This is a genomic window from Enterobacter cloacae complex sp. IR5384, from assembly GCF_049237265.1.
In the GTDB taxonomy this organism is placed as follows: Bacteria; Pseudomonadota; Gammaproteobacteria; order Enterobacterales; family Enterobacteriaceae; genus Enterobacter; species Enterobacter cloacae.
The window spans coordinates 112958-223160 of record NZ_JBMKHJ010000001.1; the positions used below are offsets into that span (position 1 = coordinate 112958).

At 55.2% G+C, this 110203-nt stretch carries 120 protein-coding genes, 2 tRNA genes, 1 pseudogene and 1 riboswitch (2 of these 124 cut by a window edge); of the genes and pseudogenes, 42 read left to right on the forward strand and 81 right to left on the reverse strand.

What is annotated here, in order from left to right; all coding sequences use genetic code 11:
- On the reverse strand, window positions 1–290 hold the 5' portion of the coding sequence (locus tag ACOTX3_RS00580; protein WP_029882766.1) for a DMT family transporter. It extends 604 nt beyond the left edge of the window; 290 of the gene's 894 nt are visible here — the first part of the coding sequence; it begins with the start codon at window positions 288–290; the stop codon falls past the left edge of the window.
- A 120-nt stretch (window positions 291–410) separates the two neighbouring features.
- On the reverse strand, window positions 411–581 hold the full coding sequence (locus tag ACOTX3_RS00585) for a general stress protein (protein WP_013097201.1): 171 nt from the start codon (window positions 579–581) through the stop codon (window positions 411–413).
- 391 nt (window positions 582–972) lie between these two features.
- Between ACOTX3_RS00585 and wrbA the strand changes: the two genes are divergently transcribed.
- The gene (gene wrbA / locus ACOTX3_RS00590) at window positions 973–1569 is read left to right on the forward strand and encodes an NAD(P)H:quinone oxidoreductase (protein WP_013097202.1); all 597 of its coding nucleotides are present in this window, start codon (window positions 973–975) and stop codon (window positions 1567–1569) included.
- 18 nt (window positions 1570–1587) lie between these two features.
- Window positions 1588–1815 (forward strand): YccJ family protein, encoded by a 228-nt coding sequence (locus ACOTX3_RS00595; RefSeq protein WP_008499832.1) that lies wholly within the window; start codon window positions 1588–1590, stop codon window positions 1813–1815.
- Between the two features lie 32 nt (window positions 1816–1847).
- Here ACOTX3_RS00595 and agp read toward each other — a convergent pair whose 3' ends face one another.
- A complete protein-coding gene (gene agp, locus ACOTX3_RS00600; RefSeq protein ID WP_014831381.1) occupies window positions 1848–3089 on the reverse strand; it encodes a bifunctional glucose-1-phosphatase/inositol phosphatase in 1242 nt (413 codons plus the stop codon).
- Window positions 3090–3242: 153 nt separating this feature from the next.
- Here agp and ACOTX3_RS00605 point away from each other — a divergent pair, with 153 nt between their 5' ends.
- Both ACOTX3_RS00605 and ACOTX3_RS00610 read left to right on the forward strand, forming a co-directional pair.
- Window positions 3243–3686, forward strand: a complete 444-nt coding sequence (locus ACOTX3_RS00605; RefSeq protein WP_020689657.1) for a winged helix-turn-helix transcriptional regulator — start codon at window positions 3243–3245, stop codon at window positions 3684–3686.
- 125 nt (window positions 3687–3811) lie between these two features.
- Entirely contained in the window at window positions 3812–4606 is a 795-nt protein-coding gene (locus tag ACOTX3_RS00610; RefSeq protein ID WP_058678381.1) for an SDR family NAD(P)-dependent oxidoreductase, read from the forward strand.
- A 1-nt stretch (window position 4607) separates the two neighbouring features.
- Here the strand turns inward: ACOTX3_RS00610 and ACOTX3_RS00615 are convergent, their stop codons facing one another.
- A complete protein-coding gene (locus tag ACOTX3_RS00615) occupies window positions 4608–4967 on the reverse strand; it encodes a winged helix-turn-helix transcriptional regulator (RefSeq protein WP_013097206.1) in 360 nt (119 codons plus the stop codon).
- A gap of 100 nt (window positions 4968–5067) precedes the next feature.
- Between ACOTX3_RS00615 and ACOTX3_RS00620 the strand changes: the two genes are divergently transcribed.
- The gene (locus ACOTX3_RS00620; RefSeq protein WP_058678382.1) at window positions 5068–5817 is read left to right on the forward strand and encodes an SDR family oxidoreductase; all 750 of its coding nucleotides are present in this window, start codon (window positions 5068–5070) and stop codon (window positions 5815–5817) included.
- Between the two features lies 1 nt (window position 5818).
- On the opposite strand, the gene ACOTX3_RS00625 is transcribed toward ACOTX3_RS00620, so the two are convergent.
- Complete coding sequence (locus tag ACOTX3_RS00625; RefSeq protein ID WP_045902796.1) at window positions 5819–6322, reverse strand: DedA family protein; 504 nt, start codon at window positions 6320–6322, stop codon at window positions 5819–5821.
- A 156-nt stretch (window positions 6323–6478) separates the two neighbouring features.
- Window positions 6479–6648, forward strand: a riboswitch (M-box (ykoK) riboswitch).
- Window positions 6649–6707: 59 nt separating this feature from the next.
- Here ACOTX3_RS00625 and ACOTX3_RS00630 point away from each other — a divergent pair.
- Window positions 6708–7709 carry a magnesium transporter gene (locus ACOTX3_RS00630; protein WP_040021574.1) on the forward strand — a complete coding sequence of 334 codons (1002 nt, stop codon included), beginning with the start codon at window positions 6708–6710 and terminating at the stop codon, window positions 7707–7709.
- A 42-nt stretch (window positions 7710–7751) separates the two neighbouring features.
- On the opposite strand, the gene ACOTX3_RS00635 is transcribed toward ACOTX3_RS00630, so the two are convergent.
- Entirely contained in the window at window positions 7752–8828 is a 1077-nt protein-coding gene (locus tag ACOTX3_RS00635; protein WP_038419069.1) for a LacI family DNA-binding transcriptional regulator, read from the reverse strand.
- A gap of 269 nt (window positions 8829–9097) precedes the next feature.
- Between ACOTX3_RS00635 and ACOTX3_RS00640 the strand changes: the two genes are divergently transcribed.
- Window positions 9098–10363, forward strand: coding sequence for a maltoporin (locus tag ACOTX3_RS00640; RefSeq protein ID WP_013097211.1), 1266 nt, complete (start codon window positions 9098–9100; stop codon window positions 10361–10363).
- 102 nt (window positions 10364–10465) lie between these two features.
- On the opposite strand, the gene ACOTX3_RS00645 is transcribed toward ACOTX3_RS00640, so the two are convergent.
- The 6 genes from ACOTX3_RS00645 to ACOTX3_RS00670 all read right to left on the reverse strand — a co-directional run bounded on the left by ACOTX3_RS00645 (window position 10466) and on the right by ACOTX3_RS00670 (window position 17570).
- Window positions 10466–10708 (reverse strand): PTS transporter subunit EIIB, encoded by a 243-nt coding sequence (locus tag ACOTX3_RS00645; RefSeq protein WP_072205076.1) that lies wholly within the window; start codon window positions 10706–10708, stop codon window positions 10466–10468.
- 130 nt (window positions 10709–10838) lie between these two features.
- Window positions 10839–12896 (reverse strand): beta-galactosidase, encoded by a 2058-nt coding sequence (locus tag ACOTX3_RS00650; RefSeq protein ID WP_047351985.1) that lies wholly within the window; start codon window positions 12894–12896, stop codon window positions 10839–10841.
- 29 nt (window positions 12897–12925) lie between these two features.
- Window positions 12926–14128 (reverse strand): glycoside hydrolase family 53 protein, encoded by a 1203-nt coding sequence (locus tag ACOTX3_RS00655; protein ID WP_029883251.1) that lies wholly within the window; start codon window positions 14126–14128, stop codon window positions 12926–12928.
- A 2-nt stretch (window positions 14129–14130) separates the two neighbouring features.
- Window positions 14131–14982 (reverse strand): sugar ABC transporter permease, encoded by an 852-nt coding sequence (locus ACOTX3_RS00660; RefSeq protein WP_058678384.1) that lies wholly within the window; start codon window positions 14980–14982, stop codon window positions 14131–14133.
- A gap of 11 nt (window positions 14983–14993) precedes the next feature.
- Complete coding sequence (locus ACOTX3_RS00665) at window positions 14994–16298, reverse strand: carbohydrate ABC transporter permease (protein ID WP_058678385.1); 1305 nt, start codon at window positions 16296–16298, stop codon at window positions 14994–14996.
- Window positions 16299–16355: 57 nt separating this feature from the next.
- A complete protein-coding gene (locus ACOTX3_RS00670; RefSeq protein ID WP_013097217.1) occupies window positions 16356–17570 on the reverse strand; it encodes an extracellular solute-binding protein in 1215 nt (404 codons plus the stop codon).
- A gap of 321 nt (window positions 17571–17891) precedes the next feature.
- Between ACOTX3_RS00670 and ACOTX3_RS00675 the strand changes: the two genes are divergently transcribed.
- The gene (locus tag ACOTX3_RS00675; protein ID WP_029883249.1) at window positions 17892–19007 is read left to right on the forward strand and encodes an ABC transporter ATP-binding protein; all 1116 of its coding nucleotides are present in this window, start codon (window positions 17892–17894) and stop codon (window positions 19005–19007) included.
- On the opposite strand, the gene hpxK is transcribed toward ACOTX3_RS00675, so the two are convergent.
- The 7 genes from hpxK to hpxU all read right to left on the reverse strand — a co-directional run bounded on the left by hpxK (window position 19004) and on the right by hpxU (window position 25352).
- Entirely contained in the window at window positions 19004–20242 is a 1239-nt protein-coding gene (gene hpxK, locus ACOTX3_RS00680) for an allantoate amidohydrolase (RefSeq protein WP_058678386.1), read from the reverse strand. The genes ACOTX3_RS00675 and hpxK overlap by 4 nt on opposite strands.
- Window positions 20239–21480 carry a pyridoxal-phosphate-dependent aminotransferase family protein gene (locus tag ACOTX3_RS00685; RefSeq protein WP_038419062.1) on the reverse strand — a complete coding sequence of 414 codons (1242 nt, stop codon included), beginning with the start codon at window positions 21478–21480 and terminating at the stop codon, window positions 20239–20241. Before ACOTX3_RS00685 ends, hpxK begins: the two co-directional genes overlap by 4 nt.
- 13 nt (window positions 21481–21493) lie before the next feature.
- A complete protein-coding gene (locus ACOTX3_RS00690) occupies window positions 21494–22231 on the reverse strand; it encodes an amino acid ABC transporter ATP-binding protein (protein WP_013097221.1) in 738 nt (245 codons plus the stop codon).
- Window positions 22212–22868, reverse strand: a complete 657-nt coding sequence (locus tag ACOTX3_RS00695; RefSeq protein WP_058678403.1) for an amino acid ABC transporter permease — start codon at window positions 22866–22868, stop codon at window positions 22212–22214. Before ACOTX3_RS00695 ends, ACOTX3_RS00690 begins: the two co-directional genes overlap by 20 nt.
- A complete protein-coding gene (locus ACOTX3_RS00700) occupies window positions 22868–23533 on the reverse strand; it encodes an amino acid ABC transporter permease (RefSeq protein ID WP_040021584.1) in 666 nt (221 codons plus the stop codon). Before ACOTX3_RS00700 ends, ACOTX3_RS00695 begins: the two co-directional genes overlap by 1 nt.
- Before the next feature lie 4 nt (window positions 23534–23537).
- Entirely contained in the window at window positions 23538–24320 is a 783-nt protein-coding gene (locus tag ACOTX3_RS00705; protein ID WP_040021585.1) for a transporter substrate-binding domain-containing protein, read from the reverse strand.
- A 192-nt stretch (window positions 24321–24512) separates the two neighbouring features.
- Window positions 24513–25352 (reverse strand): MurR/RpiR family transcriptional regulator HpxU, encoded by an 840-nt coding sequence (gene hpxU / locus ACOTX3_RS00710; protein ID WP_013097225.1) that lies wholly within the window; start codon window positions 25350–25352, stop codon window positions 24513–24515.
- 145 nt (window positions 25353–25497) lie between these two features.
- On the opposite strand from hpxU, the gene hpxW reads away from it, so the two are divergent.
- The 4 genes from hpxW to hpxZ are packed head-to-tail and all read left to right on the forward strand — an operon-like array spanning window position 25498 to window position 29057.
- On the forward strand, window positions 25498–27081 hold the full coding sequence (gene hpxW, locus ACOTX3_RS00715; protein ID WP_058678387.1) for an oxamate amidohydrolase: 1584 nt from the start codon (window positions 25498–25500) through the stop codon (window positions 27079–27081).
- A gap of 10 nt (window positions 27082–27091) precedes the next feature.
- Window positions 27092–27280, forward strand: coding sequence for an oxalurate catabolism protein HpxX (hpxX, locus tag ACOTX3_RS00720; RefSeq protein WP_047024026.1), 189 nt, complete (start codon window positions 27092–27094; stop codon window positions 27278–27280).
- A complete protein-coding gene (locus ACOTX3_RS00725) occupies window positions 27277–28674 on the forward strand; it encodes an AtzE family amidohydrolase (RefSeq protein WP_058678388.1) in 1398 nt (465 codons plus the stop codon). The genes hpxX and ACOTX3_RS00725 overlap by 4 nt, the downstream gene beginning before the upstream one ends.
- A complete protein-coding gene (hpxZ, locus tag ACOTX3_RS00730; protein ID WP_058678389.1) occupies window positions 28671–29057 on the forward strand; it encodes an oxalurate catabolism protein HpxZ in 387 nt (128 codons plus the stop codon). Before ACOTX3_RS00725 ends, hpxZ begins: the two co-directional genes overlap by 4 nt.
- Before the next feature lie 55 nt (window positions 29058–29112).
- Here the strand turns inward: hpxZ and puuE are convergent, their stop codons facing one another.
- The 3 genes and pseudogenes from puuE to ACOTX3_RS00745 all read right to left on the reverse strand — a co-directional run bounded on the left by puuE (window position 29113) and on the right by ACOTX3_RS00745 (window position 31522).
- On the reverse strand, window positions 29113–30012 hold the full coding sequence (gene puuE / locus ACOTX3_RS00735; protein ID WP_336340649.1) for an allantoinase PuuE: 900 nt from the start codon (window positions 30010–30012) through the stop codon (window positions 29113–29115).
- Window positions 29930–30806: pseudogene (hpxA, locus tag ACOTX3_RS00740) on the reverse strand (allantoin racemase). Before hpxA ends, puuE begins: the two are co-directional and overlap by 83 nt.
- Window positions 30806–31522, reverse strand: coding sequence for a GntR family transcriptional regulator (locus ACOTX3_RS00745; RefSeq protein ID WP_013097231.1), 717 nt, complete (start codon window positions 31520–31522; stop codon window positions 30806–30808). The pseudogene hpxA and the gene ACOTX3_RS00745 overlap by 1 nt, the downstream one beginning before the upstream one ends.
- Before the next feature lie 144 nt (window positions 31523–31666).
- Here ACOTX3_RS00745 and ACOTX3_RS00750 point away from each other — a divergent pair, with 144 nt between their 5' ends.
- Window positions 31667–33175: an NCS1 family nucleobase:cation symporter-1 gene (locus ACOTX3_RS00750; RefSeq protein WP_058678391.1), complete on the forward strand. Its 1509-nt coding sequence runs from the start codon at window positions 31667–31669 to the stop codon at window positions 33173–33175.
- Entirely contained in the window at window positions 33175–34491 is a 1317-nt protein-coding gene (gene guaD, locus ACOTX3_RS00755; protein ID WP_058678392.1) for a guanine deaminase, read from the forward strand. Before ACOTX3_RS00750 ends, guaD begins: the two co-directional genes overlap by 1 nt.
- On the opposite strand, the gene uraH is transcribed toward guaD, so the two are convergent.
- On the reverse strand, window positions 34471–34794 hold the full coding sequence (gene uraH, locus ACOTX3_RS00760) for a hydroxyisourate hydrolase (protein ID WP_013097234.1): 324 nt from the start codon (window positions 34792–34794) through the stop codon (window positions 34471–34473). The two genes, guaD and uraH, sit on opposite strands and share 21 nt — an antisense overlap.
- The gene (uraD, locus tag ACOTX3_RS00765) at window positions 34791–35291 is read right to left on the reverse strand and encodes a 2-oxo-4-hydroxy-4-carboxy-5-ureidoimidazoline decarboxylase (RefSeq protein ID WP_057072080.1); all 501 of its coding nucleotides are present in this window, start codon (window positions 35289–35291) and stop codon (window positions 34791–34793) included. The genes uraH and uraD overlap by 4 nt, the downstream gene beginning before the upstream one ends.
- Before the next feature lie 240 nt (window positions 35292–35531).
- Here uraD and hpxO point away from each other — a divergent pair, with 240 nt between their 5' ends.
- Genes hpxO through ACOTX3_RS00780 form a run of 3 tightly spaced genes read left to right on the forward strand, consistent with a single transcriptional unit; the run spans window position 35532 to window position 38701 of the window.
- Complete coding sequence (hpxO, locus tag ACOTX3_RS00770; protein WP_058678393.1) at window positions 35532–36686, forward strand: FAD-dependent urate hydroxylase HpxO; 1155 nt, start codon at window positions 35532–35534, stop codon at window positions 36684–36686.
- Between the two features lie 17 nt (window positions 36687–36703).
- Window positions 36704–37738, forward strand: a complete 1035-nt coding sequence (gene hpxD, locus ACOTX3_RS00775; RefSeq protein ID WP_127868995.1) for a molybdenum cofactor-independent xanthine hydroxylase subunit HpxD — start codon at window positions 36704–36706, stop codon at window positions 37736–37738.
- A 12-nt stretch (window positions 37739–37750) separates the two neighbouring features.
- On the forward strand, window positions 37751–38701 hold the full coding sequence (locus ACOTX3_RS00780) for a PDR/VanB family oxidoreductase (protein ID WP_058678394.1): 951 nt from the start codon (window positions 37751–37753) through the stop codon (window positions 38699–38701).
- A 44-nt stretch (window positions 38702–38745) separates the two neighbouring features.
- Here the strand turns inward: ACOTX3_RS00780 and ACOTX3_RS00785 are convergent.
- Window positions 38746–38833 (reverse strand) — tRNA-Ser (locus ACOTX3_RS00785).
- A 236-nt stretch (window positions 38834–39069) separates the two neighbouring features.
- Between ACOTX3_RS00785 and ACOTX3_RS00790 the strand changes: the two genes are divergently transcribed.
- The 3 genes from ACOTX3_RS00790 to ACOTX3_RS00800 are packed head-to-tail and all read left to right on the forward strand — an operon-like array spanning window position 39070 to window position 41875.
- Window positions 39070–40074 (forward strand): ABC transporter substrate-binding protein, encoded by a 1005-nt coding sequence (locus ACOTX3_RS00790; RefSeq protein WP_127868994.1) that lies wholly within the window; start codon window positions 39070–39072, stop codon window positions 40072–40074.
- Window positions 40074–41105, forward strand: a complete 1032-nt coding sequence (locus tag ACOTX3_RS00795; RefSeq protein WP_127868993.1) for a FecCD family ABC transporter permease — start codon at window positions 40074–40076, stop codon at window positions 41103–41105. Before ACOTX3_RS00790 ends, ACOTX3_RS00795 begins: the two co-directional genes overlap by 1 nt.
- On the forward strand, window positions 41102–41875 hold the full coding sequence (locus tag ACOTX3_RS00800) for an ABC transporter ATP-binding protein (protein ID WP_058678397.1): 774 nt from the start codon (window positions 41102–41104) through the stop codon (window positions 41873–41875). The genes ACOTX3_RS00795 and ACOTX3_RS00800 overlap by 4 nt, the downstream gene beginning before the upstream one ends.
- Window positions 41876–41924: 49 nt before the next feature.
- Here the strand turns inward: ACOTX3_RS00800 and ACOTX3_RS00805 are convergent.
- Window positions 41925–42012 (reverse strand) — tRNA-Ser (locus tag ACOTX3_RS00805).
- 143 nt (window positions 42013–42155) lie between these two features.
- Window positions 42156–43784 (reverse strand): ABC transporter substrate-binding protein, encoded by a 1629-nt coding sequence (locus tag ACOTX3_RS00810; RefSeq protein WP_038985574.1) that lies wholly within the window; start codon window positions 43782–43784, stop codon window positions 42156–42158.
- A gap of 269 nt (window positions 43785–44053) precedes the next feature.
- On the opposite strand from ACOTX3_RS00810, the gene yccA reads away from it, so the two are divergent.
- Together yccA and tusE are read left to right on the forward strand one after the other, a co-directional pair.
- Complete coding sequence (gene yccA / locus ACOTX3_RS00815; protein WP_013097244.1) at window positions 44054–44713, forward strand: FtsH protease modulator YccA; 660 nt, start codon at window positions 44054–44056, stop codon at window positions 44711–44713.
- An 87-nt stretch (window positions 44714–44800) separates the two neighbouring features.
- Window positions 44801–45130: a sulfurtransferase TusE gene (gene tusE / locus ACOTX3_RS00820; RefSeq protein ID WP_013097245.1), complete on the forward strand. Its 330-nt coding sequence runs from the start codon at window positions 44801–44803 to the stop codon at window positions 45128–45130.
- On the opposite strand, the gene yccX is transcribed toward tusE, so the two are convergent.
- Complete coding sequence (gene yccX, locus ACOTX3_RS00825) at window positions 45127–45408, reverse strand: acylphosphatase (RefSeq protein WP_058678398.1); 282 nt, start codon at window positions 45406–45408, stop codon at window positions 45127–45129. The two genes, tusE and yccX, sit on opposite strands and share 4 nt — an antisense overlap.
- 92 nt (window positions 45409–45500) lie before the next feature.
- Here yccX and rlmI point away from each other — a divergent pair, with 92 nt between their 5' ends.
- On the forward strand, window positions 45501–46691 hold the full coding sequence (gene rlmI / locus ACOTX3_RS00830; protein WP_013097247.1) for a 23S rRNA (cytosine(1962)-C(5))-methyltransferase RlmI: 1191 nt from the start codon (window positions 45501–45503) through the stop codon (window positions 46689–46691).
- A 60-nt stretch (window positions 46692–46751) separates the two neighbouring features.
- Window positions 46752–47069, forward strand: coding sequence for a heat shock protein HspQ (hspQ, locus tag ACOTX3_RS00835; protein WP_013097248.1), 318 nt, complete (start codon window positions 46752–46754; stop codon window positions 47067–47069).
- Window positions 47070–47102: 33 nt separating this feature from the next.
- On the opposite strand, the gene ACOTX3_RS00840 is transcribed toward hspQ, so the two are convergent.
- Window positions 47103–47519 carry a CoA-binding protein gene (locus ACOTX3_RS00840; RefSeq protein ID WP_020689684.1) on the reverse strand — a complete coding sequence of 139 codons (417 nt, stop codon included), beginning with the start codon at window positions 47517–47519 and terminating at the stop codon, window positions 47103–47105.
- Window positions 47520–47690: 171 nt separating this feature from the next.
- On the opposite strand from ACOTX3_RS00840, the gene csgI reads away from it, so the two are divergent.
- Entirely contained in the window at window positions 47691–48353 is a 663-nt protein-coding gene (gene csgI, locus ACOTX3_RS00845) for a curli synthesis inhibitor (protein ID WP_023619904.1), read from the forward strand.
- An 80-nt stretch (window positions 48354–48433) separates the two neighbouring features.
- Window positions 48434–48892, forward strand: a complete 459-nt coding sequence (gene mgsA, locus ACOTX3_RS00850; protein WP_013097251.1) for a methylglyoxal synthase — start codon at window positions 48434–48436, stop codon at window positions 48890–48892.
- Between the two features lie 83 nt (window positions 48893–48975).
- On the opposite strand, the gene helD is transcribed toward mgsA, so the two are convergent.
- A complete protein-coding gene (helD, locus tag ACOTX3_RS00855; RefSeq protein ID WP_127868992.1) occupies window positions 48976–51030 on the reverse strand; it encodes a DNA helicase IV in 2055 nt (684 codons plus the stop codon).
- Between the two features lie 122 nt (window positions 51031–51152).
- Here helD and ACOTX3_RS00860 point away from each other — a divergent pair, with 122 nt between their 5' ends.
- Together ACOTX3_RS00860 and yccS are read left to right on the forward strand one after the other, a co-directional pair.
- Window positions 51153–51599: a YccF domain-containing protein gene (locus ACOTX3_RS00860; RefSeq protein ID WP_013097253.1), complete on the forward strand. Its 447-nt coding sequence runs from the start codon at window positions 51153–51155 to the stop codon at window positions 51597–51599.
- Between the two features lie 19 nt (window positions 51600–51618).
- The gene (yccS, locus tag ACOTX3_RS00865; RefSeq protein WP_058678399.1) at window positions 51619–53781 is read left to right on the forward strand and encodes a YccS family putative transporter; all 2163 of its coding nucleotides are present in this window, start codon (window positions 51619–51621) and stop codon (window positions 53779–53781) included.
- On the opposite strand, the gene ACOTX3_RS00870 is transcribed toward yccS, so the two are convergent.
- Entirely contained in the window at window positions 53738–54364 is a 627-nt protein-coding gene (locus ACOTX3_RS00870) for a TfoX/Sxy family DNA transformation protein (RefSeq protein WP_013097255.1), read from the reverse strand. The two genes, yccS and ACOTX3_RS00870, sit on opposite strands and share 44 nt — an antisense overlap.
- A 217-nt stretch (window positions 54365–54581) precedes the next feature.
- Between ACOTX3_RS00870 and sulA the strand changes: the two genes are divergently transcribed.
- Window positions 54582–55091 carry an SOS-induced cell division inhibitor SulA gene (gene sulA / locus ACOTX3_RS00875; protein WP_013097256.1) on the forward strand — a complete coding sequence of 170 codons (510 nt, stop codon included), beginning with the start codon at window positions 54582–54584 and terminating at the stop codon, window positions 55089–55091.
- A gap of 354 nt (window positions 55092–55445) precedes the next feature.
- Window positions 55446–56501 carry a porin OmpA gene (gene ompA / locus ACOTX3_RS00880; protein ID WP_044158562.1) on the forward strand — a complete coding sequence of 352 codons (1056 nt, stop codon included), beginning with the start codon at window positions 55446–55448 and terminating at the stop codon, window positions 56499–56501.
- Window positions 56502–56564: 63 nt separating this feature from the next.
- Here ompA and matP read toward each other — a convergent pair whose 3' ends face one another.
- Complete coding sequence (gene matP / locus ACOTX3_RS00885; RefSeq protein WP_013097258.1) at window positions 56565–57017, reverse strand: macrodomain Ter protein MatP; 453 nt, start codon at window positions 57015–57017, stop codon at window positions 56565–56567.
- A 186-nt stretch (window positions 57018–57203) separates the two neighbouring features.
- Between matP and ACOTX3_RS00890 the strand changes: the two genes are divergently transcribed.
- Window positions 57204–58964, forward strand: a complete 1761-nt coding sequence (locus tag ACOTX3_RS00890; RefSeq protein WP_127868991.1) for a Lon protease family protein — start codon at window positions 57204–57206, stop codon at window positions 58962–58964.
- A 68-nt stretch (window positions 58965–59032) separates the two neighbouring features.
- The gene (gene fabA / locus ACOTX3_RS00895; RefSeq protein WP_000227926.1) at window positions 59033–59551 is read left to right on the forward strand and encodes a bifunctional 3-hydroxydecanoyl-ACP dehydratase/trans-2-decenoyl-ACP isomerase; all 519 of its coding nucleotides are present in this window, start codon (window positions 59033–59035) and stop codon (window positions 59549–59551) included.
- 72 nt (window positions 59552–59623) lie between these two features.
- On the opposite strand, the gene rmf is transcribed toward fabA, so the two are convergent.
- The 6 genes from rmf to rlmKL all read right to left on the reverse strand — a co-directional run bounded on the left by rmf (window position 59624) and on the right by rlmKL (window position 67551).
- Window positions 59624–59791, reverse strand: coding sequence for a ribosome modulation factor (rmf, locus tag ACOTX3_RS00900; protein ID WP_013097261.1), 168 nt, complete (start codon window positions 59789–59791; stop codon window positions 59624–59626).
- A gap of 256 nt (window positions 59792–60047) precedes the next feature.
- On the reverse strand, window positions 60048–60614 hold the full coding sequence (gene pqiC, locus ACOTX3_RS00905; RefSeq protein ID WP_013097262.1) for a membrane integrity-associated transporter subunit PqiC: 567 nt from the start codon (window positions 60612–60614) through the stop codon (window positions 60048–60050).
- On the reverse strand, window positions 60611–62251 hold the full coding sequence (pqiB, locus tag ACOTX3_RS00910) for an intermembrane transport protein PqiB (protein ID WP_013097263.1): 1641 nt from the start codon (window positions 62249–62251) through the stop codon (window positions 60611–60613). Before pqiB ends, pqiC begins: the two co-directional genes overlap by 4 nt.
- A 4-nt stretch (window positions 62252–62255) precedes the next feature.
- On the reverse strand, window positions 62256–63509 hold the full coding sequence (gene pqiA / locus ACOTX3_RS00915) for a membrane integrity-associated transporter subunit PqiA (RefSeq protein WP_028027912.1): 1254 nt from the start codon (window positions 63507–63509) through the stop codon (window positions 62256–62258).
- Window positions 63510–63522: 13 nt separating this feature from the next.
- A complete protein-coding gene (locus tag ACOTX3_RS00920; RefSeq protein ID WP_058684564.1) occupies window positions 63523–65430 on the reverse strand; it encodes an ABC transporter ATP-binding protein in 1908 nt (635 codons plus the stop codon).
- A 12-nt stretch (window positions 65431–65442) separates the two neighbouring features.
- The gene (rlmKL, locus tag ACOTX3_RS00925; protein WP_127868989.1) at window positions 65443–67551 is read right to left on the reverse strand and encodes a bifunctional 23S rRNA (guanine(2069)-N(7))-methyltransferase RlmK/23S rRNA (guanine(2445)-N(2))-methyltransferase RlmL; all 2109 of its coding nucleotides are present in this window, start codon (window positions 67549–67551) and stop codon (window positions 65443–65445) included.
- Window positions 67552–67651: 100 nt separating this feature from the next.
- On the opposite strand from rlmKL, the gene ACOTX3_RS00930 reads away from it, so the two are divergent.
- Window positions 67652–68761, forward strand: a complete 1110-nt coding sequence (locus ACOTX3_RS00930) for a YcbX family protein (RefSeq protein ID WP_058678402.1) — start codon at window positions 67652–67654, stop codon at window positions 68759–68761.
- On the opposite strand, the gene zapC is transcribed toward ACOTX3_RS00930, so the two are convergent.
- Together zapC and pyrD are read right to left on the reverse strand one after the other, a co-directional pair.
- Window positions 68758–69300 carry a cell division protein ZapC gene (zapC, locus tag ACOTX3_RS00935; protein ID WP_013097268.1) on the reverse strand — a complete coding sequence of 181 codons (543 nt, stop codon included), beginning with the start codon at window positions 69298–69300 and terminating at the stop codon, window positions 68758–68760. The genes ACOTX3_RS00930 and zapC overlap by 4 nt on opposite strands.
- Window positions 69301–69465: 165 nt before the next feature.
- Window positions 69466–70476, reverse strand: coding sequence for a quinone-dependent dihydroorotate dehydrogenase (pyrD, locus tag ACOTX3_RS00940; RefSeq protein ID WP_058651226.1), 1011 nt, complete (start codon window positions 70474–70476; stop codon window positions 69466–69468).
- Between the two features lie 249 nt (window positions 70477–70725).
- Here pyrD and ssuE point away from each other — a divergent pair, with 249 nt between their 5' ends.
- Genes ssuE through ssuB form a run of 5 tightly spaced genes read left to right on the forward strand, consistent with a single transcriptional unit; the run spans window position 70726 to window position 74966 of the window.
- Window positions 70726–71301: an NADPH-dependent FMN reductase gene (ssuE, locus tag ACOTX3_RS00945; protein WP_023619892.1), complete on the forward strand. Its 576-nt coding sequence runs from the start codon at window positions 70726–70728 to the stop codon at window positions 71299–71301.
- On the forward strand, window positions 71294–72256 hold the full coding sequence (locus ACOTX3_RS00950) for a sulfonate ABC transporter substrate-binding protein (RefSeq protein WP_023619891.1): 963 nt from the start codon (window positions 71294–71296) through the stop codon (window positions 72254–72256). The genes ssuE and ACOTX3_RS00950 overlap by 8 nt, the downstream gene beginning before the upstream one ends.
- Window positions 72253–73398: an FMNH2-dependent alkanesulfonate monooxygenase gene (ssuD, locus tag ACOTX3_RS00955; RefSeq protein WP_058651224.1), complete on the forward strand. Its 1146-nt coding sequence runs from the start codon at window positions 72253–72255 to the stop codon at window positions 73396–73398. Before ACOTX3_RS00950 ends, ssuD begins: the two co-directional genes overlap by 4 nt.
- Before the next feature lie 9 nt (window positions 73399–73407).
- Window positions 73408–74199, forward strand: a complete 792-nt coding sequence (ssuC, locus tag ACOTX3_RS00960; protein WP_029883221.1) for an aliphatic sulfonate ABC transporter permease SsuC — start codon at window positions 73408–73410, stop codon at window positions 74197–74199.
- Window positions 74196–74966 (forward strand): aliphatic sulfonates ABC transporter ATP-binding protein, encoded by a 771-nt coding sequence (ssuB, locus tag ACOTX3_RS00965; RefSeq protein ID WP_038985600.1) that lies wholly within the window; start codon window positions 74196–74198, stop codon window positions 74964–74966. The genes ssuC and ssuB overlap by 4 nt, the downstream gene beginning before the upstream one ends.
- A 51-nt stretch (window positions 74967–75017) precedes the next feature.
- On the opposite strand, the gene pepN is transcribed toward ssuB, so the two are convergent.
- Window positions 75018–77630 carry an aminopeptidase N gene (gene pepN / locus ACOTX3_RS00970; protein ID WP_058651223.1) on the reverse strand — a complete coding sequence of 871 codons (2613 nt, stop codon included), beginning with the start codon at window positions 77628–77630 and terminating at the stop codon, window positions 75018–75020.
- A gap of 425 nt (window positions 77631–78055) precedes the next feature.
- On the opposite strand from pepN, the gene ACOTX3_RS00975 reads away from it, so the two are divergent.
- Both ACOTX3_RS00975 and ACOTX3_RS00980 read left to right on the forward strand, forming a co-directional pair.
- Window positions 78056–78322, forward strand: a complete 267-nt coding sequence (locus tag ACOTX3_RS00975) for a DinI family protein (RefSeq protein WP_063927904.1) — start codon at window positions 78056–78058, stop codon at window positions 78320–78322.
- A 150-nt stretch (window positions 78323–78472) separates the two neighbouring features.
- A complete protein-coding gene (locus tag ACOTX3_RS00980; RefSeq protein WP_421631596.1) occupies window positions 78473–79564 on the forward strand; it encodes an acyltransferase family protein in 1092 nt (363 codons plus the stop codon).
- Between the two features lie 53 nt (window positions 79565–79617).
- Here the strand turns inward: ACOTX3_RS00980 and ACOTX3_RS00985 are convergent, their stop codons facing one another.
- The 40 genes from ACOTX3_RS00985 to ACOTX3_RS01180 form a co-directional block, all read right to left on the reverse strand.
- A complete protein-coding gene (locus ACOTX3_RS00985) occupies window positions 79618–80091 on the reverse strand; it encodes a tail fiber assembly protein (protein WP_047063917.1) in 474 nt (157 codons plus the stop codon).
- A gap of 1 nt (window position 80092) precedes the next feature.
- Complete coding sequence (locus ACOTX3_RS00990) at window positions 80093–81457, reverse strand: gp53-like domain-containing protein (protein ID WP_127868988.1); 1365 nt, start codon at window positions 81455–81457, stop codon at window positions 80093–80095.
- Window positions 81458–81460: 3 nt separating this feature from the next.
- The gene (locus ACOTX3_RS00995) at window positions 81461–82117 is read right to left on the reverse strand and encodes a DUF2612 domain-containing protein (protein ID WP_047633919.1); all 657 of its coding nucleotides are present in this window, start codon (window positions 82115–82117) and stop codon (window positions 81461–81463) included.
- The gene (locus ACOTX3_RS01000) at window positions 82114–83310 is read right to left on the reverse strand and encodes a baseplate J/gp47 family protein (RefSeq protein ID WP_127868987.1); all 1197 of its coding nucleotides are present in this window, start codon (window positions 83308–83310) and stop codon (window positions 82114–82116) included. Before ACOTX3_RS01000 ends, ACOTX3_RS00995 begins: the two co-directional genes overlap by 4 nt.
- Entirely contained in the window at window positions 83311–83664 is a 354-nt protein-coding gene (locus ACOTX3_RS01005; protein ID WP_094935658.1) for a hypothetical protein, read from the reverse strand. It abuts the gene before it with no gap.
- The gene (locus tag ACOTX3_RS01010; RefSeq protein ID WP_127868986.1) at window positions 83664–84419 is read right to left on the reverse strand and encodes a Gp138 family membrane-puncturing spike protein; all 756 of its coding nucleotides are present in this window, start codon (window positions 84417–84419) and stop codon (window positions 83664–83666) included. The genes ACOTX3_RS01005 and ACOTX3_RS01010 overlap by 1 nt, the downstream gene beginning before the upstream one ends.
- A gap of 64 nt (window positions 84420–84483) precedes the next feature.
- Window positions 84484–84906: a hypothetical protein gene (locus ACOTX3_RS01015; RefSeq protein ID WP_059387068.1), complete on the reverse strand. Its 423-nt coding sequence runs from the start codon at window positions 84904–84906 to the stop codon at window positions 84484–84486.
- Window positions 84906–85637, reverse strand: a complete 732-nt coding sequence (locus tag ACOTX3_RS01020; protein ID WP_127868985.1) for a hypothetical protein — start codon at window positions 85635–85637, stop codon at window positions 84906–84908. Before ACOTX3_RS01020 ends, ACOTX3_RS01015 begins: the two co-directional genes overlap by 1 nt.
- Window positions 85638–85773: 136 nt before the next feature.
- Window positions 85774–86127, reverse strand: coding sequence for a hypothetical protein (locus ACOTX3_RS01025; protein ID WP_127868984.1), 354 nt, complete (start codon window positions 86125–86127; stop codon window positions 85774–85776).
- On the reverse strand, window positions 86127–87194 hold the full coding sequence (locus tag ACOTX3_RS01030) for a hypothetical protein (RefSeq protein ID WP_127868983.1): 1068 nt from the start codon (window positions 87192–87194) through the stop codon (window positions 86127–86129). Before ACOTX3_RS01030 ends, ACOTX3_RS01025 begins: the two co-directional genes overlap by 1 nt.
- Before the next feature lie 2 nt (window positions 87195–87196).
- Entirely contained in the window at window positions 87197–87499 is a 303-nt protein-coding gene (locus ACOTX3_RS01035) for a phage baseplate plug family protein (protein WP_127868982.1), read from the reverse strand.
- Window positions 87499–88086: a phage baseplate protein gene (locus ACOTX3_RS01040; protein ID WP_127868981.1), complete on the reverse strand. Its 588-nt coding sequence runs from the start codon at window positions 88084–88086 to the stop codon at window positions 87499–87501. The genes ACOTX3_RS01035 and ACOTX3_RS01040 overlap by 1 nt, the downstream gene beginning before the upstream one ends.
- On the reverse strand, window positions 88086–90095 hold the full coding sequence (locus ACOTX3_RS01045; RefSeq protein ID WP_127868980.1) for a transglycosylase SLT domain-containing protein: 2010 nt from the start codon (window positions 90093–90095) through the stop codon (window positions 88086–88088). The genes ACOTX3_RS01040 and ACOTX3_RS01045 overlap by 1 nt, the downstream gene beginning before the upstream one ends.
- Window positions 90085–90249 (reverse strand): DUF6889 family protein, encoded by a 165-nt coding sequence (locus tag ACOTX3_RS01050; RefSeq protein WP_023229521.1) that lies wholly within the window; start codon window positions 90247–90249, stop codon window positions 90085–90087. The genes ACOTX3_RS01045 and ACOTX3_RS01050 overlap by 11 nt, the downstream gene beginning before the upstream one ends.
- Window positions 90250–90272: 23 nt before the next feature.
- Complete coding sequence (locus ACOTX3_RS01055) at window positions 90273–90725, reverse strand: phage tail assembly chaperone (protein ID WP_127868979.1); 453 nt, start codon at window positions 90723–90725, stop codon at window positions 90273–90275.
- Window positions 90726–90728: 3 nt separating this feature from the next.
- Window positions 90729–91169, reverse strand: a complete 441-nt coding sequence (locus ACOTX3_RS01060) for a DUF3277 family protein (protein WP_000257260.1) — start codon at window positions 91167–91169, stop codon at window positions 90729–90731.
- Window positions 91170–91180: 11 nt separating this feature from the next.
- A complete protein-coding gene (locus ACOTX3_RS01065; protein ID WP_127868978.1) occupies window positions 91181–92341 on the reverse strand; it encodes a DUF3383 domain-containing protein in 1161 nt (386 codons plus the stop codon).
- A 3-nt stretch (window positions 92342–92344) separates the two neighbouring features.
- A complete protein-coding gene (locus tag ACOTX3_RS01070; RefSeq protein ID WP_420268369.1) occupies window positions 92345–92893 on the reverse strand; it encodes a phage neck terminator protein in 549 nt (182 codons plus the stop codon).
- Complete coding sequence (locus tag ACOTX3_RS01075) at window positions 92886–93272, reverse strand: hypothetical protein (protein WP_045399551.1); 387 nt, start codon at window positions 93270–93272, stop codon at window positions 92886–92888. Before ACOTX3_RS01075 ends, ACOTX3_RS01070 begins: the two co-directional genes overlap by 8 nt.
- Complete coding sequence (locus tag ACOTX3_RS01080; protein WP_045399548.1) at window positions 93259–93813, reverse strand: hypothetical protein; 555 nt, start codon at window positions 93811–93813, stop codon at window positions 93259–93261. The genes ACOTX3_RS01075 and ACOTX3_RS01080 overlap by 14 nt, the downstream gene beginning before the upstream one ends.
- The gene (locus ACOTX3_RS01085; RefSeq protein WP_045399545.1) at window positions 93810–94217 is read right to left on the reverse strand and encodes a DUF4054 domain-containing protein; all 408 of its coding nucleotides are present in this window, start codon (window positions 94215–94217) and stop codon (window positions 93810–93812) included. Before ACOTX3_RS01085 ends, ACOTX3_RS01080 begins: the two co-directional genes overlap by 4 nt.
- On the reverse strand, window positions 94183–94572 hold the full coding sequence (locus tag ACOTX3_RS01090; RefSeq protein WP_045399542.1) for an STY1053 family phage-associated protein: 390 nt from the start codon (window positions 94570–94572) through the stop codon (window positions 94183–94185). The genes ACOTX3_RS01085 and ACOTX3_RS01090 overlap by 35 nt, the downstream gene beginning before the upstream one ends.
- Window positions 94573–94613: 41 nt before the next feature.
- Window positions 94614–95555 carry a DUF2184 domain-containing protein gene (locus ACOTX3_RS01095; RefSeq protein ID WP_045399539.1) on the reverse strand — a complete coding sequence of 314 codons (942 nt, stop codon included), beginning with the start codon at window positions 95553–95555 and terminating at the stop codon, window positions 94614–94616.
- A gap of 11 nt (window positions 95556–95566) precedes the next feature.
- Window positions 95567–96070 carry a structural cement protein Gp24 gene (locus ACOTX3_RS01100; RefSeq protein ID WP_006120173.1) on the reverse strand — a complete coding sequence of 168 codons (504 nt, stop codon included), beginning with the start codon at window positions 96068–96070 and terminating at the stop codon, window positions 95567–95569.
- 4 nt (window positions 96071–96074) lie between these two features.
- Window positions 96075–97307, reverse strand: coding sequence for a DUF2213 domain-containing protein (locus ACOTX3_RS01105; protein WP_127868977.1), 1233 nt, complete (start codon window positions 97305–97307; stop codon window positions 96075–96077).
- On the reverse strand, window positions 97304–97504 hold the full coding sequence (locus ACOTX3_RS01110; protein WP_049040992.1) for a hypothetical protein: 201 nt from the start codon (window positions 97502–97504) through the stop codon (window positions 97304–97306). The genes ACOTX3_RS01105 and ACOTX3_RS01110 overlap by 4 nt, the downstream gene beginning before the upstream one ends.
- Before the next feature lie 14 nt (window positions 97505–97518).
- Window positions 97519–98127: a phage minor head protein gene (locus ACOTX3_RS01115; RefSeq protein WP_250116772.1), complete on the reverse strand. Its 609-nt coding sequence runs from the start codon at window positions 98125–98127 to the stop codon at window positions 97519–97521.
- A 13-nt stretch (window positions 98128–98140) separates the two neighbouring features.
- Window positions 98141–99610 (reverse strand): DUF1073 domain-containing protein, encoded by a 1470-nt coding sequence (locus tag ACOTX3_RS01120; RefSeq protein ID WP_127868975.1) that lies wholly within the window; start codon window positions 99608–99610, stop codon window positions 98141–98143.
- Entirely contained in the window at window positions 99610–101232 is a 1623-nt protein-coding gene (locus ACOTX3_RS01125; RefSeq protein WP_127868974.1) for a TerL protein, read from the reverse strand. Before ACOTX3_RS01125 ends, ACOTX3_RS01120 begins: the two co-directional genes overlap by 1 nt.
- Window positions 101233–101234: 2 nt before the next feature.
- The gene (locus ACOTX3_RS01130; protein ID WP_127868973.1) at window positions 101235–101804 is read right to left on the reverse strand and encodes a terminase small subunit; all 570 of its coding nucleotides are present in this window, start codon (window positions 101802–101804) and stop codon (window positions 101235–101237) included.
- Between the two features lie 180 nt (window positions 101805–101984).
- Window positions 101985–102281, reverse strand: coding sequence for a hypothetical protein (locus ACOTX3_RS01135; RefSeq protein WP_063927634.1), 297 nt, complete (start codon window positions 102279–102281; stop codon window positions 101985–101987).
- Window positions 102282–102351: 70 nt separating this feature from the next.
- On the reverse strand, window positions 102352–103080 hold the full coding sequence (locus ACOTX3_RS01140; protein WP_127868972.1) for a KilA-N domain-containing protein: 729 nt from the start codon (window positions 103078–103080) through the stop codon (window positions 102352–102354).
- 198 nt (window positions 103081–103278) lie between these two features.
- Complete coding sequence (locus ACOTX3_RS01145) at window positions 103279–103752, reverse strand: lysis protein (protein ID WP_127868971.1); 474 nt, start codon at window positions 103750–103752, stop codon at window positions 103279–103281.
- The gene (locus ACOTX3_RS01150; RefSeq protein ID WP_063930876.1) at window positions 103749–104189 is read right to left on the reverse strand and encodes a lysozyme; all 441 of its coding nucleotides are present in this window, start codon (window positions 104187–104189) and stop codon (window positions 103749–103751) included. Before ACOTX3_RS01150 ends, ACOTX3_RS01145 begins: the two co-directional genes overlap by 4 nt.
- Window positions 104176–104517, reverse strand: coding sequence for a phage holin, lambda family (locus ACOTX3_RS01155; protein WP_023311421.1), 342 nt, complete (start codon window positions 104515–104517; stop codon window positions 104176–104178). Before ACOTX3_RS01155 ends, ACOTX3_RS01150 begins: the two co-directional genes overlap by 14 nt.
- Before the next feature lie 279 nt (window positions 104518–104796).
- Entirely contained in the window at window positions 104797–105612 is an 816-nt protein-coding gene (locus ACOTX3_RS01160) for an antitermination protein (protein ID WP_127868970.1), read from the reverse strand.
- Window positions 105613–105639: 27 nt separating this feature from the next.
- Window positions 105640–107019 (reverse strand): replicative DNA helicase, encoded by a 1380-nt coding sequence (locus ACOTX3_RS01165; protein WP_050861630.1) that lies wholly within the window; start codon window positions 107017–107019, stop codon window positions 105640–105642.
- A complete protein-coding gene (locus ACOTX3_RS01170) occupies window positions 107016–107897 on the reverse strand; it encodes an ATP-binding protein (RefSeq protein WP_127868969.1) in 882 nt (293 codons plus the stop codon). The genes ACOTX3_RS01165 and ACOTX3_RS01170 overlap by 4 nt, the downstream gene beginning before the upstream one ends.
- Window positions 107898–107912: 15 nt before the next feature.
- A complete protein-coding gene (locus ACOTX3_RS01175; RefSeq protein ID WP_250116771.1) occupies window positions 107913–108788 on the reverse strand; it encodes a helix-turn-helix domain-containing protein in 876 nt (291 codons plus the stop codon).
- Window positions 108789–108866: 78 nt separating this feature from the next.
- On the reverse strand, window positions 108867–109109 hold the full coding sequence (locus ACOTX3_RS01180) for a transcriptional regulator (protein WP_248171351.1): 243 nt from the start codon (window positions 109107–109109) through the stop codon (window positions 108867–108869).
- 126 nt (window positions 109110–109235) lie between these two features.
- Between ACOTX3_RS01180 and ACOTX3_RS01185 the strand changes: the two genes are divergently transcribed.
- The gene (locus ACOTX3_RS01185) at window positions 109236–109928 is read left to right on the forward strand and encodes an XRE family transcriptional regulator (protein ID WP_126510675.1); all 693 of its coding nucleotides are present in this window, start codon (window positions 109236–109238) and stop codon (window positions 109926–109928) included.
- Window positions 109929–110099: 171 nt separating this feature from the next.
- Window positions 110100–110203, forward strand: the 5' end (the start) of a protein-coding gene (locus ACOTX3_RS01190; protein WP_126510676.1) for a hypothetical protein. Its footprint extends 190 nt past the window's final position; only the first 104 of its 294 coding nucleotides appear in the window; it begins with the start codon at window positions 110100–110102; its stop codon lies beyond the right edge, outside the window.

The following is a 110203-nucleotide window of genomic DNA, read 5'->3' on the forward strand; positions in this document are numbered from 1 at the left end:
CTGGAGATTGACTGTAACCCCCACGTCTGCAGGCTATACCCCATGGCAATCGCCACGCCAATCGCCACCCCGGCCTTGAGCTCCTGAAGGGTCAGTCCGCGCAGGGTTTTCAACGAGATCAACCCCACGGCAATCGCTGCCGTCGCAAAGCGCAGGCCGACAAAGAAGAACGGATCGCTCAGGGTGACCGCATACTGGACGGCGAGAAAGGTTCCGCCCCAGAACATGGTGATCAGAATGAGGATCGCTTCCTGAGGTTTGACGGAGAAGGTAAAACGAGAAACAGACATGAGGCACCAGAACGTAGAATGAAGGGACTAGTGTGCGATGCCTTTGATTGCAGTTCAATGTTACAGAAATAAAAAAACCGCCGGGAGATCCCGGCGGCAGAGGTCTTTCAACCCGGCGACTTACTTATTGCCGCCATGGCTGTTTTTACCCCCTTTTTTGCCAGCCTCAGATGCGCGCTGAGGGTCATTTTTAAAATTACCCCCGCTATGCTGGCCACCTTTACGGCCTGCTTCTGATGCTCTTTCACGATCTTCGGCGAAATTACCTGAACCACCACGATGGTTTGCCATCTCTAACCTCCAGTATGTGAAACATTAGACATCATATTGCATTCAGTAAAAGAGGATTCTTTCACCTCGCGGCTAAAGGACAGCGCCTTTATCTGTGCCGCGTGAAACTAAGCTTAGTGGACTGAGGGTATCCAGCAAGCTGTAGTTAATATTCTGCAACAAGATCTCAGTCTTTTGGGTGAGAAAACGCGGCGGCCATTCATAAGCCTTTCTTATCATTTCAAAAATCGTCGGCGGTAAAAATGTTTCATTTTGCTACAAGCCGCGATGGTCAGCATATTGTTATAAATCAAAGAAATGCCGTTCATTTTTGCAGTCTGGCTGTGATGTCATATCTTTAAATGAACGCAGCGATTCGCTGTCAGAAAAAACAAACGAGGAGTGATGCAAAATGGCTAAAGTTCTGGTGCTCTATTATTCCATGTATGGACACATTGAAACCATGGCTCACGCGGTAGCAGAAGGTGCAAACAAAGTGGACGGCGTGGAGGTTGTGGTAAAACGCGTACCGGAAACCATGCAGGCAGAAGCGTTCGCCAAAGCCGGAGGAAAAACCCAGAATGCGCCGGTCGCCACGCCTCAGGAGCTGGCGGATTACGACGCCATTATCTTCGGCACCCCCACCCGTTTTGGCAATATGTCAGGCCAGATGCGCACCTTCCTCGATCAGACGGGCGGGCTGTGGGCCTCTGGCGCGCTGTACGGCAAACTCGCCAGTGTGTTCAGCTCCACCGGGACCGGCGGAGGCCAGGAACAGACGATTACCTCAACCTGGACTACCCTTGCTCATCATGGGATGGTGATTGTACCGATTGGCTATGGCGCGCAGGAACTGTTTGACGTCTCTCAGGTACGTGGCGGCACACCTTACGGTGCAACCACCATTGCCGGTGGCGATGGATCCCGACAGCCGAGCAACGAAGAGCTCGCTATCGCCCGCTATCAGGGTGAATACGTCGCGGGTCTGGCCAAAAAACTGAACGGCTAACTCAACAGGAGGACAAGCATGCCAACTCAAGAATCCAAAGCTCACCACGTGGGCGAATGGGCAAGTTTACGCAATACCTCTCCGGAGATCGCCGAAGCCATTTTTGAAGTCGCGAAATACGACGAAAAACTGGCAGAGCAGATTTGGGAAGAAGGCAATGATGAAGTGCTGGTACGCGCCTTCGAAAAAACGGACAAAGACTCGCTCTTCTGGGGTGAGCAAACCATCGAACGTAAAAACGTCTGAGCGTTTCCCCCCGCCGCAGCGGGGGGATTATCTTATTTCGCCGCGTCGTTCATCACCGTATTAAATTTATCGATCGGGCAAAAACCGTTCGCATCCACCGGACATCCCTTCAGTTCCAGCGTCACGCGCTGCGCCGGAGACTGCAGCGACAGCACGCTGGCGTTACGCAGCTGCTCTGAGCTCTGATACACATACTCAATTTTCATCAGCTCGCGGTTGGCGTTTTTGTCGTGCCAGCGCTGGAAGACAATTTTGCCGCCGATTGGGGTGCGCTCCTGCTGGTCATGCAGCTGGTACGGCTTGAAGTCCAGCGCCGTCAGCAGAGAGGCAATGTTGGAGTCATGCCCCACCAGCAGGGTGATTTTCGGCGCTTTTGCCTGATCGGTCACCAGGGCGTTATCGATATACTTCACCAGCGGTTTGGCGACGTTTTGCGCCACCTCGGTTGAGGTAAACAGCGAGTCCTGATATCCGTTTTTCAGCTTCGACAATACGCGCCACTGCTGGTCGGTTTTAATCTCTCCCCAAGCCACCTGGTCGGCCGGGAAGCCTTCGTAATACTGCAGCGTGAACGCATCCACCAGCGAGTTGCCCACTTTCAGCGGCCCGGAAACGCCCGGTTCTTTTTCGTAGTCGGCGCTGAAGGTGTCTTTCGCGTCTGCCAGTGAACAGACTTTTTTCTCTTTGCATGACGGCGAATCGGCGTAGTTCGTCATCTGCTCCAGCAGCTTATAGCTTTCGCCAAGCTGCATTTTCTGCCGCTCGGACTCCATCGCCTTGAGCGCTTTTTCGCGGAATTCCGGCGAGTTATCGGTAATTACCGGATTAAAGGTTGGGTCCATGGTGCCCATTTTGTCCTGATGATGCACAGGAACATCGCACCCCGGGAACGCGCCGGTAATGAAGAACTGCGCGGTGGCGACGGTGCGCTGCAGGCTGTTGGCGTAAGCATAAACGCTCTCCGCCGGTGGACATTCTCCCGTCTTCACCATCCCCTGCTGGGCCAGCCACTCGCGCATGTAGTGCCCCATGTAAACCTCCAGCACGCCACCTTTGGTGGTGAGCTGACCGCCCGGCACTTCCCATTCAGGCCATTGCTTTGGCGTGGACTGCTCCAGCACGCTGCCGTTATTGGCGAGCGGTGCGCGCAGGTTGTGACGGCTCATAATTAAAACTTGCTCCAGCTGATACCCTTCCGGCGTCTCTTGCGCCTGCACCCCGGAGGCTGCTGAAAAGAGACCGGCTACGGCCACCGCGAGTAGTGCTTTTCTCATCCCTAATTCCTCACTCGTTTTAAAATGTCGCGTTCAGTGTGACAAGATCCGTGACAATTTTCCGGGAAGCATTTCTCAAACTGATGAATAACACGCTTACCCGGTGAGCAGATTAGTTTTATAATAAAACTACATACGCCCGGAGATTTGCCTGTGAAACGCACCCGTCTTGAAGAGAGTACCTGCCCTGTCGCCCGTTCGCTGGATATCATCGGCGACTGGTGGTCGCTGCTGATTGTTCGCGACGCATTGCGCGGGATTAAACGCTTCGGCGAGTTCCAGAAAAGCCTCGGTATCGCGAAAAACATGCTGACCGCGCGGCTAAAACTGCTGGTCGATGAAGGCATCCTCCGGCTCCAGCCCGCCTCCGACGGCAGCGCCTGGCAGGAATACGTTCTGACCGACAAGGGACGCGCACTCCAGACGGTGCTGGTTGCCCTGTCCCAGTGGGGCAATGAATTTTTGTTCGCGGAAAACGAATGCGGCACCGTTCTCGTTGATAGCGAACAGCGCAAACCGCTGCGTAAACTGCTGCTTATCGCCGACGATGGCCGCGAACTTAAGCCTGAAGAGATCGTGGCTAAACTCCCCTCCTGATCGTTCCCGACGGCAAAAGCACAAAATGACCACCAATATAGTTGCATTATAAAACCAAATAGCAGACAGTGAATTCAGTTTCATATTGAAACCAAACAACCCACTTTGCTTTGAGGTAACATACGATGACTACGCAAATCACTACCGCCCTGATTACGGGTGCCTCTTCCGGGATTGGTGCCGTCTATGCCGATCGCCTTGCCGCGCGCGGCGCTAATCTGGTCCTGGTCGCCCGCCGCGAGGATCGGCTGCAAACCCTCGCCGCCGACCTGCGCGCGCGCTATGGCGTGACCGTCGATATTCTGGTGGCCGATCTCACCGATGAAGCCGGGATCCGCGCGGTAGAAGACGAACTGCGTAGCAATACCGCCATTGATGCGCTGGTTAACAACGCCGGCACCGCGCAGATGGCGCCGTTCCTTGCGGGCGATGTGGCCCAGCATCAGGCCATTAACACCCTCAATACCACGGTGCTGATGCGTCTGACCTATGCGATCCTGCCGCGCCTGGCGCAGAATAACCACGGTACGCTTATTAATATCGCCTCGGTGTTGTCCCTGCACGTGCGTGCAGGCAGCGCGCTGTACAGCGCCACCAAAGCCTGGGTGCTCAGCTTTACCCGTGGGTTACAGGAGGAGTTTGCCGACAGCAATCTGCGTATTCAGGCCGTGTTACCCGCCGCAACGGCAACAGAAATCTGGCAGCATTCCGGCGTGACGGTGAACGATCTGCCGGAAGGCTCGGTGATGACCACTGACGATATGGTGGATGCTTCGCTGGCGGGTCTGGATCAGGGCGAGCTGATTACCATTCCGCCAATGCATGATGCCAGCCTGTGGGATCGCTACGAAACGGCACGTCTGGAACTGTTTAACAGCGCCCGCACCGGCATACCGGCGCCGCGCTATGTAAAACAGTAGGCTAACGCTCAAGCTGGTCGCCGTACTCACTCATCCAGGCGGCCAGCGGCGAGAGCGCCCCTTGCAGGGTCAACCCCAGCCCCGTTATCTGGTACTCCACGCGCGGTGGGATCTCCGGGTAAACCGTGCGCGACACCAGCCCGCGCTGTTCGAACAGCCTGAGCTGCTTCGTGAGTTCTTTTTGCGTGATGGGGGCGGTAGCGCGCAGCAGATCGCCAAAGCGTACCGGCGCATTGAGGATAATCAGGCGATAAAGAACAGGGATCGCCCACTTCCCGGAAATCAGGTTCACAAACTGCGTCATCGGGCAGACATAAACCTCAGAATTTTTTTCACAACGTATATCGAGCAATTCCGCCATAGCACACCTCTTGCCGCATTAGTATCCAATTGGTACCTGGTTTCCTTTCGATACTAACGTTTCTATAGTGCTTTCTCCAGAGACATTTCAGGAGAAGAACATGGGTCGTTTAGCAGGTAAATATACGCTGATTACCGGCGGAACCAGCGGCATTGGCCTTGCCACTGCGCAGGTGTTTCTCGCCGAAGGGGCGCATGTCGCCGTCACCGGTCGTAACCCGGAAACGCTCGCCGAAGCAGAGCGCATTCTGGGCGATAAGGCCTGGGTAATCCCGACCGATGCGGGAGATATTGCTTCGCAAAAAACGCTGGCAGAGACGCTTGCCGCCCGCTGGCCACGCCTGGACGCGGTGTTTCTCAACGCCGGCGACGTGACGCACGCGCCGCTGGAAGCGTGGCAGGAAGAGGCCTGGGATCGTCTGATGGGCATCAACCTGAAGGGACCGTTCTTTTTAATTCAGGCGCTGCTGCCGCTGCTGAATAATCCGTCCTCGGTGATCCTGTGCGGCTCCGTAAGCGCGCGCATCGGCCTGCCCACCAGCAGCGTGTATGCCGCGAGCAAGGCCGCCCTGCTGTCGCTGGCACGCACACTGTCGGCAGAGCTGTTACCGCGCGGCATTCGCGTTAACGGTCTGAGCCCCGGCCCGGTAGAAACTCCGGCCTTTACGAAAACGGGCTTAAGCGAAGAAACGCTTAACGCGATGATGGCGGAGATCATCAAGCTTGTGCCGCTGGGCAGAATGGGCTCGACGACGGAGCTGGCAAAAGCCGCGCTCTATCTGGCCTCCGACGAATCCAGCTACACGGTAGGAACGGAACTGCTGGTGGACGGCGGAATGGGAAGTTTGTAACTTAAAAGGCGCTGATGCCGGTGACAATGCCGACATACAGCGCCGCCCAGACGGCGGCAGAAAACAGGCTGACCGCGTAAACCTTCACCCGGTTGAGCCTGAGCATGCCCGCCGCCAGCGGCACGATATAGCGCAGTACCGCCAGAAAACGGGCGGTGAAGAGCACCAGCACGCCGTTTTTCTGTAGCTGATGCCGCACCCGCAAAAATGTATCGGCATGTCTTGAGGTAATGCGCGTCACCAGCCGCGTATGCCCCATCAACTGACCGATATGATAGTTCAGCAGCGAACCGAGCGTGGCCCCCATCACCACCGCCAGCCACGTCAACGCCGGATGCAGGCTCGCCTGGCTGACGGTGATCCCGGTCAGCAACATCACCGAGGCGGGCGGCAGCACGGAGGAGATCAGCACCGTGGATTTACTCAAAGCCAGCACGAAGAGCAGCGCAAAGAGATGCGTCGGATAATGCGCAAAATGATTGAGCAGATTGTCAAACCACGCCACCTTTCTCTCCTCGTGAATATTTACCCTCCCATTAAAGTCGAGCAAGTTTAAATAAAGGCTCAACGCGTCATGAATAATGAATACATAAACATTCCCTAAACATTTTTTAAATTCCAGAGCGGGAAAATAAAATAAGCGTATTATCCCGCTGGTTTACAACGATCTCGTTATGGCGAGGCTCCTGTACAAATACACGTTATCGCTCTGGCAGGTTCGAGAGAACCCGCACAGGGTAAAACAGGCACTGTCGAATCAAGGCTTTGTCAGTATAACTTCCCTTACGGGATACGGTGTACAGTGCTGAACCCAGGACGTGGGGATCTCCTCTTCGACATGCCCTGTCTTGCTCGCCCCTGAGAGATTTTTTATTCAAAGGGAATTCACTATGTCTTACGCTATTCACAACCAGAACCCGGTATTCAATGACAGCGCTATCGCGCAATATATGAATACCGATTTTATCGTCCTCGATATTTCATTATGCGTGGCGCTGGCGCGCGAGCAGTTTTTCGAAAAATTAAAAGACGATGATATTCCGTCGCATATTTTCATTGAAGATCAGGGTCGCCTGGCAGGCATGATTGCGGTACGCAAATTGCTGCAAACCACCGATACCGTACAGCCGGTAAAATCGCTGATGCTGTCGCAATTTCTGCAGGTCAAACCGGAAGATGAGCGGGCCGATGTCGCCGGACTGCTGGCTCACAGCGGTGCGGATGTAGTGCCTGTTGTCACCCACGGCAAGCTGGTTGGCTGCCTCACCGAGCGAGAAATGGCTCACCTGCTGGAAGACGATGTCACCGAAGATGCCCAGCGCCAGGGGGCCACGCTGCCGCTGGAAAAGCCCTATCTGGAGACCAGCGCCTTCAGCCTGTGGAAAAAACGCTCCGTCTGGCTGCTGCTGCTGTTTGTCGCGGAAGCCTACACCAGCTCGGTGATCCAGCACTTTGAAGAGGCGCTGGAGTCCGCCATTGCGCTGGCGTTTTTTATCCCTCTGCTGATTGGCACCGGCGGGAACAGCGGAACGCAGATCACCTCCACGCTGGTGCGCGCTATGGCGCTGGGTGAAGTGCATCTGCGTGATGTCGGTCGCGTACTTTGCAAAGAGATGACCACCTCACTGATGATTGCCGTCACGCTCGGTATTGCCGGGTGCATCCGCGCATGGATGATGGGGATTGGGCTGGAAATCACCCTTATCGTCAGCCTGACGCTGGTGTGCATTACGCTGTGGAGCGCCATAGTCTCGTCCGTTATTCCCATGGTACTCAAGCGCTGCGGCATTGACCCGGCCGTCGTCTCCGCGCCGTTTATCGCGACGCTTATCGACGGTACCGGGCTGATTATCTACTTCAAAATCGCCCAGTATACGCTGGGGCTGGAGTAATCTTACGAGCACCTCTTTCCTGTGATTGAGGTGCTCACTCCGCTACACATCACCCAGTTGATGCGCAATCTCGCGCAGCTGCTGGGCCAGCGCCTGGAGGTTTTTTCCCTTCTCCCCTTTCGGCCCGGTGGACTGTCGCACCACCAGACGGGCAGGTAAAATCGAGGACATGCGCAGGGCACTCTCTTCGCCGCTGTCCAGAATGCGGCGCACCGCCTCTTTGCCCTGCAGATCTAAATCCAGTGAGACCGTCGTCAGCGCCGGGTAGAAGAACGAGCTTTCGTAGGTATCATCGTAGCCAATCACCGACTTCTCGCCCGGAATGGAAATCTGCTGCTGGTGGAAGGCGCTCAGTACGCCCAGCGCCATCTGGTCGTTGGCCACCAGTACGGCGGAAAACTGCGGCGTTTCGCGCAACATCTGCAGCGCACCGGCATACCCGCTCTGCGCATCCCAGTTGCCGCGGATCACCGAAGCGGGCTCCAGCCCGTAACCCTTCAGGGTTTCGATCCAGCTTTTTAGCCTCAACTGTGCCGACACAGAGGACTCCGGCCCCGCCAGCAGGGCGATGTCGCGATGGCCCAGCTCGTAAAGGTATTTAACGCTGGCGCGGGTCCCATCCGCCGGGTTAAACGAAACGTTAAACACAGAACTGTACGGGTCGACGTCCAGGAAAAGACAGACGATATCGTCGTTGTCGGTAGCGATTTTCTGCGCCTCTTCGGCCTCCAGAGGCACGTTAATGATCACCTTGCTCACCAGCTGGGACTTCAGTTCGTTGATAGAGTCCTGAATACTTTGATTGACGTTCTCATCTATCATCGAGATCAGTACCTGGTATCCCTCCACGTTCGCATAGCGTTTTACCGCTGCCGCCACCTGAGAAGGCGCGTGCAAAGCCAGTGAAATGGTCACCAGCCCGACGGTCTGGCTCTGCTTGCCTACCAGTTGCTGGGCCAGGCGATTCGGCACATACCGCAATAACTCTATGGATTTCTCAACCTTGTGGCGCGTGGCCTCGGATACATTGGCAGATTTATTCAGTACCCTGGACACGGTCTGATAGGAGACGCCTGCATGGCGTGCGACGTCCTCTAACGTTGCGCTTTTCGACTTCATGGTCCGGTTCCTTATGTTGTTATGCGATGATTGTAACAGGGGCGCTGTAAAAAAACGCTCACCGCCCTCACTTCGCAGACATGACACCATCAAAAAGTATTACGTTCACAATGCCATAATTTGTGGCACAGCTCATCACTCGTAACAAAATTGTCTATTTTATTTGCAGTTAATCACACACTTAGGATCGTTCAATTGCCAGCCAGAAGGTTTAGGAATTTTATGACAGCGGATTTGTGAACGTATTACAAAACAATAAGAGGGTAACAATGAACACGACGATCCGCTCTGTATCCGTTGCGCTGGCTGCCGCGTTAGCGTCTCCATCGCTGTTTGCTGCGTCTTCAGTACCGATTGATTTTCATGGCTATCTTCGCTCCGGCGTGGGCGTCTCACGGGATGGTGGGATGGAGGAGTGGCAGAAGAATAAAATAGGCCGTCTGGGTAACGAAGCCGATACCTACGGCGAGCTGGAACTGGGCTCTGAGGTCTACAAAAAGAACGACGTGAGCTTTTATCTCGACAGCATGGTGAGCATGGTGTCTGACGGCTCTAACGATAACGAAACCACCTTTGGCGACGACGCTCAGTTTGGCCTGCGCCAGCTTAACCTGCAGATCAAGGGGTTGATCCCGGGCGATCCGAATGCGGTTATCTGGGGTGGGAAGCGCTATTACCAGCGTCATGATCTGCACATCATTGACACCAAATACTGGAACATCTCGGGATCCGGTGCAGGTATTGAGAACTATACGCTCGGCCCTGGCGCGGTCTCTGTGGCCTGGATCCGCGGCGATGCCAACGACGTGGACTACCGCGTTGACGGTGATAACGACGTAAACATCAACTATATCGATCTCCGCTATGCGGGCTGGAAACCGTGGGCAGGCGCGTGGACGGAAGTGGGTATTGACTATGCCATGCCAAATCCGACCAACAAACAGAAAGAGTATGGCGGGCTGTACGAGGCCGACAACGGCGTGATGGTAACCGGAGAGATCAGCCAGGACATGCTGGGCGGCTATAACAAGCTGGTGCTGCAGTATGCCAACAAAGGTCTGGCGCAGAATATGGTTTCCCAGGGAGGCGGCTGGTACGACATGTGGAACTATGTGAACGATGCCAGCGGCTACCGCGTGATTAATACCGGCTTAATTCCCATTACCGACAAGCTCTCCTTTAACCACGTCCTGACCTGGGGTTCGGCGGATGACACCACGCAGTATACCGATAAATCGCGCCTGATTTCGCTGGTGGGCCGCGCGCAGTATCAGTTCACCGAATATGTGCGTCTGATTGGTGAAGTGGGCGGGTTCTACCAGAAAGATACCTATACCGACGGTTCAAACTACAAGCAGAGCGGTGAGAAGTACACGATCGCCTTAGGTCTGGCGGACGGACCTGATTTTATGTCACGTCCCGAGCTACGGGTGTTTGCCTCCTACCTGAATGATTCCGAACATGGGAAATCCTTCGAAGACGGCACCGCCAGTAATACCTGGAACTTCGGCGTGCAGGTTGAAGCCTGGTGGTAATATTTATTTCTAAAATGCGTTAATCGTTATTGTATCTCCAACAACTGGCAGTTTATTCGCCTGTTTCGGGATAGCCATTATTTTGGCTATCCCTTTTTTTATTTATTGATCAAAATGTTCATATAATAACTGACGTAAGGCATCAGACTGCCTGCCAAATATGGCATGCACCTGCTGGCCAATAATAATTACCCCCAGTGCCCCTTCATTCTGTAACGCCTCAGAGTCAACTTTATTTAAATCTTTTACCGTCACGCGCAGGCGGGTAATACAGGCTTCGACGTGTTCGATATTATCGTCGCCGCCAAACGCGGGAATTAAACGCTGGGTAATTTGACTGTCCATAATACGCCTCATTATATGCAGATAAAAAAATGCCTGCTCGTGGAGCAGGCGTTCTGTGCCTTTTTGCCCGGACGGTGCGGTCTGATGCCCTCACCCCAGCCCTCTCCCACAGGGAGAGGGAGAAAATCAATTACGCTTTACGCCTGAGCACACGACAGTCCCAGGGCAGCAGAGCGGTATCGCCCGCAGCAGCGGCGTCTGTCATGCAGTCGGTATACCCCTGTGGCAGCGTGATGTACTGCTGCTGTGCCGTGTAGTTCTGCACAAACACCCAGGTGGTTTCGCCATCCGTGCGTGCCGTGGCAACCACGCCCGGCGGGAGTTCACCCTCGATGGCGCGCGGTAGTGCCAGCTCGTTGATAATTCCGGCGAAGAAATCGCGCTGGAACGGCAGATCGTTACGTGAAGCGACATGCCACGCCTTGCCTTTACCGACGCGGTTGACCGTTACCGCAGGGCGACCTGCGTAGAAATCATCGCGGTAGGTCGCCAGCACCTGTGCGGACTCAGCGTGGATCAGCTCGCATAAATGCCGCACCTGATACGGCCCCTGCAAACCCGCCGCGTTGCCTGCCAGCCCCTGAATCAGGTTGCGCTCCCCCTCGCCCAGGCACTCGATCTCTTCCGCCCAGATGCCCAGAAGCTTGCGCAGCGGGCCAGGGAAACCGCCCAGATGACAGAGATCGGTCTCATCCACCACGCCGGTCCAGTAGGTCGTCACCAGATGCCCGCCATTAGCCACAAAGGCTTCTGCCCGCTCGGCAAACCCTTCGCGTACCATATAAAGCATGGGGGCAACCACCAGCGCGTAGTCGCTCAGATCGCCGTCAGCGTCAATGACATCCACCGCGATGCCTTTTTCCCAGAACGGACGATAGTGCTCGTTGACGGTTTTTTCGTACTCCATTCCCATATTGCGCGGACCTTCGGCATCATCCAGCGCCCAGCGGTTTTGCTGGTCGAAGACAATCGCCACCCGGGCCTCGGTACGGCAACCTGCGACCTCCGGCAGGCGTGCCAGCATCTCGCCCAGGCGCGTCACTTCACGCCCGACGCGGGTATCCAGATGACCCACGTGGTCGATAACCGCGCCGTGGAATTTCTCCACCGACCCGCGGCTTTTACGCCACTGGAAGTACTGCACCGAATCCGCTCCGTGCGCCACCGCCTGCATCGACGAGAGAATATGCATCCCCGGCTTTTTCAGCTTGCTGGTTGGCTGCCAGTTGGTGGTGCTCGGCGTCGACTCCATCAGCACGAAGGGCTTACCGCCCTTCAGGCTACGCATCATGTCGTGATACATGGCGGTGTAGCAGGCGAGCGCCGTTTCGTCTTTCTCCTTGTGCCACATCGGATAGCTGTCCCAGGAGATAAAGTCGATCGCCTTCGCAAGCTGCCAGTAGTCGTAGTCGTAGAAATACTCCATAAAATTGGTGGTTACCGGCAGTTCCGCATTCGCTACTTTTAGCGGGGCCACTTCATGGCGGCAGAAATCGGTCACCTGTGCGGTATTGAAGCGACGCCAGTCGAGGTTGAGGCCGTGAATCGATACTTCTCCCTGCGGCGCAGGGGACTCTATCTGCGACCAGTCGGTGTAGGTGTGGCTCCAGAAGGTGCTCCACCACGCGTGGTTCAGCTCGTCCAGGGTTTTATAGCGCGCCTTCAGCCAGTCGCGAAAACGTGCCTGACACAGGTGACAGTGACATTCGCCGCCGTATTCATTAGAGATATGCCAGCCCAGCACCGCCGGATGGTGTGAATAACGCTCCGCCAGCAGGCGGTTAATGGTGAATGTCTTCTCACGGTACACTGGCGATGACATGCAGTGGTTATGTCGGCCTCCGTGCAGCGCGGGCACCCGGTTGCGCCCGACGCGCAGCACCTCAGGGTATTTTTGCGACATCCACGCCGGACGCGCGCCGCTTGGCGTAGCAAGGAAAATATGAATACCTGCCGCATACAGTTTTTCAATAATATTATCCAGCCACGCAAAATCATATTCCCCTTCACGCGGCTCCAGCTTTGCCCAGCTAAATATGCCCACCGACATCACATTACATTTTGCCTGCTGCATCATGGCAATATCTTTTTCAATAATACCGGGATAATTCTCCCATTGCTCCGGGTTATAGTCGGCGCCATGCAATAACGCCGCGACCTTTGGGCTTAAAGGCGCAAATTTATTCATATTAAAAACGTCCTGAATGAAGATAAAAATTATTTAAATACCGTTATTGATGGCAGCACTTTTCCCTGGCAATCAAATAACGCCTGATTCTCGCGGGCATTCCCCTCTTTCCATTCGTCATGAATATATTTCATGCCGGCTTTGGTCGCCCACGTGGTGCCCGGTACGGCAATCCAGGTCGGCTCCCAATAAAAAATGCCTTTGCCACGGTGGTCCGGAACATCAATAACGGACTGCATTAAATCGTGAATATAATCGTACTGGCCCTGAACGGTACCCGGATAGCCGCCGTCTTTTTCTTCTTTCGCCTGGAAGCTGTTCTCAGCGTTATCGCAGTTGTCCAGCGTATAGCCGTATGCCGCTTCCACCACAATCACGTCTTTGTTATAGCGCTTGCTGATGTCATCCATATTGGCCTTCAGCGCGCTAATCGGGCCGTTCCAGTAGGTGTACATTGACAGGCCGATGATATCGAATGGCACGCCACGCTTCGCGATTTCGTCAAACCACCAGCGGAAGGTGTCATTTTTAGTCCCTTCGGCCAGGTGCAGCATGATTTTCACCTGCTCGCCGCCGGTCAGATTCTCTTTTAGCCCGCTAATGGCGGCGTTGAGCAGTCCGGCCAGACGGTCAAACTCGCCGCCGCCCTGCCCCCAGCTTTTGCCTTCCGGCCACAGCATGCCGCCGTTGATTTCGTTACCGATTTGCACCATGTCCGGCAGTACGCCCTCTTGCTTAAAGCGGGCGATGGTGTCGCGGGTGTAGTCATGGATCGCCGTTTTAAGCTGCGGGTAGTCCATCTTCTCCCAGGCTTTCGGCTTGAACTGTTTGCCCGGATCGGTCCAGAAATCGCTGTAGTGGAAATCGAGCAGCAGCTTCAGGCCCTGCGCCTTCACGCGCTTCGCCAGCGCAATCGTGTTTTCCAGGTTGTTACTGCCGCCGCCATAGGTCTTGCCGCTCGCATCCTGTGGATCAACCCACAGGCGCAGGCGTACATAGTTCACGCCGTTGGCCTTCAGGATCGCAATCGCATCCTGCTGCTGGCCGTTCTGGTTATAGAATTTCGCGCCGTGTTGTTCGGCTTCCAGTAGGGTCGAAATATCCGCCCCCTTAATAAAATCTGCAGGCATGGCGTTAAACGGACGCGTTTTCACCGCGTCGGCAGCAAAAGCACTCGCGGCAAGGCCACATGAGAGGCAAACGGCGAGCAAAGCGGGTTTGAGTCTTTTCATGGTTATCCTTTGGTACTCCCGGAGGTCAGGCCGGAGACGAAGTATTTTTGTAACGCCAGGTAGAGGATCGCCACCGGCACCGCAATCAGGACCGCGCCTGCCGCGTAGGTGGTGTAGCTGGCCCCCATTTTTTGTGCCACCAGGTTATAAAGCCCGATGGGTAAGGTGTATTTGTCCGGGGTGCGCAAAATGGTGCTGGAGAGGATGAAATCCCCCAGCGGCCCGGTGAAGGAGAACAGCGCCACCACCGCCACAATCGGCTTCGAAAGCGGCATGATAATTTCGATGAAAATCCGGAAATTACTGGCCCCGTCCATGCGCGCGGATTCATCCAGATCTTTCGGGATGGCATCGAGGTAGCCTTTCATCAGGTAAGTGTTCATCGGGATCATGCCGCCCACGTAGATCAGCACCAGCGCCAGATGGCTATTGATAAGGCCCAGCAACTGCGACAGCACGAAGATGGCAATCAGCGCCGAGAACTGGGGGATCATCTGCAGCAGCAGGAACAGCATCAGACCGTTCTGGCGCCCCTTAAAGCGAAAGCGCGAAAACGCGTAGGCGGTAAAGCTGACGCTGATTAAGGTCAGTACCATGGTCAGGAAGCTGATTTTCATTGAATTCCAGTACCAGGTCATGTAGTTCACCTGGCCGTTGAACAGGTCGGCATAGTGCTGCACCGAGAAGTTCTCTGGAATAATCGACGAGCTCAGCAGGCTATTACCCGCGTTAAACGACGCACCGACCGTCCACACCAGCGGGTAAATGATGATTATCGAGACCAGCACGATAACCAGCCAGGAGAGCGAGAGGTGAACCCACTTCTCACGTTTAATACTTTGTGATTGAGCCATCGTTACGTTCCTTACGCCATGTCGTCATTTTTGAACGATTTCGTGGCGCGGAACTGCCACAGCGCCAGCCCGACGACAAAGATCGACAGCAGGATAGTGATGGTCGCCGCAATCGCATATTGCGAAGAGGACATCGTCAGTTTGTAGATCCACGACACCAGGATATCCGTCCCACCCGCATTCGACCCTACCACCGCCGGTCCGCCGTTATTAAACAGGTAGATGATGTTGAAATTATTGAAGTTGAAGGTGTATTGAGTGATCAGAATCGGCGCAATCGAGTAAAGCACCAGCGGCAGCGTGATGGTACGCAACTTAGTCGCGCTACTGGCACCGTCCATGGTCGCCGCTTCGTACAGATCGTCCGGAATGGCCTGCAGCACGCCGGTGGTCATGGCGAAAACAAACGGGAAGCCGAGCCAGGTCTGCATCATAATCAGCGCCGTTTTGGTCCAGAACGGATCGGTCATCCACGCTTTTGGCGCGATGCCGAAGAAGGCCAGAATGACGTTGTTGATCACCCCAAAGGAGTCGTTAAACATTCCGGCAAACACCAGGATGGTGACAAAGCCCGGCACCGCCCAGGGCAGAATGAAGATGGTGCGGATCAGCGGTTTAAAGCGCAGATCTTTCTGGTTTACCAGAATGGCCAGCAGCACGCCTACCGAACATTGCAGCGTGGTAGCGAGCAGGGTCCAGACCACCGTCCACTGCAGCACGTCGAAGAAGGTCGAACGCCAGATGGAGAGCGTGAAGATATTGATGAAGTTCTTAAACCCAACCCAGTCCACCAGCTTAGCCGGCGGCGTGTGGTAGAGGTTGTAGTTGGTAAAGGCAATGGCAAAGCCGAACAGGATCGGGAAAACCACTACAAACACCAGCAGGATAAAGCCGGGCGTGATCATCAGATACGGGAAGCCGTCGCTCAGCAGCATCTGGTACTGCTTGCGCACGCTGTTAAGCGCAAGTCCCGCATCGCGTTTTCTGCCATTCACCCACGCATCACGCATCGACAGGTACCAGACCATCACGCCAAACGCGGCGATCAGCACGCTGATGATCCCCTCAGCCAGCAGGAAGATAGAGTTGTCCCGCGGCACCTCCTCGCCCAGCGTCACCAGCCCCCACAGCCCTTCGCGCAGAAAATCGGCAAATACGCCGAGAAAACTGACCAGCAGTACCAGGAAGATGATCCCTTTCAGCCACTGACGATGGTAGAACTGGCCGAAGCCGGGGATGAACGCCAGCAGCAGGCCGGTCCAGGCATGGCGCCCGGCCCCGTGCGGTCTGGCAAAATTTTCCGGGATGATACTCACAGACAACTCCTTTCAAAAAAACGGGAGAGAGTCCTCCCGTTTTGCGACGGCAGAAAATTACTGGTTGCTGGCCTGCATGGCTTCGATTTGCATCTGGACCTGTTTTTCTGCGCTATCCAGCGCGGCTTTAGGATCCTGTTTGCCGGTCAGGCTCAACTCCAGCGCGGCGTTGGCTGGCCCCCAGACTTCACCCATTTCAGGGATGCCCGGCATGGCAGTTGCGCGCGCCGACTGTACCGCGACGGCACTCGCTTTTTCGTCGTTTTTGATAATCGGATCGTCGATCATCGCGGTAAGCGGCGGGATTTCACGCGTGGCGATGTAGCGCGTTTTCACATACTGCGGCTGGTTGATGAATTCGATAAATTTCTGCGCCAGGGCTTTGTCTTTGCTCCACGTGGAGACAACGTAGCCTTTCACGCCAAGGAAAGAACTCATAGGCTTGCCGTCGGGCAGCGTTGGCAGCGGCGCAACGCCGTAGTTGATCCCTGCCGCTTCATACGGCTGGAATGCCCACGGCCCATTGATCACGGCTGCCGCTTTCTTCTCGGTGAACAGGGAGTCAATGGCGTTCAGACCGTTGTCACCGACTATCCCGGCCGGGAAGATCCCGTCGGCGTAGAATTTTTTAAGGTACGTCACGGCCTCTACCGCGCCCGGCTTGTTCAGGCCAACGTCGCTGGCGTTATAGCCGCCCTTGTCGTTATGACCGAAGATGTAGCCGCCCATCGGAGAAATTGCCCCCCAGCTGTAGTAAATCTGGTCGAACTTGGCGAGCAGGCCGTACTGGTTTTTCGCGCGCTGCTGTTTCGAAAAGTCATACCAGTCCTGCAGCGAATTGAGGGGCTTGTCGATAAGGTCTTTGTTGTAGATCAGCACCAGCGTCTCGACCGCTTTCGGTACGCCGTAGAGGGCATTATCCATTTTGAAGGCATTGATTGAGGCCGGGGTGTACTGTTCGGTCTGCTTAGCCTCCAGATTCAGGGGGGTCAGCAACCCTTGCACTACGGCGCCGCCCAGCTGATCGTTAGGGATCACCAGCACGTCCGGGCCAATGCCCGCCGGGCCATCCAGACGCAGTTTTTCCAGCTGCTGGGCGTAAGGGGTTTCCTGGACGTTGACCTTAACGTCGTACTGTTTTTCAAAGTCAGCCACCGCCTCTTTTATACCGGATGACTTCTTGATGTCTTCCCAGACGTTAAGCTGCGTGGTGGCATGTACCTGCACCGAGAGCGTAGAGAGGATCAGAGCGGCAAGTAGGTTCTTTTTCATTACAAACCTCATGTGAAGGTATAACAATTTTATGGTTGTTATGACATTTAACGCCTTATCTGCCTCATCTAAAATTCAGCAAAACCAGATGCTGCAAGTATGACGTCAAATATCTTTGGTTTGGTATACGCTACCCTTCACATCATGATAACTCTACAAAAAACTGTAAGTTGTGTGATCGTCATAACATTAATGGAAAATCTGTATAGGGCGCATGAATACTGGAAGTTATAGTCAATACAGACAAATTGCACCGTCCAGCTATGTTGAACCTGATTGTTATACGTAAAACATAGACAGCGGTTTACTCGGGGAACACTGATGTCAAACATACAGTTAAGGAATGTCACCAAGCGCTTTGGCGACACCGTTACCTTGCACAACGTGAATCTTGAAATTGAAGACGGGGAATTCGCCGTCTTTGTTGGCCCTTCCGGCTGTGGTAAATCGACCATGCTGCGCATGATTGCCGGTCTGGAGGAGATTAGCGAAGGTGAAGTCTTAATCGGTAATGAGGTCATGAATGACGTCGCGCCTTCCCACCGCGGCGTGGCCATGGTGTTTCAGTCCTACGCGCTCTATCCGCACATGACGGTCGCCGAAAACATGGGCTACGGGCTGAAAGTGAATAAGGTCCCAAAAGAACAGATCCGTCACCAGGTGGAGATGGTAGCAAAAACGCTGCAGCTCTCCCATCTGCTGGACCGCAAACCTAAACAGCTTTCGGGCGGGCAGCGCCAGCGCGTGGCAATAGGCCGCGCCATCGTGCGTAACCCGCGCGTCTTTATGTTTGATGAACCGCTCTCTAACCTGGACGCCGAGCTGCGCGTCGAGATGCGTCTGCACCTTGCCCGCCTGCATCAGGAGCTGAAAACCACCATGGTGTATGTCACGCACGACCAGATCGAAGCGATGACCCTGGCCGACAAGATCGTGGTCATGAACTATGGCAAGGTTGAGCAGATGGGCGCCCCGATGGATCTCTATTACAAACCGGCAAATAAGTTTGTCGCCGGGTTTATCGGTTCTCCGAAGATGAACTTTCTGCCGGCGACCGTTGAAGCCTGGCAGCCAGGTAAGCTTACCGTCAGGCTATCGCAACAGAAGTCGCTCACGCTCGCGATAACCACCACACCGCTGCAGCCGGGAAGTCAGGTCACGCTGGGCATCCGCCCGGAACATTTAACCACCGACCTTCACCGCGGCACGCGGCTGGAATTTAACTGTGAAGTAGTGGAGCGACTGGGAAACAATACTTACCTGTTTGGGCAATGCTATGGCCATGACAACGTAAAGATCTTGCTGCCGGGCGACGTAAAGTTCGCGCCCTGGCAGAAGATAGACGTGGCGTTTGACGACCATCACTGCATGGTTTTTGACGACCAGGATGTACGGGTGAGCGCTGATATCGAAGATGCGGTGCGTTCGGTGGCTTAACGCGCGCCACCGTCAGCCAGCGCTCTCACCGCCCGCCCAAACGCCTCAATCGCCAGCGCAACATCCTCAGCCATCACCGACTCCGCCGGGTGGTGGCTGATGCCCCCCTTGCAGCGCACAAACAACATCCCCACCGGCCAGCGTTCTGCCAGCGCAATGGTGTCGTGCCCGGCACCGCTCGGCAGCGATAGCGTGCGGCCCTGAACCGATGTCACAGCCTCCCCTAACAGCGATTGCAGTCTGGCATCGCAGGGCGTGGCGGCGATCCGGTAAAACTCCTCGGCGCTGAAACTGAGCCCACGTCGGGCTGCGATCTCTTCCGCCTGAATGAGCAGTTCAGTGAGCAGTGCGTCCAGCGGGGCATCCTGCGGGCCGCGAATATCCAGCGATAGCGCCACCTCGCCGGGAATCACATTGACCGCGCCGGGCAGGCAGCGTAACGCCCCCACCGTGGCAACCAGATTGCCGCCGCGCTGTCGGGTGGTGTTTTCAACCTGCACCATCCATTCGGCAGCTGCGGCCAGGGCATCTTTGCGGTGAGCCATCGGCACGGTACCGGCATGCCCGGCTTCGCCGGTAAAGAGACAGTTCAGACGCCGCGCACCGTTAATGGCTTCTACTACCCCCAGCGCCAGCCCCTCCTGCTCCAGGCACGGCCCTTGTTCAATATGCAGCTCCAGACAGGCGCTGAAATCGTCCTGATGCCGCGCGGCAAGCGCTACCCGTGCGGGATCCAGCCCCGCCTGCACCATCGCCTGCGCCACGCTTATGCCACTGGCATCACAGGTATCAAGCCAATTCTCCGGCCAGGTGCCCGTCAGGCCGCGACTGCCTAACAGCGTGATGCCGAAGCGGGTCCCCTCTTCGTCGCAGAAGCCAACAATCTCGATGGCCTGCGCCAGGCGCACGCCCTGCTGATGCAGGCTGTCCACCACCTCAATGGCGGTGAGCACGCCGAGCATGCCGTCGTAGCGCCCGGCATTGCGCACGGTATCCAGATGCGAGCCAAGCAGTATCGCCGGTGCGCCCTCCAGCTGCGCCTCATAGCGCCCGCAAATATTCCCGACGCTATCCTGCCAGACGGTCATGCCCGCCTGGCTCATCCACTGCCCGACCAGCTGGTTGGCCTGCAGATGCTGCGTGGAAAGATAAACCCGCGTCAGGCCGTCCGGGGTTTCGCTGATGGCGGCCAGCGCATCGGCACGGGCCATCACCCGCTCTGCCGCCGGGCTCATTGTGACGTCTCGCGGCGATAATGATCCCACGCGGCCTGCATCGCCGCCCCCTGGGGGGTGGTAAATTTAAGGTAGTTCAGCACCGACTCCAGCGCGCTCAGGGTGGTCATTACGCAGTCTTTACGGGCGTTATAACCCATGGTGCCAATGCGCCATACCTTGCCGTGCAGCGGGCCAAACGAGGTGCCAATTTCGATACCGAAATCTTCCAGCATCAGCTTACGCACCTGATCGCCGTTAACGCCCTGCGGGATCACCACGCCCAGCACGTTGTTCATCTTGTGCTTCAGATCGCCAAAGGTCTCCAGCCCCATCGCCTGAATGCCTTTCAGCAGCGCATCGCCGTGCAGCTTGTGCCGGGCGATGCCGTTGTCCAGCCCTTCCTGGAGGATCAGCCGCGCGCATTCGCGGGCGCCAAACAGCGCGGTGGTGGCTTCAGTGTGATGGTTCAGCCGCTCCGGCCCCCAGTAATCCATCACCATGCCGAGATCGAAATAGTTGGAGTAGATCATCTCCTCGTCGCCGTCGCGATGGGCGTCGGTGCGGATCCCCTCCTCGACGCATTTGCGGCGGCGGATCGCCTCTTCCATGCGTGGGCTCAGGGTGATCGGTGACGTGCCGGACGGACCGCCAAGGCATTTCTGCATGCCAGCGGAGACAGCATCCAGCCCCCAGGCATCGGTTTCCAGCGCGTTCCCCCCCAGCGACGCGGTGGCGTCGGTGTAAAACAGCACGTCATAACGGCGGCAAATCGCGCCGAGCTCGGCCAGCGGCTGCAGCATGGTGGTGGAGGTATCCCCCTGCACGGTCAGCAGCAGACGGGGACGAATACGTTTGATGGCATCCTCCACCTGATCCGGGGTAAACACCTCGCCCCACGGCACCTCGATGGTATGCACTTCCGCCCGGCAGCGGCGGGCGATTTCGCACAGCAGATGGCCGAAGCGGCCAAACACTGGCACCAGCACTTTATCGCCCGGGCGAATGGCCGACACCAGAATCGCCTCAATGCCCGCGCGGGAGGTGCCGTCCACCAGCATCGTCCAGCGGTTTTCGGTGCGGAACACCCCGCGATAGAGCGCCATTACTTCGTTCATGTAGTGGGTCATCGCCGGGTCGTACTGACCAATCAGCTGGCTCGACATGGCGCGCAGCACGCGCGGATCGGCGTTGATCGGCCCCGGCCCCATCAGCAGACGCTGCGGCGGATTAAGTTGCGGAAATTGAGCGATATCCATTGTTAAGTCCTTATCAGTTGAGGCCGCGCACGGAGGAGATGAACTGCTTCAGTTCGGTGGTCTGCGGGTTAGCGAAAAGCGTTTTGCTGTCGCCCTGCTCCCAGACTTTCCCCTGGTGCATAAACACCACGCGGTCGCCCACTTCGCGGGCAAAATTCATTTCATGGGTCACGAGAATAAGGGTCATCCCTTCTGCTGCCAGCTGCTCCAGCACCTTAAGCACTTCGCCCACCAGTTCCGGGTCGAGCGCGGAGGTGATCTCGTCACAAAGTAAGACTTTTGGCGACATCGCCAGCGCACGGGCAATTGCCACGCGCTGCTGCTGGCCGCCGGAGAGACTCGACGGGTAGTAATCCAGACGATCGCCGAGGCCGACTTTCTCCAGCATCTGCTGCGCCAGCGCCCGGCATTCGGCGGCGCTTTTCTTCAGCACCCGACGCGGGGCGAGCATCACGTTTTCCAGCGCCGTCATGTGCGGGAACAGGTTAAAGTTCTGGAACACCATCCCGACCGAGCGGCTGATTTCACGCGCCTGGGAATCCCGGTCGGTAATGGTCATGCCGCCAAGCTTGATGCTGCCGTCCTGATACCCTTCCAGACCGTTGATGCAGCGCAGCAGGGTGCTTTTGCCGGATCCGCTGCGCCCGATAATCGAAATCACCTGGCCCATGTCGATATCGAGATCGACCCCCTTCAGGACATGGTTATCGCCGTAGTACTTCTGTACCTGATTAATGGTGATGAGAGGCATTGAATTTAGTCTCCAGATAACGGCTGTAACGCGACAGCGGATAACACAGAATGAAGTAGCCCAGCGCCACCAGCGCAAAGACCTTAAACGGTTGATAAGTGACATTGGTGAGCATCGTCCCGGCTTTGGTCAGCTCGATAAAGCCGATGATTGACGCCAGCGCCGTGCCCTTAATCACCTGGACGGCAAAACCGACCGTCGGCGCAATCGCAATCCGCAACGCCTGCGGCGCGACCACCCGATAAAGCGTCTGGCCAAAGGTCAGCCCCAGACAGCGCGACGCTTCCCACTGCCCTTTGGGCAGCGCGCGAATGCTGCCAAACCAGATATCAAGCAAAAACGCGCTGGTGTAGAACGTGAGGGCCAGCGATGCGGCGGTCCATGGCGAGACATCGATGCCGAACAGCGCCACGCCGAAGAACGCCAGAAATAGCTGCATCAGCAGCGGTGTACCCTGAAACAGTTCGATATAGCCGCGGATCAGGCGCATGATCAGTCGTCCGCCGGTGAGACGCAGCAGCAGCAGCGGCAGGGTCACCACCGCGCCGCCGACAAACGCCACCAGCGACAGCAGTATCGTCCAGCGCCCGGCCAGCAGCAGGTTGCGAATAATGTTCCAGTCGGTAAAGGTGGTCATCATGCCTGCACCCCCAGCCATTTGCGTCCTGCCGCCATCATCAGCTGACGCAGGGTAATCGACAGCGCTAAGTAAATCCCGGTTGTCACCAGATAAACCTCAAAGCTCAGAAACGTTCTGGACTGGATCAGGTTGGCGGCAAAGGTCAGCTCTTCATACGAGACCTGCGACACCACCGACGAGCCGAGCATCACGATAATGCACTGGCTCACCAGCGCCGGATAAATACGCTGTAGCGCAGGCGGTAACACCACGCGAATGAAGGTCTGGGTGCGGGTCAGCCCCAGCACGCGTCCGGCCTCCCACTGCCCTTTGGGTGTTACCTGAATGCCCGCCCGGACAATCTCCGTGCTGTACGCGCCCAGATTGATCACCATCGCCAGCAGTGCCGCCTCACCCGCCGTCATCTTCAGCCCCATATTGGGCAGGCCAAAGACGATAAAAAACAGCTGCACCACAAACGGCGTGTTACGGATAATCTCCACGTAACCGCCCCAGATCCGGCTAAACCATGTCGCCCGCCCGCTGCGAATGGCCGCCCCGAAAATACCAATCGTCAGACCGCCCAGGGTCGCCATCACCGTCAACTGGATGGTGACCCACAGCCCGGCCAGCAGCGCCGGCCAGTGCGGCCAGAGCTCAGAGAAATGGAGTTGCTCTGTCATTGCCTTACACGCCAAGGCTTGCCGGCAGCGGCGCCTTGAGCCACTGCTCAGAGAAGCCGTTCAGGGTGCCGTCTTTAATACCCTGTTCAATCAGCGCATCCACTTTCGCCTTCAGCGCCGGTTCATTTTTCTTCAGCCCGATAAAGCACGGAGAATCTTTCAGCATAAAGCTCGGCACCGGGGCTTTCTCCGCGTTCTGGCGTGAGATGGCCGCCACCACGAGGTTGCCGGTGGCCACATACTGCACCTGTCCGGAAAGATACGCCGACAGCGTGGTGTTGTTGTCCTCATAGCGTTTTACATCTGCGTCTTTCGGCGCCAGGCTGGTCAGCACCATGTCCTCGACCGCGCCACGCGTCACGCCGATGGTTTTACCGCTCAGGGCGGCGGCATCTTTCAGCTCTGCGCCTTTCGGGCCAAACACCCCGAGGAAGAACGGCGCATAGGCGCGGCTGAAATCGATCACCTTTTCACGTTCCGCATTCTTACCGAGGCTTGAAATGACAAGGTCAACTTTGTCGGTTTGCAGATACGGCACGCGGTTGGCGCTGGTCACCGGAACCAGTTGCAGCTTGACCTTCATCTGTTTGGCCAGATAGCGCGCCATATCGATGTCATAGCCCTGCGGCTGCAGATCGGTTCCGACCGAGCCAAACGGCGGGAAATCCTGCGGCACGGCAATGCGAATGGTGCCGCGTTTCTCGATATCCTGAAGCTGGTCCGCCTTTGCCGACAGGTTAGTGAACAGACAAACGGCCCCGGCCAGTGCAATCAACAATTTTTTCATGGTGCTTCCCCGTAACGTTAACATGAAACAAAAGATTCTTTGAATTGGATTTTGCAACTAATGTGCCAGATAAAGCGAAACGCGGGATTTTGTTGTAAAGCCTGATAAAACAAAGGCGGGGCGAAAAAGCTCTCTCTTTTTCGCCCCGCCTCACTGCACCATTTCAATGCAAAGCACCACACCGATGCCCCATTATCGTTGTTCGAGCTCGTCCAGGTGCTGATACAGGGTGGCGATCTCATGAATGCGCGGACGGCCTTTATCGAGGATTTCATGTAGGAAGGCGTTTGCCAGCAGGTTGATCAGACTGTTGACCGAGGCGTAGCTGTCATAGGCTGAGACGCTGTCCAGCGGAGCGCAGAGCTGCCAGCTCGCCAGCGGAAACAGGCTGTGCGCCTGCGGCTCGCACATCAGCAGCACCGGAATACCACTGCTCTGAAGCTGCTGCAGCAGCGGGCGGATAATGCGCGGTCGGCGACGAAAGGCCATCATCACCACCAGATCGTCGGGGGTGAGATCCACCAGCTCTTCGCTCAGGCTCTGCCCGGGCTGCGGCAACACCAGCACCTGCCCGCGCGCCTGCAACAGCTGCTGACGCAGGTGCAGCGCCGCGGGATAGGCGTTACGCATCCCTATAATGACGATGCGCTTCGCCTTAACCATGCACGCCATCGCGTCGGCAAACTGCCGGGCATCCAGGGCATTCACCCACTGGGTCAGGTTAGCCATCTCCTGCTTATAGTGACGCGCCAGCAGCGTATTGCCCTGCACCGCGTCGCGGTTGTCCGTCAGCGGCATACCGCTCTGGCGCAGGGTACGCAGCTCATCGCGCATGTCCTTATACTTCTCATAGCCCAGACGCTTAAACAGGCGGCTCACCGTGGCTTTCGACACCCCGCTCAGCTGTGCCAGCTCGGCGCTGTTGTAGCTGATCAGGTCGTCGAAGTGATCGAAAATAAAATCCGCCACCCGCTGCTCCTGCGGCGACAGTGACGCGTATTGTGCTTTCAGTCGTTCATCAAGCTGTTCCATAACGCCTCTGTAACGTTTGTTTCATCTCTCGCTCTCTATTCATTAAGCATGCCAGCTTATCAGCCGGGATGACATGAAACTTTTCTTTCATACCTGGAACAGCTTTTGCAGCGCCTTGTGACTTTCAGGGTTATGAGGACTGTTCATGCAAAGTAATGTCTCCGTACACGGAATGGCGGTTGCCCCCCATCATCTTGCCAGCCAGAGCGCGCTGTCTGTGCTGCGCGATGGCGGTAGCGCGATTGAAGCGATGGTCGCGGCAGCGGCCACCATTGCCGTGGTCTATCCCCATATGAATGGCCTGGGCGGCGATGGCTTCTGGCTTATCGTGCCCCCCGGCGGCGAACCAATTGCCATCGATGCCAGCGGCGCGGCGGGATCGCTGGCGACGCTTGCCGCCTATGGCGATCTGGCGCACATCCCCCACCGCGGCCCCCGTGCGGCGCTGACCGTGGCGGGTACCGTCAGTGGCTGGGCGGAGGCGCTTAAAGTCTCACACGCGCTGACGGGCAACGCCCTGCCGCTGACGCGCCTGCTGGCAGATGCCATTGACTATGCCCGCAATGGCACGCCGGTCACGGCCTCGCAGGCCACTGCCACCGCCAGTAAATTCGACGAACTGAAAGACCTGCCCGGCTTCGCAGAAACCTGGCTGGTAGACGGCAAACCACCGGAGGTCGGCAGCCGGTTTTATCAACCGGCGCTGGCCTCCACGCTGACGCAACTTGCCGAAGAGGGTCTGGAGAGTTTTTATCGTGGTCCGCTGGCGGCGCGTCTGGCCCGTGGGATGGAGACGCTCGGCCTGCCCATTACGCTGGCGGATTTGAACGCGCATGTCGCCCGGCGCACCACGCCGCTGAAATTAGCGCATCAGCAGGGTGAGGTCTGGAACCTCGCCCCACCGACGCAGGGGCTGGTCTCGCTGGCGATCCTCGGCATCACCGACCGTCTGGCGATGGCCGATGCCGACGACGCCGGGACAGTGCACCGCATTGTGGAAGCCACCAAACTGGCCTTTGGCCTGCGCGATGCCCACATCACCGACCCGCGCGAGCTGAAAACCGATATCCAGAGCCTGTTGGATCCTGCGGCGCTTCAGGCGCTCGCCGACCGGGTTGACGATAACCATGCCGCGCCGTGGGGCACCGGCAAAGGCCCTGGCGATACGGTGTGGATGGGGGTGATGGATAACAGCGGCCTGGCCGTGTCGTTTATCCAGAGCATTTATCACGAGTTCGGCAGCGGGGTGGTGCTCCCGGATACGGGTATCGTCTGGCAGAACCGGGGGGCGTCGTTCAGCCTCGATCCCGCACATCTTCTGGCGCTCGCGCCGGGCAAACAGCCGTTCCATACCCTGAACCCGGCCGCGGCGCGTCTGAACGACGGACGGGTGATGGTCTACGGCTCCATGGGCGGTGACGGCCAGCCGCAAACTCAGGCCACGCTCTTTACCCGCTATGTGGTGCAGGGTCTGCCACTGCAGGAGAGCATCTCCCGTCCGCGCTGGCTGCTGGGGCGCACCTGGGGACAAAGCTCAGACACTTTAAAAGTGGAAGGCCGGTTTTCCCCTGAAACGATCGCACGCCTGCAGGCGCTGGGTCACGAGGTGGAGATCTTCCCGGACTTTAGCGAAGCCATGGGCCATGCGGGCGCGATTGTCCGCCACCCGAACGGGCTGTTTGAAGGCGCGTTCGACCCGCGCAGCAACGGCGCCGCCGCCGGATACTGAGGAGAAAACCATGACAACACAACAACCTGACTGGCATGCCTACCTGGCGCAGATGGAGACCGTGCTGGGCGTTGAGCTGGATGACGCCCGCCGCGCGGAACTTCAGCAGCAGTTTAGCCGCATTGCCGCCATGGCCGCCCCGCTGATGGCGCTGCCGCTTGATGACCGTCTGGAGATCGCAGGAGTATACAAAGCATGAGGCTACACGAGATGAGTATCAGCGCGATCCAGCAGGCACTGACTGCAGGCGAGTTAAGCGCCCGCGAAATCGCCCGTCAGACGCTGGAGGATATTGCGCGCATCAACCCGCAGATCAACGCCTGGACGGCGGTTACCGAAGCGCGGATGCTGGCCGAGGCAGAAAATATCGACACCCTGCGCCGGGAAAAGCGCCCCCTGCCGCCGCTGGCGGGCGTGCCTTACGCGGTAAAAAACCTGTTTGATGTGGCCGGGCACACCACCCTCGCCGGAGCTGAGCTGTTCAGCAAGCGTTCCGCTGCCAGCGCAGACAGCTTTGCGGTTCGCCAGCTACGCAGCGCGGGAGGACTGTTGTCCGGGATGGTCAATATGGATGCCTATGCCTACGGCTTTACCACGGAAAACAGCCACTACGGCGCCACGCGTAATCCGCACGATCTGACGCGCATTGCAGGCGGCTCCTCCGGTGGCTCTGCCGCCGCCGTTGCCGCCGGGCTGGTCCATTTTTCACTGGGTACCGACACCAACGGGTCGATTCGCGTCCCGGCGTCCCTGTGCGGAATTTACGGTTTAAAACCGACCTTTGGCCGCCTGTCACGCTCCGGCAGCCACCCGTTTGTCGCCAGTCTCGATCATATTGGGCCGTTTGCCCGCCGGGTGTGCGATCTGGCGTCCGTGTACGATGCGCTACAGGGACGAGACACCAGCGACCCTTTTCAGGCAGAGTCCTCCCGCGAGCAGACGCGGCCTTTGCTCGATCGCGGTCTGGATGGTTTGCGCTGCGCCGTCCTCGGGGGCTATTTCAGCACGTGGTGTAACGACGACGCCCGGGAAGCCGTCGCGTGCGCGGCACGTGCTCTTGACGTCCAGGAGGAGCTGCAGTTTCCTGAAGCCGCGCTGTCCCGCTCTGCCGCGTTTATCATCAGCGCCTCCGAAGGGGGGAACCAGTACCTGCCGTCACTTCGCCGTGAACCGGAGCGTTTTGAAACACACTCCCGCGAACGCCTGCTGGCTGGGGCGATGATCCCTTCCGCCTGGTATATTCAGGCCCAGCGTTTTCGCGCCCACGCCCGACAGGCCTGTAAAGCGCTGTTTGAGCAGGCCGACGTGCTGATCGCCCCGGCAACGCCGCGCAGCGCCACGACGATTGGCGAGCAGACCATGGAGATTAACGGCGAGCCACTGCCGGTGCGCGCCAGCATGGGGATGCTGACGCAGCCGATTTCATTTCTGGGTTTGCCCGTCACCACCGTTCCGCTACGCACCGCCCAGGGGGCACCGATTGGTCTGCAACTCATCGCAGCACCGTTTAATGAACAAGCCTGCCTGCGCGTGGCGCGGGTCCTGGAAGCGAGCGGGATAACCGATGCCCGTCCTGCGGAGATGGCACAATGATGAATCACGACGACATTAACCTTCCCTGGGTGATGGCGGACGTCACGGCCGCGTTTTATCGCTATGAAGATGCGCTGGTGAGCAACAACATTGCGGTGCTGGATGAGTTGTTCTGGCACGACAAAAACACGGTGCGACTGGGCGCGGGGGAAAACCTCTACGGCATTGATGAAATCCGCGCCTTTCGGGCGGCGCGCCCCTCCGCCGGGCTGCAGCGGACGTTGCGCAATACCGTGATCACCACCTTCGGAGAAGATTACGCGGTGTGCAGCACCGAATTTACCCGCGAGGGGACGGAACGCATTGGCCGCCAGCAGCAGACGTGGGTGCGGTTTGCTTACGGGTGGCGGATCGTGGCGGCGCAGGTGAGTGTGATGTCGTGACGCTGAAAAACCTGCCCGGTAAGGCGCAGCCGCCACCCGGCACAATACGACACCACTATTTCTGAAACGGATGCACGTCCCGCCAGTGGTCAGCAATTTGCTGGCGGGTACAAACCCACACCCGCTCGTGCTGCTGCACATAATCCAGGAACCGCTGTAGCGCGCGAAAACGGCCCGGACGCCCCAGCAGGCGGCAGTGCATGCCGATGGACATCATCTTCGGCGCGCTTTCACCCTCTTCATACAGCACGTCAAAGCTGTCTTTCAGATAAGTATAAAACTGCTCGGCGGTATTAAACCCCTGGGCGGTGGCGAAGCGCATGTCGTTCGCGTCCAGCGTGTAGGGCACGATCAGGTGCGGTTTACGGCTGCCATCGCTGCAGGCCACTTCCGTCCAGAAGGGCAAGTCGTCGCCATAGTAGTCGCTGTCGTAGTCAAAACCGCCGTGCTCGACCACCAGCTGGCGCGTGTTGGGGCTGTCGCGCCCGGTGTACCAGCCCGCAGGCGGCTTGCCAAACAGATCGGTCAGCACGTGCACCGCTTTGTGCAGATGTTCCCGCTCCTGGTTGATATCCATGTTCTGATAGTGGATCCAGCGCCAGCCGTGGCTGACCACGTCGTAATCCGCCGCCTTAATCGCCGCGACAATCTCCGGGTGACGCGCCAGCGCCATCGCCACGCCAAAGACCGTCAGCGGCAGGCCGCGTTTCTGAAATTCATGATGAATTCGCCAGAACCCGGCGCGGCTGCCGTATTCGTACAGGGAGTCCATGGACATGTGTTTGTCGGGATAGCTGGCCGCTCCAATGATGTCCGAGAGAAACTGTTCCGACCCGGCATCGCCGTGCAGGATATGGTTTTCTGCCCCCTCTTCATAATTGAGCACAAACTGCACGGCGATGCGTGCCTGATTCGGCCACTGCGCATGCGGCGGGTTGCCTGCGTAGCCACGCAGATCCCGCGGATAACCCTCTTCAAAAAGCCCCATTGCTACCCCCCCAAAAATTAAAATGGATTCAATGCCTGAAAATGTCCGCTTAACGGTTTGTTCTCCGGGAAGGCCAGATCCCCGTGCTTGCTGGTTGACAGCCCCAGCGCCACCAGCGATTCCACCATCTTCACCGCCGCACTGACGCCGTCGATCACCGGCACGCGCAGCTCGCGCGTCAGCTCCTGGGCGAGCGTTGCCATCCCGCCACAGCCCAGCACGATGGCGCCGCAGCCATCCTCTTTCAGGGCCTGTATACAGCGCGCGCGCACCTTCTCCTGCGCCAGGCCGCTGCCGTCTTCCAGCGCCAGCACCGGGAGATCAATCGCGTGCAGGGCCGCGCAATGATCCTGAAAGCCATACTGCTGCAGCAGATGACGGGCGATAATCAGCGTGCGCGGCAGCGTGGTGACAATGGAAAAGCGCGTCGCCACCAGCGTGGCCATGTGCATGGCGGCTTCGGCAATGCCGACAACCGGCCCTTGCGCCAGCTCGCGCGCGGCCAGCAGCCCTGGGTCGCCAAAGCAGGCAATCACGTGCCCTTCCACCCCCTGCTCTTGGCCTTTTTTGATTTGCTCAAGGACACCCACGGCAGCAATGGCTTCATCAAAATGGCCTTCGATTGAGGGCACACCCGCACTGGGGCAGACCGCGAGGATCTCCGTGCCCGGTGCAGCCACCGCGCGGGCGGCCGCGCCGATGGTTTCCGTCATCGCGAGGCTGGTATTGGGATTAATGACTTGTATACGGACAGACGACATTACGACTCCTTGTGGCTGGCGAACAGCCGGGCAAAATCGGGCAGGCATTCCCCCGCCCGTTCAAAACAGAGGCTGGCGACGATATGTTCAAAATGGTGCATTAAGGCATCACTCAGGGGTTGCAGCGCTTTCTGACGCAGCAGCTCCACAAGCTGTTCGTGGTCATTGCAGCGACACCCCTGACGCCACGGCGCGCCCCAGGTGGCAATCACCAGCGAGGAGCGCTGGCTCAGGCGGGTCACCATCTCCGTCAGGACCTGATTGCCGGAGATGGCCTGCAGCTGAATATGGAAATTTGCGGAGTGGCGGATCGCCGCCGGGCCGTCGTAAGCCTCATGCGCCTGCTGCTCCTGACGGATGATTGACGCCAGCGCGGCCAGATGCGGCGGCTGACAGTGCGCCAGCACGTCCGGTAGATTGGCGACCTCCAGCAGCGCGCGGGTGCGAAAGATCTGCCGGGCCTCTTCGACCGTCGGGCTGGCAACGTGTGCACCACGTTTGGGCGTTAAGGTGACCATTTGCACAGCGGCGAGTCGCTGCAGCACCTTACGGATGCCCGTACGACTCACGCCAAAGACCTCCGCCAGCGCCTCTTCCGGCAATTTGCTTCCCGGCAGCAGTTGATGTTCGACAATCGCGGTCATCAGCGCCTGAAAGATGGATTCGTCTTTGTCTTGCAGGTCTGGCGCGGCGTGCAGACTGTTCACGTTGTTCATTAACCACTCCATTTTTTACTTTTCGCTATCGAATCGTATACATAAAAATAAAATATTGCATACAAGATTTATTATTTTGGCCTGGATCCTGCAACACCGTCTGCACTCCCACTCAACGGGTTTTCATTCACAGGAGCAGGTTTCATGCCAAACAGACAAAAAACGCAACACGGTACGGCCGCTGATTCCGGTGCGGTATACAGCCCACGGCTTTGCAATGAGGATCTGGCACCGACGCGTGACCAGAACTGGAGCTGGTACAACATCTTTTCTTTCTGGATGTCCGACGTCCACAGCATGGGGGGATACGTGGTCGCCGCGAGCTTCTTTACGCTCGGGCTGGCAAGCTGGCAGGTGTTGCTCTGCCTGCTGGTGGGAATTTGCATTGTGCAGTTGTGTGCCAACCTGGTGGCGAAACCGAGCCAGATGGCGGGCGTGCCGTATGCGGTGATCAGCCGTCAGGCCTTTGGCGTGTTCGGGGCAAACATTCCGGCGGTGATCCGCGGGCTTATCGCCTTTGCCTGGTACGGCATTCAGACCTATCTGGCCGCTAACGCCCTGATGCTGGTGGCGCTGAAGTTCTGGCCGTCGCTCTCGTCGCTCACCACCGGCGCGTTCCTCGGGCTGTCGCACCTGGGCTGGGTCTGCTTTGCCATTATGTGGGTATTGCAGGCAATGGTCTTCTGGCACGGCATGAATGCCATCAAGCGCTTTATCGACATCGCCGGCCCGGCGGTGTATGTGGTGATGCTGGCGCTGGCAGGATGGATTGTATACAAGACCGGATTCGACGGGATCTCCTTTACCCTCGCCAGCAAATCCCTGAGCGCGGGCGAGCAGACCTGGCAGATGATCACCGCCACGGCGCTGGTGGTTTCCTACTTCTCAGGCCCGTTGCTCAACTTTGGTGATTTCTCCCGCTACGGCAAAAGCATGGGGGAAATCCGCCGCGGCAACCGCTGGGGCCTGCCGTTTAACTTCCTGCTGTTCTCCATCGTGACTGTGGTGATTGTCTCCGGTACCCAGTCGCTGTTTGGCCGCATGATCACCGACCCGATTGAAACCGTCAGCCGCGTGGGCAACGATCTGGCGGTGGCGATTGGTCTGTTGACCATGATCACCGCCACCATCGGGATTAACATCGTGGCCAACTTCGTCTCCCCGGCGTTTGATTTCTCTAACTGTTCCCCGCAGAAAATCAGCTTCCGCACCGGGGGAATGATTGCCGCCGTCGGCTCGATCCTGTTAACCCCGTGGAATCTGTTTAACTCCCCGGAGCTTATTCATTACACCCTGGATGTGCTGGGGGCGTTTATCGGTCCGCTGTTCGGTATCCTGATTGCCGATTTCTACCTGATTAAGCGTGGCAAGGTATCCGTGGACGACCTGTTCGATGACACGCCAGAAGGGAAATACTGGTACCGCAACGGCTTTAACCCGAAAGCCATCGGCGCGCTGATCCCCTCGGTTGCCGTCGGGCTGGTGATAAGCTTCATCCCGGCGCTGCATGAGGTGGCAAACTTTAGCTGGTTCATTGGCGTGTTCCTTGGCGGGGTAACCTACCGCTGGCTGGCTCGCGAAGAGCGCGAAGGGGCGTCCGCCGCTCACTTCACGGCACGCGAGGCCACGCAAACAATCAGACAGGAGCCGTGATGGATTACCAGACTGCGATACGCGGTGCATTTTTCGATATCGCCCGGGTCTGCGACAGCGCAGACCTGATTGCCGACCATGCGCGCTACCAGGAGGACGGCCTGCTGTTTATTTACCACGGGAAAATCGTGGCGCTCATGGCCTGGCAGGAGGGAGAGCAATATCTTGACCCGCACAAGGGTTACACCGACCTGCGCGGCAAACTGCTGCTGCCCGGCTTTATCGATACCCACGTTCATTACCCGCAGACCGAGATGATCGGCGCCTTCGGCGAGCAGCTGCTGGAGTGGCTGACCACCTATACGTTTCCGGTGGAGAGCCAGTTTGCCGACGAGAGCTACGCAAAAGAGATCGCGGAATTTTTCATAAATCAGCTGGTGAGCCACGGCACCACCACCGCACTGGTGTTTTGCACACTGCATCCGCAATCGGTGGATGCGCTGTTTACCGAAGCATCGCGCCTGAATATGCGCCTTATCGCCGGGAAGGTGATGATGGACCGGCACACCCCGGACTACCTGACCGAAACGGCACAACAGAGCTACCAGCAGACGCGGGATCTAATCCAGCGCTGGCACCACCATGGACGGCTGGGGTATGCCATTACGCCACGCTTTGCACCCACTTCATCACCGGAACTGCTGGCGGCGGTGCGTTTACTCAGAGAGGAGTTTCCGGACACCTGGCTGCAGACCCATCTGAGCGAAAACCCGAACGAAGTGGCCTGGGTTAATGACCTGTGGCCGGAGCATGAACGTTATCTGGATGTCTATCACCACTACGGCCTCACCGGCGAGCGCAGCGTGTTTGCTCACGGGATCCATCTACACCACAGCGAGTGGCAGTGCCTGCACGACACCGGATCGGCGGTGGCGTTTTGCCCTACCTCCAATCTGTTTCTTGGCAGCGGGCTGTTTCGGTTACCCGCCTGCTGGCAGCACAAGGTGCGGATGGGTATCGGCACCGACGTCGGCGCGGGTACCACCTTCAGCATGCTGCGCACGCTGGGGGAAGCTTACAAGGTAGGTCAATTGCAGAGCTATCGCCTGCGCGCCAGCGAGGCCTTTTATCATGCCACGCTGGGTGGCGCGCATGCCCTGCGTCTGGATGACAAAATTGGCAACTTCGCTCCAGGCAAAGAGGCCGATTTTATCGTGATCGACCCGGCCGTCACCCCGCTGCAGCGCCTGCGTAGCGGGCGCTGCAAGGATATCTACGAGCAACTGTTTGTGCTGATGACCCTGGGCGACGAGCGTAATATCAGCCAAACCTGGGTCAACGGCGAGCCAGTGTGGTCAGCTGCCGCGGTAGGTTGACCAGCCGCCAGGAGCAATCACAAACGGCAGATGGAAGTGCTCATCTGCCGTTTCGCCGATAAGAAAATCAATCTGCGCGCAGGGATAGAGCGTGTCGCGCCCCGTTTCGCTAAACCAGGCGCCAGTCTCGGCCACCAGCCGATAGCGGCCCGCAGGCAGGACGGGAACAAATTCGGTGATGCGGCCCTGCGCGTTGGTCACGCCAGTTGCGATGATCTCCGCGTCCTGTTCAAGACGTACCGTCACCCCCTGCGCGGGTTTGCCCGTCGAGATATCCAGAATATGTGTACTGAGCGTGCTCATGCGCCAATGACTCCTTCCAGTCGTAATAAGGTAATTTCCCGCAGCTGATCCAGTGCGGCCTGCACCTCCTGCGCATCGCTGTTTTCCAGCCGCGCGTTCAGGGCCTGGAGGATCTCCTCCCCGCTGCGGCCTTTGGCGCGGATCAGAAAGACGCGCCCGAAACGGCTTTCGTAGCGGGCATTACCTGCCCGTAACGCCTCAGCAAGCCGGGCATCATCATGATTCACCGCTCCCTGCTCCCGACGCGACAGCGCCGCCTCCGCCTGCGTGCCCATGGGCTTCTCACCGATGCGCGGATGCGCGCTCAGGGCCCGCGTGAGCGCGTGTTCATCCCAGCTTTTCGTCAGCGCCTGGGCCGCATCAAACAGAGCATCCCGGCTCGGATAAGGCCGCCCGGCGACCAGCGCCTCGGCCCAGCCGGGAATGGCCACGCAAGGGTGTAATAGCGTAAGCACCTCTTCGTGACCCCGGTAATTAAAATCGTCCAGCGTTATCATGGTTCCTCCCGTGTCATCATCGTCCCTGAACATTGCACAAAACACGCCACTCTTGCCTGAGACCTGAAACAGTTGATTCCTGATCCCTAAACCGGAAATTATTGATTCATAAAAAGGCATTCCCACCGCGATAACTCACCTTAGCAGTGCAAAAATCCCTCCCACAACGCCCTTTACCCCACTCTGCAGCCTGGTACGCAAATTGCTGATGTTAATGACACCCGGCAAAAGGAGAGAAGCATGAAAGCAATCGTCATTGGTGCGGGCATTGGTGGCCTGAGCGCCGCTGTCGCGCTGGAAAAGGCGGGCATCGACTGTACCGTGTTTGAAGCAGTAAAAGAGATCAAACCCGTTGGCGCGGCCATCTCCATCTGGCCCAACGGGGTGAAATGCATGCAGCACCTCGGCATGGGCGACATCATTGAGACATACGGCGGGCCGATGCGTTTTATGGCCTACAAGGATCACCGGCGCGGCGACACGTTGACCCGCTTTAGCCTGGCCCCGCTGGTGGAGCGCACCGGGGGACGCCCCTGCCCCGTCTCGCGCGCTGAACTGCAGCGCGAGATGCTGGACTTCTGGGGTCGCGAGCGGGTGCAGTTCGGCAAGCGCGTCGAACACGTCCGGGAAGATGATGCTGTCGTCAGCGTAACATTTACCGACGGCAGCACGGCGACGGGCGATTTTCTGATTGCCGCCGACGGCAGCCATTCGGCGGTGCGCCCGTACGTGCTGGGGTATACCCCCGAGCGCCGCTACGCCGGTTACGTTAACTGGAACGGGCTGGTGAAGATTGATGAAGAGATTGCCCCCGCCCACCAGTGGACCACGTTCGTGGGAGAAGGCAAGCGTGTGTCGCTGATGCCCGTCTCCGGTGGCCGCTTCTATTTCTTTTTTGATGTCCCGCTTCCCCTCGGTCTGGCGGAAGATCGCACCACCCTCAGAGCCGATCTCACGGGTTACTTCCGCGGCTGGGCGCCGCCGGTGCAGAAGCTGATCGCCGCGCTGGATCCGGATACCACCAACCGCATTGAAATCCACGACATTGAGCCGTTCGACAGCCTGGTACGCGGCCACGTGGCGCTGCTCGGCGATGCGGCGCACAGCACCACGCCGGATATCGGCCAGGGCGGCTGCGCGGCGCTGGAGGATGCGGTGGTGCTGGGTGATTGTCTGCGCCAAAACCACAACATTACGCTGGCGCTGCGGCAGTACGAAGCCCTGCGCTGCGATCGGGTACGCGACCTGGTGCTGAAGGCTCGCAAGCGCTGTGACGTCACGCACGGTAAAGATATGGCGTTAACCAGAGCCTGGTATCAGGAGCTGAGAGAGGAGACCGGGGAGCGCATTATCAACGGTCTGTGCGACACCATTCAGGGCGGACCATTAGGCTGAACGTAAGAGGAATACACATGAATAAAGCACCTGTACCACCCGCCCATTGCACGTTTGAGCCAGAGGACTGGCTGCGTCTGGCAAAGTGCTGGCATCCGGTTGCGCGCGCCTGCGACATTGGCGCGGCGCCGGTTAAGGCGACCCTGCTGGACGAAGCGCTGGTTATCTACCGCGTGAAAGGCCAGGTCGTGGTCGCCCGCGATGTTTGTCCACATCGCGGCGTGCCGTTGACGCTGGGCTTTCATGATGAGCACGGGATTATCTGCCCCTACCATGGCCTGCGCTTCGGGGAAGATGGCCGCTGCAACCGTATTCCCTCCAGCCCCGACCAGCCGGTACCGGCGAAGCTGAACCTGATTAACTACGCCGTGGAGGAGCGCTTTGGCTTGATCTGGACGTGTCTGGCGTTTGACCCGGATAACCCGATGCCGCTGCCCACCATGCCGCACTGGGATGACGACGGCTTTCAGCAGATCAACTGTCCGGCGTTTGAGGTGAATGGCTTCGCTGGCCGCCAGGTGGAAGGATTTCTGGATGTGGCGCATTTTGCGTGGATCCACACCAGCACCTTTGCGGATCCGGATAACCAGCTCGTCCCGACCTATCAGCCACAGGAAACACCGTTTGGTTTTGTAGCGGACTACTGGAGTTCGGTGAGCAATTATCCCGCCAGCGCTGACGTGCAGGCGCCGGAAGGCTTCCAGTGGCTGCGCCATTTTGAAATGCACCTGCCCTTTACCGCCACCCTGACGATCCATTTTCCGGGTGAATCCCGGCTGGTGATCATGAACGCCGCGTCGCCGGTCTCGTCACGCGTCACCCGCATGTCTGCCCCGATTGCGCGCAACTTTGATCTGCATATCCCGGTGGAAGAGGTGCATGCCTTTAACCTGCGGATTTTTGAGGAAGACCGCCTGATGGTCGAGACCCAGCGCCCGGAAAGTTTGCCGTTGGATCTGACCCTTGAAGCCCATATTCCCGCGGATAAAAGCTCGATTGCCTATCGCCGGGGGCTGAAAAAGATGGGTTTTGGCGCGTTTTTCCTGGTCTGATGGAGGGCTGTCATGAGTGATATTTTAAGCGTTATCGTCGACGGGCTGTGGCGGCAGGGGAACAAAAGCCTCGCCGTCAGGCTGGTGGCGGAAAACGGTGAAGCGCTGCCAGAGTGGCAGCCCGGTGCGCATATCGACGTGCATCTGCCCTGCGGGGTTATACGTCAGTATTCCCTGACCGGCCCATGCGGGAGTGAAGGCTATCTGATCTGCGTGGGCCGGGAAACCGCCTCGCGCGGCGGGTCGCGCTATATTCATGAGACGCTGCGTCCCGGTCAGACGCTGCTGATCTCCGCGCCGCGCAATCTGTTTGCCCTGCAGGAGGCCGAACGGGTGTTGCTGCTGGCTGCGGGGATCGGGATTACGCCACTGTATGCCATGGCCCTGCAGCTGGAAGCAGCCGGAACCCCGTTCACTCTGCACTATTATGTCAGACACGCTGAAAGCGCGGCTTTCGCCCGCGAGCTGGCGCAGTTTGAGCATGGTAAGTGCGTTATCCATACCACCAGCCCGCGCACGTTGCTGGCAGAGCATATCCCGGTGGCCGCGGCGGGTCTTCACGCCTGGGTCTGTGGCCCGGCCGGGTTTATGGAAATGGTACGTGAGGTGGCGACGGCGAAAGGCTGGGATGGCGCCACGATCCACAGCGAGGCGTTTCAACCCGCTGCGCCTGATACCGGCGCTGAAAGCGGCGAGATCTTCACGATTAAACTGGCCTCCACCGGAGAGCGCTGGCCTGTGCCCGCAGATAAAACTATTGCCCAGGTGCTACAGGAAAACGGTGTGGCCGTACCGCTCTCCTGCGAGATGGGGATCTGCGGTGCGTGTCTGACACCGGTGATTGACGGCGTGGTGGATCACCGGGACAGCGTACAGTCAGAGGCAGAGAAAAACGCCCCGAACCCGCATGTGGCGCTGTGTTGCTCAAGAAGTCATTCCGCTGAGCTGGTGATTGGGCTGTAAAACGAAAAAACCCTGCGATAGTGCTATCGCAGGGTTTTCGAATTTGGCGGAAGCGTAGAGATTCGAACTCTAGAACCCTTTCGGGTCGCCGGTTTTCAAGACCGGTGCCTTCAACCGCTCGGCCACGCTTCCAAAGTGAGGCGCACTATAAACATCTCTGAGCATGATGTAAAGCGTGAAATTGCATAAAGTTACACTTGCTCACCATCACCCCGCCCTCTGGCGTCATGACTCACTTCGGCGACGTTAATCTGGATGTGAAGTTTCCCTCTCATTACAGGCACCGGCAAATGTCCGGCAGGCAGCGTGTTGCGCTCAATCACAATATATGTATTATGTTATAACATAACAATTTAGGATTGATTTTTATGCTTCTGAAAAAAGGGTTATTACTGACAGTACTGCTGGCCATGGCACCAGCCACGTTTGCAGCAACAACTTACCCGCTGACGATTGAAAATTGCGGCGTCAGGCAGACCTTTACGCAAGCGCCACAGCACGTCGTTACCGTGGGTCAGCATGAAACGGAATTGATGCTCGCGCTGGGCCTGGAAAAATCTGTCGCCGCAACCTCAGTCTGGTTCGGCAAACTCCCGGATTCGCTGGCTGATGCCGGAAAAAAACTCCCCCGCCTTGCGGATAACTCCCCCTCTTTTGAAGCCGTGGTGGGACAAAAACCGGAACTCGTCCTCGCTCAGTATCACTGGCATATTGGCCCGCAGGGCGAGGTGGGAACACGCGAGCAGTTTGCATCACTGGGGATTAAGACGTGGATCTCCCCTGCCGACTGCACGGACAAAACGGTGACGGCAACCTCAAACGCAGACGGGGCACGGAGCACGCCGTTTTCACTGGCAGAAATAAAACACGAAGTCACAGACCTGGCCGCCATCTTTGATGTTCCCACGCGCGGCGAACAGCTCAATCGTGACCTGACAGAACGGATTCAGAAAGCGCAGGCGCGCATCTCAGCAAAACCCCTGAAGGCTGTCTTCTGGTTTTCAAGCAGCCGCCTGAATGGCGATCCCTGGGTGGCAGGGAATTACGGCGCACCTGGCTGGATAAGCCGCACGCTGGGGTTAAAGAACGTTATTGACTCGCATGATGAATGGCCCGCTGTCACCTGGGAACATATTGCCCAAATGCAGCCAGACGTTATCGTCATCGCTCAGATGTCACGCAGGCTCTACCCTGCCGATGACGCCGCGGTAAAAGAGGCCTTTTTACGACGCGATCCGGAGACAAGAAACATTCCGGCGGTCAGGAATAATCAGATTATTGTGGTGCCCGCAATGTCGTTAAACCCTTCTTTGCGTAACGTCGACGCGGTTGAGCTTATCAGCGATCGGCTGGCTTCATTCCAGGACGAATAATGAGTCATGTATCTTCTCCCCGCCGCCAGCAGGGGTTAATGGCGGCAGGCGCCGTGGCATTGCCGCTGATGCTGGTCTTTGCCGCGAGTATCGGCGATATGCCGGTATCGTATGCCGTTACCGGAAAAGCGATCCTCAATGGTCTTGGGCTGACTGCATACGGTCTGCCGCAACCCGAGGAAGGCATCGTCTGGCAGTACCGCATGAGTCGCGCACTCATGGCTGCTTGCAGCGGCGGCGGCCTGGCGCTGTGCGGGCTTGTGCTCCAGTCAATACTGCGCAACCCCCTGGCGGAGCCCTATCTGCTGGGCATCTCCGCAGGCGCTTCGCTGGGGGCCGTCTGCGTGATGCTGCTCGGTATCGGGGGGAGCGTGATTGGCGTGAGCAGCGGTGCGTTTGTTGGCGCCTGCGCCGCTTTTGCGCTCATCATGTTGATTACAAACGGCATGAGCGCAAGCCCGTCGCGCATTTTGCTGGCAGGCATTGCGGGCACACAGCTCTTCAACGCCATGACCGCGTATATCGTCAGCACCTCCGCCAATGCCGAGCAGTCGCGTAGCGTTATGTTCTGGTTAATGGGCAGCCTGAGCGGTGCGCGCTGGCCAGACGCGCTGCTGGCGCTGACCGTTACGTTGACGGGCCTGCTGATGGTATGCCTCTTTGCGCGGGCGCTGGACACCTTTACCTTTGGAGACGAGGTCTCTACCACCCTCGGGATTCCGGTGACCGCCGTACGAATTATCCTGTTGCTGACCTGCGCGTTCGTCACCGCAACCCTGGTCAGTGCCATAGGCGCAGTGGGATTTGTGGGGCTGGTCATTCCCCATGTGACGCGCATGCTCAGCGGTCCGGGCCATCGCCGCACGATCCCGCTGACGTTTCTTATCGGCGCGCACTTTATGATCCTGGCCGATGTCGTGTCACGCACGCTGATTGTGCACCAGGTGCTTCCCATCGGCGTGGTGACGGCACTGGTGGGCGCACCTGTCTTTGTGGCGCTGCTTTATCAAAACCGGAAGGAGCATCCATGAATATTTCCGTCTCCGGGTTAAGTGTGACCCGACAAGCACAGACGGTGCTTGAGGATATCGATCTCGACCTGTCATCCGGGCAGATTGTCGGCCTGTTAGGGCCAAACGGCTCGGGCAAATCAACGCTGCTACGCTGTCTTGCCGGGCTGTTTCCACACCACAGTGAACGCGTCGCGCTTAATGGCACGTCGCTTAGCGTGATGCCGTTAAAAACGCGCGCGCGGCAGTTAGCCTTCGTCCCGCAACATGCCGACATTGAGGGAGAACTGACCGTCGAGGAAATCGTGCGGCTGGGACGTACGCCTTACCGGAAGGCGTTTCAGAGAAGCACTCGCGATGATGATATGGCGGTGGAAGAGGCGATTAGCCTCATGCGGCTATGCGGATTACGCCAGCGGCGGTGGCAGCAACTGTCTGGTGGGGAGCGTCAGCGAACCCAGATAGCACGAGCGCTGGCACAGCAGCCCCGGGTGTTGCTGCTTGATGAGCCGACAAACCACCTGGACATTCAGCACCAGCTGGAGCTGATGCGGCTTATATCGCAACTGCCTCTTACGGTGGTGGTGGCGCTGCACGATCTCAATCTGGCGGCCAACTACTGCCAGCGGCTGATCCTGCTGAAGGCCGGGCGTATCGCGGCCACGGGCGCGCCTGCGGAAGTGCTCACCCCTGAAAATATAGAGCAAACCTGGTGCGTCAAAGCGAGCGTCTACAGGGCAGACGCCGGGATGACGATCGGCTACAACATGGGCGGCATGGCGGAGGTGTAGAGCCAAAGCAAAAAACCCTGCGATATTGCTATCGCAGGGTTTTCGAATTTGGCGGAAGCGTAGAGATTCGAACTCTAGAACCCTTTCGGGTCGCCGGTTTTCAAGACCGGTGCCTTCAACCGCTCGGCCACGCTTCCTAAGTGAGGCGAACTATAAACACCTCACCGCAGGCTGTAAAGAGCACGCGCATTCGTTCGCTTTAAAAATAGCCAAATTACGTTTAATCGGTTGAATAGACAACATATTGGCCATTTTGCCAGCATAATATCCAGCGATTGCCTTAGTGTTTTTTGATGTACATATCTTTCGTGTAGTAGTACCCGAGCTTATCCGGCGTGAATCCCCCCACCCACGGCTTCACCAGGTGCGTACGAACGTAGTGATAGACAGGGATCGCCGGCACATCACGCCCCAGCAAATCCTCTGCCTGTTGATAAAACTTACCGCGCTCTTGTGCCGTTTTCGACTTCGCCGCATTCACCAGCGCTTGATCGTACTCAGGATTGCTGTACTGCGTGGTGTTTTGGCTATCCCCGGTACGGAAGTTATTCAGGAATGTGGAGGCGTCATCGTAATCGGCAATCCAGGCGTAGCGCACCGCGTCAAAGTTATGGGTGTGCATGGTATCGAGCATGGTTTTCCACTCCTGGTTCTGCAGCTTCGCCTCGACGCCGAGATTTTTCTTCCACATTGAGCTGGCAGCAATCGCGATACGCTGGTGCGTTTCAGAGGTGTTATACAGCAGATTAAAACTCAGTGGATGGCTGGCGTTATACCCGGCCTCTTCGAGCAGTTTTTTCGCCTCGGCAATTCGTTTGTCCCGCGGCCAGCTGGCGTAATCCGGGTTCTGTAACTTAACGCCACCAATGTCCGGCTGGCTGATAAGCCACGCCGGACGCTGTCCCTGCCCCATCACTTTATCTGCGATGATGTCTTTATCGAGCGCCATATTGAGCGCCTTACGCACGCGCGCATCGTTGAACGGCGGACGGGCGGTGTTGAATTCGTAATAGTAGGTGGCAAGCTGCGGAGAGACATCCAACTGACTGCCCAGCGTTTTCTTAAGCTGGGCGAACTGGTTGACTGGCACCGTGTAGACAATATCGATTTCTCCCGCTTTATAGCGGTTCACATCAGCCGCCTCGGAGGTGATAGGCAGATATGTCACCTTGTTGATCACAGTATGGGCATTATCCCAGTAGCGCGGGTTACGCTCCGCCACAATGCGTTCGTTAACTACCCATGAGGACAGCTTATAGGCACCGCTGCTGACGATGTGCTCGGGCTTGGTCCACTTATCGCCGAAACGCCCCACCAGGACTTTATCTATCGGCACCAGAGACGGGTGTGCCAGCATCGCCAGGAAAGCAGCATTAGGCTGAGAAAGCGTGACCTCCAGCGTGGTGTCATTGATGGCTTTCACGCCCAGCGTATCGGGCGCTTTTTTGCCTTCGGCAATTTCATTACCGTTGACGATAAGCATGCTTCCGGGATAACTGGCATACGGTGAGGCGGTTTTTGGGTCAACCAGTCGCTGCCAGCTCCAGACGATATCTTCCGCGGTGATGGCGGTACCGTCGCTCCAGGTGATGCCCGGGCGCAGATGGAACGTCCAGACGGTGTTGTCCTTGTTCTCCCATTTTTCCGCCAGCCGTGGCTGGATTTCACCCGCCGGGGAGACACTGACCAGCCCGTCGAATAAATCGCTGATAATATTGAATTCGACGTCGCTTTCGACTTTATGCGGGTCGAGCGAAGCGGGTTCACTTCCGTTATTCCTGACCAGTTCCTGCTTATCGGCCAACTGCGTTCCTGCCGGCACGTTAGCCGCCCAGGTTGCCGTGCTGGCACACAGGATCCCGGCCGCCAGTAAAGAGAGTGTAAAGTGAGTGCGTGTTTGTGGTTTCATTTCCTTCGCCTTATTGTCTGTTTTGTGACGATCCGGAAATAACTCTTAGCGGCCTTATGGTAATAAGGCAATATTTTTCAGTAACCTATAAGAGCTTGATCTGATTAATTGTGCCAAACCGCTGTTCATACTGATGAAACGTCTTTCTGCAGAATAAATAACCAGCTCCGGCGCTAACCTGCTGAGTAAAGATGGGTAAAACCACTTTGAGACTGGCGCGCCGTTTCCTATTCTTTCCGTTAATTACATCTGTCATAAGAGAGTGACTCATGGATCGTATAATTACTTCCTCACGCGACCGCACATCGCTACTCAGCACCCACAAGGTGCTGCGCAATACGTACTTTATGCTCAGCCTGACGCTGGCGTTTTCGGCGATCACCGCCACCGCCAGCACCGTGCTGATGCTGCCGTCTCCGGGGCTGATCCTGACGCTGGTGGGGATGTACGGTCTGATGTTCCTGACCTACAAAACCGCTGACAAACCGGTCGGTATTCTCTCCGCGTTCGCCTTTACTGGCTTCCTGGGTTATATCCTGGGGCCAATCCTGAACGCGTACCTGTCTGCCGGCATGGGTGATGTGATCGGTATGGCGCTGGGCGGCACCGCGCTGGTGTTCTTCTGCTGCTCCGCCTACGTGCTGACCACCCGCAAGGACATGTCCTTCCTCGGCGGTATGCTGATGGCAGGTATCGTGGTGGTGCTGATTGGTATGGTGGCTAACATCTTCCTGCAGCTCCCTGCCCTGCACCTGGCAATTAGCGCGGTGTTTATCCTGCTGTCATCCGGCGCGATCCTGTATGAAACCAGCAACATCATTCACGGCGGAGAGACCAACTACATCCGCGCTACCGTGAGCCTGTATGTGTCGCTGTACAACATCTTCGTCAGCCTGCTGAGCATCCTGGGCTTCGCCAGCCGGGATTAAGCCAGAGTGTTGTGTACCGAGCCCCGCTTATGCGGGGCTTTGTTTTTTGGTACACTGCGGCGGTTTTTGACTGATGCGTGAATAACTATGTTGAGCTTTGAAGGTAAAGAGATCGAAACCGATAACGACGGTTATCTGAAAGACAGCCACCAGTGGAGCGAGGCGCTGGCGGAAGTGATTGCAGAAAAAGAGGCGATCGCGCTCTCCCCGGAGCACTGGGAAGTGGTGCGCTTTGTGCGCGAGTTCTATCTCGAATTCAATACCTCTCCGGCTATCCGGATGCTGGTTAAAGCCATGGCCAATAAATTCGGTGAAGAGAAAGGCAACAGCCGCTATCTGTATCGTCTGTTCCCGAAAGGCCCGGCCAAACAGGCCACCAAAATTGCCGGCCTGCCTAAACCGGTGAAATGCATTTAGTAGCGAATACCGAAGTTCATGTATTCCCGGCCGGGTTGATGCGGTTCGGTTAAGACCTTATCAACCCGGGCACTGCGCGGCCCACCCGCTTTCAGCCACGCCAGCAGTTTTTCAACCTGCTCTGCCTCGCCACAGGCGACCACCTCAACGCTGCCATCATCCATGTTTCGCGCATATCCCGTTAGCCCAAGCTGAATGGCCTCGCGCTGCGTGCTGTAGCGGAAGCCCACGCCCTGAACGACGCCGTGAACCCAGGCGATAGTGCAGACTTTTGACATCTTCCTTCTCCTTATCCGTCTGGCGCGTTGCATTTCCCCGGCGAACTCGGGAAAATGGCGGCCATTTTCTTGAATCGACAGAATAGCAAATTATGAGTGTACGTTTAGTGTTAGCCAAAGGGCGCGAGAAGTCATTACTGCGCCGTCATCCCTGGGTCTTTTCCGGCGCGGTTGCCCGTATGGAAGGTAAAGCCAGCCTCGGTGAAACCATTGATATTGTTGACCATCAGGGGAAATGGTTAGCACGAGGCGCCTACTCGCCAGCCTCCCAGATCCGCGCGCGCGTCTGGACCTTCGACAAAGATGAAACCATCGATATCGACTTCTTCGTGCGTCGTTTGCAGCAGGCGCAGCAGTGGCGCGACTGGCTGGCCAAACGCGATGGTCTGGACAGCTACCGCCTGATTGCCGGAGAGTCCGACGGTCTGCCGGGCGTGACCATTGACCGCTTCGGTAACTTCCTGGTCCTGCAGTTACTGAGCGCTGGGGCGGAATACCAGCGCGCCGCGCTGATAAGCGCCCTGCAGTCTCTGTTCCCGGAGTGCGCCATCTACGACCGCAGCGATGTGGCTGTGCGTAAAAAAGAGGGAATGGAACTGACCCAGGGTCCGGTGACCGGCGAACTGCCGCCTGCCCTGCTGCCTATCGAAGAACACGGCATGAAGCTGCTGGTGGATATTCAGGGTGGTCATAAAACGGGCTATTACCTCGACCAGCGTGACAGCCGTCTGGCTACGCGTCAGTACGTTGCCGACAAACGCGTGCTCAACTGCTTCTCTTACACCGGCGGCTTTGCGGTATCGGCTTTAATGGGCGGCTGCGCGCAGGTGGTGAGCGTGGATACGTCTCAGGAAGCGCTGGATGTGGCAAAACAGAACGTCGAGCTGAACAAGCTGGATCTGAGCAAAGCCGAATTCATTCGCGACGACGTCTTCAAACTGCTGCGTAAATATCGCGATCAGGGTGAGAAGTTTGACGTTATCGTGATGGATCCGCCTAAGTTTGTGGAGAACAAAAGCCAGCTGATGGGTGCCTGCCGCGGCTATAAAGATATCAACATGCTGGCCATTCAGCTGTTGAACCCAGGCGGCGTGCTGCTCACCTTCTCCTGCTCTGGACTGATGACCACAGATTTATTTCAGAAAATCATCGCCGATGCCGCAATAGATGCTGGTCGTGATGTACAATTTATAGAGCAGTTCCGTCAGGCAGCCGATCACCCGGTGATCGCTACCTACCCGGAAGGGCTGTATCTGAAAGGGTTTGCCTGTCGCGTCATGTAACTTGAAAAGAGAAATATTGCCCGCACATAGAGTGTAAGTAGTGTTTCCCGGGAGGTGACTATGATTGCCAGCAAATTCGGTATCGGCCAGCAGGTCCGCCACACTTTGCTCGGGTATTTGGGTGTGGTCGTGGATATCGACCCGGAGTATTCCCTTGATGAACCGTCGGCGGATGAGCTGGCGGTGAATGCAGAGCTTCGCGCCGCACCCTGGTACCATGTGGTGATGGAAGGTGATGATGGACAACCCGTCCATACCTATCTTGCTGAGGCGCAGCTAAGCAGTGAATTGCAGGATGAGCATCCGGAGCAACCCACGATGGATGAACTGGCTCAGACTATCCGCAAACAGTTACAGGCTCCGCGCCTGCGGAACTAAGCGTGTAAAAAAAGCCCGATAACGGGCTTTTTTTTATGACTTTGTCAGCCCCAGCCGGGGGATTTCAATCGCCGGACAGCGGTCCATCACCACCTTCAGCCCCGCCTCGCGCGCCAGCACCGCAGCCTGTTCGTTAATAACGCCTAACTGCATCCACAGCGTTTTCGCACCGATGGCAATGGCCTCCTGCGCCACGCCCCATGCAGCCTCGGAATTACGGAACACATCCACCATATCCACCTTTTCCGGTACGTCGTTTAGCGTGGCGTATCCTGGCTGGCCCAGCAAGGTCTTACCGGCCACTTTTGGTGACACAGGGATAACGTGGTAGCCCTGATCGAGAAGGTACTTCATTACCCGATAGCTTGGACGATCCGGTTTATCGCTCGCCCCCACCAGCGCAATGGTGCGTGTGGACGTCAAAATCTCGGCAATATCATTCTCTTTCATGCTTTTCCTCCTGGCTTTTTAACAAGTGTATGTCAAAGCGCACATCTCAACCATCCATCCCATACAGATGTATGAGAGCAAAAGGCCAGAATATGTCTATATGTTAGTAAACATGATTATCGACAAATTTAGATACATTATCGCGGTAAGCGAACGTAAACAGGAGCCCCTATGAAAGCCGGCCTTGCCACTGCTGTGATTGCGTTAGTGATGCCGGTTTGCGTTTTTGCAACCACGCTGCGGCTTTCTTCTGACATTGACCTGCTGGTGCTGGACGGGAAAAAAGTCTCCAGTTCGTTATTACGCGGTGCCGACAGCATCGAACTGGATAACGGCCCTCATCAGGTGGTGTTCCGGGTGGAAAAAACCATCCGCCTTGCTAATCATGAACAACGAACGTACCTCTCTCCTCCGCTGATTATGAGCTTTAACACCCAGCAGGTAAGCCAGGTGAACTTTACGTTGCCGCGTCTGGAAACGGAAAAAGAGTCGGCGACGTTTGACGCCTCGCCGCGTGTGGAACTGGTGGATGGCGATGCCACCCCGATCCCGGTGAAGCTGGATATTCTGGCGCTGACGTCGTCATCGACGGGCACAGATTATGAGGCCGCAACGCAAGCCTATAACAAAGCGGGTAAGCGCGCCTCGCTGCCCCGGTTTGCCTCCATGATGGCTGACGACAGTACGCTGCTGTCCGGCGTCTCAGAGCTGGATGTGATCCCCCCTCAATCCCAGACGCTGACAGAACAACGCCTGAAATTTTGGTTCCAGCAGGCCGATCCCGACACGCGAGCCCGTTTTTTACAGTGGGTGAAGCAACAACCTTCGTCGTAAGCCACATTTTTTTCGCCTTTCTCTTGCAGCATCAGGCGGTTCCCGTCATCGTGTAGCCAGTTAACCTGATGGATATGATTATGGAACTGACAACACGCACATTACCGGCACGCAAGCACATTGCGCTGGTTGCGCACGATCACTGTAAACAAATGCTGCTTAACTGGGTTCGTCGCCATCAGTCCTTGCTGGAAAAGCACGCCCTCTCGGCGACGGGCACCACCGGTAACCTTATCCACCGCGAAACGGGTCTGGAGGTGAACGCCATGCTGAGCGGCCCGATGGGTGGCGATCAGCAGGTGGGCGCACAGATTTCTGAGGGGAAAATTGATGTTCTGATCTTCTTCTGGGACCCGCTGAATGCGGTTCCGCATGACCCGGACGTGAAAGCGCTGCTGCGTCTTGCCACCGTCTGGAATATTCCGGTGGCGACAAACCTGTCGACGGCGGATTTCATCATTGAATCACCGCAGTTCAACTCGCCGGTTGAAATTCTCATCCCGGATTATCAGCGTTATCTTTCCGAGAGACTGAAGTAGCGTTATGCCCGGCGGCGCTACGCTTGCACGGGCCAACGAGTTTTGTCGGCCGGGTCAGGCGAAGCCGCCACCCGGCAATCCCGCTACGGCTTGCGCGCCACCGGCACATCAATACTCTTCAGAATATCGACAAATACTGACGGCTCCTCTTTGTTGAACAGCAACCACACGCGATGACGCGCGCGGGTGATCGCCACGTACAGCAAACGCCGCTCTTCGGCATCCGGGAAATCCTCCGGTACCGGCAGTAATGCTTCTTCCATCACCGACTCACGGGCAGGGGCCGGGAACTCATCGCTCCCCTCTTTCAGCCCGACCACAATGACGTAATCGGCCTGCTGGCCTTTGCTTGCGTGGATGGTCATAAAATCAAGCAGCAGCTTCGGCCAGCGAGTCGCCGCCTTTTCCAGCACCGCAGGTTTTAGATGGTGATAACGCGCCAGCACCAGAATACGTTCATCTGGCTTTGCGTAGCCGCTGAGTTTGTCCAGCAGCGGCTCAAGCTGGTCGTCCGCCAGCAGGGTTACGGCTTTTTTATCTCCCACCCTCAGGCTATTAAGCGGCTTGGCCAGCTGATGGGGGTTCTGCTGAATAAAGCGGTTCGCAATTTCGCCAATTCGGGAGTTAAAGCGGTAGGTAGTATCCAGATCGCTGCGATCGCCTTCGCCAAAATAGTGATGGAACGCGGTGGTCAGTGAAAGCTGCGCGCCGCTAAAGCGGTAGATGGCCTGCCAGTCATCCCCTACGGCAAACAGAGAGGTATGTTTATTTTGCGCCCGTAACGCCGAAAGCAGCGCGGCACGCTGCGGAGAGATATCCTGGAACTCATCAACCAGAATATGTTTCCACGGGCTGACAAAGCGTCCCTTCTCCAGAATGATGATGGCCTGATGGATCAGGCCTGAGAAGTCGACGGCGTTTTCCTCCTTCAGCGCCGTTTTCCAGGCTTTCAGCAGCGGTGCCATCAGTTTGACCCGCTTTGAAAAAAGCGCGCGGATGTCCTCCGGCGCACTCTCAATCATCTCGGCTTGGGTTCCGCCGTGCATACGCATCAGGCTCACCCAGCGGTCGAGACGCGAGCCAAGCCGACGCGCCAGCTTTTCATCCTGCCAGAAACTGCCTTCCGGCACGTCCCAGTTGAGCTCGTCTTCCAGCCATTGTCGCCACCCTTTCGCCTGCGCTTTTTTCTCGCTGCACTGCTGCCGCCACGCCTTAATAAACAGGGCCTGACGCGCCTGGGTGTCGTTTTCCAGTTTACTGATGGAAGGGACTTTTTTGCTGCCCTGCTGAATGATATGCAGGGCAAGGGCATGGAAGGTTCGGGCGGTAATATCCCGGGTGTGCAAACGCTCCTGAATGCGTTCGTCCATCTCCTGCGCCGCCTTGCGACCAAACGCCAGCAGCAGGATCTGATCGGCGACGGCCTCGCCCGTTGTCAGCAACCACCCCGCCCGCGCGACCAGTACGGACGTTTTTCCGCTCCCGGCTCCCGCGAGCACCAGCAGCGATTGTTCGCCGTTAACCACGGCGCGAGCCTGGGCAGGATTCAGCGGCGACGACTCCACCGTACTGAAGAAATCGGCATAGCGGGTGAGCATTTCGTCAGTCCACGCCTGGTTATGCGCCAGCCGGCTCTTGTCTGCGTCGCTCAGCCAGGCCTGACACTGTCGCCAGGCGTCACGGCAATTATCAAACTCATTGAGACGCGTCACCGGTAACGGCAGCGCCGTCAGCGCCTGCCTGATTTTTTGCTGCAGACCGGCGGTCTGCTGACGGGTCAGCCACGTTTGTTGGGCATTACTCTGCGCGATATCACTCAGCACCTGCTGCAGGACCTGTGCGGCTATCACGCTCATATCGTGACTCCACTGCTGCCAGAGCTGGTTCAGATGATGATGAAAACGCTGGGTTTCGCCCCACTCCGTACCGTGAAGACGTACGACTTTATCTGCAGGGAGCACAAACTCCAGTTCGCCCCATACCAGCCCGCGTTTGCAGTGGATGGCCAGGAGTTGATTGAACGGAATGAGGTATTCGTGGCGTTCACCGGAGACCTTTACTCCCGCGTTGAGGAGGACAACCTTGTCGTAAGGGTGTTGCGCCAGGCGTTTGCCCATTGAAGTTGCTTTCAGTTCCATATCCAGCCGGATCCACGAAGAGATGATTGCCTGATAGTTTAACTGCCAGTTTTAAGGTGCTCCAGCCTAAAAAAACGTTACAATCATTGGGCGTTAATTTTATCGAAAGGAAGTGAGGGTTTATGCGTACCGTTCTGAATGTGTTGAATTTTGTGCTGGGCGGTTTTGCCACCACCCTTTCCTGGCTTTTTGCCACCCTGGTGAGCATCGTCCTGATTTTTACGCTTCCCCTGACCCGCTCCTGCTGGGAAATCACCAAACTCTCCTTTATCCCTTACGGGAATGAAGCGGTTCACGTTGACGAACTGAACCCGGAGAATAAAAGCGCGCTGATGAACACGGGCGGAACCGTGCTGAACATTCTGTGGCTGATTTTCTTCGGCTGGTGGCTGTGCGTAATGCATATTTTTGCCGGTATTGCGCAGTGCATCACAATCATTGGTATTCCGGTGGGGATCGCGAACTTTAAGATCGCCGCCATCGCTCTGTGGCCTGTCGGGCGCAGGGTAGTTCCGGTCGAAGTGGCCCAGGCGGCGCGTGAAGCGAATGCACGTCGTCGTTTTCAGTGATTAAGGACTGGCCGCGTCTATGCTAAGCCCACTGCTTCGCCGTTACACCTGGAACAGCTCCTGGCTCTATAACGTCAGGATTTTTATCGCACTTTGCGGCACGGTTGCGCTGCCGTGGTGGCTGAACGATGTCAAGCTCACCATTCCGCTCACGCTGGGGGTGGTTGCGGGAGCGCTGGCGGATCTCGACGATCGCCTTGCCGGGCGTCTGCTCAACCTGGTCATCACCCTTATCTGTTTTTTTATTGCCTCCGCGTCCGTGGAGTTGCTGTTCCCGTGGCCATGGCTGTTTGCATTAGGCCTTACGCTTTCCACCAGCGGGTTTATTTTGCTGGGTGGGCTGGGGCAGCGCTATGCCACCATCGCGTTTGGCGCCCTGCTGATTGCCATCTACACCATGCTGGGGGTGTCGCTTTACGACCAATGGTATCAGCAGCCTGTACTGCTGTTGCTGGGGGCCATCTGGTATAACCTGCTGACGTTAACCGGCCATCTGATCTTCCCGGTTCGCCCTCTGCAGGATAACCTTGCCCGCAGTTACGAGCAGTTGGCCCACTATCTTGAGCTCAAATCCCGGCTGTTTGACCCGGATATTGAAGAGGAGAGCCAGGCTCCGCTCTACGATCTGGCTCTGGCGAACGGCCAGCTTGTCGCCACGCTTAACCAGACAAAAGCGTCGCTGCTTACCCGGCTTCGCGGCGACCGTGGCCAGCGAGGGACGCGCAGAACGCTGCACTATTACTTTGCCGCTCAGGATATTCATGAACGCGCCAGCTCGTCTCATGTTCAGTATGCGGCCCTGCGCGAGAAGTTTCGCTACAGCGACGTTATGTTCCGCTTCCAGCGTCTGCTTTCCATGCAGTCCCAGGCGTGCCAGCAGCTGGCGCGCTCCATTCTGCTGCGCACGCCTTATCAACACGATCCACGCTTTGAACGCGTGTTCAGCCATCTTGATGCGGCAATTGACCGCGTGCGAGCCAGCGGAACGTCGCCGGAGCACATCAAAGCGTTGGGATTTTTGCTCAATAACCTGCGGGCGATTGATGCTCAGTTGGCAACGATTGAGTCTGAACAGGCCATGGCGCTGCCGGGCAATGAGGCGGACAGTCAACTCGCGGATGACAGCGTGCACAGTTTTAGCGATATGTGGCTCCGGTTAAGCCGAAACTTTACGCCGGAATCTGCCCTGTTTCGCCATGCGGTACGCATGTCGCTGGTGCTGTGCGTGGGCTACGCCTTTATTCAGATAACCGGTTTACACCACGGGTACTGGATCCTGCTGACCAGCCTGTTCGTCTGCCAGCCGAACTATAACGCCACCCGACACCGCCTGGCGCTGCGTATCATCGGCACGCTGGTGGGGGTCGCAATCGGGCTACCGGTGCTCTATTTTGTGCCCTCGGTGGAAGGCCAGCTGATCCTCATCGTAATCACCGGGGTGCTGTTCTTCGCCTTTCGTAATGTGCAGTACGCCCACGCGACGATGTTCATCACCCTGCTGGTGCTACTCTGCTTTAATCTGCTGGGCGAAGGGTTTGAAGTCGCCCTGCCCCGCGTGGTCGATACGCTGCTCGGCTGTGCCATCGCCTGGGCGGCAGTGAGTTTTATCTGGCCCGACTGGCGTTTTCGTAATTTGCCGCGCGTCCTGGACAGGGCGATGAATGCCAACTGCCGCTATCTGGATGCCATTCTTGAACAGTACCACCAGGGACGCGATAACCGTCTGGCTTACCGCATTGCCCGACGTGATGCGCATAACAGCGATGCTGAACTGGCTTCCGTAGTCTCTAATATGTCAACGGAGCCGCGCGCCACGGCAGAAATTCGTGAAACGGCTTTCCGCCTGCTGTGCCTGAACCATACCTTCACCAGCTATATCTCAACGCTCGGTGCCCACCGCGAAAAACTGACAAACCCGGGCATCCTTGCCTTGCTGGATGATGCTGTCTGCTATGTCGATGATGCGCTACATCACCGCCCAGCCGATCAACCGCGTGTCCAGCAGGCGCTGGATGAACTGGCTCAACGGATTGCGCATCTTGACCCAGGAAACGACAGCAAAGCGCCGTTGGTTCTCCAGCAGATTGGTCTGCTTATCGCTCTGCTGCCAGAAATTTGCCGACTGCAACAGCAAATCGCTACCTGGAGGAGCGATTCTCCTGTGGCTCAGGCAGCGCATTAAACCACTCCGTCAGCTCCCGGCGAATTTCCGCCGGGAGTGCCGCTTCATGCAGGCCCTCAATCGCCCCTTCCAGGGCAAACAGTACTTTAATACTGAGCGCTTTATTCTTTGCCCGCAGCTTTAGCCAGCTCGTTCTGGCTCCCAGCGACCGGAGGGTATCTTCGTTGGTAATCCCGGCTTCACAGAGCAGGACTTCCAGCTGAAAAGTCAGGTTGGGCAGATCCTTTAGTCGGTTTCGCTGGTAGCGCTGGATGCGCTCTTTACGCGCGGCATTAAGCGCGTAAGAGGAAAGCTGAAGCAGCCGCTCCCTGTCCTGCCAGAGACCGTCATCCACACGATAATAGTTGAGAAGGATCGGCCGGCCGCGTTTCATTAAGGTCAAAAAGGAGGATCCGTTTTTTACACAGTACTTCGCACTTTCCTCACAGGCGCGAAGGTAAAGCTCACCGTCTGACACCATGGCAAACACCGCCTCATCGACGGCCAGGGTATAGCCACCAAAAAGCGCACGATGATGAATTTCTCCTAATGGAGAGAGGTATTCCTGGGATTTATAAATCCGTTCATAAGATATCTTTTTCATGATATTTCCATTAAAAATCAGATATTAACGACGACATTTCTTACTAACGGATCCGTTAACAGGAAAATAGGCAACTTATTGCCGATGAGCAAGATGATTTTTTCAGGTTCGCCAGGAATGAATGAATTTTGCGAGTCGCTTTCCGAAATTGAGGTTGATCTTTATGCATACAGGGGTTACTGTATATTCATACAGTAACTACAGGGCTGGAATGATTATGTACACTTCAGGCTATGCAAATCGCTCAACATCTTTCTCTTCTACCGCTGGCGATGTCGCACAGAACGCCGTCGGGCGTGTTTCGACAGGGCTTATCAGTGAAGTGGTTTATCGTGAAGACCAGCCCCTGTTGACCCAACTTCTGTTACTGCCGCTCTTGCAGCAGCTTGGTCAGCAATCGCGCTGGCAGCTCTGGCTGACGCCGCAGCAGAAACTGAGCCGGGAATGGGTTCAGTCTGCAGGCCTGCCGCTGACGAAGGTCATGCAAATTAACCAACTCTCTCCTTGCGATACGGTTGAGTCGATGATCCGGGCATTACGTACAGGGAATTACAGCGTGGTGATTGGATGGTTATCAGACGAATTGACGGAGCAGGAACATTTTCGCCTCACCGAAGCGGCAGAAGAAGGCAATGCGATCGGCTTTATCATGCGCCCGGTTCGCCAGGATTCTTACCGCAGAGGACAACTTTCTGGGCTAAAAATTCACTCAAATTTGTATCACTGAGCAAATTTAAGAGTTTTCCTGGAATTTTTTTCGACCTTAAGATGCGCTTTTAGTTCCATCGTCCAAAACGGCGGCAAGGCTTGTCTGGTGCGGTTCTTCTTAATTTTATTGCACAAATTTCGTTCAGAAATTGTTAAATAATCGGTATACGGAACTTTTTTTTTCATATGCCTGACGGACTTCACACTTGTAAGTTTTCAGCTACGTTGTAGACTTTACATCGCCAGGGGTGCTCGGCCTAAGCCGAAGATATCGGTAGATTTATATTTGACCACGCCCCCCGGTGAAGGATTTAACCGTGATTCTCGATTGAGATTTTCATGGCGAATTTTGGATGATAACGAGGCGCAAAAAATGAAAAAGACAGCTATCGCGATTGCAGTGGCACTGGCTGGCTTCGCTACCGTAGCGCAGGCCGCTCCGAAAGATAATACCTGGTATGCAGGTGGTAAACTGGGCTGGTCTCAGTTCCATGACACCGGCTGGTACAACAGCGCAAACAACAATGATGGCCCGACTCACGAGAGCCAGCTTGGTGCAGGTGCGTTCGGTGGCTATCAGGTTAACCCGTATGTTGGCTTTGAAATGGGTTACGACTGGTTAGGTCGTATGCCTTACAAAGGCAACGAAACCAATGGCGCTTTCAAAGCTCAGGGCGTTCAGCTGACTGCTAAACTGGGTTACCCAGTAACTGACGACCTGGACGTGTACACCCGTCTGGGCGGCATGGTTTGGCGCGCTGACTCCAGCAACAGCAACGCTGGCGACGACCACGACACTGGTGTTTCCCCAGTATTCGCTGGTGGCGTTGAGTGGGCTATGACCCGTGACATCGCTACCCGTCTGGAATACCAGTGGGTTAACAACATCGGTGACGGTGCTACCGTTGGTGTTCGTCCAGACAACGGCATGCTGAGCGTAGGTGTTTCCTACCGCTTCGGCCAGCAGGAAGATGCAGCACCAGTTGTTGCTCCAGCGCCGGCTCCAGCTCCAGAAGTACAGACCAAGCACTTCACTCTGAAGTCTGACGTTCTGTTCAACTTCAACAAAGCGACCCTGAAACCAGAAGGTCAGCAGGCACTGGATCAGCTGTACACCCAGCTGAGCAACCTGGATCCTAAAGACGGTTCTGTAGTGGTTCTGGGCTTCACCGACCGTATCGGTTCTGACGCTTACAACCAGAAACTGTCTGAGAAACGTGCTCAGTCTGTTGTTGATTACCTGATCTCTAAAGGTATCCCAGCTAACAAGATCTCCCCACGTGGTATGGGCGAATCTAACCCAGTTACTGGCAACACCTGTGACAACGTTAAAGCTCGCGCTGCTCTGATCGACTGCCTGGCACCAGATCGTCGCGTAGAGATCGAAGTTAAAGGCGTTAAAGACGTTGTAACTCAGCCAGCGGCTTAAGTTATCGTCTTATAAAAAAACCCCGCGATGCGGGGTTTTTTATTATCTGAAGAAACTCAAAAGTTATTTTTTACCCAGCAGCGCCTGAAGATCGTTCTTCAGCGTAGACATCTGGTTGGCGTATTTCTCTTTATGCTCGGCATCTTCAATCAACTGCACCACCGTTTCTGACAACGTTTTTCCCCGCCGTTGCGCAAGCCCTGCAAGACGCTGCCAGACCATGAATTCGAGGTCGATGGATTTTTTACGGGTGTGCTGATGCTCAGCATTAAAATGCCGTTTGCGTCGTGCACGGATAGTTTGCTTCATCCGGTTCAACAGTGCCGGATTGATATGTTTCTCAATCCAGCCATTCACCTGTACCGGTTCATTTTCGAGGGTCAGCAAAATATCCACGGCCTCTTGTGCGGCGCTGGCTTCGATGTAGCAGGTAATCAGCTCCCCTTCTCGGTGCTTCTTGACCAGGTACTTCCATTTCCAGCCGCTTTCGAGATTTTCCAGTTGTTGATATTTCATTGCGATCTCAGTGTTACCACGTAACTCTGTTCAGAATATCAGTTTTTTAGCAATCTGCTGAAAAGAAATCATATCCTGTGAAGCATTGCAGGCGATTCGCTTCCCGAAAACCCCAATCCTGCTTGGGAAGAGCCCCCCGCTTACGGTATACTCCACGGTTTTACATCTGACTAAAAAACATCAACTTTGACCATTACGAAACTTGCATGGCGTGACCTTGTTCCGGATACCGAAAGTTATCAGGAATTGTTTGCACAGCCAGACCTCGCACAAGAACACGAATTCATACTTAGCGATACACAACCGCGTTTGCATTACGCACTGGAGCAGGTGTTAAGCCCGTGGGCGACATCTCCCTTCATGCTGCTCAAAGCCCCGGAAGAAGCCGAGTATTTAACGCTTCTGGGTGATGCCATGCGCCAGTTGCAGCCGGAAGCCAATGCTATTTACGGCGGTCAGTATCGTATTTCAGGACATGATGTCACTTTCGAACCCGCAGAACAGGCTGATGGCCGTTTTGCGGTAAAGGGCGAAGTGGTATCCGCTAACTGGGCCGAGGCCGAACAACTCTTTGGTTGCCTTCGCCAGTTTAACGGTGAGTTATCGCTGCAACCGGGCCTGGTGCATCGTGCCAATGGCGGCGTACTGATCATTTCCCTGCGTACCCTGCTCTCCCAGCCGCTGCTATGGATGCGCCTGAAAACGATTGTGAGCCAGCAACGCTTTGACTGGGTGGGCTATGACGAGTCTCGTCCTCTGCCGGTCTCTGTCCCTTCCATGCCGCTGTCGTTGACCGTGGTCCTGACGGGTGACCGTGAATCGCTGGCTGATTTCCAGGAAATGGAGCCGGAGCTGGCTGCACAGGCAGTGTACAGCGAGTACGAAGACAATATTCAGATTGCTGATGCCGATGACATGGCGCAGTGGTGTCAGTGGGTGATGGCCGTTGCTGCCCGCTTTGCCCTGCCGACGCCTGCGGCTGACGCCTGGCCGGGACTTATCCGCGAAGCGGTTCGCTATACCGGTGACCAGGAGACGCTGCCGCTGTGTCCGCTCTGGATCAGCAAACAGCTGCGTGAAGTGGGTGCGATCAGTGGGAATGGCGCATTTACCGGTGAGCAACTTTCCCAGATGCTGGCCCAAAGAGAGTGGCGGGAAGGCTATCTGGCCGATCGTATGCAGGATGAAATTCTGCTGGAGCAAATTCTGGTCGAGACCGAAGGCGAGCGCATCGGACAGATCAATGCCCTGTCGGTGATTGAATTTCCCGGGCATCCGCGTGCGTTTGGCGAGCCTTCACGCATCAGCTGCGTCGTCCATATTGGCGATGGCGAGTTTACCGACATCGAACGGAAAGCCGAGCTGGGTGGAAACATCCACGCCAAAGGCATGATGATCATGCAGGCGTTCCTGATGTCAGAGCTGCAGCTTGAGCAACAAATCCCCTTCTCTGCCTCGCTGACGTTTGAGCAATCCTACAGCGAAGTGGATGGTGATAGCGCCTCTATGGCCGAGCTGTGTGCCTTAATCAGCGCCCTGGCGGAAGTCCCGATCAATCAGAACATCGCCATTACCGGTTCGGTCGATCAATTTGGTCGTGCCCAGCCAGTGGGGGGCCTGAATGAAAAGATTGAGGGCTTCTTCTCTATTTGTCAGCAACGCGGGTTAAACGGCAAACAGGGTGTGATTATTCCAGCCCCCAACGCACGCCATTTAAGCCTCAGCCAGGCACTGCTGGATGCGGTAGAGCAGGGACAATTCTCCCTCTGGGCCATCGAAGGCGTCGAGGATGCACTACCCTTACTGACAAACCTGATATGGGACGGCGAGGGACAAACGACCCTGATGCAGACCATCCAGGAGCGCATTGCTCAGGCGACCCAGCAAGTTGCTCGTCATCGTTATCCGTGGCCGTTACGCTGGTTAGGTTGGTTTAGTTCAAACTGATCGGACTTGTTCAGCGTACACGTGTTAGCTATCCTGCGTCCTTCACTAAAATAAGGCTTACTGAGAACATGGTAGATAAACGCGAATCCTATACAAAAGAAGATCTTCTTGCCTCTGGTCGCGGTGAACTGTTTGGCGCGAAAGGCCCACAGTTACCGGCCCCGAACATGCTGATGATGGACCGTGTCGTGAAAATGACCGAAACCGGCGGCAACTTCGATAAGGGTTACGTAGAAGCAGAACTCGATATCAATCCGGACCTGTGGTTCTTCGGTTGCCACTTTATTGGCGATCCGGTAATGCCTGGCTGCCTGGGCCTGGATGCGATGTGGCAGCTGGTTGGCTTCTACCTGGGCTGGCTGGGCGGCGAAGGTAAAGGCCGTGCGCTGGGCGTGGGTGAAGTGAAATTCACGGGTCAGGTTCTGCCAACTGCGAAGAAAGTGACCTATCGTATTCACTTCAAACGCATTGTTAACCGCCGCCTGATTATGGGCCTGGCGGATGGCGAAGTGCTGGTAGATGGCCGTCTGATCTATACCGCGAACGACCTGAAAGTGGGCCTGTTCCAGGATACATCTGCTTTCTAAACGCTGCTATACGCGGCTTCAGAAAGGCGAAACCTCCGCATTGCGGAGGTTTCTGTTTTTAAAGAGACGTTATCAGGCTATGAGTGCCCTGTCGCCGATGGCTTCTCGCCAGCCTCCCAGCCATTGTGACCTTTGATTAATCGTCTGATAAGGACACATTTCTTTAGATCGTCCAGCGATGCCGGCCTGATAACCACGTTGATGAGCCCGTTCCAGGCGATCTCGTTTCTGTCTCTTCATGCCTCGTTTCCCTCATTCTTTTGTCTGGTGGAAAGAAAACAGTGACTGCACAATGCGCGCAGGCACAGATAACGAATACCCCGAATTAGTCGTAGCGTCAACGTTCAAAATTCATACGGATGTCATATTTGTGAGCTAGCCAGAAGATCATTTGTACAAAAATTGTGACCCGGGACAAGTAACGGTCTGACGTGAAAACGAAAAAAAAACCGCAATCAGTGGCAGACCGATTGCGGTTTTTTATGATGAATTTTACTTATGGCAGCCGGGAGATTTCTCTCGCGATGTTGGCCGATTCCTGTGCCCACCCCTGGGCAAGCACTTTCACCATTTCATCATAGCCATCTTTTTGCTGCTTGAGCTCCAGATGGAACGGACGCTTAATCAGCTGTCCCTGATGGTTAAGCAGCCATTCTCCGCTGATGACAACGGCACCGTCATAACGACCATGGAAGCCCGTTACCGTCACGTTCAGCGTGTCCTGGTCGCTTCCAAGAGGCTGGGAGGCGACAACCCAGCCCGGAAGCTGGCTGCTGAGATTCGCCACCAGCGTATTGCGTAACTGTTGATCCAGCGGGCTGGCCCACAGGTTATTATTGGCAATCACATACTGCACATCGCTGGTCTGGTAAACCACCCCGTTGCCGGCCAGATAATCTGGCACAGCCACTTGCTCAACCCACAGCAGACGGTTGCCCTGTGAGGCGGTGCTCTGCGTACCCACCTGCGCCATCAGCGGCAGCTGATAGTAGCTTTTCGTTTCACTCCCTGAGCTACAGGCCGTGAGCACCATCGCACCTACAATCGCTAGCCATTTTTTCATTGTTTCGCCCTCTTCGGCTCAGGATCCTTTTTATCTTTTGCTTCAAACACCAGCGCGTTGCTCTTCTCATTGAGCGTTTTCAGTACGGGCTGCAGTTCACGCAAGACCTGATCAAGACGCTGCATATCTGCCACCATCTTGTTGTAGGCCGCCGAACCAGGCTGGAAGCCCTGCATGCTACGGTTCAGTTCACGCAGCGTTTTCTGCATATCCTGCGGCAACTGCTGCATGCTCTGGCTTGCCGTGAGCTTATTGATGTTATCCAGCGTGGTTTGCAGACGCTGCATCGTCTCCTGGCTCTGATGCAACGAGCCTGTCGCCGCTTCAATCATCGGATTCAGTGGCAGATTGTTGATTTTGTCCAGCGTTTCCATCAGACGCTGCTGGATTTGAGCCAGACCGCTGCTCACCGTTGGAATGATCTTGTAGCCGCCAAATTCACGGATACCGGTAATCGGCGGGGCTTTTGGATAGAAATCCATATCCACATACAGCGCACCAGTCACCAGGTTGCCAGTCTTCAGCGAGCCGCGCAGGCCACGGTTCATCAAATCAGTAATATGCGCGCCGATATCCTGATTCTCGCCAATCTGGTTAACCAGACGCTCTGGCTCAATGCGGATCAGCACCGGAATACGATAGTCATCATCAAGTACCTGCTGAAGTCCCGGCACAAAGAACGGCACCTGTCCGACCGTACCCAGACGAATACCGCGGAACTCAACGGGCGCACCCGGCTGCAGGCCGCGGACGGAATCTTTAAAGAACATCAGGTAATCAATATGATCGGTATAGAGCGCGTCCTGAATGCTTCTTTGATCGTCAAAGAGCCTGAAGGCCGTTTTCTCGGCCACCGGCTGCCCCAGATCCAGTCCTTCCGGCACGTCAAAGCTGACGCCGCCGCCAAACAGGGTGGTCAGCGACCCCATTTCAACGCGCATACCTGCTGAGGTGAGATCGACCGCGATCCCGCTGTCTTTCCAGAAGCGTACGTTGCTGGTCACCAGACGATCGTTTGGCGCATTGATGAACAGCTGATAGCTGATGGTCCTTTTTTGCGGATCAAAGGTGCTGGTCTCGACTGAGCCAACACGATAGCCGCGGAACAACACCGGATCGCCAGGTGAGAGCTGGCCCGCTTTTTTACTGTCGAGAATCACGCGGATCCCTTTTGCATCAGGCGGCGCAAGCGGTGGAGAGTCTAAAAGCTGATACTGGGCTGGCTGCGCCCCTTTTGCCCCCGGCTGTAGCTCAATATACGCGCCCGAGAGCAGCGTGCCTAAACCACTGATCCCTTCCCGTCCGACCTGCGGTTTAACCACCCAAAAAACGGAGTCACCGTGAAGCAGCTTTTCCATCCCGGCATTTAACCGCGCTTTAATTTCTACGTGCGTTAAATCATCCGTCAGGGTGGCGCTTTCAACCACCCCTACATCCACGCTGCGGCTTTTGATGGTCGTTTTACCGCCCTCAATCCCCTCGGCATTGGTGGTGATGAGCGTCACTTCCGGTCCCTGATGGCTGTAATGATAAAACAGGATCCATGCACCGATCAGCGCCGTCACGATGGGGAAAATCCACACCGGTGACCAGTTTTTGACCTTCTGCACTTTCGCCTCTCCACTCTTATTTTCCATGCTCTTACTCTTCCTCATGGCTTGATTCAGGCTCACGATCCCACGATAAACGAGGGTCGAAGGTCATGGCCGCAAACATGGTCATAATCACGACCAGCGCAAACATTAAAGCCCCCATCGCAGGATAAATACTCATCAAACCGCCCATCCGCACCAGTGCAGAGAGAACGGCAATGACAAACACGTCAATCATTGACCAGCGTCCAACAAACTCGACAACTTCATAAATGAGGTGCATGCGTTCGCTGTCGCGTTTGCCGTGCCCTTTCGCATCCCAGCAGAGCCAGGCTATCGCGATCATTTTTAAGGTAGGCACCATAATACTGGCGATAAAAATCACCCCAGCCACCGGATAAGATCCCTCGCCCCACAGCAATATCACCCCGGCGAGGATCGTCGAGGGCATTTTGTCACCGAGCAAATCGGTGATCATGATCGGCAGAATATTTGCGGGAAGATACAGCATGACAGAGGTCACCAGCAGCGCCATGGTCCACTGCAGGCTATTTTTGCGCCGCACATGGCCTTTGGTTTCACAGCGTGGGCAGACGTCCAGATCCGCGGGCAGCACGGCAGTACAGCAGGAGCAAGAGCGCAGTCCCTGGCGGATCCCCGGCACGCCAACCTTCACCGTCTGGGCAAGTGTGGGAGCCGGAGCGATATCATCCCATGCCCAACGTCGGTCAACGCACTGGAATGCGCGCAGCTGCAGCACGCAATAGAGACACCACGGGATAAAGCTGCTGCCAATCCCCACGTCACCGTAGGCCATCAGCTTTACGAAGCTGACCAGAATACCCGCCAGAAAAATCTCGGCCATCCCCCAGCTTTTAAGCTGAAACAGGACTCGCGCCAGTTTGATTTTCAGGGCTGCGGGCATTTTTACGCGGTTGACCAGCAAAAGGATGACAACCAGACAAAAAGCCGGAACGATCTGCACAAACAGAAGGAAGAAGGTGCCGAGGCTGGCGTAATCTTCCGAGAACATCACCCCCGGAATTTCAAGCAGATCAACCTGGCTTGTCATCCCTCCCACCTTCATATAGATGAAGGGGAAGAGATTAGAGAGCAACAACATGAACAACGCGGCCAGCGCATACGCCGTGGGACGCTGTCTTGGCGCGTCCCATTCGGTTGTCAACGTTGTGCCGCAACGCGGGCACAGGGCCTTATGTCCGTGACCAAGCTCTGGCAACGCCACGAGCATATCGCATTGCGAGCATAATATATGCCTGTCGGCATGGTGCTGGTCACACATATGTTATCCCTGTTTATGCGCCGTTTTTCAGAGACTCAAGGTACTCCCAGCGCTCAAATGCTTCTTCCAGAGCTTTTTCAGCTGCGGACAATTCGGCCAGGACTTTTTGAGTATAGTCGTGCGATTGGGTGAAGAAGGATGCATCGGCAACCTGCGCTTGCAGCGCCTCCAGCGCGGCCTCCAGCTCCTCAAGACGCTGAGGCAAACCCTCCAGTTCGCGCTGCAGGTTATAGCTTAGTTTAGCCGAGGTTTTCTTGACAGTTTCTGCTTTTGTTACAACAGGTTCAGTCGTTGTTTTAGGCTTCGCCTGTTTTTGCGCCAACGACTGTGCCTGCTGCCCTTTCGCGTCGTGGTAGCCACCCACATATTGACCAATCCGCCCTTCGCCTTCGAAGATCCAGCATTCGGTCACGGTGTTGTCAACGAACTGACGGTCGTGGCTCACCAGCATCACGGTGCCCTGATAACCATCGATCAGCTCTTCCAGCAGTTCGAGCGTTTCGACATCCAGGTCGTTGGTTGGTTCATCGAGAATCAACAGGTTGCTTGGTTTCAGGAATAACCGCGCCAGCAGAAGACGGTTTCGCTCACCGCCAGACAGCGCACGCACCGGGGTCATCGCCCGTTTAGGGTGGAACAGGAAGTCCTGGAGATAGCCCAGCACATGGCGCGGCTTACCGTTTACCATGACCTCTTGCTTACCTTCGGCAAGGTTATCCATCACCGTTCTGTCCGGATCCAGCTCTGCACGGTGCTGGTCAAAATAGGCCACTTCCAGTTTGGTGCCGCAGTGAATTCGGCCACTATCCGCCTGCAACTGGCCCAGCATCAGCTTCAGCAGCGTGGTTTTACCGCAGCCATTGGGGCCAATCAGGGCGATTTTATCCCCGCGCTGAACCTGGGCGGAGAAGTCTTTCACCAGCACTTTCCCGTCAACCTGATAGTTAACGTTTTCCATCTCGAAGACTATCTTGCCGGAACGGGAGGCCTCTTCTACCTGCATTTTGGCGCTGCCCATCACTTCGCGACGTTCGCTGCGTTCACGACGCATCGCTTTCAGGGCACGAACGCGGCCTTCGTTGCGGGTACGGCGGGCTTTGATACCCTGACGGATCCACACCTCTTCCTGTGCCAGTTTGCGGTCGAATTCGGCATTTTGCAGCTCTTCCACGCGCAGGTTTTCTTCTTTTTCCAGCAGATAAGTATCGTAATCGCCGGGATAAGTGACCAGCTTGCCACGATCGAGATCGACAATGCGCGTCGCCATATTGCGAATGAAGGAACGGTCGTGGGAGATGAAGATAATGGTACCGCTGAAAGTTTTCAGGAACCCTTCAAGCCAGTCGATCGCTTCAATGTCCAGGTGGTTGGTTGGTTCATCCAGCAGCAGCACCTTCGGCCCGCTGACCAGCGCGCGGCCCAGTGCCGCCTTACGCAACCAGCCGCCAGATAGCGCAGACAGCTGCATATCCGGCTCCAGGCCCAGCTGAGCCAGCACCTCGTTAATACGGTTCTCCAGCTGCCACAGGCCGTGATGATCGAGCATCTCCTGGACTTTCGCCAGTTCGTTAAGATTTTTGTCGCTCGGGTCGGTCATCACCAGATGAGAAATCTCGTGATAGCGCTTCAGGTATTCAGCCTGCTCCGAAATCCCTTCCGCCACGAAATCGTACACGCTGCCGGTGACATGACGCGGCGGATCCTGCTGCAGGCGGGAGACAATCAGATCCTGCTCGTAAACAATACGCCCGTCATCCAGACCCTGCTCGCGGTTGAGGATTTTCATCAGCGTGGATTTACCCGCGCCGTTACGGCCCACCAGACAGACGCGTTCGTTGTCTTCGATGTGCAGTTCAGCATTGTCGAGAAGCGGTGAGTCGCTGAAGGAGAGCCACGCACCGTGCATACTAATTAAAGACATTTATTTTTCCTTTCAGGCCGCGGTGATAAGCCAGCAGTTATGGATCTGACGATTACGGGCAAAGTCCTGAGACAGCGTTTTTTGGCTGATTTCTTGTGCTTTCAGTCCCAGAGCGGCCAGGCCGTCGTGATCCATGCGGAAACCGCGTTTGTTATTCGAGAACATAATCGTGCCGCCTTTACGCAGGAGGCGCTTCAGGTCGGTCATCAGGCGCAGGTGATCGCGTTGTACATCAAAGCTATCCTCCATACGCTTGGAGTTGGAGAACGTTGGCGGATCGATGAAGATCAGATCGAACTGTTCATCGGTGTCACGCAGCCAGCCCAGGACATCAGCCTGCATCAGACGATGCTGGCGTCCGGTCAGGCCATTGAGACGCAGGTTGCGCTCCGCCCACTCCAGATAGGTGCGCGACATATCCACCGTAGTGGTGCTGCGCGCGCCGCCCAGGCCCGCATGCACGCTGGCGCTACCGGTGTAGGAAAACAGGTTAAGGAAGTCCTTACCTTTGCTCATCTGGCCCAGCATACGACGGGCAATGCGGTGGTCGAGGAACAGCCCGGTATCGAGGTAATCCGTCAGGTTAACCCACAGGCGAGCGTTGTATTCACCCACTTCAATAAAGTCGCCCTTCTCACCCATCTTCTGATATTGGTTTTTCCCTTTCTGACGCTCGCGGGTTTTCAGCACCAGTTTGTTTGGCGCGATGCCAAGCACGGCAATCGTCGCTGCGATCACGTCCAGCATGCGCTGGCGCGCTTTTTGCGCATCAATGGTTTTTGGTGGAGCATATTCCTGAATCACCACCCAGTCTGCATAGCGGTCAACCGCCACGTTGTACTCCGGCAGATCGGCGTCATACAGGCGATAGCATTCAATGCCTTCCTGTTTGGCCCATTTTTCAAATTTCTTCAGATTCTTGCGCAGACGGTTAGCGTAATCTTCCGCCACGCCCGACGGTTTGCTGTCCGCCGCTTTCTCCGCCAGATGGTAGTTTTTCTGCACACAGTCCAACGGGCCATTCTTCGCCTTAAACTGGCGATCGGCGCGCAGCTGCAGACAGCTCAGCAGTTCTGGTGAAGCGCTAAACAGGGAAAGATTCCAGCCGCCAAAGTAGTCTTTCATATTGCGGCCCAGCAGGCTGTGCAGGGCAATCAGCGCCGGTTCGCTATCCAGACGCTCGCCGTATGGCGGGTTGCTGATAACGGTACCGTAGGGGCCTTTCGGCAGCGGGTTGATCAGGTTCGCGACATCTTTCACTTCAAAGGTCACCAGCTCACCGATACCTGCGCGACGGGCATTGCTGCGCGCGCGTTCAATGACGCGCGGGTCGCTGTCAGAGCCATAGAAATGGGAGGTGTACTCCGCCAGGCCTTTACGCGCACGGGCCTGCGCCTCGGCTTTGACCTCTTTCCAGAGTGTTTCATCGTGCTGCGCCCAGCCGCTAAAGCCCCAGTGGCCACGATGCAGGCCGGGAGCGCGGTCGGTGGCCAGCATCGCGGCTTCAATCAGCAGCGTACCGGAACCACACATTGGGTCGAGCAGCGGCGTGCCCGGCAGCCAACCGGAGCGCATCACGATGGCGGCGGCCAGCGTTTCTTTGATGGGCGCCATACCGGTGCGATCGCGGTAGCCACGCAGATGCAGACCTGCCCCGCTCAGATCCATAGAGATGCTGGCGGTATCGCCATTGAGCCAGACGTTAATGCGCAGATCCGGGTTTTCACGATCGACGTTTGGTCGTTCTTTGTTTTTACGGGTAAAGCAGTCCACGATGGCATCTTTCACGCGCAGCGCGCCGTACTGGCTGTTGCGGATCTCATCGTTTACACCGTTAAAATGCACCGCGAAGGTCGCGTCTGGCGTGAAGATCTCTGTCCAGTCGATCATCTGTACGCCGGTATAGAGATCAAGATCGCTGTAGACCTTGCACTCTTTCATCGGCAGCATGATGCGCGACGCCAGGCGGCTCCACATCAGGCTCTGGTAAATAAGCCGTGTGTCGCCCTCAAAATGGACACCACCCTGAACCACCTGGCACTCTTGCGCGCCCAGGGCTTCCAGTTCAGTTTTTAACAGCTCTTCCAGCCCACGGGCCGTACTGGCAAACAGAGAATTCATATCGTCACTTTTACTCTAAGAAAATTGTCGCGCATTATAGCTAATATGACGTGTATGTCATAAAGTTGAAGGCTTATTTTCATTCGAGGGACTGTGCACAGTGGCGACGTTATCCAGGCTTTTTATTCATCCGGTGAAATCCATGCGCGGTATCGGCGTTTCTCACGCCCTGGCTGACATCAGTGGATTTGCCTTCGATCGTATTTTTATGGTCACCGAGCCTGACGGTACGTTCATTACTGCACGCCAGTTCCCGCAGATGGTGCGCTTTACGCCTTCGCCGCTGCATGACGGCCTCCACCTCACCGCCCCGGATGGCTCAAGCGTGGTGATTCGCTTTGCTGATTTTGCGCCTGTCGATGCGCCAACGGAAGTGTGGGGCAATCATTTTACCGCTCGCATCGCTCCGGACGAAATTAACCGCTGGCTGAGCGGCTTCTTCTCCCGCGAGGTACAGCTGCGCTGGGTGGGTCCGGCGCTGACGCGACGCGTCAAGCGCCACGACGCGGTTCCCCTCTCGTTTGCCGATGGTTTCCCGTTCCTGTTAACCAGCGAAGCCTCGCTGCGTGACCTGCAGCGTCGCTGTAAGGCCAGCGTGCAGATGGAACAATTTCGCCCGAATCTGGTGGTGACCGGTACGGAAGCCTGGGAGGAAGATACCTGGAAAGTGATCCGCATCGGCAGCGTCATTTTTGATGTCGTGAAGCCGTGCAGCCGCTGCATTTTCACCACCGTAAGTCCGGAGAAAGGCCTGAAGCATCCTTCCGGCGAACCGCTGAAAACCCTGCAATCATTCCGTACCGCGCAGGATAATGGCGACGTGGATTTCGGCCAGAATCTTATTCCGCGCTCAAGCGGAGTGATCCGCGTGGGTGATGAGGTGGAAATTCTCACCCGTGGGCCTGCGCGCGTGTACGGTGCGGGTCAGGAAGAAGAAACGGTAGAGGTTGAGACGCAAGCCAGTTCCGCAGTGGATATTCACTGGCAGGGCCGCGTTATACGGGGTAACAATCAGCAGGTGATACTTGATCAGCTGGAGCAAGCCGGGATCCGTATCCCGTATTCCTGTCGGGCGGGTATCTGTGGTTGCTGTCGAATCAAGCTGGTCGGGGGCGACGTCAGTGCGCTGAAGAAATCCGCAATCGGTGATGACGGGACGATCCTGTGCTGTAGCTGTATTCCAAAAACGTCGATACAGCTGGAAGCTTAAACCGCCTGTTCCAGGCTGAATGAATCCACGCGCAGCTGCGGTTTCAGCCTGTCATTCATGACCTTAATGGCATCCCCGAGCTGCATCGTCCGCCCGGCAATGGTCACGCCGGGCTGGGCCAGCAGACAAAGCGCGGCATTTTCGCCAGGTTCCACCACCAGTAAACTCACCTCTTCTGCGGTATCGCTCAGATTGACGCTGGCCGCATCGCCCGTGGCCGGCGTCCAGTTCATATCATGCGGCAGAAAGTGCCAGCTTTTCGGCATTTGCGGTTTCAGAAAACGAATCGCCACCAGCGCGTTTAATATCAGTTCGGCACGCTGTTCTTTTGAGAGCAGCAGGTCACGGCATTTCTCTTCAAAGGAAAAATAAAGCGCAGCATCGTCTACACAAAAGCCAGACGGGGAGAAAGCGTCCGGGGTTAACATTCGACGCGCAAAACGAGAACGGAACAACATGCCATTGGCTAAATCGAGCATCATTCGATCATGCTCTTCACAAAAATACCAGCGCCAGTTATCGTCAGGTTTAATTCGCATGTGTCTCTCCCGTACCCAAACGTCCTGTACTAAAAATGTCCCATTCGCCGCTTCGTTTATAACACCATTAATAAAAGACTATAATGTCTAAATAAGCAACAGTGACGGAATATAAAACAACCAGGGCTGGAAATAAAGCCCTGGTTGTCTGATTAAGAGAAAAGATTAGATATGAGTAACGATTTCTTTTATGAGCGGCGGGCCTTTAAAAATAAAGCCGGAATAGATTTGCACCAGTGAGGCGCCCGCAGCCATCTTCTCGCGCGCAGCAATCACCGAATCGATACCACCGACACCGATTATTGGCAGACTGCCTTTTAATTCGGCGGAGAGCGCCCGAATAATTTCCGTACTTTTTAATTGTACCGGACGTCCACTTAACCCACCCGCTTCGTCACAGTTTTTCATTCCCTGGACGAGGGATCGATCGAGCGTCGTGTTGGTCGCAATCACACCATCAATATTATGGCGAACTAAGCTGTCGGCAACCTGGATCAATTCTTCAGCAGAAAGATCCGGTGCGATCTTAACCGCCACCGGAACATATTTATGATGGATCGCCTGCAGCTCATTTTGTTTATTTTTAATGGCGCTGAGAAGATCGTCCAGCGCTTCACCATATTGCAGAGAACGTAGCCCCGGGGTATTCGGCGATGAAATATTCACGGCGATATAACCGGCATAGGCGTAGACTTTTTCCATACAAATCAGGTAGTCATCTTTACCCTGCTCAACCGGCGTGTCTTTATTTTTGCCAATATTGATGCCTAATACACCATCAAAATGGGCTTTTTTAACGTTTTCTACGAGATGATCCACGCCGAGGTTATTAAAGCCCATGCGGTTGATCAGCCCCTCGGCTTCGACCAGGCGGAACAAACGCGGCTTATCATTACCCGGCTGTGGACGCGGTGTGACGGTACCGATTTCGATGGAACCAAAGCCCATCGCGCCCAGGGCATCAATGCACTCGCCATTTTTATCCAGACCTGCCGCCAGACCCAGCGGGTTTTTAAAGGTCAGACCCATGCACTGCACAGGTTTTTCCGGCACGTTCTGACGCACCAGCGCGGCCAGCGGCGTTCCCGTAATACGGCGTAATTGCTGGAATGTAAATTCATGAGCGCGCTCAGGGTCGAGCTGGAAAAGGGCTTTACGAACGAAGGGGTAGTACATGAACTCTCCTGGATTCCCGGTGTGCAAACCGGGAGGGGATTATGTGCGATCCTGCCCGGAAAGGGAATTGACCTGCGGCAAAAAAATCAGCGTAAAACGCAAACGTTTACTTCCCCGTACACTTCTTATGCACTTTTTCGCATTTTAATTGCGGATAAATCATTTAGTGGAATAACCACGCAGTGTCACACTCCTGAAAATTGTTATGAATGTTAGATAAAAGCAAACAATTAGTTATAAGGAGCACACATGCGCGTCATCACCCTGGCCGGAAGTCCACGTTTCCCTTCTCGTTCCAGCGCCCTGCTGGAATATGCCCGCGAAAGGCTTAATGCTCTGGATGTGGAAGTGTGCCACTGGAATCTGCACAACTTTGAACCTGAGGATCTGCTCTACGCGCGCTTTGACAGTCCGGCATTGAAAACCCTGATTGAACAGCTAAAAAGTGCTGACGGGCTTATCGTCGCGACCCCGATTTATAAAGCCTCATTTTCCGGCGCACTGAAAACCTTGCTCGATCTGCTGCCTGAACGTGCACTTGATGGAAAAGTGGTGTTGCCGCTGGCTACGGGCGGTACGGTTGCGCATTTACTGGCCGTGGATTACGCCCTGAAGCCGGTACTGAACGCGTTGAAGGCGCAGGAGATCCTGCACGGCGTTTTTGCCGATGACTCGCAGGTTATCGATTACCAGCACAAACCGCATTTCACACCGAATCTGCAAACCCGGCTCGACACTGCGCTGGAGACATTCTGGCATGCCCTGCACCGTCGCGATATTCAGGCACCTGCGTTTGGACAGCCACAAGGAGTCGCACATGTTTAAAACACTTACCCGTATCAGCCTGGCTGGTCTGCTCACACTCTCGTCCCTGACCCATGCAGCAGAGACGGCACCTGACAGTTTGCGCATTGGTTACCAGAAAGGCAGCGTCAGTATGGTGCTGGCAAAAAGCCACCAGCTTCTGGAAAAACGCTTCCCACAGACCAAATTCTCCTGGGTGGAGTTTCCTGCCGGGCCACAAATGCTGGAGGCGCTGAACGTTGGAAGCATCGATTTAGGCAGTACTGGCGATATTCCACCGATCTTTGCGCAGGCGGCCGGGGCCGATCTGGTCTACGTTGGCGTTGAGCCACCGAAACCCAAAGCCGAGGTGATTCTGGTGCCGGAAAATAGCGCCATTAAAAATGTCGCCGAACTTAAAGGTCACAAAGTCGCATTCCAGAAAGGTTCCAGCTCGCACAACCTGCTACTCCGCGCCCTGCAGGAGGCCGGGCTAAAGTTCACCGATATTCAGCCCGTCTATCTCACCCCTGCTGATGCCCGCGCCGCCTTCCAGCAAGGCAATGTCGACGCGTGGGCTATCTGGGATCCTTACTACTCCGCGGCATTACTTCAGGGCGGCGTACGGGTATTGAAAGATGGCACTACCCTGAAACAGACCGGTTCGTTCTACCTGGCAGCCCGTCCGTATGCAGAGAAAAACGGTGCCTTTGTTCAGGAGGTCCTGAATACCTTTACCGAAGCCGATACCCTGACGCAAAGCCAGCGCCCCGAGAGCATCACCCTGCTGGCGAAAACCATGGGCTTACCGGAGGCGGTGATCGCGAGCTACCTCAACCACCGTCCACCCACCACCATTATCCCGGTGGACGCGCATGTTGCAGCCCTGCAACAACAGACTGCCGACCTCTTTTATCAAAACCGCTTAGTACCAAAACAGGTGAACATTCGCGAACGCATCTGGCAACCCGCAGCCAAAGAAGGAGCCAAATCATGAGTCTGAATCTTTTCTGGTTTTTACCCACCCACGGTGATGGACACTATCTTGGTACCGAAGAGGGGTCGCGCCCGGTTGACCACGGCTATCTGCAGCAGATTGCGCAGGCGGCAGACCGAATCGGTTTCACCGGCGTGCTGATCCCCACCGGACGCTCGTGCGAAGACGCCTGGCTGGTCGCCGCGTCGATGATTCCGGTCACCCAGCGCCTGAAATTCCTGGTGGCATTGCGTCCGAGCGTGGTTTCCCCGACCGTTGCCGCACGTCAGGCGGCAACGCTCGACAGGCTCTCCAACGGACGCGCGCTGTTTAACCTGGTCACCGGCAGCGATCCGCAGGAACTGGCCGGTGACGGCGTGTTCCTCGATCATACGGAACGCTATGAGGCCTCCGCCGAGTTTACCCGCGTCTGGCGACGTCTGCTTGAGGGGGAAACGGTCACCTTTGATGGCAAGCATATTCATGTTCGCGACGCGAAACTCTACTTTCCTTCGGTACAGCAGCCGCGTCCACCGCTCTACTTCGGCGGATCGTCGGATGTGGCACAGGATCTGGCGGCAGAACAGGTCGATCTCTATCTGACCTGGGGGGAGCCACCTGAACTGGTGAAAGAGAAAATTGCCCAGGTGCGGGCCAAAGCCGCCGCCCACGGCCGAAAGGTGCGCTTTGGCATTCGCCTGCACGTGATTGTGCGTGAAACCAACGAAGAGGCCTGGCAGGCCGCTAACCGGCTGATCTCGCATCTGGACGATGAGACCATCGCCAAAGCGCAGGCGGCATTTGCGAAAACCGACTCCGTAGGACAGCACCGGATGGCTTCGTTACATAACGGCAAACGCGAGAATCTGGAGATCAGCCCCAATCTCTGGGCGGGTGTCGGCCTGGTTCGTGGTGGCGCAGGTACTGCGCTGGTGGGTGACGGCCCGACCGTGGCGGCGCGTATCAATGAATATGCTGAGCTGGGTATCGACAGCTTTATCCTCTCGGGCTATCCGCATCTTGAGGAGGCATACAAAGTGGGTGAACTGCTGTTCCCGCATCTGGATGTCGCTATCCCGGACATTCCGCAGCCCCGCCAGCTGCAGCTTCAGGGCGAAGCCGTGGCCAACGAGTTTATTCCGCGTAAAGTCGCGCAAAGCTAAGGAGTGGCTATGTCTCTCACCTCACAAAAATGGTTGTTGCGCGCCGCCCCGTGGTTTTTACCTGTCGGCATTGTCCTTATCTGGCAACTGGCCTCCTCTACCGGCTGGCTGTCGAGCCGCATCCTGCCCTCTCCGGAGGGCGTAATCGAAGCCTTCTGGTCGCTGAGTGCCAGCGGCGAGCTGTGGCAGCACCTGGCCATTAGCTCCTGGCGCGCGGTGATTGGGTTTGCCATCGGCGGGAGCATCGGCCTGACGCTGGGGTTGATCAGCGGCCTGTCCCGCTGGGGGGAACGGTTGCTGGATACCTCCATTCAGATGCTGCGCAACGTACCGCATCTGGCGCTGATCCCCCTGGTCATTCTGTGGTTTGGTATTGATGAGAGCGCCAAAATTTTCCTCGTGGCGCTGGGCACGCTGTTCCCGATTTATATCAATACCTGGCATGGGATCCGCAATATCGATCGCGGGCTGGTTGAGATGGCACGCAGCTACGGATTATCAGGATTTGCCCTGTTTATCAACGTGCTGCTGCCGGGCGCCCTGCCCTCCATTATGGTTGGCGTTCGCTTTGCGCTCGGCCTGATGTGGCTGACGCTGATCGTCGCGGAGACCATTTCAGCCAACTCCGGCATTGGCTATCTGGCAATGAACGCCCGCGAATTCCTGCAAACGGACGTGGTGGTAGTCGCCATTATCCTTTATGCCCTGCTGGGCAAACTTGCTGACGTCAGCGCCCAGTGGCTGGAACGCAGCTGGCTGCGCTGGAACCCGGCCTATTTCTCTCAGGAGGCGAAAGCATGAATACCGCCCGACTCACTCAGGGGACACCGCTGTTACTTAACGGCGTCACGAAACGCTACGGCGACAAAACCATTCTTAACGCCCTGGATCTGCATATCCCCGCCGGACAATTTGTGGCCGTTGTCGGCCGCAGCGGCGGCGGCAAGAGTACGCTGCTGCGCCTGTTAGCCGGACTGGAAGCGCCGAATGGAGGGGAGATTCTGGCAGGGACAACGCCGCTGGCCAATATTCAGGATGATACCCGCATGATGTTTCAGGATGCGCGCCTGCTGCCCTGGAAAACGGTGATCGATAACGTCGGGCTGGGCCTGAAAGGTCACTGGCGGGAGGAGGCGCGTCAGGCGCTGGCCGCCGTCGGGCTGGAGGATCGCGCCGGTGACTGGCCTGCGGCCCTCTCAGGCGGGCAAAAACAGCGCGTAGCGCTGGCGCGGGCGTTGATACATCGTCCAGGCCTGCTGCTGCTCGATGAGCCGCTCGGGGCACTTGATGCCCTGACGCGGATTGAAATGCAGGATTTAATTGCCTCGCTCTGGCAGGAGCACGGTTTTACGGTCCTGCTGGTGACGCACGACGTGAGCGAAGCCGTCGCCATGGCCGACCGGGTGCTGTTAATAGAAGAGGGAAAAATTGGTCTGGATCTGACGGTGGATATTCCACGCCCTCGCCGTGTGGGATCGGCCAGACTGGCAGAGCTGGAAGCGGAGGTGCTGGAGCGGGTGATGAGGCGCGGTGTGAATGAGCGCGCGTTGATTACGGCTAATGCCTGATGCCTTCACCCGGCCCTCTCCCACAGGGAGAGGGTGGGATTAACGTTTATATTACGCCAGCGCCTTCGAAATCTTCTCGTACAGATCGCCAGAGAGATTTTCCAGCCCTTTAAGCTGCTCAAGCGCGGCACGCATCTTCGCCTGGCGCTGCGCATCGTAGCGTTTCAGGCGGATCAGCGGCTCAATCAGACGTGATGCCACCTGCGGGTTACGGCTGTTCAACTCGGTCAGCATTTCTACCATGAACTGATAACCGCTGCCGTCTTCCGCGTGGAACGCAGCCGGGTTGCTGCTGGCAAACGCGCCAATCAGGGAGCGGACGCGGTTCGGGTTGCTCATGGTAAAGGAGCGATGCTTCAGCAGGCTGCGCACGTTGCTGAGCGCATCGGCTGCCGGACTGGTCGCCTGCAGAATGAACCACTTGTCCATAACCAGGCCATCCTGGTGCCACTTGTCGTCATACTCTTGCATCAGCGCATCACGGCACGGTAACTCGGCTGCCACGCTTGCCGCCAGGGCTGCGAGCGCGTCGGTCATATTATCCGCTTCGTGATACTGCTTGCTCACCAGCGTGTTCGCCAGGTCTGTTTCACCAAAGGCCAGGTAGCGCAGACAGGTATTGCGCAGGGAACGTTTACCAATGTCGCCATGTTCCACGCGGTACGCATCCAGCTTGTTGGCGTTGTAGATCGCCAGGAACTCATCCGCCAGTTCGGCCGCCAGCGTGCGGGTCAGCGCTTCACGCACAGCCACGATGGCAATAGGATCGATGGTCTCGAACAGCTCGGCGATTTCGGTCGCGGACGGCAACGTCAGGATTTCAGCCGCGAGGGCCGGATCAATCTGTTCATCCAGCAGAACCGCACGGAACGCGTCAGCCACGTGAACCGGCAGCGACAGCGGCTGGCCCTGCTGATGACGATTAACGTTCAGCTTGATGTATGTCGCGAGCAGGCTTTGAGCGGCATCCCAGCGGGAGAAATCGTTGCGCGCGTGACGCATCAGGAACGTCAACTGCTGATCGCTCCACTTGTACTCCAGCTTCACTGGTGCAGAGAATTCACACAGCAGCGCAGGCACCGGCTGGAAATAGACGTTATCGAAGATAAAGGTCTGCTCTGCCTGGGTCACGTTCAGCACGTGGTGTACCGGGTGGCCACCCTTCTGCAGCGAGATCACTTTGCCTTCGTTATCATACAGTTCAATGCTGAACGGGATGTGCAGCGGATATTTTTCTTCCTGCTCAGCCGTTGGCGGCGTGCGTTGGCTGATGGTCAGGGTGTACTGCTCGGTCTCCGGATTGTAATCGTCTTTAACGGTGACAATCGGCGTACCGGCCTGGCTGTACCAGCGGCGGAAGTGAGAGAGATCCACATTCGACGCATCTTCCATTGCCTGCACAAAATCATCGCAGGTGGCGGCGCTGCCGTCGTGACGCTCGAAATAGAGCTGCATCCCTTTCTGGAAGTTCTCCTCGCCCAGCAGGGTATGGATCATACGGATAATTTCCGCCCCTTTTTCATACACCGTCAGGGTGTAGAAGTTATTCATCTCGATGACTTTGTCCGGACGAATTGGGTGCGCCATCGGACTGGCATCTTCCGCGAACTGCAACCCACGCATGGTGCGCACGTTGTTGATGCGGTTAACCGCCCGCGAGCCCAGATCGGAGCTGAACTCCTGGTCACGGAATACGGTCAGGCCTTCTTTAAGGCTCAGCTGGAACCAGTCGCGGCAGGTGACGCGGTTACCGGTCCAGTTATGGAAATATTCGTGGCCAATAACCCGCTCGATATCGAGGTAGTCTTTATCGGTGGCGGTATCGGTACGGGCCAGCACGTATTTGGAGTTAAAGATGTTGAGACCTTTGTTCTCCATCGCGCCCATGTTGAAGAAGTCGACGGCGACAATCATATAGATGTCGAGATCGTATTCCAGACCAAAACGCTCTTCGTCCCATTTCATGGAGTTGATGAGCGAGGTCATCGCCCATGGCGCGCGATCGAGGTTACCACGGTCAACGAACAGTTCCAGCGCCACTTCGCGGCCAGAACGGGTTTTGAAGGTGTCACGTAAGACGTCGAAATCACCCGCCACCAGCGCAAACAGGTAGCATGGTTTTGGGAACGGATCCTGCCACTGTACCCAGTGACGGCCGTTTTCCAGCTCACCCTCACCCACGCGGTTACCGTTAGAGAGCAGGAAAGGATAAAGCGTTTTATCCGCGATGATTTTGGTAGTAAAACGCGCCAGCACGTCCGGACGATCAAGATACCAGGTGATGTGGCGGAAACCTTCCGCTTCACACTGGGTGCACAGCGCCACGCCAGACTGGTAGAGCCCTTCCAGCGCCGTATTGGCGGCAGGGCTGATTTCATTCACGATGCGCAGCGTAAAGCGTTCCGGCAGGTTATCGATCACCAGCTGGTTGTCTTCTTCTTTATAGTCAGTCCAGGCTGCATCATTAATATGCAGGGAGACCAGCGTCAGGTCTTCACCATCCAGACGCAGCGGCACTGCCGTCGCGCTCTGGCGCGTCACCTGGCTTACCGCCGTCACAACGGTTTTAGTGGCATCCAGGTCAAAAGTCAGATCGATATCGCTAATCAGGTAATCCGGCGCACGATAGTCGTGGCGGTATTTGGCTTGTGGCTGTTGTGTCATAGAAAACCTTATGCATCGTTTGTCGAATAACGATTCCAGTCTATTCCTGTTGTGTAGATCGCGCTATGCAGAATGTTCATCTTTTCAGGTACAAACACCCTTTTTGCTACATTTGTATAATATGAACTCATAGTTTTTAAAATCGATAAAGATCGTCCAGGAGCGCTTTAAACAAGGGATGAGCGAGATCGAGATAAAGCTTGATTAACGAACTTTAACGAACTTCACATACCACTTTTGCCCCATCCATGCCCCACGCATAATTCTAGTCAACGCCAGACCACATAAGCCCTGTAGGGCAAATCGATAACAAACACGCCAGCAGTATGTTCCCCAAAATTTAAAAACAAGTTGTTCATTCCTTGACAGACAAAACCGCCAAAGCAAAAATACTGTATATTCAAACAGTGATTAGCGGAGCACTTATGTTCGTAGAACTGGTTTATGACAAGCGAAATGTTGAGGGGCTCGAAGGGGCCAGAGAGATCATTCTGGCCGAGCTGACGAAGCGGGTGCACCAGATTTTCCCTGATGCCGAAGTGAAGGTGAAGCCGATGCAGGCGAACGGCTTGAACAGTGATGCCAGCAAAAGCGATCGGGAAAAGTTGAACCGCATGCTGGAGGAGATGTTTGAAGAGGCCGATATGTGGCTGGTTTCCGAGTTCCCGACAGTTCGCCAGGTTGGACTTTAAGTATTACTCGGGTAACACTCCCTTCGATTTCTCGCGATGAATACTTGGCAGCCAGCCGCAGTCATTTCTTGCATACTCGGGACTGCGGCATCTAAAATATTTACGCTCCACTAATTCAGCCAGAACAAACAAATCAGCAAGAGAAATTATATGAAAGATAGTTTGGCGGGGAATCTAAACAACAGACTCGATTCACTGCATACAATGCGCGGTCTGGCAGCAGTTACAGTAATGCTTTTTCATTTTAGCTGGATTTTAGATTCTGCGTATGATGGGCTAGGTAAGAGTTTAATGAAATATGGTTACCTTGGTGTAGATATATTTTTTATTATTAGCGGATTCGTCATAGCGATGTCTACTAGCAAGGTAAACTATGACATTAATGGTTGCTTTGTATTTGTTAAGCATCGTCTGAAACGTGTGCTGCCTGCATATTATTTTTGGTTATTTATTGCATTCATAACTGGTGGGGCAATGAGTACGTTCCATTATTCAGAAAAAGTAGAAAATTTGATTAGCGCATTCACATTAACACCAGTTACATCTCAGAACGGGCCGCTTTATCTAAACAATGAAAGTATGTACGGAATCAGATGGTCACTGATATACGAAATTTATTTTTACTTACTTGTTTCATTATCTATTTTTATTAAAAACAGAACTTTTGCTTTAGCCTTAATCATTATAGCAATGGTATTTTCCGTTCCTGCAATGATTGGCTTCTCACCAACTTTAAGTGACATTGGTATTGAGTCAGATAACAAATTCATTAATCTGGCAACAAATCCCATAATTATTTTATTTCTTTATGGTGTTATTTTTCAAAAGGCATATAGTCATATAATTATTTTCCCAGCACTCGCCAGAAGAATAATTGGAATTTTATTGTTGATAAGTTCTATAAGCAGTGTCCATTTTTCACAGAACATTACTCACGGCCCATTATCGGGAGGTTTGTATATGCTATTCCTTTTTGTAGCTTTAACTATAAATGAAGATCTTTTTAAAAACAAAACTCCGAAATTCGCTCTATTCTTAGGTGACATTTCTTACTCTCTTTACCTGATACACACATTAATGAATTCAGGATTAGACAAGCGCCTTACTGAAATAGGATTTCCTAACGGGTGGTTGAAATTTGGTTTGTATTGCTTTATTTCAATCATTCTTGCATATGCTTCATATAATTATATCGAGAAACCTTTTTTTAAAAAGAATGCAAAGCATGCGGTGTCTGGTTAAGTAATAAATGCAGGGGGTTATAGTAATTCCCCCTGCAATCAAAGAATTCTTAATCAGACGGGGATTTCAGGCCAGTCGATGTCCGGTGCCGTTGTTAAATCAAGTCGACGTAATGAAAGGCGATAAGTTTTCCATTTTGCCAGTAATTTTCTTTCATCATCGGTAATTGTTCCATCAGACTCTGCATCCATCAACATATCAATTTCAAGGCTAGCTTTTGCAGTAAGCGTATTACGATTAGCTTCTGCATTTCGTATCAGCAGTTCCTTTGAAGGTTCAGGTGGCGTCACCCATGCAGGAAGACCATCACTACCGACACCTCTGATCATCCCGTTTTCATTCTGGAAGGCAGCAAACTCGTTAAATACATCGTCTGATACCTCTACAGCATCACTAGGCCAGTTCCCCGCTCTGACATATGTAATCAAGTCAGTAATAAGGTAGAAAACATTTTTTGAAGCTGACCATGCATAATTGTTATAACCACTAATGGAATACTGTTTTGTATCTTTATTATAAATCGCCATATTAAACTCCTATTGCCTCGAAATACACGCCCGTATAACTACCCTGAAAATTAGCAGACAGCCCAACACCAAATGTAGTGTTGCTGGTGATTTGCCCATGCGCGGATAGAACATCCTCACCCGCAATCCGTCCTGCTGCACTTGGAGTAACGTTAAGACACAAGAAGGAAGAAGGAAACGCTAGCGGTAAGTTTACGCTGACAAAATCATTATCGCTAACAGCAACATATCCCCATTGTCGAATTACACCCGTTTCAAGGTTTTTTTCCCATGAAATGGTATTCAGCGATTTGCTGAATTTATTAGGCGGTGGGTTGTTTGGGCTATAGACACGCTGGCCATTTTCATAAATATTTCGAGATGCCCAGATATCATTTTGTGATACCACATCCTTACCCGCACCCGATCGAACAAAGCCACCCGCATCTACATTTCCCGTAACACCAACGCTGCCTCCAACACTCAAATCAGAACCGACAGATGCAATGGAGGTCACACTTAAATTTCGTTGGGCATAGATATCTCTGCCAGCCCATATATCTTGGCCTGATGAAATATCTTTCCCGGCACCAGATGTCACACTACCCGTAGCGGACATATTGCCGTTAAGAATGCCACCAGTTAAGGGATATGCCCCTACATCACTGGCTGTTGGTTTCCTTTGGTCATGGTAAAGCTCCGTCGTTTCGGGCTGACCTGAATATGATTTGTGAGCAGCAAAAACACGAATAGACGTACCATAGGAAACCGCAAACTGCCCCCACTCCTGAGATGTGGGGCCTGCGGATTCGATGGCAACAACACTATCAGGATAAAGGGTGCCAGGCTGAAATGGCTCGTAGAAAAAACTACCAACATGCTCTTTGCTGGCCGCGCTCTGGCTATCTCGTGACCCTAACCCATAAGAACCCTTAACCAGAGCATTCTGTAATCCAAGATATTGTACTACCTCGCTGACAGACCCCTTCCCTATGATATTTCTCCCCACCAAAGTCAGGTCTGTCAGTGCTGCAATATCCGCGTCCGTAAAATAGGGGACTTTATTCGGACCAGTTTGCAACCCGGCGAGCGCTGTGAGCGTGGCATCCAGCGGCTGTGAAAGCGCATTAAGGGCTGCAATCAGTTTCGTTTCAAACCCAGACAGACTACCATCGTCCAGTACATCACTATTGGTTTTGTCACTGATAAACTGAGCGAGTGCAGCTGCAACGAAAGATGCCTGTCGCAGGACTTTGTTAATTTCGCTAGCTTTTGCAACTCCTGCGGTAAATCCGGTAGAAAGGGCTGCCAGAACCTCATAGTCAGCCTGTGAAATAACGTTAGCCCCACCAGCTATTGAGAAGGGCTTAAACTCGTTTTTTGCCATTTATTAGCTCCAGTATCCGGCGTCATAACCGGCGATAGCGATACTCTGTGTGTCAAAACCAAATAGAGGACGAGCGGGATCAATGACATTGAGATTTTTAACTCTCACGCCACCAGCTTTGATATTCAGCTCACCTGCTTTGATAACGGAAATAAGCTCAGCCGATGTATTGGCTATTCCATTAATGGCGATAGCATTTATCGTGATGCTCATGTCCTGGTTATCGATGATCTGCATTTCTATTCCGGAACCGGCAAAGATGGTTTCGAGAATGTCCTCAAGATGGCCGATCGTGCCATCCCAGGTGTTAATCGCGATTTGCGCTTTCAGTACCACACGGTACGTATCGTCACTCAGACGGGTGAAACCCGTATCAGGGTCGAACGGGCCTTGCCAGCTACCTTGATCCCATCCCAGCCCTTCGGTGTCCCAGGAGAAATAGACGTCTGCGATAGGTACGCTCACTGTCCGACCACGCCCCACCCACTCACCAACGACGTCGAGCTGCACACCTATGGCCCGATCGAGGTCAAACGCAGCTATAAAGCTTTCCTGTGCTTTTACGATGTCGGTTAGCGGCCGGGTTATTAGATCAACGTGTTGTTCAAAAAGAGGCTTAGTTGCGTGGTAATTCGTTATCCGTTCTGTGTATTTGCTCATACTGGTGTCACCTTAATGTTGGCAACGCCCCCAGCAGCGGCTTCGTTAAACAGAATGTCCACGTTCGCCGCACTTACCCCGGCGGCCGTCTTACCAATTTTAAGTGAGGTGATATCGTAATAACGGCTGGCCCCTCCACTCATTACCCCGAGGTTGGCAGGTGAATAAATCCGGCTGATGAGTACATTCTCACCAATACCGAGACTGTTGATGTACTTTGCAATCTCCAACTTCATCTGATCAGCAATCTGCGACGTATACCCCGGGTAGGTGGTCAGTTCAATATCAACAAATACGTTGACGATTGTTGGCCTGCTGAACCTGATTGTTTTCGGTTCCCCGTACTTGCCGGTGATGTCGACATTAGTGGTACCAAAGGTGAAAGTTCCCTGGTCCTTCTTCTTAGAAAGGACAGTGGCTATTTCAGTAGCGTCGCCGCCTTCCACCACTGCACATATTGAGTGTTGCGGCAGACCATTGCTGTCAGTGGTGTCCGTGTCGTTCTCGTAAATACGTACCCGTGTTACACCGGAAATATCCAGCAAAGAACCGTCCATACCGTCAATGGTCGTCTTGGAAGGTAATGCTGTGCTTCTTGACTGCCTGGCACGTAACTGCGGATCGTTTTCCCCGGGTTGCCCGAGCGTGGCCGCTGCCGGGTTGATGGCCGTTCGCCAGCCTCGGGTAGGGGTTGCAATGTTCCTGATGGTACCAGCCAGCGCAGCAACTGCACCGGGTGTCGTACACGTAGCGGTTACGGTCACGCTCTCCGATGGCGGAATATTGATGTTTGTTGGTAGAGCCCATAGTTTCCCATTTTCATCTCGCACCATGCCTGCAGTGATGAGCGTTCCTGGCTCACCTTCCAGAACAAGATCTGAAGTTGAGTTGGTGGCTCCCTTCCTGGCAATGCCGTTAATTTTTACGTTGCTTGAAAGTGCGCGACCGATACCAGTTGACGGAGAAAAGGAGTTATAGACTGCTATAGCCGTGTTGTTGGCATCGTGAATAGCCAGAGCATATATAGCCACCATCTGGCCGTCTTTGCTGTCTGGCTCCAGATAAGCGTCACTGCCATAAATCTGCTGGAAATAGCTTTTCAGGGTATCAAGTATCGTCTGGTAATCAGGCGCACTGATCCCCTCAGCGGTTACCGTTGCCGATAAGCCGAGTGTGTCCAAATTGAGGGCCATTTATGCCTCGCTGGTTACTGTCGTTGTTCCGTAGATAGTGTCGATTTCAGCGAAGAACTGGACGCGGCGCGTCGTCGTGTTCACTGTCGTATTGAAAGAGAGAATGGATTTAACACCCCGCGTTTCGAGGATGCGCTTACGGATCGCCAGGTTGTAGGTTTCTGGCTTCTGTTTACCGAGTACGGACTGAATCCACGGTGTGCCCTCGGTAGTGTCGAGGAACCATTGCCCATACCATAATTCGAATCGCGTTTTTACCGCCTGGGCCACGGCCTCGGGTGAGTTAATCAGCCATGTATCATCGCCGCTGCCAAAGGTGTAATCACCCTCGGCGTCTTCACGTCTGTATCGCATCAGTTAGGCGCTCCTGTATTACCGCCGCCGGTCTGTACACCTCCGTGCGTATGCGACATCAGGCTCTTACCACCGGCTTTTACATCGTTAGTCACCGTGACAGGGCCGAGCATCGTCGCGGTACCGCCACTTGCGCCCATACCCTGAGAGAGATTCCCGTTTATTGTCACGTTGCCGTTAAGCGTGATAGTGGGTGATGTGATCGTGGTTCCCCCTTCTACTGTCGCCGTCAGCGCGCCGGGAGTTTTAATCGTGATGTTATGACCTGCGGCCACTTCCACAAACGCAGCGCCATCATCAGTACGCAGCTGCGCGCCACTGGTGCTGATTCCGCTAATTTTCTGCGCCTGTGACTGCGGCCCGACGATACAGAACGCATCCGATAAATCATGCACCCTGTCGTCGACAGGCTCCTGCACCCCGCCGTTCTGCCACCAGAAATCGATGCAGCGATCGGCGAAAATAACCAGGCATTCATCACCGGCTTTAACCGGGAACGTTAGCGTGCATCCCCCGCCGCGCGGAAATACCACCGGCACATCCACCAGCAGCGGGTAATTTTTGGTAATGCGGTTTCCGTCGTTATCCGTTTCAACCGAACGGATAGCAGGCTGCACAACCGCCGTCACCGCGCCGGGATCGAATGACTGAACGATGCCAGGCAAAGCGACGCGGATCTGGTTCTTTGTTGTTTCCCGCTCAGATTTGAATGTTTCGGCAAGGTCGCCGCTGCGGGTCTGGTCAGATACTGCCATTTTGTAGGCTCCAGAAAGCAAAAAAACCCGCCTAGTGGCGGGTTTTATTAATGACTTGAGAGGCTTAACTTGCAGTTTTTTTGGTATCAATCATACCAGCAATAAGAGACTGCAAATCCTCAGCATCCTTGATGGTACTGCAAGCATCAATCCGATTAACGTGCTTATCAAGATTATAATCAGCAATGACTCTTCGGTGATGTGCGGTTTTGAGCTTAAGCCCAACCTTTTTGGCAGAAGTTCGGTCAAGACTATGTGCTACAGCCGCATTCTCGCCGCAAAGATATTCAGAAAGCCTGGCATGTACTCCACCGGGTAACTTTTGCCCGTTCTCGTCTTGAGTTGGGATATAGCCATCCGTAAGCAATAGCGCGGAATGATACATCGTATAATATGCTCTGCTTATCGCATTACGAGTCCACTGTTCACCGCTATTCTCAATAGAGCTTTTTGCCATCTCCAGAAAGCAGTTAATCGCTACAGGCATCAGTTCACCGCCTCAAAGTAAGCGACACTGCATCCCGTTTCCAGACCTCTTTCAATCATCTCATCAACGACCTTATCATTAAGATATGAAAGATACTCTGCGTCTTCAGTTTCGATGCCAACAGAAAAAGAAGCATAACCCTCACCATCGGTAAGCAGACTAGAGGTCTTAGCACGGAGTGATTCGCTTTCCACAATGTACATCAATACATCTGCAGCCTTTTTCAAACCGTCACTCATTGAATCGCCTAAGTTGCTCAAAACTAAAGCGGTTTGCAATGCAGATACATTTTTTTCTTTTTCAGTTTGACCAAATTTCTCAAGCTTTGCGATAGCCATATCGAGAATCTCCCCATCAGCCCAGAAGGCCGCAAAATTTAAAGCATGTTCGGCCATGCAGGGGAAGTCGTAGTCGAGAGCCCGAGTAAGCAACTCTCGCCGTTTAGAGTAAAGCCCAAGGTTGCTTAGTGCGCTAGAAAAGTTGTTCCAAGTAACAGGATCTGTCGGGCATATGGCTAAAGATGTCTCAATCGCCTCGATACCTCGCTCCACTTTGCCATCCAGCAACAGAATCAGCCCTTCAAGTGCTAAAGATTGATACCTTATAGGTAAAGCACGGGCTTCTCTTAACAACTTCTGTTTTTCAAGGTCAAGAAGCAAGATTCTTCCTGCTTCCAAGGATGGACCAAGCTTAGCGACGACTTCTCCAGTTTTTGGTTGCGCTACTGGCATAAGGTGCTTTTACTCTTTTTAGTCATTTTGTAGTCGACGTAGTTTAAACAAGTATTAGCTGCAAGCAACAACTTTGTAAAACCACACAGGTAGATTAGATGTAAATTTCATCCAAGTACCTAACCAGAAAGAAAGTTTAGTTGGCCACTTTCTTACACGGGAAGGATCCGATGATTTTCGGCGCGTCCATGTTGTTCTGCAGCAGTTGGACGTTCAGGAAACGTGTTTCGGTACCAGGGCGGCGAATAAATTCGAAACCGTAATTGTTACCGTCTTTGGCTGGCATAAGGCCCATGTCTGCCTTCATTCCATTACCGTTGCCGAGCGTTTTAATTTTCTGGGAGGTAACTGTCTCGCCGTTAATCTTGAACAGTGAATCAGGAATCAACTCTAATTTGTAGCCACCACACTGAAGCGTGATACCACCCGGATTCGCAGCAAGCGCTAACCCCGGAAGGAAACAGAGTCCGATAACAATCCACTTTTTCACTATCCTACCTCCCGTTGTAAAGACGACGCCGAACGCAGATCCGCCGCGCCACGCGCTTCGCACATCATATCCATGTACCAGGCCTGGCCCCTTGTGTCGCCAGTGTACATAATCCCACGCACAATATAAACGCCATCCGTTGCGATGCTTGCAGGCTGCGCCGTGGTGCCGCTGAGCGTGATATTACCGTCCGTGTTCTGGTCGGTGATTTGCCCACCAGCCATCGCGATATCGTTATTCGACAGCGCGGTGCGATACACGGAAGCCTGATCCAGCTGAATAAGCCCGTTAACCCGGATATTCGGGTTAATCAGCGCGCGGACGTTAACACCGTTGCCTATGGTCTGCTGAGGCATGCCGATAAGCCCGGTGGCGCTGTTGAGCACAATTGCGTCGTGAACATACTCATTATTCGCCACCATCTGGCGCTGCCCGTCCACGAACTGCCATGTTGCGCCACATTGTCCGGCTACGTTATCCATAAGATGCCGTGTCATGCCGAACAGCACCCGGCCCCGGGGGAATACGGTAGCAGGCATTTCAGGCGTCAGGCCTTCGGTCGCGCCTTTGACCTCGAAGTCTTTCATCAACGCGCGGTTCACGTCTGCGACCGTGTAACCGGCTGCCAGTGTCTGTGAGGTTATACTGGTGGCAAAAGCCAGATCCGTATCGGCTGCCTGAATCAGGACGTAGGAATCAATGGGGCTGTCTTTTCCTGTGACCGAGTAGCGAATTTCGCCGCTGAAAATCAGCCCGTAGTTACGGCCGTCACTCTGGCCCACGTCCGCAGCGTCGACTTCCCGCACGGTCCCGACGTCGCTGGCCGATACCTCCGGCGCGATACCATCGTAACCGGCAATCAGCCGCACTTTCGAAAACTCCTGCCCGGTGATGCGGTTCACCGTATCTGCCGAGAGGTTGTAGATTTTGAATGTTCCCACCCGCGACGCGCTGCTGATGTTGAACCAGTCGATCGTAAAGGTCACTTTAAAATCGCTGAGTTCAATACCCTGCCCGTTCTCGTCCACGAGCTGCAGCTCGAAATGTCTCATCCAGTTCTGTGACATGCTTACTCCGATGAAACCAGTAAATGACTGCGACCGCCAAGGTCGGTTTTCGTGGGATAATCCTGTGTGCTGTCGTCACAGACCACCACCAGCTTAAAGCCGAGCCCCATATAGGCGTACTGCGCCAGCAGGTCAGCACCCGTGACGAGAGGAATACCGGAGATTACCGACTCCCCTCTGTCATTCTGCAGGTCCATAATCCAGTACAGATCGCGCCAGGTGATGCTAATCCGCCAGGTGGTACCGGCCAGGATGATGCTGAATTGCTGGTTATCCGCTGTCAGAGGGATTTCCTGAATTGCCATTAGCTGAGCCCCAGTAATGACGCCGCGTTACCCGTGATGCTTTTCAGCAGCGAGGTATTTGGCGGCTTTGTGGTTTTGTTGCCGGTATTCAGTACCGCCGACGTGCTGACCCCGTCCTTCATGTTGGTTTTATCCGCGACGGTGATCTGCTGCGTCTGCGAGATAAGAACCTCCCTCAGGGTGAGGACGGCAGACAGGACGTTTTCGGTTGTCTTGTCTGTCGTCACTTCCAGCGCGCGGATTAGCATGTTGCTGTACAGCCGTTTGCCGGTTACCACATCGAAAGGGATACGACTCGCCTGCAGGTCGAGTATCTCCTGATACGTCTGCTGGGGACTCAGCCCGAGCAAGCTGGTTGCCGTCAGGTTACTGGCAAAATCCAGCAACGATCCTCCGCCAGCGAAACCGACCTCCATCACCACTTCAGACGGCTTTTTGTATGCATGGTCAGCGATAGCGGCCCCAACTTCCACGGGGTGCTCGGTTATTTCCAGCGTGTCGCTATGCTTCTCAGAAACAACCACGCTGGGAACAATCATCCCTATTTTCCGGCTCTGCTGCTGAAAGAGCGTAGAGAGAATATCCATTAGCCCACCTTCGTTTGATTACCGCGCATGACCTGGGAGTTTGCCGACTGCTGCCGACGCTCGACCTCGGTACCGACAGAACGCGGGTCACCACCACCGTAGATGTGATAGGTGTTTTGTTGCTGTACCTGAGCCCCAGGCGCGGGCATGTTACTTAACACCTTCGGAATGTAGTTGCGGGTTTCCTGAGGCATAAGGGCCATCCCGTGCTTCTGCACGTTCCCGATCCCCCAGTTATAAGAGGCCAGCGCCTTGCTCAGGTCACCGCCGTTCGCCTGCAGCAGTTGTGAAAGATACTTTGCGGCTGCCTGCGCGGCCTTCTCCGGGTCGAAAACATCATTCCCGCGCAGCCCCATATCGCGCGCCGTACCGTCCATAAACTGAAACAGACCTTTAGCGCCAGCGCCTGAAACGGCAAACTGATTACCGCCCGACTCCGTGATGGCAACACTGCGCAGCAAACCTTCCGGAAGCCGATAGAGCTGCTCCAGGTTGGTAAGCATCGGCTGCATCCATCCCAGCAGCTCAGAGCCCGCTTTGGTTGGCTGTGGCCGCTTAACTGACTGGCCGAGCTGTTCAGGGTCATCCTCACCAAACCAGCCGCGCACCGTTCGGCCCACGCTGCGAGGATCGAATCCCCAGTGCTCTTTAATCCAGTCGGCGGTACCGTTGGCGCTGTCTGTTACCATAGGCATCGCTGACGGATTTTCGCTGCCCTGATTGAGCATCTGTTTCCCGATGCTGGCGGCATCAGCCCAGCGGCCATCTTTAATGGCGTTAAGCAGGTCGGCGATCATGTTCAGCATTTTGCTGAACTCGCCCATCTGGTCGATGAAGTTGCTGAAATCCCACTTCAGGGACCATGATTTGGGGTCAATATTGAGCAGCTTCGCCAGCGCTTTCGCCAGGTCGTTAACGGTCGTTTTAAGGTCACGAACCATCTTCAGCGCAGCGTCGACTTCCGGCTTCCACTTGCCCCAGTCAATCAGGCTATCCCCGCCTTCCTTCCAGGTCTGATAGTCTTCCCACAGGAGGGCAATCCCCGCCGCCAGCGCGGTAATGAGGCCAATCGGCGACATCCAGAACGTATTATTCAGAATGCGCAGCGCAATCGTGAGCGCGCCAAACAGCGAGATCAGCTCCCGCGTTTGCTTGTCCAGCGATTGCCACCAGGTGATAAGGCTGGATGTCCCTTCAATAAGTCTGAAGAACAGCCGCCCGATAATGTCCCCGAGCGCCAGAATGCCTTTTATGGCTTTCGTCAGGGTCTGCTCGATGCGCGGGAAGTTATCCAGGATGTGGCGGCGCAGCGTGTCCAGCGCCCCCGCCAGACCACCAGCAAGATTAGAGCCGATTTTGTCACGGGCCATGCCTGCCATCGCGCCGAACTCGCGCAGGGAGGTCATGAATTTGTTAGAGCTTCTGGCCGCCTCGTCAGCATTGAAGCCGATAGCCTTCGCCATTGCGCTGTACTGCCCGGAGAAACCGCCGACACCCCGGCGCATCGCCATGAGGGTATTTTCGTCAATGCCCAGCATCTGCGCATACTGGTTAGCCCGATAATACGGCATGCTGCTGAGCTTCTGGCCGACACCCGTAAAGATAGCGGCCATGTCGCGCATGTTGCCGCTGGCGTCACGGGTCTGTACGCCCAGGCGATTCAGGAAGCCTTCCGCGCCGGGATTGTTACGAACAAACCGGGAGAGGCTTTCCAGAGAGGAGCGCGCCGCGTCCACGCTGCCGCCCACCTGCGAAACCGCATAGCCAATAGACTGAATCCCCTGAACCGTCGCGCCGGTGCGCTGTGACGCCCAGTAGAGATTATCCAGCCCCGAGGCGATCTTAGCCGTAAAGGCCACCACGGTAAGCGCGGCACCTTCGACGGCCAGCCCCATTTTGATGGCGTTTGCGGTCGTACCGGCGAGGACTGAGTCGAATTTTGACGCACCCGCTTCGTCGATATCAAAACCGAGCGAGACGAGGAAATCTTTAATAGTCTCAGCGTTCATTATCCTCTCTCCATTTCTCAATACGGCGCTGGTTGTCAGCCTTAACGGCCAGGTGGTCATTCATCAGCGCGATATCGCACAGATCAACTGATCCATCCTTCAGCGCGTAATAAGGGATTAACCCGGCGTCAACCGGGTCAAGGAGATAAGACAGCCCGTCAGGCAGGCTGTTGAGGGTTAATCCTGAGGCTGGCCCGGCGTCGCGCTGGTAGGGCTCACGGGCAAAAAATTTCCCAGTGAATCGGCGACCACCCGCGCCACCAGCTGCAGCATGGTCAGCAGATCGATATCATCGAACATCAGCTGACCGCTGTTGAATACCGGCGTCCATCCGTCCATGTGCTTGCGTGATACAACGGCCAGGCACGGATGAATAATCGCGTTGGTGTCTTCTTCGGTCAGGGAAGACAGTTCCTCAGCGATACGCGGGAGCAGGGTTTCAAACACCGGTTTCAGCTGATCGAATTTCACGGTGTCGATTTTGCCATCAGCAGGCAGAAGGGAGCGAATGCTCCCGAAATCTGACATCATGCCCGCCAGCACCGGCAGCAGTTTGCGGGTCACTTTCAGCTGGTCAAAAACGCTGAGTTTTGCCACGCGGTAATCGTGGCCTTTGATTGAGCATTCCATCTGTTAAAACTCTCCGAGAACCTGGTCGATTTTGCCGCAGTCAAACACCCAGGGCATCGTATTACCGGCTTTAGCGTTGGCGTTATCCGGCTGTTTCTGGAACGCCACGCTGCGCGCCGTGATAATGTCTCCGCTCACCTTGTTTCGGATCACAATGACGTTGTTTCCCCAGGTTCCTGAGGACTGACTCTGCGCGTTGTACGCCAGCGACAGCTTTTTGTTTGTCGGCGAGGTCTTCAGCAGGTTGACGGTTACCGTGCCGCTTTTATCCGCGTGCAGGCTGTGCATCACTTCGCCGTCAGCGCCGATGGTCATGGTATTTTTGGGGCCGCCCATTGCAACGGTGATCCCCTCCTCTGAACTGGCGGAACCGTAGCCCAGATCAATCTCGCCGGTTGGGCCGGAGAGGGACGCCGTGACGTCCATAAAAGAATAAGTAGCCATTCATGTTCTCCTTAGCGAACGACGTTGATCTGCACATCAGCAAAATGAACCGCACCCGCCAGCTTACAGGCCACCTGAATAACCGGTGCCTTACGTGCTTCACGGTCTGCCTGCGCCTGCTCGGAAATCGGCTGCGCGTAGACGTAATAGCCTTTTGTCAGCGTGTCGCCGGAATCCAGCTGCCCAATCGGGCCACCGTTCCATACGCCAGCAGCCACCAGCCCGTTCGTGACGGACTGATCCATCGACTGTTCAACGTTGGAAAGTAGGCGCGTAACGCCAGCATCGGTCTGTGGAACTTTGGTTGTGCTGGTGTAGAGCAGGTTGTACAAGTTGGTCTGAACGTAGTTCTGCAGCCAGTCGAGCCCGTGGCGTTCGTCGAAGAAATCACCGCTGGACATGACGCCCTGCTGCAGGATGGCCGTATCGTTCTGGTAATACACAAATACGTTGCAGTTTTTGGCATCCAGCGCCGCCGCCTGATTGGTGGTCAGGGTTTCATAGGTGATCCCCGGCTCCTGCTTGAATTTCAGGGTAATGGTGGTGTTGCTGCCGTTGAAATTCACCGTGAACGCGCGACCAAAAGCTGAAACAGCTGCATAAGGGCTGCTGGTGGAATATTGAATAAAGGTACGGGAATACTTGCCAGCCTTTAATTTCGACGCAACATCGGTCGTCGAAGTCGTGCTGATAATCTCGGCGTCGGCAGATGTTACCCCGAAAATGCGGCTCAGACTGGACGCTTCGATAAGTTTAGCAACCTCAATCACGTCGTCAGCATCAAGCACATCACCGCCATCAGCAACATCATCAGCGACAACCAGCCCATACCAGTTGGTATATTGCAGGCAGGCATTAACAGCTTGCACAATGGTTTCCACGCTTCCACCTTCGGAAGAGGTCAGCGTCTTCGCCCAGCGGCCAACATAAACCTGCGTCGGCTTCGGCGACTGGCTGAAGAAAACCTGCGCCGCTTCATATTCCGGGCTGTCGACTCCGAAATCCTCGCCAATGTCCTCAACGGACGCATAAAGGCGAACACGCTCCTGCACCGGAATGACAGTGGAAGAACCGAGGATCAGCAGCGCGCCGAAGTTACGACCAGTAGCCGCTTTCGGCGAGATGATCACATCAACGTTTACAACGTTGGATACAGGTAAGCCCTGCGTCATAGTTTATTCTCCAAAAAAGGTGACTGGCGCTTCCACCAGCGATTTAATGCCGTACTCGCGCACAACCTTCCGGCGCAGGCGCACCGTCATGTCGTAGCGGCGAACCCATTGCTGGTTGATAAGTTCGGGGAAAGGGGTCAGACCGGTATAATCGCCCAGGGACAAACCAAGCGCGTTCAGCTCAGCATTGTTTTGCGGGACAGATATGCCATCGCGAAAACGGGACGCATAAGACATACCAGCCGGACCATAGAACGACGCCATGCACTCGAACGTTTCATGCCGCCAGAGCTGAGCGCCCTCGTCGGTCTGATTGGTGAATGCAGGACTGTTATCAATGGGCCATCCGGTAACGCCGAACGCGCACCAGTTCGTTTCAACTGGTGGCAGTGGCGGCTGGTCTTTCTGCCAGCGCGGGCGAACCATCCCAGCAGGCAAGCCGGAAACGTTGCGCATCCACTGGCTTAACAGCCTGTCGAGCGCTTCGTCATAATCCGGATCGCCGCTGGTGGGTGTCAGCCAGCCGCGCTCTGTGCTGGTGTTATTACTCAACGGGAGTACCCCCATCAAACGGCAACAGTTCGCAATGCGCCTGGACGAAGCCAGCACCGTAAGCGGTATACGGGTCGACGAACGTCACACGATAATCACGGTTCTGATACGTCACGATATCGGCATCACGGCCAGTCTGCCCCTGTGTCAGCCGCTCAGTTGTCACGATAAGAATCGCGCCGCTGATAACCTGCCCGGCCTGCATGCGGCGGTTTTCCAGAGAGCGGTCAACGGTAACAACCCCGGCAAACTGCGTTTTAACTTCGCTGTCGCTGCCGATCCCGTCCTCGTCCACCGTTTGCGCGCGACGCGTTACCCACAGGTTGAAGTCGCAAAAATCGGGGTCGAAAAGCACGTCTGTTACATCAAGAGTCGGCATCTTTATCCCTCACAACATGGGTAATGGCTCTGCGATATTGCCCGGTGTCGATTAGCGGTTTCACCAGATCGGTTCCGGGGGACTCGCCAGCAGCGCGCCGGGCAAGTTCCGCTTTCGCCCCTTTACGCCCTCGACGTGCGCGGGCCTCAACGGTGCTATCAGCAAGCGGTGTAAAGCCGGTAATGGTCATGTAACGCCTGACACCATTAGCGGCCAGCGTTCCGGCGCGGTTGAGCGCTCTTTCCGCACCCGCCGCATTACCATCAAGCGCAGCCTGCGCCGCTGCTTTAAGCTGCGGCACCGTCTGTTCCTCTACCGATTTAACGCCCGGGATCAGGTGCGGGCGTGGGGGGATGTTTTGCGCTGGTGAGCCGTATTCGTTGACGTAACCGATCCCGGCATTACCAAACGGAACATCCTCACGCTCGCTGTCTTCTTCCGGGATGCCCACCAGCACTTCTTTTTTACAGATGGATTTGAGCGCTTCCAGAATGGCCTGAGCATTATCCACCCTCGTTGTTACACCGCTTTTTAAACTCATAGCTGGCGACCGCCCGCACCGAACATCGTGATCATCTGATAAAATTCAGCGCCATATCTGGTGTTATTCCAGAAGCCTGCGTCAGGGTTTAGCGTCGCGCTGGTGTCATAGCTGACGCTTACCTTGTCAACGGACTTGGAAGATTGAACACCATTGGTTGAACCGCCCGGGCCGCCAACCAGCATTGCCCGGCTATCTGCCGCCCATAGCGTCATGTAGTGAGCCACGAACAACTCGGCAAAGTACGGAAACAACTTTTTGCCGGTGACGTTTTCGCTCAGCAGCACATCGGCCAGATTCAGACGGAACTCGATTTGGACGTCGGGATATTTTGCCGGGTCAGCAAACTGCGGGAAGTCGCGCCGAAAATCACTTACTGTTGGCAGGCTTTGATTCTTTGGCATCTTTCGCCCCATTACCGCCAGTCTGGGCGGCAGCAATCTGCGCTTGCAGGCCGTCGTTCTGCTCTTGCAGCTTGAGCAGCGCTTCTTTCAGATCGGCAATCAGCTGATCTTTATCGACAATCTGCTTATCTTTGTCGGCAATCTGCGCTTGCAGGCCGTCGATAATGGGTTGCAGATCATCGGTGTCGCTAATCACGCTTTCGGAAAGTTCAGAGTGCGCCTGGGTGAACCAGTGCGACGCGACCTCTTCCGGTACGTTATGCCGTCCCCGGCCAAACTCCCGTTTTGACTGATCGCCGAGCGTCAGCGTAAACGGGGTGTGAACATGGATGGTAACCAGCTTTTCTTTCGCCATTTTCAATTTCCTTCTGGCCCCTTTCGGGGCCGTTCTGGTTATCAGATACCGTCCACGTAGGACAGGGTTTCTTTGTACACTGGCTCAACCGCACCGAGCTTGCCGTAGTAGGTCGCAATCTGGTACAGACCGCGATACTGGACAGGAACGCTCTGCAACGGCACCAGCGGATAGCGAACGTATTTCTTGTCGTTGGTGTAGGCGACCATACGGTCTTTACCGCCAACTCCGCGCCCTTTCAGCCATTTGACCGCTTTGATTTCCAGCGGAACGCCGTTCTGGTGGAAAGCGATAGTGTTCACGGCCAGATAGGTCAGCAGTGACTGGTTACCCGCTTCGGAAACCTTACGGCTCGCCAGCAGTGAATACTGCTCTGGCGGAATGCGCAGATCAGAGGGCACAACGGAATAGCCGGATGCTGCCCAGGCATTCGACAGAATGCTGTTCACGCTATCGAGGATCTCGTCGTTGGTGGAGTTCGCCCAGGTCTTCGGCGCGTTGTTCAGCGTCACACCGATGAGGTTTGCCAGACCTTTCAGGCCGAGCGCGTCATCGCCGATGTAAACCTGCTCGTCGTTGTCCATCTGCCACTTCAGCTGCATACCTTCGTATTTCTGGGTATCGATTGGGCGACCAACCTGTTCAGCGGCTTTAAGTTCGATAACGGTCCAGCCCAGCTCCATACCCCACAGGTTCAGCGGATTGCCGTCTTTGCCGATATCGACGTTCACCCCAGCAATGGCGGTGGAGTCTTTACCAACCCAGTTTTTACCGTTCGGATTCGCACCAGTACCGGCAGCGCCAAAGCTGGTGTTAGTCCAGCTGGAAATGTCATCTGCGATAGAAACGTCTTCACGCAGCTGAATATCTCGGGTCCAGGTATAACCCACCAGCGGCAGGTTCAACGTCTGGTCGAGTCGCTCCAGCTCCCCGATAAGAAAGGCACCAGAGCCATCAACGGTTGCCTGATCAAAAGTAATCATTCGTCTGTTCCTTAAATCTTCCAGGAGATTTCTGCATTGCCGTTAGCGTCACCGGCCCCTGTGAATTCGGCGTTGGTCAGCGCCACGTTTTTGCCACTGACTGACGTGGACATGAAGCCGCCCAGCGGCACGTCAATGGTTGAGTCGAGCGAAACAACCACGTAGACAGGCGCGCCTTTTTTGATGGTGCTGGCATCGAAGCCAGATCCGAGGTTAACGGTCATGTAGCCACGCTTCATGGCGTCGCCCGGGAAGTTCTTATCCGTTCCCACCTGGCGAACCATGTCTGGCTGCGATGTGGTCGGATACGGACGAACGTAGATACCCTTCACCTTGTCAGCGGTGTCACCGTCCGCCAGCGGCACGAAAAAGCCGTCAGCGTCGTATTTTCCAGCCAGACCATAGGCAGCGAAGGCGTTAGCGGATTTAAGGATCACCGGTTCGACGGTTAAGTCCTGCGGGCGAGAGATAGCCCCGGCAATGCCAACAGGCATCCGGTACAGATATGCAGTCATTGGATTATCCTTTGCGGTTAGACCAGAAGTCGGCGTTTTGTTTGTTCAGGGAAGCGATGCTGGTCATGCCCATATTTGGACGTTGTGCATCGCCCGTGGTGCTGCGGGTGTTTCTCCCTTTTGCAATCTCAGACACAGCGTTAAACGCCATATCGACCGATTGCTTAGGCAATTTGCGAATATCAGCATCACCGACAACCTGGCGAACCAGTGTTTTGTCAGCGGCAGCCAGCACATCACGTTTGAACGCGGTCGGTTTCACCTTGCGGCTCAGATCGATACCCGGGACGATAACCTCGGCACGATAGGCAGAGTCACCGGTAATCGTGGTTTCCTCTTCGTCGTCCTCGCCGTCGCCGGTCGGCTCTTTTTTGTCTTTATCGTCAGGCTTATTGTCGTTATCGCCCGTCGCATTTCCTTCCAGCTTAGCCAGCAGGGCTTTGAGCAAGGTTTTGATATCGTCCTCGCCGTCGCCGGTTGGCTCTCCGCCCATCTCTGGCTTTTTGTCCGGCAATGGTTGCTGCGGTGAAAGGTTAATGTTGAGGTTAACGCCGCTCGGCAGATCCCCTTCGTCACCCGTTACCGCCGCTGGCGCAGAGTCCAGCAGTTCGTTCATGGTGTCAGCGTCACCCGTTTTGATGGCCGTGCGCATGCGGGTCCACCAGCTTTTATTTTGATTTGCCATTGTGTCTCTGTCTCCAATTGCACAACGATTTCCGGCTCTGCCTTTAGGGACAAGAGCCACATGGTTTCCAGTAATATCGACCTGCTCGGCTTTACCTGGCTCGGTCTGCTCGTACTCCGCGTCATAGCCACATGACACCTGTCGCAGACCATCCTCAATAAGCTGAATGGCGTTTTCGTCTTTGACGATAAGGTCAGCCAGCATTAAATCTGACTGCTCGCCAGTGCCACGCCTGATGTTCTGAAGATGCCCGTTTGCCAGCTCTTTCCAGTTCTGCGGGTTCACCAAACGGACATTACCGTCTTCGTCTTCCGGATGAAGGATGGTGATACTCATCCCTTCAAAAGAGGCAAGCGTCGCCGGGTGGAATACCTGCTCTGGTGATCGTGTTACGACGATTTCACCATGCTTGTCAGGCTCAAGATTTGGCAGGTCAGCCGCGCTATACAGCTGAGTTCCTGTTCTGGCTACGGGGACGTCTTTGCAAAGCAATGAGCCGTCAGCCAGGCGATAGCGAGTCTCCCCCAGTTGGGTGTAGAAGAAATATTTCATCCATCCGCCGCCTTAGTGGATTTAATAAACTCACGCAGCAGATGCTTTATCTGACGCGCATTACCACGACCTATAAGTTGGCAGCGCTTTGCTCTATCACCAACAGATTGATAAATAGCCTCTACGCCATTGTATTTAGCAGTGATGCGCGTAGCTTCGCTGGCCTGTTCTTTCAGGAAATAGATTGTTTTTTCCATGGGTTACCTGCAATTCAGGCGAGATAGGGATGAGGTGTCGGGAATACGATTTCTTTGTAGCAACGGCAGTTAGGTAACTCCCCGGCGTGACCGGTCATGCCGTCAAGCGTTGGAGGTCGGCCCCATTCGACAAACTTCCCTTCCATCTCCCGATGAGAATGCCGGACGTCGCCATCTTCAGCTGTACGCCAGATATAACCATTCGAGCCGATTGACAGCGCACGCGCCTGATCCAGCGCGCCGGTTGCGCGTCCAAGCTCGGTACGTGCGATAAGGTTCGCTCGTGAGCGTGACACGTCACCGGACGCTGCTATCTCTTTCGCGAATGGTTCAGCGCGGCCACCAGACACAACGGCCTCGATGGCCTTGTTCTGAATGTCATACACCCGATCGGCGGCCTCAAGAGGCAGTGACTTGATGTACTTAATTTGCTCGGCAACGATGGATTTCATCACCTGGCCTACCGGGGCGCGGTCAACCATGTTGCGCAGCTCTGCGCTGATGTTCCGGCTGTGCTGACGCCACTGCTTTTCATTCTGGCGCGCTATGTCTGCGGTGAAGTTCTCAGCAACCTTCGTCGCCCAGGGGGTGATGATTTCGCTGTAGCGCTCCAGCGCATCCATTATTTCGGTGATGCTATCGTTTGAACCATCGTAGCGCCCATTTACTATATCCCCGACCGCCCGCGCTATCTGCCGTAGGCTCGTTCGATATCGGATCTCCGCCTGTCGGCTCTGGCGGTTTGTCGCCAAGTTCGCCGATGCCTGGCGGCGCTTCGTCTTCGGCATTCTCGATATCCTCGTCGGTAATGGATGCCCCGATACCGGTGACGTCAGAGTTTTCGCGCAGGTCGGTCATCGCCGCCTTACGCGTCATCAATCCGTCGCCCAGCGCGGTGCTGATCGCGTTGGTGGTGTTTACGGCCACCGTTGAGCGGTCAACGTCAGACATTTGCCATAGCGGGTTAAACTCAAACGTGAAATCGTCCGGCAGCGGCTTACCGAGTTCCGAGCGGTGCATAATGTCCAGTATCCGGCGCATCGGCAGCCGTAAGCGGCGCTCCTGCAATGAGCTCACCCGGTCGTAATAGTTGGCGAGGTCTGCGTCACCAGTAGAGAAGCCTTTCGGGGATTGACCGAACAGGCGCACCAGCGGGATACCAACGGCACCGCTGATCTGCTCAGCGAACTGCGAAAGAATGTCATCCAGACCGCTGAAGCTGTACTGGTGGGTTTCGAACTTATCCCGCGAGTCCATGAGCGTCATACCTTCATTGCTCTGGAACTGGCGGATCAGGTCGATGTTCTTCAGCAGCGCCTCGAACGCCGGGCCGCCAAGCGCGATAATCTCGCGCAGCTTCTCCACGCTGTAGGTGCGCAGATGCGCTTTGTAGACCAGCTGCGCCGCGCCGACAGTGGCGCTGTCGAACGCAGTAAGCCGATCCCAGATACGCTCTACAACCGACATTCCCCATTCGTTTTCGGTCATCTTCTGCTGGAATGGCAGCGTCACCCCGTCGAAGCGAATCAGGCGGCTGTGATGGATGCGCCAGGCCGGGATGCCCGTTGCAGTGGTCACCACGTCGTAAAACTCAGGTTTGCCGAGATCTGGCCCCATCTCTTTAATGCGGCGGGTCAGGACCGGGTTAATCATCCAGCGGTCGAGCGGGAGAATGCCCTTAAACTTGCCTTCTCCAATGGTTTCGAGCCGCAACGGGGTCATTGGTGCCTGCCCCTCAATCATGATGAAGCCGACCGCGCCGCCGTAGAGACGCGACCATTTCAGCACGTCGTTCAGCGCATCCCAGATCTGCAACTCATCCAGCTGCGCTTCGAGGGTGCCACGGCCTTTCGCGTCAATCTCCGAAGTGATGCGAATGCCTTTCCGGGTCATATCGTCCGGGATAGCGTCGACCGCTTCGCCGATGATCCAGGACGAACGATAGGACCATTCCACCAGCATGCGGTTGCGGCTGGTGAAGTTAGCCCGGTAGGTCGATGCTGAGTGCTGGTTAGGCGTCTGCATCCCCACGCGGGCGACAAAGTTCTCATAGCCATCAGCGGTGGCCTGCGCCGTTCGCTGAGAGGCTTGCTTGTTTCGTGCCATCAGGCCTGTCTCCCTAGCAGCTCCCAGATGTTCAGGGCTGAATTCATTGGCGCGTAGCTGATCATCACCGAGTCGGCGAGGTTCGGCGACTTGGTGCCGTCAGGCTGTTTATCAACAACGATTTTCCCCACGCCGTTAATGGAGTAGGTCGGCTGCGACAGCTCGATGAGGAGTTTGTCTTTGCTCGCCATAGCGCTGCTGATTGAGATGATTTCGTCCGGGTTGTAGGCCATCTTCTCTTCCACGGCGCGATAGGTGTTCTGGAAAAGCTTGCGTAATCGCCACCAGCTCTGGGCCTTGGCGTTCGCGAAGAAGTCCTTGTTCAGGCGGGCGGCCTGTCCGTTGTCGCCGCGCACCGCTTCATCGTCCGGATCAAACACCGCGCCGCTACCGCGAAACGGTGTGGCGAGTATTGACGGTCGGCGCGCAGCGTTACGCAGTTCGTTGATGGCGCGCGCATCGCCGCGAACGCCAGCGCCCAGACCGTCCTCGTCGAAGCGAAACTCTTCGAGGTTGTCCTGTTCGCAAAAGCCGAAGACCTTCTCAACGGACTGGTAAATGTCGCTGCCCACGCCGGACCATTCCCGCACGTTCTCCAGGAGAAAGCCGTGACGGGTCGAAAAGGCGTTTTTGTCCCGGCCTTCGTCGGCGACGTCCATCGCGCCCAGCCGTTTTCCTGTGGGCTGGATGCCCAGCTTGATATGCGCGTCGACGGCAGCCTGTACCCAGTCGGACGGGATCAGGACGCCTTCCGCTGATGCGCTGTAGTTCAGGTCAAGTTCCTGCGCCACCACCACCGGATTGTCGATTTTCTCGCATTCCCTGCGATACCACTCTTCATCCTTGCGCGGGTCATCTCGCCAGTGGAACGTGAATACTGGTATCTTTCCGCCGTGGCGCTTCTGCGCGAACGGGTTCGCCATGCCGTTAACCGAACTCAGGTCGATACGGCAGCGAGTGGTTTGCGACAGCGCCGCATCAATCAGCAGAGGGCGCTGGAGGAATGCGGCCTCATCCACCAGGTAGAGGGTGGTACGGTCACCACGACCGATATTGTCGCCAGCCTCACCTTTGATGACCGCGCCAGTATCGGGAAACTCAACGCGCATGTACGGTGCGTGCTTCTTCTCGTCCCACGAACCGCGAAACTCAACGGGCAGCGTTTCCACGAACTTGCGCGCCTTCCAGAACAGCGCCTTCGGGTCTCCGGTGCTGTCGACGTATTCCTCTTTACGGGAGCCGAAGCCGATGACCATTTCTTTGTTGAAGAGGCAGAGCGAACAGGCCAGCCCGATCGCCGTCCAGCTGAGCCCCATTTCGCGACTCTTTTCGGTGATGCCGTTCTCCAGCCGTTCACGCCGCTCCATGATCCAATGAATCCACTCTTCCTGTTTTGGGAACAGCAGAAAAGGGATGGTGACCGGCAGGCCATAATCGATGTTACGCGGGTCAGTAGTCATACCCCAGTCGATGATGAACTGTGCCGGGTTGGTGCGGTAAAACTGCTTTAGCGCTGGCAGCATTTCGGGGTTCTGGCGAATGCGCTGTAAGCGTTCCATGCGCCATTCAAAAACCATCTGGTAATCAGGGTTCCTGAAGTCGAATTCAAACGGTAGAGGCATAATCACCCCATCATCTTGCGGTAAAGCTCTGCGGCCTGATCTGCGGTGAGGTTGGTCGTCTCGGTCTTGATCGGGCCGCCATTCTTGCCGGTATGCTCGTTGGATACCTGCTCTTTGAACGCCTGAACATCGACGTGCTTACCGAGAAGCTCAAGGTTCTTCACCTTGTCAGGCCATTTTATTTTCTTGAGGATGCCCACCATCTCTCGGTCATCGCCGCGTCCTTCGAACATTTCCGCAAGGTCAAATCCGCTCAGGTAGCGACGCCACGAAGCTGGCCACTCAGATACAGGCTTCAGGCTCATTTCATCTGTCATAATGTCGAGCACGTCCATCTGGTCTATTTCAACCAGGCGACGAAGGACATAGGCAGAGTCAATGCTAACCATCTCATTGCGCTGACTCATGAGGCCGGAGATAAAGTTCTGGAGGTTAACATTAGTCAACAGGCGAGCGCCTTGCGCTTTGGCGGTCTTCTCGCTGTAACCCGCCCTGATAGCTGCCTGCGTCGCATTTAAATCTTTCAGGTACTCACGGGCAAACAGCTCTTGTTTGTCTGTGAGCTTTGCCATTTATTCTTTCTCTAATTCATAGGACAGGGAATACTGAATGACGCTGTTCATGTCCAACACGGTACAGCCGTTAGATAAGCCTATCGTCATCCAGCCATCTTTAATCTCAGGAGGGGATATCCATTATCAAGCCCACCCGAGGATGAGCTTTGGAATGGAAAGCCGTTGTGAAAGTGGCTCTCAGTGTGCGGGTAATTCCCCATCAGCAACTTTCTGGGCGTAGTAATCAAGGATGTCCTCGATGACTGCTACGCCTGATGGTTTGAGTCCTTCATACTTACCGATGGATGCGAAATACTCCTGGCGATCCAGGTTGTAAATGTCGAGCATCTGAAAGAACTTCATCTCCACTGCGGCAGCATCCATGTCATCAGCCATAAAATATGAAGTGAACATCGAGGCCAAACAGTCAGCATCTATCAGAATGTCGCCAAATGCAGACCGATAGATTGGTTGTCGGTGTTTAGCAGTTTGCATGATGACAAATTCCTCACAGACCTGCCTGGTAATAGGAAATTTTTCTGGTGAATATGGGTTCATTCTCACCTCACGCCGCTGCGTACAGCAATTTCATCTGACCCTTTACAGGGAATGCAGACATACAGCGAGCTTCGAAATCACGATAGTCTGAGCATCCATTGGCAATGCTGGTAACAGCAATGATCTGTCGCTCAACCAATGTCAGAGCATCAGGTTTAAGGTGCTGATGGATTTTATCTCCCGCAGCTAGGCGCTTTTTAACCTCTGCATATACTTCTGGTGGCAAGACTGGGCCATATACCCATTTAGCACTGATCATCCCAAAAAGTGCGGGACGCCGGCCTGGTCGATGACGAGGAAGCCCTGACATTTTAAACATCGCTGAATAAAAAGGATCGCTAAACCTCTTCTCCCATGGCTGAGATTTGTCCAGCAAGAAAATGGCCTTGATTCTTTCATCGTCGATGTGATGAACGGATCCCTGAATGATTGCGTCAATTTGCTCATCACACCAGATCTCGAAATCTACAGAAAGCCACCGTGCGAACCTGACAGCTAGTTTAGGGTGAAGCCATGTTCCGCCGCCACGGTCTTTGCGAGCGCGACTGGTTTTTACATACGGGATTTTCCCGTATCTACGCTCAAGAGCCTGAATGTACGAGTCAGTCTCCGGTAGTCGCAGGAAATCATTTGGCGCTTTATCGAATTTATCGGCGGCAGTTGTTGCATCAAACCAACCATCGTCAGAAAAACGCATTGGATGGCCTTCGAAATCAATCGGGATGATATTAGACATCGTATTTACCTTTTTGGTGATATGAGCCAGTTCTCGCAGACATGGACAGCCCAAGAGCGGCACGATGTAAGCCACCGTCCTGTCTCTGTCTCATATCCCGAAAAGCTCTTGGTCTTTGTGCGCGGAGAATGCGCAGTGGTTTTGCTTCGTGCATAAAAAAGCCCGACCGAAGTCAGGCTCTGTTATTTGGGTAACGAATCATTTAAGACACTGCTCTTTGATGTAGTCCTGCATGCCGCGAATCATCTTGTCAGCGGTTGCGATTCCGTCCCGGTGATCGAAATAATTCCGTCGAGCGTCTGGAGTAAGTTCGGGGGTTCCTGCATCATCCACGCCGGTGGCGGAGGTGGCTTTTGACACTCCAGGGCAGGTTGCGGCGATGCGCAGCCGTTTAACGCCAGAATCGACATCCCGACGCAAATCGTTAATGGTTTTTTTCGCATCGGACAATTCCTTCGTGTATTTGGCATCCAGTGCAGCCACATCTCTCTGGCGGGCCTGCATGTCTTTGATGGTGTCGTTAGCCAGGCGGAGACTTTTGGTGGCTTTGTCGCGCTGGTCTTTGTAGGTGATGGCGTTGTCTCGGTAGTGATTCACGAAGAAAGCCAGCACGCCTATTACAGCCACCACAATCAGTTGCAGCCAGTAACGCTTAACCAGTGCGCTAATCACGACAGGAACAGAGCGCGCTCCGCCTCACGCCGACGGGTCAGCCCGTTCAGGACTTTGCCACCAGCTTTATTCCAGCGCAGGAACTCATCGGCTGCACCAGCGTAATCACCGGCGTTGAGTTTTCGCAGAAGGGTCGATGTCGACAGTGACCGGGCGCCGAGGTTATACGTGAACGACACCAGGGCATCAAATTGCCCCTGAGTCAGGCCGACTTTAACCAGGCGAGACACGTCGCTTTCATAGCTGACCAGTCCGGTCTTCAGCAGGCGTTCTGCAGTTTCCTGCTTAATGGTCATCCCGGCGCGGATTGGTTTTCCGTCGACAGGCTGAGTCCATCCATAGCCGATCGTCCAGACGCCGACGCTGTCCTGGTAGGCGGTGAGCTTGCAACCTTCGAACTGTTTGATCAGGGAAATGCCTTTATCACTGGTTTGCATCTCCGCCTCCAAAGCGAGAATTAAACACCCGGGAAGCCATAACTTTAACCTGCTCTACGCCAACAAACCCGAGCGCGCCACCGATAGCAATCGACAGGGACTGCGGAAGGTTGAAGTAATCAAGAGCTGACACAGCTGTAAGGGTCAGGGCTCCACAGATTGCCCCTTCAAGGAGCATTTTCTTCCAGCCGCCACCGCCGTAAGCGATTCGTAATGCGGCCATGGCAACCGATAGCAAGACGGCACCCATCGGCGTTTCGCCACGCCACCAGCTGTGGAGTAGTTCGATAAACTCCGTCCAGGAGTGGGGATCGTTATGCATTTTCATAGTCTCTAACCTCCGGCTTAAAAGCGGGGGCTGTGTGTTTGAAAGGGGTCAGGCCCTCGGGACGATTTAACAAGTAGGCGTGTCGATGATGGTTCCTGGGCCTGAAAATAAGAAAAGGCTACCCATTGGCAGCCTTAGAAAAACAAAAACCCCGCCGAGGCAGGGTTTCAATGATTTATTTCGTTTGGACGGTATCTTCCACGATTAGAAGCATACAGGACAGTTTTATGCAAAGTCAACACTAACGTGCAAAAAGCGTCGCTATTTGCTCCGATCATATTAATAAGTTGTTGCCTTCTCAAATTCTACTGCCGCGTGACGCTCCCCCTGGCGCAGCGTATCCACCAGCATTTCATAAAAGGGTTTCCAGTTGCGTGACCATGAGGACTGATGGAGGTCCGGGAGACGCTTCAGAATGGCACGGTGTACCGTCGCCGAGGAGATAGCAGAGAAGCCATTACCAGAGCAACGTTCACACGTTTTGAAAACCGGCGCGCCGCGGTCTTTAGTCGCTTTGCGGTCTAGAACCTCGCCTTTACCGCCGCAACGACAACGGGCGCTGATCGTTCCCATGCCATCGCAAGCATCACAGACCGCCGGTACAACCTCTGTTACCTCCGTCCACTGCTCCCAGTCAGACGGTCGAACAGCACGAGAGCGGCAGGCCCAGTATGGAGCTTTACCCCATGGGTACGAAACCTTGCGGGTAATCTGCTCGCTGGTTGTTCGTCCGGTACCGCTGCAACTGTGACACGTCACGCTGGTAGCCGCTGAACGTGAGTAATCAGCAAAGGCAAATTGTGCCAACATCTGCATACACCATCCGAACTGGCCACCAGCTGCTTTGCGAACATTCTTCGGTGCGACATCCATCGCATATCGCGCCAGCGCCTGAACTGCGAGCTGTTCATCCGTTTTGCTGATTCCCGCTTTACCGAAGAACGCCGCCAGGCCGAAGCGCGCACGGCTGCTGGTGGTGCCAATCGCCGCCATTACATCTGTTCCTGTAAGGCGGTCCGGAGAAGTTCCCTTCACGTCATCGCTGATGTGCATTCCCTGAGGACTAAAATGTTTGAGTGACGCTTCCAGTTTCATGCGCTTGCCCCCGCTGTTTTAATGGTTTTAATAGTCTGCATTGCTGGATTGCCTATCTTTTGCGTATCGTCTGGTTTGAGTTTTCTGCTGTGGCGCCGAACGCTGCTTTGCTAACTCCTGGTCAATTGGCAGGAAGTGCCCGTTATAGAATCGACGGTAAATCGTGCCTAGTTCACCGTTTCGCTGTTTGGTCACGTTAATTTCCGCGATCCCTTTCGCTGGAGACTCAGGGTTATAAACTTCGTCGCGGTAAAGCATCATGATCAGATCAGCATCTGCCTCGATCTCACCCGAGTTTTTGAGGTCTGAGTTCATCGGTCGCTTATTGGGCCGCGACTCAACGCCACGAGAAAGCTGGCTCAGGGCAAGCACCGGCGTTTTATTAGATTTAGCCAGACGTTTTAGTCCTTTTGACACCTCGCCGACGGCAAGGTCATATCGTGCAGTGCTTTCGATTTTGATGAGTGCCAGATAATCCACCACCACCAGCGCTATTTCCGGATGCGCCAGTTGCAGGCGGGTAGCTATCTGTTGAATCTGATCTACTGTCAGATCGGTGGAATCAACCATCCAGATGCTACGACCAGTCAGCCGTTCTACACCGTTTGTCAGCCTGGCCCAGTCCTCATCCTCAAAATCAGCAGCCTTTTTCAGGCGTGAAACAGACATACCACCCGCAGCAGATACCATTCGCTCACCGATCTGGATATTTGGCATTTCCATGCTGAAGAACAGCACACCGCGGCCCTGCTCAGAAACTTTGTCGATGATATCCAGCGCCAATTCAGTTTTACCCATCGACGGCCGCGCAGCGATAAACACCAGGTCTGTTGGTTCAATGCCTCCAGTCTTTGCATCAAGCTCTTCAATGCCCGTCATGAGGCTTCTGGCTTCTTCGAGGCCGCGGTTGCGTGCATCTACCCGATCCACTACAGCAGGAAGAATGTCGTCGATATGAACTGGCTGAACGGTCTTTTCTTCGAGAGAAATTGCGGCAATGCTGTTCTGTGCAGCCCTGAATGCCGATAAAGCCGCATCACCATTGTGAGCACTCCGGAGATCAGCCAGCGCCCTTTCAATCACAGCTTCGGCATCACGAACAGCTGCATTACGCTCCAGCGTGGCAACGTAGGACACAAGCGCCGACTTGGCCCATGCGATACGGCTCGAGTCCATAATGATTGCGCTGTGCTTTGGCATGTTTTCGCAGAGCAGTACAGGGTCAATAACGCCAGCTCCACGCGCCTGACGGCAGATCCCAGTATATATTTCCCGATACTGCGGTACCGAGAAAGCTGTGGCTGGCACCCTGGAAAGAATATCCAGTACCTCAGGGTCGGCTCCACGCAGAAAAATTGCGCCGATCACCGCACCTTCCAGATCTTCATTTTTCCAGACAGGAGTCATGCTACAACTCCTGACGCGATGGCACGGAAACTTCCCCAGCCAAATGCCAGACGGTTGCGGCCACCATCGGTAACCCGATCCACAATTCTCTCGCCAATCGTTTCTTTCAACTGGTCGAATGTAAGATTGCTGATCAGGATTGTTGGCAAAATGCTTTCGTACCTGGCATTGATAATTTCCTGAAGGATGGTCATTTCAGTCGGACTGCCGAACTGAACACCAACTTCGTCGATAATGAGAAGATCCAGTGAAGCAAAGCGTTCAATGACGTCTTCCTCGTTCATTTCGGCATTGTGGCGCCATGTGCTTTTTACCGCTCGGGTGAGGCGCATGACATCGGTGATTTCCACATTCGCAAGGTGATCGCGGATGATGCTCTTTACCATAGCCACTGCCAGGTGGTTTTTGCCGGTGCCGCAATTGCCGGTCATAACAAGCCCGGTACCGGCATTAAGTCGCTCAGGCCAGCTGCTGGCATAACGCTGACAAGCCGCGAGATTTTTGGCGGCATCCTGATTAATGGCCTGGTAGTTATCGAATTCACATGCTTCGAACCGTCGTGCAATCCCGGCATTGTCTATCAGGTCGGCTACTCGCAATGTACGCAGACTGGATTCAATGCCAGCGAGTTCCGCTTTCACACACTCCGGGCATTGGGAGTGCTTAACATTTTCAACGCCTCGATAGGCTTTTCCAGTGAGGGAAATACGCTGATAATCACCATGTTTTTCACAGGCGGCGGCGTGGACGTTCCCTGACTCCCAGCTTCCCCACTGCCACGGTTTTTTGTGTTCCACAGCAAACGCCAGCTCTTCACGAAGCCCTTCGCGCTTTGCCACCAGAGCTTCCCTTTCTTCGCGTTGTTTGATACTCAGCATTTTGATTTCTCCTGCTTACCAGTTGCAGTCTGATTGGCCATAGTCTTGTTCACTAAACCCCGAAACCGGCAGTCCACCAGGTCTACCGCTTACCGAACCAGATGGCGCCTGCCATGACTCTTCGAAATGCCGATCGGGACCAAAGAACGTCGCCGCCTGTTTCACGTACTGCGTTCCGGCGCTACCTGTAGCACGGACATAACCTGCATAACGGTTTACACCAGCCAGCATTGCCTCAGTGTTAACACCGTCTTTGATTCGAGCTTTCCAGGCTTTCCAGGCAGCAGCTTTAGAATTACCGCCTGCACGTTTAGGGTATGCCTGCCATGCCTGCTCGAACTCGTTGGAATAGTTCTCTTTGGAAGAGCGATTTTCAGAATGGTTATCAGATGAACCGTTATATTTAGGTTCTATGACTGATTCATTGACTGGTTCAAATGAGTGACTGATTCTGGGTGCAGCTCCTGCACTACCCCCTAGTGAATCTCCTGCACTATGGGGTGAATCTCCTGCACCAGGTAGTGAACGATTTGCACTACCCCCTAGTGAATCTCCTGCACTATGGGGTGAATCTCCTGCACCAGGTAGTGAACGATTTGCACTACCCCCTAGTGAATCTCCTGCACTACTGAAATCAAGGCGATATACATTACTTGAGTTACCTTTTGGACCTGGGCGAAGTTCTTTTTTTACCAGGCCGCATTCACATAAAGCATCAATGTGAATCATCACAGATCGCTTACTGATTTCGCACTGATCAGCGATGTGTTGATAGCTCGGCCAGCACTCGCCATGGTCACTAGCGTTATCTGCAAGCTTCAGTAGCACGAGCTTACGCAGTGGATTTCCCACCTTGACCTTCATTGCTTTAACCATCAGTTCCATGCTCATGCGACACCCGCCAACTCATTTTCGTTACTGAATTCAGCCACCAGTAAAGGTTCGCTGACGCAATAATGCCGTGACATGTCACACCCCATTGTCCGGGTGCGGGAAAAGAGTCGGCAAATCAGGACGCAGTTCATGAGGCTTAACAACTCCATTAACTGCGTTTGAGACTGCCACTGCATGGACCGGAGAAACTTTCTTGATCCCCCTGACCCACTTCCAGACCGCTCCTTGCGTAACGCCAACCTTTTTAGCAAGCGAACTTTGCCCACCAGCAACGTACACGGCTTTCGCCATTGGGGATTCAAAAACCTCATCAGTCATAACAAAGCCCTTAGTATTAATATTAAAGATATAAAATAATACCAAAGGAATAATTAATCAAGTATTATCCGCTTGCCATGGTTAATCCTGTGGTATTAAATATGCACAGAAATCGGAGATACTTAGATGAACACACTTGCAGAAAGACTAAGGCTGGCGATGATTCATGCCGGAGCAACTCAAAGTCAATTAGCGCAAAGGGTTGGGGTCAGCCAGGGGGCCATACAAAAGCTAACCTCTGGAAAAGCCCAGTCCAGCGGGAAAATCGTGGATATAGCAAAAGCCTTGGATGTAGATCCAATTTGGTTAAGCACTGGTGAAGGCAGTATGGGACCAGCAAAAACTCCAGAGCAAAGGATGTTTGGCATCAACCCATGGGATAAGCAAACGCCGCTTGAGGATGATGAGGTAGAGGTGCCTTACTTGAAGGATATCGAGTTCGCATGTGGAGATGGCAGCGCCCTTAATGATGATTACAATGGAAAGAAACTTAGATTTTCCAAAGCAACATTGCGAAAGGTGGGAGCTAATAGTGATGGTGATGGCGTTCTATGCTTTGCTGCACACGGAAATAGCATGGAGCCAGTGATCGCTGATGGCTCAACTGTTGCCATAAACTGCCATGACAAGCGTATCGTGGATGGTAAAATTTACGGCATCAACCAAGGTGGATGGAAAAGGTTAAAAATCCTCTACAGATCTGGGCCAGATAAGGTAACAATCAGAAGCTACAACTCTGATGAATACCCTGACGAAGAAGTAGACATGGATAGTCTTGAGGTTTTAGGAAGGCTGTTTTGGGTATCAACAATCTTCTGATCTGCTACCAAAAAAGCACCAAGCCGACCATAGTGTCGGCTTTTTTATTACTAAAATAATCTTCAATAACAAATACATAAGAAAACTATTATTCTTTTTGTATTAATACCATTGACCTTCAATTAATACTTAAGTATTCTCATTTCATCGGCAAACAACGGAGCCAATGAGATGAATACAACCTCCCAACCAAACCCAGCGAGCCAGGCATTTGATATCCACGCCAAGCTTAAAGCAGCAAATTCACACTGGAGTTATTTGCGAGCTGCACAGCC

Bases quoted from the DNA above. Each gene is read 5' to 3' on its own strand.
- ACOTX3_RS00585 (WP_013097201.1), bottom strand. From the start codon at position 581: ATGGCAAACCATCGTGGTGGTTCAGGTAATTTCGCCGAAGATCGTGAA.
- wrbA (WP_013097202.1), top strand. From the start codon at position 973: ATGGCTAAAGTTCTGGTGCTCTATTATTCCATGTATGGACACATTGAA.
- ACOTX3_RS00595 (WP_008499832.1), top strand. From the start codon at position 1,588: ATGCCAACTCAAGAATCCAAAGCTCACCACGTGGGCGAATGGGCAAGT.
- agp (WP_014831381.1), bottom strand. From the start codon at position 3,089: ATGAGAAAAGCACTACTCGCGGTGGCCGTAGCCGGTCTCTTTTCAGCA.
- ACOTX3_RS00610 (WP_058678381.1), top strand. From the start codon at position 3,812: ATGACTACGCAAATCACTACCGCCCTGATTACGGGTGCCTCTTCCGGG.
- ACOTX3_RS00615 (WP_013097206.1), bottom strand. From the start codon at position 4,967: ATGGCGGAATTGCTCGATATACGTTGTGAAAAAAATTCTGAGGTTTAT.
- ACOTX3_RS00620 (WP_058678382.1), top strand. From the start codon at position 5,068: ATGGGTCGTTTAGCAGGTAAATATACGCTGATTACCGGCGGAACCAGC.
- ACOTX3_RS00630 (WP_040021574.1), top strand. From the start codon at position 6,708: ATGTCTTACGCTATTCACAACCAGAACCCGGTATTCAATGACAGCGCT.
- ACOTX3_RS00635 (WP_038419069.1), bottom strand. From the start codon at position 8,828: ATGAAGTCGAAAAGCGCAACGTTAGAGGACGTCGCACGCCATGCAGGC.
- ACOTX3_RS00640 (WP_013097211.1), top strand. From the start codon at position 9,098: ATGAACACGACGATCCGCTCTGTATCCGTTGCGCTGGCTGCCGCGTTA.
- ACOTX3_RS00645 (WP_072205076.1), bottom strand. From the start codon at position 10,708: ATGGACAGTCAAATTACCCAGCGTTTAATTCCCGCGTTTGGCGGCGAC.
- ACOTX3_RS00650 (WP_047351985.1), bottom strand. From the start codon at position 12,896: ATGAATAAATTTGCGCCTTTAAGCCCAAAGGTCGCGGCGTTATTGCAT.
- ACOTX3_RS00655 (WP_029883251.1), bottom strand. From the start codon at position 14,128: ATGAAAAGACTCAAACCCGCTTTGCTCGCCGTTTGCCTCTCATGTGGC.
- ACOTX3_RS00660 (WP_058678384.1), bottom strand. From the start codon at position 14,982: ATGGCTCAATCACAAAGTATTAAACGTGAGAAGTGGGTTCACCTCTCG.
- ACOTX3_RS00670 (WP_013097217.1), bottom strand. From the start codon at position 17,570: ATGAAAAAGAACCTACTTGCCGCTCTGATCCTCTCTACGCTCTCGGTG.
- ACOTX3_RS00675 (WP_029883249.1), top strand. From the start codon at position 17,892: ATGTCAAACATACAGTTAAGGAATGTCACCAAGCGCTTTGGCGACACC.
- hpxK (WP_058678386.1), bottom strand. From the start codon at position 20,242: ATGAGCCCGGCGGCAGAGCGGGTGATGGCCCGTGCCGATGCGCTGGCC.
- ACOTX3_RS00685 (WP_038419062.1), bottom strand. From the start codon at position 21,480: ATGGATATCGCTCAATTTCCGCAACTTAATCCGCCGCAGCGTCTGCTG.
- ACOTX3_RS00690 (WP_013097221.1), bottom strand. From the start codon at position 22,231: ATGCCTCTCATCACCATTAATCAGGTACAGAAGTACTACGGCGATAAC.
- ACOTX3_RS00695 (WP_058678403.1), bottom strand. From the start codon at position 22,868: ATGACCACCTTTACCGACTGGAACATTATTCGCAACCTGCTGCTGGCC.
- ACOTX3_RS00700 (WP_040021584.1), bottom strand. From the start codon at position 23,533: ATGACAGAGCAACTCCATTTCTCTGAGCTCTGGCCGCACTGGCCGGCG.
- ACOTX3_RS00705 (WP_040021585.1), bottom strand. From the start codon at position 24,320: ATGAAAAAATTGTTGATTGCACTGGCCGGGGCCGTTTGTCTGTTCACT.
- hpxU (WP_013097225.1), bottom strand. From the start codon at position 25,352: ATGGAACAGCTTGATGAACGACTGAAAGCACAATACGCGTCACTGTCG.
- hpxW (WP_058678387.1), top strand. From the start codon at position 25,498: ATGCAAAGTAATGTCTCCGTACACGGAATGGCGGTTGCCCCCCATCAT.
- hpxX (WP_047024026.1), top strand. From the start codon at position 27,092: ATGACAACACAACAACCTGACTGGCATGCCTACCTGGCGCAGATGGAG.
- ACOTX3_RS00725 (WP_058678388.1), top strand. From the start codon at position 27,277: ATGAGGCTACACGAGATGAGTATCAGCGCGATCCAGCAGGCACTGACT.
- hpxZ (WP_058678389.1), top strand. From the start codon at position 28,671: ATGATGAATCACGACGACATTAACCTTCCCTGGGTGATGGCGGACGTC.
- ACOTX3_RS00745 (WP_013097231.1), bottom strand. From the start codon at position 31,522: ATGAACAACGTGAACAGTCTGCACGCCGCGCCAGACCTGCAAGACAAA.
- ACOTX3_RS00750 (WP_058678391.1), top strand. From the start codon at position 31,667: ATGCCAAACAGACAAAAAACGCAACACGGTACGGCCGCTGATTCCGGT.
- guaD (WP_058678392.1), top strand. From the start codon at position 33,175: ATGGATTACCAGACTGCGATACGCGGTGCATTTTTCGATATCGCCCGG.
- uraH (WP_013097234.1), bottom strand. From the start codon at position 34,794: ATGAGCACGCTCAGTACACATATTCTGGATATCTCGACGGGCAAACCC.
- uraD (WP_057072080.1), bottom strand. From the start codon at position 35,291: ATGATAACGCTGGACGATTTTAATTACCGGGGTCACGAAGAGGTGCTT.
- hpxO (WP_058678393.1), top strand. From the start codon at position 35,532: ATGAAAGCAATCGTCATTGGTGCGGGCATTGGTGGCCTGAGCGCCGCT.
- hpxD (WP_127868995.1), top strand. From the start codon at position 36,704: ATGAATAAAGCACCTGTACCACCCGCCCATTGCACGTTTGAGCCAGAG.
- ACOTX3_RS00780 (WP_058678394.1), top strand. From the start codon at position 37,751: ATGAGTGATATTTTAAGCGTTATCGTCGACGGGCTGTGGCGGCAGGGG.
- ACOTX3_RS00790 (WP_127868994.1), top strand. From the start codon at position 39,070: ATGCTTCTGAAAAAAGGGTTATTACTGACAGTACTGCTGGCCATGGCA.
- ACOTX3_RS00795 (WP_127868993.1), top strand. From the start codon at position 40,074: ATGAGTCATGTATCTTCTCCCCGCCGCCAGCAGGGGTTAATGGCGGCA.
- ACOTX3_RS00800 (WP_058678397.1), top strand. From the start codon at position 41,102: ATGAATATTTCCGTCTCCGGGTTAAGTGTGACCCGACAAGCACAGACG.
- ACOTX3_RS00810 (WP_038985574.1), bottom strand. From the start codon at position 43,784: ATGAAACCACAAACACGCACTCACTTTACACTCTCTTTACTGGCGGCC.
- yccA (WP_013097244.1), top strand. From the start codon at position 44,054: ATGGATCGTATAATTACTTCCTCACGCGACCGCACATCGCTACTCAGC.
- tusE (WP_013097245.1), top strand. From the start codon at position 44,801: ATGTTGAGCTTTGAAGGTAAAGAGATCGAAACCGATAACGACGGTTAT.
- yccX (WP_058678398.1), bottom strand. From the start codon at position 45,408: ATGTCAAAAGTCTGCACTATCGCCTGGGTTCACGGCGTCGTTCAGGGC.
- rlmI (WP_013097247.1), top strand. From the start codon at position 45,501: ATGAGTGTACGTTTAGTGTTAGCCAAAGGGCGCGAGAAGTCATTACTG.
- hspQ (WP_013097248.1), top strand. From the start codon at position 46,752: ATGATTGCCAGCAAATTCGGTATCGGCCAGCAGGTCCGCCACACTTTG.
- ACOTX3_RS00840 (WP_020689684.1), bottom strand. From the start codon at position 47,519: ATGAAAGAGAATGATATTGCCGAGATTTTGACGTCCACACGCACCATT.
- csgI (WP_023619904.1), top strand. From the start codon at position 47,691: ATGAAAGCCGGCCTTGCCACTGCTGTGATTGCGTTAGTGATGCCGGTT.
- mgsA (WP_013097251.1), top strand. From the start codon at position 48,434: ATGGAACTGACAACACGCACATTACCGGCACGCAAGCACATTGCGCTG.
- helD (WP_127868992.1), bottom strand. From the start codon at position 51,030: ATGGAACTGAAAGCAACTTCAATGGGCAAACGCCTGGCGCAACACCCT.
- ACOTX3_RS00860 (WP_013097253.1), top strand. From the start codon at position 51,153: ATGCGTACCGTTCTGAATGTGTTGAATTTTGTGCTGGGCGGTTTTGCC.
- yccS (WP_058678399.1), top strand. From the start codon at position 51,619: ATGCTAAGCCCACTGCTTCGCCGTTACACCTGGAACAGCTCCTGGCTC.
- ACOTX3_RS00870 (WP_013097255.1), bottom strand. From the start codon at position 54,364: ATGAAAAAGATATCTTATGAACGGATTTATAAATCCCAGGAATACCTC.
- sulA (WP_013097256.1), top strand. From the start codon at position 54,582: ATGTACACTTCAGGCTATGCAAATCGCTCAACATCTTTCTCTTCTACC.
- ompA (WP_044158562.1), top strand. From the start codon at position 55,446: ATGAAAAAGACAGCTATCGCGATTGCAGTGGCACTGGCTGGCTTCGCT.
- matP (WP_013097258.1), bottom strand. From the start codon at position 57,017: ATGAAATATCAACAACTGGAAAATCTCGAAAGCGGCTGGAAATGGAAG.
- fabA (WP_000227926.1), top strand. From the start codon at position 59,033: ATGGTAGATAAACGCGAATCCTATACAAAAGAAGATCTTCTTGCCTCT.
- rmf (WP_013097261.1), bottom strand. From the start codon at position 59,791: ATGAAGAGACAGAAACGAGATCGCCTGGAACGGGCTCATCAACGTGGT.
- pqiC (WP_013097262.1), bottom strand. From the start codon at position 60,614: ATGAAAAAATGGCTAGCGATTGTAGGTGCGATGGTGCTCACGGCCTGT.
- pqiB (WP_013097263.1), bottom strand. From the start codon at position 62,251: ATGGAAAATAAGAGTGGAGAGGCGAAAGTGCAGAAGGTCAAAAACTGG.
- pqiA (WP_028027912.1), bottom strand. From the start codon at position 63,509: ATGTGTGACCAGCACCATGCCGACAGGCATATATTATGCTCGCAATGC.
- ACOTX3_RS00920 (WP_058684564.1), bottom strand. From the start codon at position 65,430: ATGTCTTTAATTAGTATGCACGGTGCGTGGCTCTCCTTCAGCGACTCA.
- rlmKL (WP_127868989.1), bottom strand. From the start codon at position 67,551: ATGAATTCTCTGTTTGCCAGTACGGCCCGTGGGCTGGAAGAGCTGTTA.
- zapC (WP_013097268.1), bottom strand. From the start codon at position 69,300: ATGCGAATTAAACCTGACGATAACTGGCGCTGGTATTTTTGTGAAGAG.
- pyrD (WP_058651226.1), bottom strand. From the start codon at position 70,476: ATGTACTACCCCTTCGTTCGTAAAGCCCTTTTCCAGCTCGACCCTGAG.
- ssuE (WP_023619892.1), top strand. From the start codon at position 70,726: ATGCGCGTCATCACCCTGGCCGGAAGTCCACGTTTCCCTTCTCGTTCC.
- ACOTX3_RS00950 (WP_023619891.1), top strand. From the start codon at position 71,294: ATGTTTAAAACACTTACCCGTATCAGCCTGGCTGGTCTGCTCACACTC.
- ssuD (WP_058651224.1), top strand. From the start codon at position 72,253: ATGAGTCTGAATCTTTTCTGGTTTTTACCCACCCACGGTGATGGACAC.
- ssuC (WP_029883221.1), top strand. From the start codon at position 73,408: ATGTCTCTCACCTCACAAAAATGGTTGTTGCGCGCCGCCCCGTGGTTT.
- ssuB (WP_038985600.1), top strand. From the start codon at position 74,196: ATGAATACCGCCCGACTCACTCAGGGGACACCGCTGTTACTTAACGGC.
- pepN (WP_058651223.1), bottom strand. From the start codon at position 77,630: ATGACACAACAGCCACAAGCCAAATACCGCCACGACTATCGTGCGCCG.
- ACOTX3_RS00975 (WP_063927904.1), top strand. From the start codon at position 78,056: ATGTTCGTAGAACTGGTTTATGACAAGCGAAATGTTGAGGGGCTCGAA.
- ACOTX3_RS00980 (WP_421631596.1), top strand. From the start codon at position 78,473: ATGAAAGATAGTTTGGCGGGGAATCTAAACAACAGACTCGATTCACTG.
- ACOTX3_RS00985 (WP_047063917.1), bottom strand. From the start codon at position 80,091: ATGGCGATTTATAATAAAGATACAAAACAGTATTCCATTAGTGGTTAT.
- ACOTX3_RS00990 (WP_127868988.1), bottom strand. From the start codon at position 81,457: ATGGCAAAAAACGAGTTTAAGCCCTTCTCAATAGCTGGTGGGGCTAAC.
- ACOTX3_RS00995 (WP_047633919.1), bottom strand. From the start codon at position 82,117: ATGAGCAAATACACAGAACGGATAACGAATTACCACGCAACTAAGCCT.
- ACOTX3_RS01000 (WP_127868987.1), bottom strand. From the start codon at position 83,310: ATGGCCCTCAATTTGGACACACTCGGCTTATCGGCAACGGTAACCGCT.
- ACOTX3_RS01005 (WP_094935658.1), bottom strand. From the start codon at position 83,664: ATGCGATACAGACGTGAAGACGCCGAGGGTGATTACACCTTTGGCAGC.
- ACOTX3_RS01010 (WP_127868986.1), bottom strand. From the start codon at position 84,419: ATGGCAGTATCTGACCAGACCCGCAGCGGCGACCTTGCCGAAACATTC.
- ACOTX3_RS01015 (WP_059387068.1), bottom strand. From the start codon at position 84,906: ATGCCTGTAGCGATTAACTGCTTTCTGGAGATGGCAAAAAGCTCTATT.
- ACOTX3_RS01020 (WP_127868985.1), bottom strand. From the start codon at position 85,637: ATGCCAGTAGCGCAACCAAAAACTGGAGAAGTCGTCGCTAAGCTTGGT.
- ACOTX3_RS01030 (WP_127868983.1), bottom strand. From the start codon at position 87,194: ATGTCACAGAACTGGATGAGACATTTCGAGCTGCAGCTCGTGGACGAG.
- ACOTX3_RS01035 (WP_127868982.1), bottom strand. From the start codon at position 87,499: ATGGCAATTCAGGAAATCCCTCTGACAGCGGATAACCAGCAATTCAGC.
- ACOTX3_RS01040 (WP_127868981.1), bottom strand. From the start codon at position 88,086: ATGGATATTCTCTCTACGCTCTTTCAGCAGCAGAGCCGGAAAATAGGG.
- ACOTX3_RS01045 (WP_127868980.1), bottom strand. From the start codon at position 90,095: ATGAACGCTGAGACTATTAAAGATTTCCTCGTCTCGCTCGGTTTTGAT.
- ACOTX3_RS01055 (WP_127868979.1), bottom strand. From the start codon at position 90,725: ATGGAATGCTCAATCAAAGGCCACGATTACCGCGTGGCAAAACTCAGC.
- ACOTX3_RS01060 (WP_000257260.1), bottom strand. From the start codon at position 91,169: ATGGCTACTTATTCTTTTATGGACGTCACGGCGTCCCTCTCCGGCCCA.
- ACOTX3_RS01065 (WP_127868978.1), bottom strand. From the start codon at position 92,341: ATGACGCAGGGCTTACCTGTATCCAACGTTGTAAACGTTGATGTGATC.
- ACOTX3_RS01075 (WP_045399551.1), bottom strand. From the start codon at position 93,272: ATGCCGACTCTTGATGTAACAGACGTGCTTTTCGACCCCGATTTTTGC.
- ACOTX3_RS01080 (WP_045399548.1), bottom strand. From the start codon at position 93,813: ATGAGTTTAAAAAGCGGTGTAACAACGAGGGTGGATAATGCTCAGGCC.
- ACOTX3_RS01085 (WP_045399545.1), bottom strand. From the start codon at position 94,217: ATGCCAAAGAATCAAAGCCTGCCAACAGTAAGTGATTTTCGGCGCGAC.
- ACOTX3_RS01090 (WP_045399542.1), bottom strand. From the start codon at position 94,572: ATGGCGAAAGAAAAGCTGGTTACCATCCATGTTCACACCCCGTTTACG.
- ACOTX3_RS01095 (WP_045399539.1), bottom strand. From the start codon at position 95,555: ATGATTACTTTTGATCAGGCAACCGTTGATGGCTCTGGTGCCTTTCTT.
- ACOTX3_RS01100 (WP_006120173.1), bottom strand. From the start codon at position 96,070: ATGACTGCATATCTGTACCGGATGCCTGTTGGCATTGCCGGGGCTATC.
- ACOTX3_RS01105 (WP_127868977.1), bottom strand. From the start codon at position 97,307: ATGAAATATTTCTTCTACACCCAACTGGGGGAGACTCGCTATCGCCTG.
- ACOTX3_RS01110 (WP_049040992.1), bottom strand. From the start codon at position 97,504: ATGGAAAAAACAATCTATTTCCTGAAAGAACAGGCCAGCGAAGCTACG.
- ACOTX3_RS01115 (WP_250116772.1), bottom strand. From the start codon at position 98,127: ATGGATGCGCTGGAGCGCTACAGCGAAATCATCACCCCCTGGGCGACG.
- ACOTX3_RS01120 (WP_127868975.1), bottom strand. From the start codon at position 99,610: ATGGCACGAAACAAGCAAGCCTCTCAGCGAACGGCGCAGGCCACCGCT.
- ACOTX3_RS01125 (WP_127868974.1), bottom strand. From the start codon at position 101,232: ATGCCTCTACCGTTTGAATTCGACTTCAGGAACCCTGATTACCAGATG.
- ACOTX3_RS01130 (WP_127868973.1), bottom strand. From the start codon at position 101,804: ATGGCAAAGCTCACAGACAAACAAGAGCTGTTTGCCCGTGAGTACCTG.
- ACOTX3_RS01135 (WP_063927634.1), bottom strand. From the start codon at position 102,281: ATGCAAACTGCTAAACACCGACAACCAATCTATCGGTCTGCATTTGGC.
- ACOTX3_RS01140 (WP_127868972.1), bottom strand. From the start codon at position 103,080: ATGTCTAATATCATCCCGATTGATTTCGAAGGCCATCCAATGCGTTTT.
- ACOTX3_RS01150 (WP_063930876.1), bottom strand. From the start codon at position 104,189: ATGCAAACCAGTGATAAAGGCATTTCCCTGATCAAACAGTTCGAAGGT.
- ACOTX3_RS01155 (WP_023311421.1), bottom strand. From the start codon at position 104,517: ATGAAAATGCATAACGATCCCCACTCCTGGACGGAGTTTATCGAACTA.
- ACOTX3_RS01160 (WP_127868970.1), bottom strand. From the start codon at position 105,612: ATGAAACTGGAAGCGTCACTCAAACATTTTAGTCCTCAGGGAATGCAC.
- ACOTX3_RS01165 (WP_050861630.1), bottom strand. From the start codon at position 107,019: ATGACTCCTGTCTGGAAAAATGAAGATCTGGAAGGTGCGGTGATCGGC.
- ACOTX3_RS01170 (WP_127868969.1), bottom strand. From the start codon at position 107,897: ATGCTGAGTATCAAACAACGCGAAGAAAGGGAAGCTCTGGTGGCAAAG.
- ACOTX3_RS01175 (WP_250116771.1), bottom strand. From the start codon at position 108,788: ATGAGCATGGAACTGATGGTTAAAGCAATGAAGGTCAAGGTGGGAAAT.
- ACOTX3_RS01180 (WP_248171351.1), bottom strand. From the start codon at position 109,109: ATGACTGATGAGGTTTTTGAATCCCCAATGGCGAAAGCCGTGTACGTT.
- ACOTX3_RS01185 (WP_126510675.1), top strand. From the start codon at position 109,236: ATGAACACACTTGCAGAAAGACTAAGGCTGGCGATGATTCATGCCGGA.